Here is a 108,867-nt window from a genome sequence, read left to right on the forward strand (position 1 = left end):
TTCTGTTGTTCGGTGCTCTTGGTCGACACCGTTCTAGCAGGGACTCCGTTGCCTGTTTCAGCGGGCTTGACAGCACCGCACACCCGCAAACTTCACGGCCTTGGGGCTAGCGCCGGCGACTGCGTGTTCTATCCGGCGTGGGATCCCGACGGCAACGGTCCGTGGGACCTTGAGCCGTGTTCGCTGCCGTGGGTCAAGGGCGACCACTACCAGGTGGTGGCGCGGCTCGAGAACACCGCCGACGCCGCCCGGTGCGAGGCCGTCGCGGGTTGGCGGGCCGGCGATGTCACCGCGAGCCTGCCGGCCAGGGGGTCCGATCCCGCGTCGCTGTTGTGCCTGACGCCCAACCGCTGAGGCCGCGCGCCCGGCAGCTCGCCTGGCTCCCTTGCGGTCCCGCCGGCCGCCTGGCCTGTCACCCGGCCACCGCGTCCTGGTAGGCGCGCAGGGCGACGGGGTCGTCGATGCTGCCGTGGTGGTGCAGCATCGCCCGGCGGCCGGCCGCCGGGTCATAGCGGAAGTAGCGCGAGGTGCGGATCGCCAGCGGCAGCTCCGCGCCATCGCGTCCCGTGAAGGTGCCGGTCTCCCGACCGGCGAACACGGCATGGGTGTCGTCGGCGTACTCGACGATGTCGCCGAAGGTCACCATCACCCGCGCCGGGCCGTCGAACACCCGCGCGTACAGCTCGGCGATCGCGTCACCGCCGCGCAGGAGCCCGCCGAGCGGATTGTTGAGCTGCGCCAACGGATCCGCGCTCCATACCTGGCGGAGCACGGCGAGGTCGCGCCGATTGAACGCGTGGTAAACCCGGTCTGCTGGCGCTCGTGCTCGCCGAACCGCAGTAGGGCCCGTCCGGCGGCAAGGGCTGGCGATGAACGGGCCGCACGAGCCGCGCGAGTAGGTAGCCCAGGGGCGCAGGGTCACCGGAACAGGCAACTTCGCTGGTCAGTGCGGCAAGGGATGCTCACCTGGCCAGGCATGCTCAGTTCGGCGTGTCGACAGCGTTGAACCCTGTGGCGCGGCGACTCCTTGGCCAGGCCGCCTGGACTTGTTCCCAGGCTCAAGCCGCCCGATTAGGCGGGAGATGCTTGGTAGCACTGGAAAGCGCGTTGGCACCGAACTCGCTCTAGCACCCGGCTCCCGGCACAATGACGCGTGCGGCACAAGGTGCTCGTCGCCCTCGGCGTCCTACTCGACGACGTTGACGAAGAAGAACACCGGCCGCCTGTTCGGGAAGCACTGCCTGTCGAACTCGTCGACGATCTTCCACCTCACCAGGCACTGAGTCGGATGGTCGGGAGCGATCACCGACACTGACACCAGGATCCTGCCGCCGGGACCGACATCGTCGAGCGCGACCCGCTCCGGGACGACGCAGGCGCTCGGCGCGCCCCCCGGGTCCGGAGGCTGCGCGCGGAGGTAACGGTGGCGCCAGGACACGGTGCCGGCGTTCTGGATCGTCCAGATCTTCACGAACCGCGAACTGACCTGCACCTCGCTCCCGTCGGGGTAGGTCGTGTCGGCGACGAGCACACTCGCGTCACCGGGAACCAGCGGTCCCGACCCGACGGTGGCAGCGCCGGACGAGGCGACGCCGGACGGACCCGAGGCGGAGAGGTTCGCGGTGGCCGGTGTCGCGGCCGGTGCCGGCTGCGCCTGCTCAAGCGGCTCCGGCCTGGCGACCTGCCGGCTCGCCGCGGCGAACGCGACGACCGCGGCAGCCGTGGCGGCGACGGACGCCAAGCGAGTGGGAGACCAACGCCACCACCGACCGACGCGCCCGACACCGGCTCCGGCGTCCGCGGCGGAAGCCGCCGACGACACCGGCATGACGGTCGCGTCCTCCCGGTCCGGCAGCGCGTCGCCGTCAGCCAGCATCTCCTGGTCCACCAGCGCTTCCTGGTCCGGCAGCACTTCCCGGTCCGCCAGCACCTCCTGGTGTGCCCGGCGCAGTTCGTCGTCGGGCTCGACGCCGAGCTCGTCGCGGAGGATGTGGTACGCCTGCTGGTATGCCTGGAGCGCGTCGGCCCGCCGCCGCGCGGCGTGCAGCACCCGCACGTAGCGTGCCCACAGCGACTCCCGCAGCGGGTGCGCCGCCGTGGCTTCACCCAGCAGGTGGATCAGTCGCCCGCCGGTGTCGCCGACGGCGAGGCCGACATCGGCCCTGGCCTCCAGCAGGTCGAGGCGAAGCGAGGTGAGCGTGGCGCGGTACTGGTCCAGCACCGGATGCTCGGGCACGTCCCGGAACGGCTCGTCCCGCCACAGGTTGAGCGCGGCGTCCAAGCGGCAGCCCGCCTCGTGCGACGGAGTCGCCGCGTCGGACCTCCGGTAGGCGCGCAGGACCTCGGCCGCGGCCAGGGAATCCATCTCGTTCGGACAGGCCGCAAGCAGGTAGCCGGGGTGGCGGGTGACCACCAGGCTGCCGTCGGTGTCGCCGATGGCGCGGCGCAGCCTACCGACATAGGTGTGCACGACCTTGGCTCCGCTCGCCGGCGGCGTGCCGGGCCACAGGTGGTCGATGATCCGGTCGATGGGCACGACGTGCCCAGCCTCCGCGATCAGCAGGGCCAGCAGCAGCCGCTGACGTGCCGAGGACACGGGCTGCCAGCCGTCGACGGTACGGACCTCCAATGGTCCAAGAACCCGGTAGCGAAGTGGGGAATGGGCTTCCTCGGACACAACTCGACCCTACGTCGCGGATCCGCGCCCGCTCGAACCCAGGTGTTGATCATCACGATCGCCCTTCCCCCGCGAACCAAATCGTGTCGCGCATCGTGCGGGACGCTCCGCGCCCCAGCCGCCATCGCCTCGCCATCATCCGGTATCGCCTCGGCATCGCCTCGCCCGGACAACCTCTCTGAGCTGGGCGTTTCCCGTCCGATACCGCCGGGTTCGAGCCTGGTGGCCGACGGCGGCGAACGCCGTGCGCCACATCGACGAGAGGAACCCTCGTGAAGTTCTCCCCGCTCGCCCGCACCGCCGCCAGGGTCGCGGCGCTGGCCGCGCTCGGCGTCGGCTCCATGATCGCGGTGGCGGGCCCGGCGTCCGCGGAGTCCGCTCCCGGCTGCTCCAGCACGACGCAGATCGGCAGCACCGCCTACATCACCGTCAACGGCGAGACGGCCGCCTCCGTGAAGCAGTTCAAGGGCTGCGGCAAGAACTGGGCCTATACCTACGTCTGGTCCGGCTACCGCTCCAACCACAGCTACAACGACCTGTGCACCTCCGTCGTCTCGCACGACGGCAGCGGTGGCCACCTCGTGGACCTCCAGTGCGGTGGCGCCAACACGGTCGAGATCTGGTCCTCGGGCGCCGACACGCTCAACGTGTGCACCACTGCCATCGGGTTCTTCCCGGACGTGGCGGCGGCCGAGACCAGCCAGCGGTGCTGACCATGCGACTCCCCCGGTTCGCCAGGGCAGCCAGCCGAATCGCCGTGCTGGTCGCCCTGGCCGTCGGCTCGCTGATCGCGGTCGAGGCTCCCGCATACGCGGAGACGAACCCGGACTGCGCCAGCGTGGTGCAGATCGGTCAGACCGCCTACATCGACCGGGACGGCGGCACCGCCGTGTCGGTCAAGCAGTTCAAGGGCTGCGGCAAGAACTGGGGTTACGCCTACGTGTGGGCCGGCTATCGCGCGACGCACACCGGGTACGTCCTGTGCGCCTTCGTCGATGTCCAGGGTGACGGGTGGCGCGGCGAGTTCTGCCTGCCCAACGCGGTGGAGATGTGGTCGGACGGCACCGACACGCTGGACAGGTGCACGCGAGGCGGGGGCGGCCTCTGGAACGAGTCCGCTCCTGGATTCACCGACTGGCGGTGTTGACCCACACGACGTCGGCCGGCCGGGGCCGCCAGGACGACCGTCCTGGCGGCCCCGGCTGCTGGGCTGTCGCGCTGCTCGGCCCGTTCGAGCTCACCGACGGCTCCTCGGTCGTGCCCGTCACCTCGGACAAGCAGCGGATCGTGCTCGCCGCGCTCGCGCTGCTGGCCGGCCAGCCGGTGACCGTCGAGGAACTCGCCGACCGGCTGTGGGGCGACCGGCCGCCGCCCTCGGCCAGGGCCACCGTGCACAGCCTGGTGATGCGGCTGCGCCGGCTGCTCGGCGCGGGCGTGCTGCGCAGCGACAACCGCGGCTACCTCCTCGACCTGGCCCCGGCGCGCGTGGACGCGCTGCTGTTCCATCAGCTGCGGACCGCGGCGGACCGGGCGGCCGCGCGCGGAGACCACCACGCCGAGGCCGACCTGCTCGGCAGGGCGCTCGCGCTGTGGCGCGGGCCGGCGCTGGCCGACGTGCGCTCCGAGACCATGCACCGCGTGGACGCGCGGCTGTGGCAGGACCGCCGCGACGAGACCGTCGAGCGGCGCGCCGCCGTGAGCCTGGCGGTCGGGGCGCGCCCCGACATCGTCGACGAGCTTCGTGAGCTGGTGGCCGCGCAGCCGCTGCGCGAGCAGGCGCGGGCCCTGTTGATCACCGCGCTGCACCGGGCCGGCCGCAGGGCCGACGCGCTCGCGGAGTACCGGGAGGCCCGCCGGGTCCTGGTCGAGGAGCTGGGCGTCGAGCCCGGCCCGCGACTCCGGCAGGCGCACCAGGACGTGCTGTGCGATAAGGACGTCCACGCGCGGACCGGCTCGCCTCGGCGGCAGGTTCCCGCCGAACTTCCGCACGACGTCAGGGGATTCACCGGCCGCCGCGCCGCGCTCGACCGGCTGGACGCGCTGCGCGACTGCGGGGACGGCCTGCCGATCGCGGTCCTCACCGGCCCTGCGGGTGTCGGCAAGACGGCTCTGGCGGTGCGCTGGTCGCATCGCGTGCGCGCCGGTTTCCCCGACGGCCAGCTCTTCATGGACCTGCACGGCGACAGCCGCCGGCCCATGCCGGCGGCCGACGCGCTGCGCCTGCTCCTGCGCAGCCTTGGGGTCGGCGCGGCGGAGGTTCCCGAGGACGAGCAGGGTCGCGCGCGGCTGTACCGCTCGCTGCTGGCCGACAGACGCGTCCTCGTCGTGCTGGACAACGCGGCCGACGCCGACCATGTGCGCCCGCTGCTGCCCGGCACCGGGAGCTGCGCCGTCCTGGTCACCGGCCGGTCCCGGCTCAGCGGGCTCGTCGCCAGGGACGGGGCGCGGGCCGTGGTCGTCGAACCATTGTCCGGCTTGGAGTCCGTGCGCCTGCTGGCCGACATGATCGGCGCGGACCGGGTGTCCGCCGCCCCGAAGGCCGCCGGGGCGTTGGCGAGGCTGTGCGGTCGGCTGCCGCTGGCCCTCCGGGACGCGGGGGCGAGGCTCGTCGCTGACCCGGCCCTCCCGCTCGGCGACCTGGTCGCCGAGCTCTCCGGAAGGGACACCCACACACCGCAGGAACTCTGTCGTGCGGCGGGCTGAACCAGCCCGCCGCACGACCCGGGTTCAGCCGTTCCAGGTGCTGGTGACCTGACCGAACGCCCTGGTGTCCAGGTACCTCAACGTCCTCTGTTCGCGCGTGCCGAACAGGTGCGTCTCGTAGTTGCCTGTCGTGTTGTAGTGCGGGACGCGGATGATCTCCCAGGACGGGTACTGGTCAGAGGTCAGACTGACCCGGAAGTAGCCGTTGCTGTCCTGGATGATGTTGATCGTGCCGTCGATCGCGCCGACGTTGCCCCAGCCGCCGATCGCGGGAATGCTCGTGTAGGAGTCGGCGAGCTGATACCGGACGAACACCCCCGCCGCGCCGCCGCTCACGCCGACCTTGTTGTAGTCGTAGTGAGCGTTGCACCACGGATGCGGGAACCCGTCCGTGCCGCACTCCGTGCCGAGCGGAATGCCGTCCACACCAGTGTTCTTGATGTCGAGCGGGGACTTGCACCCGGCACTGACTCCGCTGATGCACGACTGACTCACGTCGAGCCCGACTTGGCCGGACTTGGGTTCCCAGGCGATGACCGCGCGGCCCGAGTCGACCACCTTGTCCGACCAGCCGTCCCGGTCCATGGTGAACAACTCGCTGACGTTGTCGCCGCCGTGGATGACCGCGCGGGCCAGGAACAGGTCGGAATCGACGCCGCCACCGCCGACCTGGAAATGCCCGTGGGCGTGATCGCCGTCGAGGTACGGGTTGATGTAGCGATTCATCGCCTCGGTGTAGGCGGGGTTGACCTTCAGCTGGGACGGGTGGTCGTCGACCGGGGCCACCACGGCGAAGATGTTCTCGTGGGTCGGCGACGGGAACAGCGCGCTGTACGGTCCGACGCGAGAGACCTTGTTGCCCCAGTTGCCCTCGACGGAGATGATTTGGCCGTCGGGCTGCACCTCGACCACCACGCCGACGTGGTTGCTGCTGCTCGGGCCGCTGCCGAACAGCACGAGATCACCCGGCTGGACCTCGTTCTTGGCGCGCAGCGTGCCGTGTTGCTTGCCCCACCAGTAGAAGTCTCCGCTGTAGGGCAGGTAGACGTCGATGCCGGCCTGCCGCCAGGTCCAGCTCGCGAACATCGAGCACCACGGGTCGCCGCACTTCACGCCGTCCCGGCCGAAGGGGTTGCAGTTGTCACCCCACTCGTGCAGGCCGAGCTGGCTGTTGGCGGCGGCCACGATGGTGTTGCGGATCGCGGAGGACTGGACGCTGCCGGGGGGCGGCGACGTCGGCGTGCTGGGATTGCCGGAGTCGCCGCCGGTCGGCTTGGGGTCGTTGTCGCAGCGGCCCAGCACGATGTCGGTCGCGCCGGTCTTGATGTAGTAGTCGGCGACCCACAGGCCGTCGGTCGTCTTGTCCCACACGGCGGATCCGCCGTAGTTGAACTCCCCGTATGCCTGGCAGACGATCGCGATGGTGCTGCCGCCCGGGTACTTGTCCTCGGTCTTCGCACTGGACAGGCTCTTGCCCGCGTACCCGTTGAGCGTGGTCTCGACGAGGTAGCTGCCGGAGCCGCCGCCTCCTGCGGGGCCGTCATTGTCGCAGCGGCCCAGCACGAAGCCGGTGGAGTTGGTCTTGACGTAGTAGTCGGCGACCCACAGGCCGTCGGTGGTCCGGTCCCAGATGGCCGAGCCGCCGTAGTTGGTCTCGCCGTAGGCCTGGCAGACGATGGTCACGTAGCTGCCGCCCGCGTACCTGTCGACCGTCTTGGCGCTGGACAGGCTCTTGCCCGCGTAGCCGTTGAGCGTGGTCTTGGCATAGAACTGGCGGCCGCCACCCGCGTTGCCCGCCGCGTGCCCGTCGATGCCAAGGGACGAGCAGAGGGGCACGCCGGGGATGAACGCGTCGGCGCCGGTCTTCACGTAGGTGTCGGGAATCCAGTAGCCGTTGGCGGTGTAGTCCCAGATGGGGCTGCCGTTCACGACGGGGCCGGTGTCCTGGCACTTCAGGTAGATGCCGCTGCCCTGGAGGTAGGCGTCGGTGCGCACCCGGTCGTCGACGTTCATGCTGCCTCGGCCGTCGATGTCAGCCTTGGCCGGGTAGGGGCCCTGCGGCGAGCCGGCGTTGGCGTGACCATCGACGCCGATCGCCAGGCACCGGGGCACCCCGCTGACGAAGCCGTCCACGCCGGTCTTCACGTACGTGTCGGGGATCCAGAGGCGGTCGGTGGTGTAATCCCAGGTGGTGCTGCCGTTCACGGCGGGGCCGGTGTCCTGGCAGGTGAGGTAGACGGCGGCGCCGGCGACGTACGCGTCGGGGACCACCCGGTCGTCCGGGTTCATGCTGCCGCGTCCGTCGATCGCGGTCTTGGCCGGGAACGGGCCGTTGGTGTCGGCCTGCGCCATCCCGGCGAGGCCCACCAACAGGGCACCGGTGCAGGAGAGCGCGGCCACCAGCGCCGCGGCGGCTCTGGTCGCGGCGCCCGCGCGGCGGGATCTTCTGTGTCTGAACAAGGTTCGTCTGCTCCTCGGGACTCGGGACCGCGTGTGCGGGTGGACCCGCACACGGAGGCCACCGCAGTCTCGCCGGGCGGCCTGGCGCGGGTCTGGCGTCGATCTGGCGGGCGGCGCGCCCACTGGTCCGCCAGTGTCGGCGCTGGGAGTTCGAGCTCACCCTCGACGAGGTGGAGACCCACCAGATGCCTCACTCGCGGGTGCTGCGGTCCCGCACGCCGGAACTGGTCCGCCAGGAGGCATGGGCTGGGTGTCAGTTCCTTCTGCCTGAGCCCGCCGGCGAAGAGAGTCTTTGATCTCCCTGAGCCTGGCCGCTGTGGCAGGGGACCACTCCGCTTTTTGCTCGCTGGCACGCAGGGCGTCGTCGATCTCGTCGAGTTTGGCGGCGGACACCGCGCCTGCCCGCTCGATCAGGTCATCCCGGCGCAAGGTTGTCAGCCAGGTACACGGGGTATAGCCCGGCCACGGAAACCCGAACCGCAGCACGCCGTCAAAGGGCAGTCCTTCCTGGACGCCGACTGCGACTTCGAGTCCCAGGTCAGAGATGTCGGTATCCGCCGGGGCGACAACCTGCATCGCACGGAAGCCGGATGGACCTTCCCCGGACAGCAGCACAACAGGCCGTCGCTCGTCGAACTCAGCCCACCAGATTTCGCCTCGCCGCATCTGTCCTCCTAGTTCTCAGGGCCACGGTGGGCATGGTGAGTGATGTCCTCGCTCAGTTGGCCGCCTCAGCGGCGGCCTTAACGTGATCGTTGCGGATACGGATAAGCCGGGGCATATACCGGTTGAGCACGACGAATTCGGCGATGGCCGCCAACGGTCCAAGCGGAGCGGCGAAGTCGATGACGTCACGCATGACGGTTCCGCCGTTCCCGTCCGGCTCGAAATGGTGGGCGTGGTGCCAGCGCTCGAACGGACCCGTGACCTGCTCGTCGACGAAGTAGCCGGGAGGATCGTAGGCGCTGATGAGGGAGGTCATCCGCCAGCACAGGCCGAAGTGCCGGGCTTGCCAGGTGACCGTGTCGCCCAGCTTCATCTGGCCGGAGGTGACGCCCCCGATGGCCCGCTCGCCGGAGCCGGCCATCGAGGCAGTGTGCACCTCGACCTCCAGGGACAGATCGAAGACGCGCTGCGGCGGCGCCGCGATACCGGTGGTGGTCTCAAAGCGCGTCATACAGCGACTCTACGTCCAGCCACGTCCAGCTACGTCGGACGCATGCTGGTGTCGATCACCTCATGTTTGCTGGATTCCCGGTCCTACTGAGGATCGCCGAGGCGACGACGAACGCTCAGTGGGCGGATGTCCGGCCACAGCTGTTCGATGCGGTCCAGGCACTCCTGGCGGGAGCCGTTCACGCCGATCTCCCGCCAGCCGGCAGGTACCTGCCTGCCGACCGACCAGATGGAGTGCTGCTCCTCGTCGTTGACCACCACGGTGTATTCGGGCTCGGCGGCATCGGGCATGGTTACTCCTGGTCGATGAGAGCGCGCAGCGCGGCTTTGTCGGTCTTGCCGTTGGGGTTGGTTGGCCAATCGCCAAGGAGCACTGTTCGCCCGGGAAGCATGTACTCGGGCAGGCGGGCGGCGAGGACGTCGGTCAACTCTCTCTTGAGCGTGGCCTCGGGGGCTTCCGCGTCCAAGTCGTCCATCTGGACGGCGAGCGTGAGTACCGGACCAAGCACAGGGGCGTCGAAGACCCATGCGGCGGAGTTGCGGGCCCTAGAGTGTTCCAGCGCGGCGCTCTCCAGCTCCCCCAACTCGATCCGGAAACCACGGACCTTGACCTGGTCGTCGTCGCGGCCGATGAAGCGCATGAGGCCGGTCTCGTCCTGGCTGATGATGTCGCCCGTGCGATAGAGCCTGCCATACACCGGATCGTCGATGAACGAAGCCGAGTTGGCCTCGGTGCCGACGTACCCGAGCCCGACACCGCAACCGCCGATGTAGAGCATCCCTGGTTCACCGGGCGGGCACTGCTCGCCGTTGTCGTCGACGATGATCGCGATCTCCCCGGCCAGCATCCGACCGACCGGCGCCGCCCCGGTGATGGCTTCGGGCAGCTCATGGATCGCGGTGAAGACCGTGGTTTCCGTTGGCCCGTACGCGTTCCACACCACCGCGCCGGCGTCGAGCAGCAGCGAGACCAGAGTTGAGGTGAGCAGTTCGCCCGCACAGATCGCCAGTACGCCGCGCAGGCAGTCCGGGCGGAGGGTGACCAGCATGTGCATCCAGGTCGGCGTCGCCGCGACCCAGCCGACCCCGTGGTCCCGCACGAGGCCGGCGATCGCATCCGGATCCACCCGTTCCTCGGGGTCGGCGAGCACCACTGTCCCCCCGGACGCGAGGGTGTACATCATGTCGAAGACCGATACGTCGAAGGTCTGCGCACACACGGCCAGTCCGACCGGACGCGCGCGCAGTACCGGTCGGGCGAGCAACGCGTTGATGGTCCCGGCGAGGCCGCGGTGAGTCAGTACGACCCCCTTGGGCCTGCCTGTCGAACCGGACGTGTAGATCACGAAGGCCGGGTCGTCGGCTTTGACGGCCGCTGGGTCCAGGAGCGGCTCGTGCTGCCACGCCTGCTCCACGTCAAGGAGTTTCATGCTGGGTGAGGGATCCACGTCCCCTTTGGCGAGCGTGACATGCACACCCGCCGTCGTGAGCATGTACTCCTTGCGCGCCTCGGGGAGTCCCGGGTCCAGCGGCATGAACGCGCCTCCGGCGAACCACACCGCCAGCGCACTCGCCACATAGTCGGGATCCCGCCGCGTGCACACCGCCACGATGTCGCCCGGACGCACACCGTGTTCCCGCAGTGCGCCAGCGATCCGGCGAGCCCGGTCGAACAGGACGTCGTAGGTCACCGTCCGTTCGCTGGTGATCACGGCGGCCTTGCCCGAGGAGTTTGCCGCGGCCCGCTCGATCAGGTCAGGCACCGACCTGCCGACAGATACTGGTCTGGTCACTGGACGGCCTTTCCCTTGCCTACTGCGGAATCGTGATCGACTCGATGGTCAGTCGTCCGTGCTCCCGGCGAGCTGCGTTTGCGCCACCTTCGCGACTCCTGCCACCGTCAGGTCTGCCAGCACGTCCAGCAGCTGTAGCCGTGTTCCGACCACGTCCGACACCCGCACGACCATCTGCATCAGGGTCAGCGAATGGCCGCTCAGCCCGAAGAAGTCGTCGTGGGCGCCGACTTCGGGGACGCCGAGCAGGTCTTGCCAGATGTCCGCGATGGCCTGTTCCAGTGGGGTGTTCGGCGCGCGGGACGGTGTTGCGACGGTGGGTGCGGATGGTTGGGGCAGCCGGGACCGGTCGAGTTTGCCGCTCGCGGTGAGGGGCAGTTCGGGCACGGCGGCGGCGACCGCGGGCACCATGTGGGCGGGCAGCAGTCGGGCGGCGTGCTCGCGCCAGTCATGGGGCACGTTCGGCGTCAGATAGGCGACCAGGTGTCCTTCGTGGACGATCACTGCGGCGCTGGTGATGTCGGGATGTTCGGTGAGCACCGCGACGATCTCGCCGGGCTCCACCCGGTAGCCGTTGATCTTGATCTGGTCGTCCAGCCGGCCGAGGTAGTCCAGGGTGCCGTCGGGTAGCCAGCGGCCGAGGTCGCCGGTGCGGTACAACCTGGCGCCCGGTTCCTGGGCGAAGGGGTCGGGCACGAACCGGTCCGCGGTCCTCGCCGGATCGCCGAGGTAGCCCCACGCCACGAGGGGGCCGCCGATGTAGACCTCGCCGGGGGTGCCCGCCGGGGCCGGCTGGCCGGTCGGGTCCAGCACCTGAATGCTGGACCCGGCGATCGGCCGCCCGATCGACACCGGCCCGCCCACAGCCGGGTCCGTGTCCCATGCCGTGCAGCCCACGGTGGCCTCGGTCGGGCCGTACTCGTTGACGATCCGCACGCCGGGGAACGCCTCCACCGCCCAGGCGACGTCCTCGCCCGCCAGGGCTTCGCCGCTGGAGATCAGCACCCTGGTCCCGGCGACGATGTCCGCCCCGCCGCTCGCGGCGATCATCCGCAGGTGGCTCGGGGTGGCCTTGACCGCCGCGTAGCTGATCGGCGCGGCGAGCGCGCCGCTCAACGCCACCCGGTTGTCCACGCTGCGCACGACCACTACCGTGCCCCCGGCGACCAGCGGGCCGAGCAGGCTGGTCACCGTCAGGTCGGCGCCGATCGTCGCGTACAGCGGGACTGGGCCGTCGCCCAGCCCGAGTTCGCCTGCCGCCCAACGCAAGTAGTGACTGGCCGAGGCGTGTGACACGGCCACTGCCTTCGGCTCGCCGGTCGAGCCTGAGGTGTGGATCACGTACGCCAGGTCGTGCGGCCGTAGCCCTGGGTCGGTGATCTCGGCGGCCAGGTCGGCGACGTCGGCGGCGTTGAGGGTGGGCCAGTCCGGCACGGGACCGGCCGTGGTGGTAATCAACTGCCCGTGGCCGAGCCTGCCGAGCATCCGGGTCAGCCGGGCCGGCGGCAGGGCGGGGTCGGCGAACACCACGGCCGCGCCGGCCAGGAAGCTGCCGACCGTGGCCAGCAGCAGGTCGGCAGAGTGTTCGTGCACCACGGCCACGAAGTCGCCGCGCCGGACTCCCCGTGCCTGCAACGCCCGCGCCCAGCGGCTCGCGCGCGTCAGCAGGTCCGCGTAGGTGATCTCGTCGTCGCCGTCGCGGATCGCGATCGCGTCCGGCTTCCGCTCGGCGATCCTCGCGATCAGTTCCGGCACGGTGGCGGGGGCGCCGATCGGGGCCGGATCGACGGTCCACGCCGGCTCGTTCGGGCCGCGCAGGTCCGCGTCCCGCCATGCAGCCGCCGGGTTGTCCGCGATCGCGCACAGGACCCGAAGGTACAGCGCGCGGATCGAGGCCACCTGGCGGCGGCCGACCCGTTCGGTGTCGTAGTCCAGTGCCAGCAGCAGGTTGGCGTCGACCGGGCTGAGCAGGAATCCCGCGACCAAGCCGATGTTGGTCGGCTCGGACCGGTCGGTGGCGAACGAGTCGATCTTGTCGTCCACGATCCGCGCCCGGCCGGACCGCAGGGTCTCGGTCAACGCGTGGAAGTGGTTGTAGATGAAGGACACGTCGAACCGTGCGGCGTCGCCGACCTGGCGGACCACCTCGAACAGCGGATACCGGCAGTGCGGGAGCAGTTCGATCTCGGCGGCCAGCGCCGCGCGGCACAGATCGGCCCAGCTCCCGTCGGGCAGCGGCAGCCGCATCGGCAGCGTGTTCAGGAACAGCCCGCGTGTCTCGGTCGCGCCGGGCTCGTCCAGCCGTCCGTTCATGGTCACGCCGCTTGTTGGGCTGTTCGTGCCGTACACCAGGCCGACCACGCGCAGGTGCGCGGCCAGCAGCAGGCTCTTGAACGGCACGTCCAGGTCCGCAGCCGTAGTGAGCAGGCGTTCGGTCAGCTCGCTGGGGATCTTGGTCTCCAGGTAGCCGAACCGGCCGGTCTCCGGCGACTCGAACGACCACTCGTCCCGCGCGCCGTACTCGTCATCGACGGTCGACCGGGTGGTCCAGGTGAGCAGCTGCTCCGGCTCCCGATCGCGCAGGCGTTCCCAGTACGCCCGCGATTCCGGTGCCGTGCGCGCGGTCAGCTCAGCGGCGACGTAGTTTCGGTACCGGGACCTCGGCGGAGGCAGTGGCGGCGTCGCAGGGTCCTCGACCAGGGCGACGTACCGGTCCAGGATCTCGGCGATCATGGAGTGCAGGCTCCAGCCGTCCTGGATGGCGTGGTGTTCGGTGAGCGTCCACTGGAAGTCCTCTTCGGACAGTCGTGCGAAGAAGAACCGGAGGAACGGCGGTGCGGCGAGGTCGAACCGGTTTCGGCGTTCCCGCCGCAGCAGTGCGCCGAGCCGCGCGCGGCGGTCGGCGTCCGGCATGTGTCTGAGGTCCTCGAACACGATCGGGAGAGTGGCCGCGGCGTGCACGAGTTGCAGCGGCTGGCTGTAGTGCTCGAAGTCGAACGAGGTGCGCAGGTTCTCGTGCCTGGCGACGGTGTCCTGCACGGCCTGCGCGAGCCGGTCGGGCACCCAGGGGCCACGGACCCGGAAGCTGTCGACGTTGTGATACGGCAACCCCTCGGGGTCGCTGTCCATGTGGTACACCATCCCGGCCTGCAACGACGCGAGCGGGTAGGCGTCGATCACGGTGTCCGGCAGCAGGGCGCGGTCCTCGGCACTGATCAACGAGAACGGTGTGTTGGCCGGGGTCTCTGGTGGCGTGGTGGTGCCAGCGTGCTCGGCGACGGTTCGGATGGTCGGGTACTCGAAAATGTCCTTGACCGACAGTCGGATGCCGCGTTCGGCTGCGCCACCGACGACCTGGAGGCTGCTGATCGAGTCGCCGCCCAGGACGAAGAAGCTGTCGGTCACGCCGATGTCCTCGCGCCCGAGGGCTGTCCGCCAGATGTCCAGCAGAATGCTTTCGACCTCGGTACGTGGTGGCTGCAACACCCGAGCGGGACGGGTGGGGCCCGAGGTCGCCAGCAGCGCCCGCTTGTCGATCTTCCCGTTCTCGGTCAGCGGGATGTCGGAGACCTGGTGCAGTAGGTGCGGGATCATGTGGACCGGCAGGGTGCGGGCGAGTTCCTCGCGCAGGTCCTCGATCCCGAGAACGGCGGACGCGGTGAAGTACGCGTGCAGCCTGGGGTTGTCGTCGCGGCGCAGCAGCACTGCGGCGTCGGTCACAGCCGGGTGCGCCAGCAGCGCGGCGCGGATCTCAGGCAGTTCGATCCGGAAACCCCGGACCTTGACCTGCTCGTCGGTCCTGCCTGCGTAGTGCAGACGGCCGTGCTCATCCCGCCACGCGTGGTCACCGCTGCGGTAGAGACGTGCGCCGGGGCGGCTGGGGTGTGGCACGAACCGTTCGGCGGTCAGCCCTGGGCGGCCCCAGTAGCCATGGGCGACGCCGTGCCCGCCGACGTGGATCTCGCCGACCTGGTACGGCGCGACCGGGTGTCCGGTGTGGTCGAGCAGGTGGATCTCCGCGCGCGGCATGGGCACGCCGATCGGTCCTGCGCTGCGCTCCCGCTCGGCGGTCAGCTCGTAGGCGGTCACGTGCACGGTCGTCTCGGTGATGCCGTACAGGTTCCACATGCGGTGCCCACGATGGCGTGCGCGCCACCGCTCGACGGCGTCCAACTGCACCTGCTCGCCCGCGAAGACGATGTGCCGCAAGGACAACGCGTCGGACTCGGCAGCGTCGGCACGTTCGAGCGTGCGGAACGCGGACGGCGTCTGGTTCAGGACCGTGACCCGGTGATCCCGCAGGAGCCGGCGCAGAGCGGCCGGATCACGAGCGGTGTCCCTGTCCACGATCACGAGCTGGCCGCCGGTGCTCAGCGCGCCCCAGATCTCCCAGACACTCACGTCGAAGGCGTAGGAGTGGAACGCGGGCCACACATCGCCCGCGCCGAATCCGATGCTCCGCGCGCCGACCTCCACCAGACTGGTCACGGCGGAGTGCGGCACCAGCACGCCCTTGGGCACACCGGTCGAGCCCGAGGTGTAGATGAGGTAGGCCGGGTCGCTGGGGTCGACGGGCACGACCGGCGCCGCGGCCTCGGCGGGCGCGCTCACCAGGGGCAGGTCGGTCAGGCCGAGAGCCGCGGCCTTGGCAGGCACCCCAACGAGAAGCTCCGCCGAGCCGTCAGTTACGTAGAAGCGGGCACGGGCGGCGGGCAGGTCGGGTTCGATCGGCAGGTAGGTCAGCCCGGCGGACAGCACCCCGAGCAGGGCGGCGATCGTCTCGCCTCCCCGCTCGACCACCACGGCAGCGCGGGCGCCTCGGCGCACCCCGGTCGCCAGGATCGCGGCCCGCCACTGTCCGGCGCGCTCGGCGAGTTCGGCGTAGGTCCACCGGTGGTCACCGTCGAGGACGGCGACCGCGTGCGGCGTGCGCGCCACGCTCGCCAGCACGGCGGCCGGAATCGTGTCGACCTCCACTGTGGACAGTTCGGTCGACGCGGCCTCCGCGAGGGGAATGCGGTCGAGCGCGGTACTGGTGGTGGCGGCGCGCAGCACCGTGGCCCAGGACTCGATCATCGAGGCGACCATGGGCCGGTCGGCCAGCGCGGTGTCGTACTCGACCTCCAGGATCAGCTGCTCGCCGGACCGCAGCAGGGTCCAGGTCATGCCGAACTTGGCGGTCGCCGTGTGCACGCGGAGCCGGCGCGCCGGGTGCCCCGGCGTGAACTCGGGTGCGGCGCCGTCCTCGTGCATACCGAACAGCAACCGCACCAGGGGTGCGGTGTCGTCGTCGGGACGCACCGCGGAGGCAAGTTCGCTCAGCGGGATCCCGGCGTCGTCCACCGCGTCGTACACGATGTCCGCGACCTCGGCGGCGACGCCTGCGAACCGCCTGCCCGCAGCGGCGGCGAGCCGCAGTGCGACGGTGTTGGCGAGCATGCCAACTGTGTCCTGGCGTTCCTGGCTGAGTCGGTTGTGCGCGGGAGTGCCGATGAGCACACAGTCCGTGCCGCCGAACCGGCGCGCGACCTCACCGAACGCCGTCAGCGCGGCCACGTACGGCGTGACCCCCGCCGACGTGGCAGCCGCGGTCAGTGCGTCGACCCACTCTTGCGGGAACGTGACGGTGACCGTCTCGCCGATGCCGGACAGCGACGTGCTCAGCGCCGCCGGTGGACGCCACGGCTCCGGCAGCGGACTGCACGCGCGCACCCGCCGTCGCAGCGCCGCCTCCCCGGCTTCGCCGGACAGCAGTTCCCGTTCGGCCGTCACCAGGTCCGCCGGCGCAATCGCATCGCGCCGGGATATGCCCTCGCGGTACGCCGTGGCGAGGTCGGTCAGCAACAGTTCCACCGACCAGCCGTCGACGAACGCGTGGTGCCACACCAGGACGAGCAGCGCCCGGCCGTCCGCCAGGGGATACTGTTCGATCCGCCAGGCGTCCGCGCCCTGCCGGGCGACGGCGGCGGCGATCCGCTCGGCGTCGGACTCGTTCGTCGCGACCGGCTCACGGTCGATTGACCGTACCGTGTGGACAGTCTGTTCTGGACGGCCGTCTCGTACCGACAGGACGGTTCTGAGCGCGGCCCGAGATCGGGCGACCGACAGCATGGCGTCGGCCAGGCGGGATGCGTCGAGGGACTCGTCCAGCAGCAGCGACACCGGGATCGTGTACCGGGCGGACGGACCGGAGAGCTGCTCGGCGAACCAGATCTCCCGCTGGGCGCCGGTGAGTGCCAACGCGTCGCCCTCGGGATCACCGAGCCCCAGCGTGAACGCCTCACCCGTGAGCACGCTCATCGGTCGGCCATCCGACCGACCTCGGCGCGCAGTTCGCGCGGGATGGTGACCAGGTGGGCCGCGACGCGCACTCGGTGCTCGAAGTCGGGCACACCGTCCGAACGCGACAACACCAGATCGCAGAGCGATTCCACGGTGCAGTCGCGGAGCAGTTCACGCGGGCTGACGGCGACCGTCGTCAGCCGGGTCAGTTCCGCAGCGGCACGGGCGGCGGTCAGCGAAGTGCCCCCCGCCATCAGGAAGCTCTGTCCTGGCACCGGTTCCCGGCCGAGCTGCTCGGCGACCACGGCGGCGACCACGGTCCGGACCAGCGCCGCCGGTTCGACCTCGGGGGATGCTCCGCTCGTCAACGGTTGTGCTCCGTTCTGCGCAGGGGTGTCTGCCAACGCCAGCAGCGCGGCGGTGTCGAGCTTCCCGTTCCTGGTGAGCGGCAGCTCGGGCAGTGGGATCACCCTTGAGGGCACCAGGTACGCGGGCAGCGTGCCTGCCAGCGCGGCCCGGACCTGCTCGCCGTCCGTACCGTCCACAGTGGAATTTCCCGACGTGGTGAAAGCGATGATCTCCCTGGTGCCGGTCGGGGCGATCGGGGTGAGAACAGCGGCATGGCCACCGGTCGCCGCCCGGATCGCGGCCTCGATCTCGGCCGGGTCGACCCGGTAGCCGGACACCTTGACCTGCCGGTCCAACCGGCCCAACAGGTGGATCGTGCCGTCGTCGTCCACCGTGGCCAGGTCGCCGGTGTGGTAGATCCGCTCCCCAGGAGCCCCCCACGGGTGCGGCCGGAATCGGTCCGCGGTGCTCGCCGGGTCGGACCGGTAGCCCAAAGCCAGCCCGTCGCCCGCCACGCACAGCTCCCCCGGCCAGTGCGGCGGAACCGGGTGACCATACCGATCCAGTAGCCGGACCTCGGTGTTCGCGACCACCGTGCCGACCGGAACGGGACCGGTTGGCGGAGTCGTGATCGGGTACGTCGTGACGAACACCGTCGACTCGGCCGGGCCGTAGCCGTTGGTCAGCGAGCCTCCGCCTCCGGCGCTCAGGTGCCGGGACACGTGCTCGGGTGACAGTGTCTCGCCGCCGATCATCAGCCGCCGCACGCCGGCGAGCGCGTCCGGCGCGTGGTCTACCAGTGCGTTGAACAGTGCCGCCGACAGCCACAGGGTGTTGATCGCCTTGGTGCGCAGGGAGTTCGCGAGGCTGTCGAGATCCAGATCCTCGTCAGGGTGCAGCACGCAGGTGCCGCCGTTGAGCAGCGGACCCCAGGTTTCCAGGCTGAACGCGTCCCATGGCAGGGCCGCGACGTGCAGCATGCGAGTGTTGGGGCCGAAGCCGCCGAACTCCTGTCCGTCGAACGTGCGCAGGGTCGCGCGGTGCGGGGACAGGATCGCCTTGGGCGAACCGGTGGAACCGGAGCTGAAGAAGACGCAGGCCGGGGCCGACGGGTCGACCTCGACCCAGCCTGACCAGTCCGGTTCCCCGAGCAGGTCGGACAGCTCAGCCAGGTGGTCCGCCACGGGCAGCGTGGGCACGCCGAGGTCGTCAGCGGCGGCCCGGTCGGTGAGCAACAGCCGCACCTCCGACGCATGCACGATCTCGCGTCGCCGAGCCACCGGCGCCGCGGCGTCGAGCAGCACGTAGTGGTGACCAGCGGCCAGCACACCCAACACGGCCGCGAGCAGCTCCGGCGACCGCGCGGCGGAGATCGCCACCGCCGAACCCGCACCGGGCAGCTCCTTGCGTATCCGCGCGGCGACCAGGTCGGCGGCGAGCCCGAGCTGCCGATAGGTGACCAGCTGGCCATCCCGCTCAACAGCGATGTGGTCCGGGTGTCGCATGGCGATCTCGGCGAACCGCCCGTGAATCGAGGAATCCCGGTCGTACTCCACCCGTGAACCGGTCAGCCCACTGTCCACATCGGACCCGAGAGCGAGGTCACGGACCGACAGTCCGGGATCAGTGGCCAACCTCGTGACGGTGTCCATGATCAGGTGTTGCAGGCGGGCGGCATGGTCCGGCGTGCTCGACTGGTGCAGGTACTCGACGTCCAGGCCGATCTCCACATCGTCGTCGAACAGCAGCAGCGTGATCTCGAACTTCGCCGTGCCGTTGTGCACCAGACGTGGCAGCACTTGGATGTCAGGCAGGGTGAACTCACTGAACGGATTGTCTTGCGGGGCAAGCACCACGGGCGGCGGCGGGCGGTCATCCTGGTCGAGCCCTGGTCGAGCCAGCACGTCGGTGACCCTGGCGGTGATGGCCTCGACGAGAGAGCGCAGGGTGTCGTCCTGGCCGACCGTCAAGGTCACCTGGTCCAGATGGATCCGGTGTCCGTCAGCGATCGTGGTCGTGCCCCGCTGGGACACCGGAAACGCCACGCTGACCGGCTCTCCGTCGCCCAGTCGGTCGGCCACGACGGCGATACCCGCGTACACAACACTGAACACGGTGCCGCCGCACGCGGCCGCGGCGGACCTGATTGCCGAGGACTGCTCGGCGGTCCACCGGCCGGCCTGGTACCCGCCCCGCACGTCGGTCGGATCGGTGCGTGGGCGCTGCCCCCACAGCCTGGTCGACTCGGCGTCGTCATCAGCCGTCCGGCCACGGTCCACGGTGGGGTCCGGAACGGTCAGATCGGCAACCGGCAGACGCTCGCCCCGGTACGCGGCGGCGATCGCGCCCAGCAGCGAACGCACCGCGAGCCCGTCAAAGAACAGATGCGGCACGGCCAACACGAACAGGCTCGTCTGCGGGCCGGTGCTCGCCAACCCCGCTCGAATGATCGGTCCGTTGTGGACGTCGATCGGCTCGGTCACCAGTCCGACGGCCCATTCGGACGACGGGTCGGCGGCTTCACACAGGTCGATCCCGATGGTCCCGCGTCGGACCGAGTCCTCGGCCGTGAGCCGGGCGAACGCGCCCGACTGGGTCGCCGCCGCCGAACTGATCGCCGCCCGCAACCGGTCGACCGACAGCGGACCAGACAGCTCCGCCGCGACACCGATGTTGTAGACCCCGACCTGCGGAGTCAGCCGCATCGCGGTCAGTATTGCCCGCTGCGACGCAGACAGCTCCTCCGTTGCCGGCCCGACCACGGTCGCCGGAGGCTGCTCCAGCAGCGGGAAGCCGGGCAACGCCGCGGCGAGAGCCTCGGCGGTGCGGAACTGATGCATGGCGTTGATCGGCACCGCCCGGCCGAGCCACCGGCGTAGTACGACCGCGACCCGCGTCGCGGCCACCGAATGCCCGCCCTCAGCGAAGAAATCCTGGTCGGGAGCCAGTTCCGACCTGCCCAGTTGCTCGGCCAGCACCCTGGCGACCTCCGCGACCATACCGACCCCGGCCGGCGTGTCCGCGGGGTTCGGGCTCATCGGGCAGCCTCCACACCCACCGGGCGCAAGTAGGTGCGGCCAAGGACCAGGCCGTCCAACCGCGCGTCGCGGACCGTCGCCACCGCCTCCTGCGGCGTGCGCACGATCGGCTGCCCCTGCACGTTGAACGAGGTGTTGAGCACCACCGGCACGCCGATTCGCTCTTCCAACGCGTCCAGCAGCTCCCAGAACCGGACGTTGTGCTCCCGTCGCACGGTCTGCACCCGCGTGGTGCCGTCGACGTGCGTCACCGCTCCGAGCCCGGCGACGTGCTCGGGCCTGGTGCGGGTGAGCACCACCATGTGCGCGTACTGGTCTTCCGCACCAGGCTTGATCTCGAAGAACTTGGCCGCGGACTCGGCTTTCGCGGCCGGCGCGAACGGCCTGAAGTCCTCTCGCTTCTTGATCCGCAGGTTGACCAGGTCCCGGGTTTCGGACGAGCGGGGGTCGGCCAGGATGCTGCGGTTGCCCAACGCGCGCGGCCCGAACTCCATCCCACCCTGGAACCAGGCCAGGATCTTCCCGTCGGCCAACTCCCCGGCCACTCGCGCGGCCAGCGCCCGGTCGTCGGTGAACTCCTCCACCACGAAGCCCTCGGTCGACGCGGCGACCTCACGCAGGGTCTCGTCCCGGTACGCGTTACCCCAGTACGGCATCGTCATCCGCACACGCGGGTTCCCGTCGCGACTCGACACCGCCAGCGCGGCACCCAGCGCGGCGCCGTCGTCGCCCGCGGCGGGCTGAACAAAGACGTCGTCGTACAGCCCTGAGTCAACGATCCGGCCGTTCGCGGTGCAGTTCAGTGCCACCCCGCCTGCCAGGCACAGCCGCGCCTCGCCGGTGGTCGACCGCGCCCATTCGGCCGTGCGCAACACCAGGTCCTCCAAACGGCGTTGCAGTCCGGCGGCGATGTCCTTGTGCCGCTGGGTCAACTCCTCGCCCGGTTGCCTGGCCGGGCCGAACAGGTCCACCAGCCTGGCCAGCGCGCCCTCGTGCAGGTCCTGGCTGCGCCGGTCGACTTCGCCGGTCAACAGCGGGATCACGTACCCGCCCTCCGGCGCAAGCCGCACCAGGTCGGTGAACACGTCCCCGAACCGGTCGGGGTCGCCGAACGACGCCAGGCCCATCACCTTGTACTCGTCCATCGCGGGCAGGAACCCCAGATGGTGCGTGACCAAGCTGTACAGCACACCGAGCGAATGGCTCGCGGGCACCGTCAGGATCGGCCGCAGGCCGTCGGTGTCGGCCCGTAGCACGGTCATGCTTTCGGTCTCGCCCATGCCGTCGCTCACGATCACCACGGCACTGTCGAAACCACTCAGGTCCAACGCGCTGTGCGCGTGCGCCACATGATGGGGCACGGCCACGAAGTCACGCCGGGGCATCGGCCCCACCAACGTGCGCCACAACTCCCGTTGCCGCTCCGGCCGATACAGCGACGCGAACTGCCCAGCGGCGTCCTCATCCAGCTCCGCAATGTCTGGATCCAGCGTGTAGTGGAACGAATGCGCCACCACGTCGAGATCCGCGGCGGTTATCCCGGCTGTGCGCAGGCAGTACTCGATCGCCTGGACCGGGAAGTCGCCAGTGCCCTTCTCGCCGGTGAACCGCTCCTCCGCCGCGGCCGCCACGATCCGCCCATCACGCACCAGCGCGGCCGCGGAGTCCAAGCCCTGCATCAGATGCAGAAGCCGGCGATCCGCGTCGGGATACCGGTCACGCAGATGCCTCAGACTGCCATGGATACCGCTGTAACCCAGTATGTAGGACACCGCCGCCTGCCTCGCATCCATAACCCGGCTCGCGAACACCCGCGCTCGCGCGCGGGTCTTCAAGGATCACTCCCGGGCTGATGCGGTCTCAGGTGTTGCGCGACCACGAACGGTTCCGGGACTAGAGGTTCGCCTACAAGGTTTCGGTGGCACTGTTTCGCGCCCAGCACAAATTGCCTCCCATATCAGGGAAGGCATTCGTCAATCCGGGCCGAAAAGGTTGGGGGACTTCGGCTTTTCATAGTCGAAACTAGTAAAACCCTTGCTATGGCAAGGTTATGCAGGTGCTGTTGGAGCTGTCAACCCCGCACCTACGGGGAGGTCGATGTGGACCAGTATGTCAGCCCGACATGTCCATCCTTGGCAGTGAACCGCAACTGCCGCAACGCATTCGGGCCACTGTGGGGTGATCCGGATGGGCGATCCGCAGCGGCGCAGCAGCGTATAGGAGTGGGGATGCCCTCATGCCGGGCGGTGATCAGCTTCCGCACCTGGCGGTAGGTCTTCGCCCGAGCGGACGCGATCTTCCTGAGCCCAACAGGGTTGTTTCGTCCAACGTTCACCACGCGGTTGGGCCTACGATGACGCCCGCAGCCACGGTCATGATCAACTGGAGGTCACCGGGTTGACTGAGCGATGCGGCAGGCGAGTCCGATGGTAAGTCACAATCTGGGGGCGAATAATTTTGCGGAATACAATCGCATGCGGCAACCGTGGAGATGAATCGTGACCACGACCCGCTCCGAGTTGGGACGTGACACGCACACGTTGCGCGCAACGCGAGGTCAACGAGAATCACCATGGCGGGAAGCGCGAATCATTTGGGCACCATCGCTGACTGTCTCGATCACCTTCCTGGCGCAGCTCTGTATATCCCTGGTTGAGACTTCGGTCGTATCTCGGCTCGGCCCACAACAGCTCGCTGGAGTTGGCATCGCCTCTGGGATATACGTCCTGTTCTTCTTGTTGGCGATCGGTACCGTCACCTCGTTGACTCCACTGGTGTCGGAGGCATATGGGCGCGCGGATCGGGCCGGGATGAGGAAGATCGCGCATCAGGGACTGATCGTCGCCGCCGTCGCGGGTACAATATTAGCCCTTGTCCTTCAGCTCTTCGCACCTTTAATTCTGCGCCTCATCGCGAGTCACGAGACGATGGAGTTCTCGTTGGCGTACCTGCGAGGCGCGGCTCTGGGCCTTCCGTTCTGGGCAATGTATGTGGCCGTACGGTGTATATCGACTGCGGTTGGCAAGTCAGGCGTGGGAACTATTGTGCTGTGGTTATCGGTACCCGCGCACGCCGCGCTCTGCTTGGTACTGTCACATGGCACAGATTGGATTCCCGCGCGTGGGACTTTCGGTGCCGGCATCGCGTTAGCGGCTACTCCGATGATATCTTTGATGGCAGTGTGGACGCTGCTGAGACTGTCTAAGATTGGCGTCCTTGCCGAGCTGCTACGTCTCCCCATCTCGTTCGATCGACGACAGTTCGTGCGGGTACTCAGCCTTGGCACTCCGTTTGCGTTCCGTATCGCCATCCGAGAGGGCGTTCTCCCGATCGCGATGCTCATAGCGGCACCGCATGGAATTCTCGTCGTCACAGTGCAGGTGGTGATGGCGAAATTGAGCGATTGGGGCTCATCCCTGGGTTTGGGAGTGGCGACCGCCGTCAGTTCGAGGATTGGATACTTAGACGGCTCCGGCGCGCGTAACAAGACCAGGATCGCGATCGCCGGCGGTGCGCTGTGCGGAATCCTGTACGGCCTACTGTTGTGCGCCGGCTTGATGTTCTTCGGAGGCGAGCTGGTCACCCTGTTAGTCGGCACCGAGTTGTCAAGGAACCTTGGGTCGACCTGGCAGTTAGTATGGCCCGTAGCCGCCTGGCTGTTCATCATTTGCATTCAATCCTCATTTGTGGGCGCGCAGAGCGGCCTACGTGATGGAACCGGCGGCCTAGTGTGCGTACTCCTCGGCGAATGGATGATAGGCCTTCCGTCGGCCTATCTTCTGGCCAATGCTCTGGATTCAACCGTCGTCGGGATCTGGCTGGGCCTCCTGATCGGCGAGACAGCAACGCTGGCCATCTACTGGATTCGCATTGAGGTCATACTTAATCGGTCAGAACGGAACGCTTCGTGACCTACGAAGACCTTGTTTCCGCAGAGCTGGCGTCAGGTGTCGTCGCGCTTGGTTCGCGGGAAGGTACGGGTCGGGTCGGTGCCTTCGATTTCGCTCTGCTGGTCATCCGCGAGGTGGCGAGCGCCACTCGCCGCTGCCCATCCCGCGAGACGGGGAGAACGAGCGGATTAGCGCGGCGAACACAGCCCGGTCATGTCCCCGTCGTGCCATCGGCGTCGAGTGGCAGCGGTCGTGGTGCCACCGGGGTGGAGACCACGATGGAGGTGACGGTCTGTCCGTAGAGCAGGAAGCGATCCAGGAGGTCCTCCAGCTGCTGCACGGTGGGAGCATGCATCTTGATCAGGAAGCAGTCCTCACCGGTGACGCGGTGACACTCGCTGACCTGCGGCAGCGACCGAGCGAGCTCGGCGATCTTGGGAAGCTGGCCGACGGCGGGGCGGATGCGGGCGAACGCGGTGATGGGCAGCCCAAGCGCGGCGGGATCGACCTCCAGCCGATAGCCGGTGATGACACCGGCCCGTTCCAGGCGCTGGATCCGCTCGGTCACAGCGGGGGCGCTCATGCCGATGCGGCGGCCCAGGGCGGACATCGTGATCCGTGGATCGGCGTCCAGCTCGGCGAGCAACCGGCGGTTCACCTCGTCCAGCAGCGGATTCACATTGCTGAAGGACGAAGCGCCGTTTGAGCGTGATTGTCCAGGCAAGTCGATCCCCTGCCCTTCATATTGCCCTGTATCTACCGGCTTCAGCCCAGCAACATTGTGTCATGGGCGCACGTGGGGTTCGGTCTACAGCGGCAACTGGCCGGCCCGGCGGCGTCGACGGCAGGGTGGCAGGCTTGCCGCCTGCCTCGTTCTTCATGGTCAGCGCGGTGTTCCACTACCTGGGGCCGTCCTTGGCGGTGCTGTTGTTCGTCCACGTCGGCGTGCTCGGGGTGGCGTGGCTGCGGATCGCCAGCGCCGCGGTGGTCTTCGCGATCTGGCGCCGGCCGTGGCGACTGCTGGCCAGGATGGCCATCTCGCAGCGGTGGGTACTGCTTGGCCTCGGGGCGGTGCTGGCGGCGATGAACTCGCTGTTCAACCTGGCCGTGGACCGGCTGCCGCTGTCCACCGTCGGCGCGATCGAATTCCTCGGCACCGTCGTGCTGGCTGCGGTCGGCGCCCGTACCCGGCGCAACCTGCTGGCGCTGGCGCTGGCGATCGGTGGGGTCGCGGCGCTGACCGACGTCCGCCTGGCCGGTCAGGCGCTGGGATTCGTGTTCGCCTTCGCCAACTGTGCCGGGTTCATGCTCTACGTCGTGCTCGGCCACCGGATCGCCAACACCGCAGCCGACGGGTCCACCAGCCGAGCCGGCAACCCGATGAGCGGCATCGACCAGCTCGGTGTCGCCATGATCGTTGCCGCGGTTGCCGCGATGCCATGTGGTATCTCCGGCGCGGCCACCGCTCTGGGGCACCCGGTGTTGCTGTTGTGGGGCATCGGCGTCGGGCTGTGCTCCTCGGTGATTCCCTACGTCACCGACCAGCTCGCGATGGCCCGGCTCCCTCGGGCCACGTTCGCGCTCATGCTTGCGATCCTGCCCGCGACCGCGACCGGTATCGGCTTGGTCGTCCTCGGCCAGGTACCCACCGCGCAGGACCTGGCCGGTATCGCGCTCGTCGTCGCCGGGGTCGCCCTGCACCAGCCGGCATCCGCTGAACCAGCGGCCTCGACCTCGACCGATCAACACGACGCGAGCCTCGCTGCGTCGGAGGAACAACGGTGAACGACGGCCACGGTCGGCTGCGCGGTCGTGCGAGTGACCGGCCGTCTTCCTGCCACGAAACAAAATCCTGGAGCACGTGAGGAGACGATGTGAAGTACGCACGGCTGGGTTCGTCGGGTCTACAGGTGTCCCGGATCGGGCTGGGCATGATGAGCTACGGCGACCGGACGACACGACAGTGGCATCTCGACGAGGCCGCCGCCGAACCGATCGTGCGGCGTGCCGTGGAGGCCGGGGTCACGCTGTTCGACACCGCCGACATCTACTCCGGCGGGGCCAGCGAACAGATCACCGGACGGCTGCTCGCCAAGCTGCTGCCCCGCCGCGAGGACTACGTGCTGGCAACCAAGGTCTTCTACCCGACGGGCTCCGGTCCCAACGACAGGGGACTGTCCCGCAAGCACATCCTGGCGGCCATCGACGCCTCGCTGCGCCGGCTCGGCACCGACTATGTGGACCTGTACCAGATCCACCGCTGGGACGACCACACGCCGATCGCCGAGACAATGGCGGCGTTGCACGACGTGGTGCAGGCCGGTAAGGCCCGTTACCTCGGGGCGTCGAGCATGTATGCCTGGCAGTTCGCCACGGCTCAGCACAGCGCCAGGACGGCGGGGCTGAGCAGGTTCGTGTCGATGCAGAACCACTACAACCTGGTGTACCGAGAAGAGGAGCGGGAGATGATCCCGCTCTGCCGGGATCAAGGCGTCGGCGTCATTCCCTACAGCCCGCTCGCCCGTGGCCTGCTCACTGGCAGCCGCCGCCGTGGCGGCCGGCGGCAAACCGTTCGAGCCGGCGCCGACCCGGTGGCCGACGACATGTACGACGAGGCCGATCACGACGTCGTCGACGTGGTCTGTGCGGTCGCCGACGGACGCGGCCTCCCGCCAGCACAGATCGCGCTGGCCTGGCTGCTGGGCAATCCCGCAGTCAACGCACCGATCGTGGGAGCGACCACCCTGGCTCACCTTGAGGATGCGATCGCGGCCGTCGACATCGCGCTGAGCGAGGAGGAACGCAGCCGGCTCGAAGCTCCGTACCGCCCGCACAGGGTCCTCGGCCACGGCTGAACATCGGGAGGCCACAGGGCCGCCGGTTCGGAGCCGAGCCGACAGCAGCACAGGAGGTGGTGGAGCTGCGCGGCAACGGCGGCGTGCGGTGCCGGAGGTCACGGCCGGCGGCCCCTGGCCGGTGAAGGCTGTCCAGATCCGGGTGAACACCGCGCTCCCGGCGATTCCGCCGACGACTTCCCCGCGAGCGCGTGTTCCAGATTCGCTGCGCGGACCGATCATGTTGACCGTGCCCGTGCTTTACCCCTTTTACCGGTGGCGCGCGTTGTGTTCGGGGAGCAGGACGAGCTTGCCGCGGGGGTGTCCGGACGTGCCGAGTTCGACGGCGGACCGCCACTCGCCAAGCGGGTAGGTGCGCGCGATCGGGACAGTGAACGCGCCGTCGGCTGCGAGCGCGGCGTAGTCGGGCAGGAACGTGGCGGCTGGTACCGGATCGGTGACGTGGTCGAGGTTGACCCGCGCGCCGAGTCGCCTCGCCTCGTCATGGTTGCTGATCGTCATGACGCGGTGCGGGTCCCCGGTGATGGCGATGAGTTCGGGGATGGATCCCGCATTCGGCGGCGGAGCGTCGAACACGAAGTCGACCGGGCCACCGGCGAGCTCGCGCACCCGATCGGCCATCCCCGCGCCGTACGAGGTGACCTGAGCACCCTGGGCGGTGAGCTGCGCCGCGTAGGTAGAGCCAGCGGTAGCGATGACCCGCACGCCCCGACGAAGGGCGATCTGGGCGGCGGCGAACCCGACCATCGCGCCGGCGCCGTTGACCAGGAGCGTGGCCCCGGGCTCGACGCCTATCGCGTCGAGGGTCCAGGTGGCGGTTTGCACGGCCATCGGCAAGACGGCGGCCGCGACGGGATCGAGGCCCTCGGGCACGTGATGCCAGCTGTCGAGGATCGCGACGTCGGCGGCGCCCGCGCTGGGTTGCGTGAGGAAGTCCGCCGTCCCGAAGACGAGCTCGCCGATCACGATGTCATCGACGTGCTCACCCACGGCGTCGACCACTCCGGCGACGTCGTAGCCGATGCCGCGCGGCAAGCCAGCCGGCATGAATCCGCGGCAGAGCTCCCAGTCGGCGGGGTTGAGCCCGGCCGCGGTCACCCGCACACGGACACGGCCGGCGCCGGGGTCGGGGATCTCGACACGGTCCTCGCGCAGGACGTCGGCTGGTTCGCCGTATTCGTGGAATCGGATCGCGGTAGCGGGAACGGGAGTCATTGGTTCTCCTCCGAACGCCTGTAGTGACAGTTACTGACACTACCAGGTAGCGGCAGTCCCTGACACTACGTAGAATGCAGATCATGCCGAGAGACGGATCGCAGGCGCGCACCCGACTGCGGGCGGCGGCCCTGGAGCTGTACCGCGAACGCGGCTACGACGAGACGACCACCGCACAGATCGCCACACGGGCCGGGGTCACCGAGCGCACCTACTTTCGCCACTTCGCCGACAAGCGCGAGGTGCTCTTCGACGGCGAAGCGGAGCTACGCGCGATCCTCGTCAACGCCGTCGCCACCGCGCCGGACCGCCTGGCACCGCTGCCCGTCATGGTCCGCGCGTTCACCGCCGTGGTCCCGCTACTCATCGCCAACCGCTCGGTGGCGCAGCAGCGAGCGGAGGTCATCGCCGTGACCCCGGCCCTGCAAGAACGCGCCTACGCCAAGACCGCCGCCCTCATCGACGCCCTCACCGACGCCCTCACCGCGCGCGGGATCACCCGCCCGACAGCGCGACTCACAGCACAGGTCGGAATGGCCGCCTTCGAACGCGCCAATCGAGCATGGGCCGACACCCCCGCCCATGACCTGACCACCCTGATCGCTCAGGCGGCTGACGAGGTACTCACACTCGGCGGCACGTGAACCTCAAAACCCTCTGTCAGGAGCGCTAAGCCTCGGTCAGCGAGCGGCACGCGGCGACGAACGCGGTCAGCTCGTCGACCCGGTCCGACGGCGCGTCCACCGCCCGGTTCACCACCTTGATGAGGTGCTCGTACGCCTCGGTGTGGTCGTACCTGGCAACGTCTGCGATCCGCAGCGCCCACCGCCAGTAGCCCTTGATGGTGTCGGCCAACGGCATTCGGAAGTCCGCGACGACGGCCCGGATCGGCTCGACCATCGCCTCGCCGTGCCGCCGCAGGTACAGCTGCACGACGTCGGCGAAGAACGCGAAGTGCCTGGCCTCGTCGCGGCTGAGCCGGCCAAGGACGTCCGCGAGCAGCGGATCGCCGACGGCCCGCCGCAGGTGCTGGTAGTAGAGCTGCGTCGCCTTCTCCTGTACCAGCGCATAGGTGAAGAACTGCACGGCGTGCGGGTAGGGCAGGTCGAACCGCTTGTGTCCCTCGACGGCCAGCGCGCCGCGCAGTGTGTCCGGCTCGGCCATCCCGGCGGCGAGCTGGTAGCGCGCGAGCGCCAGCGCATGCGTGTCCTCCTCCTGCGCCCAGCGGACGGAGAAGTGGTACAGCTCGCGGTTGTGTTCGAAGGTGGGCAGGTCGACGGAGTCGTCGACCGGGAAGTGCCTGTCGTACATGGCGAAGTAGCCGGGCAGGTGGTCCTCAATGACGGTGACAAACTCGACCGCCGACCGCTCCCCCTCGGTGAGGCGGTCCGCGTCCGCCGTGCCCCAGTCGAACTCGGTGTCGACGTCCCACCGGCCGCCGTGCGCCGCGACGCGCAGGAACGTGCGCACTGCGGGGTCGAGTTCGGCCGCGGTGAGCAGCGGCCCACCGATCGGCTCCGGCGACCGTGCCGCACCCGCCATGACGCGTCCCCTCATCGTTTGTTCCGGCACACCAGCGCGTAGTGCTTGGTGGTGAAGCCCCAACCGGCGTTCGCGGTTCGCAGGTACCGGGTGAGGTCGTCGGCGAGGCCCTCGGAGATCGCGTCAAGGCGGTCCGCGTTGGCGGCCACGTTGGCCAGCCAGTCCTCGATGGTCCGGTGGTAGTGCGCGGTCAGGTCGTCCACCGCCGTGATGGTGAGGCCGGCGTCCTCCGCGCCGCGCACCAGGTCCGACAGCGGCCGCAGGTCGCCCCAGCCGAAGATCGACTCGCGGACGAACGCCGCGCTGGGGCGGGTGCTGAACTCCGCGCGCTTGGCCGCGTTGCGGTAGCAGCTCTCGGACACGTACAACATGCCGCCGGGTCGCAGCGCGGCGCGGCATTTCGTGAAGACCTCGGCGAGGTTGGGCATGTGCACGATGGAGCCGAGCATGGTGATCGCGTCGAATCCGCGCCGCTCGAGCGTGATGTCCTCGACGCGCCCGGTCCGCACCCGCACCCGGTTGGTGAGGCCGCGCTCGGCCGCCCGCGCCGCGACGTAGTCCCGCTGGTTTGGCGCCGGGCTGACGCCGACCGTGCTGACCCCGTAGTTGGCCGCCACGAACAGGATCAGCGCGCCCCAGCCGCTGCCGATGTCCAGCAGGCGCTGCCCCGGCCGCAGCGCGAGCCGCCCGGCCACGTAGTGCAGCTTGTTGCGCTGCGCGGTGTCCAGCGAGTCGCTGTCGTTGCGGTACAGGCCGGAGCTGTACTTCCTGGTCTCGCCGAGGAACAGTTCGAAGATCCTCGGGTCGAGGTCGTAGTGCTGGTTGGTCTCCGCCACGGTCACGGCGCGGCCTCCCGGTCCGCCAGCGCCGACCGCACCGCGTCGACGACGTCGCCGATGGTGTGGAAGGCGAACACCTCCTCGTCCTCCAGCTCTATGTCGTAGATCCGTTCGACGGTGGCCACGACCCTGAGCACCTTGACGGAGTCCACACCGTCCAGAGTGGACAGATCGACGTCAGGGCCGTCGACCGCGCCGATCTCCCTGACCACGATGGCGGTGACCGTGTCGGTGATGCCGTCCGCCACGGTCGTCTCGTCGGCTACCTCAGGCACCGGGCTCTCCTTTGCGGTGGTTGCTGATCCTGGCGAGTTCGCGCTCGACGAGCGCGGACTCGGTGTCAGTGAGGTCCATCCGGGACCGCGCCTGTTGGGTCGTCATCGGCAGGTACTGGCCGACGGCCGTGACCGCCGTCGTTCCGTTGCGCAGCAACACCTCCGCCTGCGCCCGGTAGGGGCTGGGGTCGGCGGCGCGGACCTGGGTCCGCGCCACGCACAGGTACTCGCGGCCGACGAGCACCGGCGCGACGTACCGCGTGCGCAGCGTCGTGGTGCACACCGACAGCCCGGTCCGCAGCACCAACAGGTTGCCCATGATCTCGTCGCAGACGGTGGACACGATGCCGCCGTGCACGACGCCCGGATAGGACTCGAACGCCCGGTCAAAGGTTAGCCGGCAGGAGATGCCGTCCCCGGTCCGGCGAAACGTCAGGCGCAGGCCGGTGTCGTTGTGCGGTGAGCAACCGAAACACCGGTAGTCCGCGAGCACCCGCCACGGCACCTGGACCGGCTCGCCCTCCGGCCAGTCGGCCGTCACGAGATCGCCTCGGCGAGCGCCCGACGCACCCGACCGTTGGTGGACAGGTCCAGGTCGGTGATGCCGCCGAACACGCGGCGGATCTTGTCGTGCAGCTCGGTGAGTTCACCGTCGGCGGCGACCCGCTCGAGGAACAGCTCGAACGCGGTGTCGATGGTCTCGTGGTCGGCCAGCTCGGTCAGGTTGCTCTTGAAGACGCTGACGGGATGGCGGATGCGCGCGTCGGAGGTGTAGACGTACAGCGTCTCCAGCACCGAGGCGACCTCGTCGGGACGCCTGGCCAGTCGGTCCTTGACGAAGTGGATGAACTCGCGGGCGTGCCCGGCCTCGTCCACGCTCGCGCTGGTCAGGATCTGCCGCAGCACAGGTTCCGTGACCGCGCTGGCCAGCCGTCGGTACAGGTGGTTGACCGTCAGTTCGGAGATCACGTTGGTGGCCAGCGTCGCCGACGGCGTAGTGCCCGGCGCGTAGGGCTCGCGCATCGCCTCGACCCGACCGTCGGCCACGTCGTGGCCAACGGCGTTGAGCCAGCTCTTGAAGGCGTAGTGGTGCTGCACCTCCTGGTAACCCCAGACGACCGCGAAGGTGGAGAAGTCGTAGTCGTCGACGAACTCGTTGAGGAAGCCGTGCACGGCCGCGATGACGTTGGACTCGCCGATCACGCCGCTCTTGGCCATCGACACGTACTCCGGCCGGACCAGGTCCAGCCGGACCGCGCCGAAGTCGATGTCGCCGAGCTGCCAGTGGTTCCGTTCGAACTGCCTGAAGACCTCGTAGGTGTGCACGGTGTGCCCCTCGCTGCTCAGGTGAACCGACCGCGCGCGGCGAGCCGTTGGACTTTTCCACTGCTGGTGCGGGGAATGGCGTGCGGGCCGACGAGCGTGACCAGCAGCCGATCCAGGCCGGTGACCGCGACTACCTTGTCCCGCAACCGTTGCGCGAGCCCGGCGCGCTCGTCCTCGTCGGCCGTGACGGTCTCCGCGACCAGCGTGACCCGCTCCTGGCCGTCGGCGTCGTGGTCGGCGAAGGCGACGCACCGGCGGCGGTGTACGCCGGGGTCCGCGCGCACGGCGCCCTCGATGTCCTCGGGGTAGTAGTTCGCGCCCCTGACGATGATCATTTCCTTGCTGCGGCCCGTGATGTGCAGGTCGCCACCCGCGAGGTAGCCGAGGTCGCCGGTGCGCAGCCAGCCGTCGGCGGTGAAGGGCTGGTGACCGTCGCCGAGGTAGCCGGGGGTTACCGAGGGACCGCGCACCTGGACCTCGCCGACCACACGCTCCCGCTCCGCCACGACGCCGTGCTCGTCGGCGATGCGCAGCTCGATGCCGTCGACCGGGCCGCCGAGCGCGACCACGCCGCGCGCGGCCGGCGAGGACGAGTCGACGGGAACGGCGAGGGACTCGTCGGTCAGTCGCGACCGGTGCACCCAGTCCGTGCGCGGTCCCCGGCCGAGCGGCGGGAACGTCACCGCGAGCGTGGCCTCCGCGAGGCCGTACACCGGGAACATCGCCGCCGGCCGGAAGCCGGCCGGCGCGAAGTGCTCGACGAAGGAGCGCACCGAGTCCTCCGCGACGGGTTCCGCGCCGTTGAGGGCGACCCGCCAGCGGCTCATGTCGTAGCCGGCGACCTCGTCGGCAGGCACGGCCTGCCGCAGGTAGTCGTAGCCGAAGTTCGGCAGCGGGCAGACGGTGTGCCGGCCGTCGGCGAACGCGCGCAGCCAGCCTGCGGGGTCCTTCACGAACGACGCTGGCGACCACACGGTCGTGTGCGCGCCGGCCAGCAGCGCGGTGAGCGTGCCGAACAGGCCCATGTCGTGGAACAGCGGCAGCCACATGGCGACCCGGTCGGCAGGTCCGAGGTCGACGCCGGACCGGATAGCCCGCAGTCCGGCCAGCACGTTGGCGTGGCTCAGCCGCACGCCCTTGGGCCGGGCGGTGCTGCCGGAGGTGAACTGCACGATCGCGAGATCGTCGCAGGAGACCTCGAGATCTCGCGTGTCACCACCGGAGTCGAGCCCGTCGGCGGAGAGCACCCGGAGCCCGTGCAGCGCGGTGGCGATCGTCTTCGACCGGCGCATCCTGTTCGACACCAACACATCCCGGATGCCGGCGGTCTCGACAATGCCGCGCAGCCGCGCCGGATAGCCGTCGCGGCCGGTGGTGGGCAGCGGCAGCGGACACGCGCACGCGCCGAGCCTGCTGACCGCGAGCAGCACGCGCAGGAAGTCCGGTTCGCTGCCGAAGAGCAGGCCGACCCGGTCGCCCGCGCGCACGCCTATGGCCGCGAGCGCGCGGGCCGTCGCGCGCGACTGCTCGGCCAGTCGGTCGAGCCGGATTTCCGTGCCGTCGCCGGCAAAGCTGAGCGTGGTGTCCCCGGCGGCCGCGTCGAGCGCCGCGTGCAGGGTCTCCTCCGCCGAGGCCATGTCAGCGCTCCCCTGCCGTGGCCGGCAGGCTCGCCAGCCCACGGAACTGGAGGCTGTCGGCCCGCTGCACCGGCGGATCGTCCGGCAGCAGCGCGAGATCGGGCATGCGGGTGGTCAGCGCGGCCAGCACGGCGGCGCCCTCCATCCTGGCCAGCCCGGCCCCGATGCAGTAGTGCAGCCCGTGCCCCAGCCCGAGATGCCCGGTCTCCTTCCTGCTGACGTCGATCCGGTCGGGTTCGGTGAACTTCGCCGGGTCGCGGTTCGCTGCGCCGCGCATGAGAAAGGCGAGCTGCCCGCGTTCCAGCCGGACCCCGTCGATCTCCAGGTCCCTGGTGAGCAACCGGTGCGTCAGCTGGATGGTCCCGTCGTGCCGGATCAGCTCGTCGACCGCGGTCGGGATCAGCGACGGGTCGGCCAGCAGCAGATCCCACTGCGCGCGCTGGCTGAGCAGCCCGCGCAACACGTTGCCGATCGTGTCGATGCTGGTCTCGAAACCGGCCATGATCAGCAGCAGCAGATTGGCGCGCAGCTCGTCCTCGGACAGCCGGTCCTCGCCGTCGCGGGCCGCCATGATCCGGCTGATCAGGTCGTCGCGCGGGTCGCCGACCCGCGCACGGACTGCCTCGTCGAGATAGTCGATCATCTCGCCGAGCGCCCGCGCCGCGGGCGGGCCCGCCGCGCCGAGGTCGAGCGCGCCGCCGAGGAACACCTTGATCGCGTCACACCAAGCGGCCAGCATGGCCGCGTCAGCGCATGGCAACCCGAACAGATCGACGACGACCAGTGCCGGCACGTGCCTCGCGAGATCGGCGACCAGATCGAAGGTTCCCTTGTCCGCCAACGCGTTCACGAGGTCGGCCACGATCTTCTCTACCAGCGGCCTCATCCGGCGAATGGCGCGCGGGGTGAAGCCCTCGGCCACCAGGCCGCGCACCCGCGCGTGCTCTGGCGGGTCGAGCATCCACATCCACGTCGAGGACAGCCGCACGAACCGGGCCATCTCGGGCGAGATCGTGCCGCCCCTGCTGGCCACCAACGCGTCGACGCGGCGCGAGGAGAACGTCTCGTGGTCGCGCAGCGCGGCCTGCACGTCGTCGAAGCGGGTGAGCACCCAGCCGTGCAGCTGGTCGTCCCAGCACACCGGATCGGCCTCGCGCAGCCTCCCGTAGGCCGGATACGGGTCGAGCATCACCTCGCGCGTCAACAGGGTCACCACGGCAACTGCCCCGCCCGTGCCGTCGCGGTGCCCTCGCCGCGGAGCACTTCGACTCCCCTGTCGCTGGCGATCGACAGCGTGAACGCGAGCGACACCAGACCATCGTCCTTCTTCGTGGTGCCAACGATCTCGACGACCGAGGTGACCGTGTCGCCGGCGAAGACGGGCGCGAGGAACACCATCGACAACTCGGCGAGGTGCACGCCGGGGTCGGCGAGCAGCGGCGTCGCGGCGAGCGTCAGCAGGCCCTGCGCCATCCGTCCCTCGGCGACGCCGGTGGTGTGGTGCGCGCCGAAGTCGCCGGTCAGTTCGGCGCAGGCGTCGATGTCCGCGTCGGTCACGGTCCGTGTGGCGGTCAGCGTCGCCTCGCTCATACCGGCCCCACCACGCCCCTGCTGTGGCCTTCGATGACGAGGTCGCCGCTGGCGCGGATCCGCGCGTCGAACGCGATCCTGGTGACGCCGTCAACGGTGTCGAGCCTGGTGACCGCCAGCTCGGCGGACAGCGTCTCGTTCCTGCGCACCGGACGGGCCGCGGTCCAGGTCATCCGGCCGGAGAGGTAGTTCAGGTCGCCGCCCAGCTTCGTCAGCGGCGCGACCACGAGCAGGTAGGGCAGGTAGTCGGGCAGCGGATCGGTGGGTCGGCCGGCGAGTGCGCAGCATCGCGCGACCTCTTCGTCGGTGTAGCTCGTCGACCAGGTCAGCACGGAGCCGACGACGATGTCGCCGTGCACACCAGACACGCTCACCACAGGCGTACCCCCAAGAACACGGTGATCCAACGCGGACGAGACGGACGTTGGGCCGGCACGGGCGGGTGCGTCGAGAGTCGCCCTGCAACCTTGGCCCGCCACCGGTTCTCAGCGTGCTGTCGGAGCCGCTGTCGCGGTAGCCCCAGATGGAGACGCCACAATGGACGCATAGACCGAGGTGTTCGCCCATTTCGGAGGTGCTACGGGGTAGGCGAAACGGGCATACCGCTTACGGATACCGCTGGGTGCCCTAGGCCCCCGCGGCGGGCACGGGGCGCGGGCCGAGGAAACCGCGGACCGCCGATGGCGTGCAGCCGACCTCGTCGCGGACCGTGCGGGTCAGGTGCGCGTGGTCCGCGAAGCCCAGCTCCGCCGCCAGGCGGGACAAGCTCGACTCGCCCGCCTCGATCCGGTCGAGCACCATGCGCACCCGCAGTCGGTTGCGGAACCGAGTGAGGGTCTGCCCGGTCTCGCTGCGGAACACCCGGCTCAGGTAGGTCGGCGACACGCTGACCTGTCGGGCAAGCGACTCCAGCCCGAGCGAGACCGGGTCAGCGACCAGCGCTTCCCTTGCGGCTTCAACCATCCTGCGGCGCGAGTTGGAACCGCGGGAGTCCGTGGAGCCCGCCGGCCCGCACTGCTTGGGGTCGAGCAGCGCCGCGGCCAGCCGCAATACGTGGTCGCTCAGCTCGAACCGGTCGGCGCCCCCGCGCGCGCAGGCCAGGAGCTGCCGGTGGGCCAGGTCGACCCGGCCGCTGGTGAACATCGGGCCGACCGGGATCGACCGGCGGTCGGCGGTGAGATCGGCCAACAACACCGGGGACAGCACGACCGACGTCGACGTGTCGTTCGCGCCGACCCGGTGGGCTATCGACTGCTCGTCGCCGGCCTGCACCGCGTACACGGTGGCCGGGTCGGCGAGCAGCTCCCATTTGCTCACCCGCAGCCGGAACACACCGTGCCGGACGAAGACGAGTCGGTAGGCCGTGCTGGCCTCCGGGCTCGTCCAGGACGGCTCGTGCATACGCACGTGCACGTCGTCGATGGCGAAACCCGGACCGGCGGCGAGACGCGTGATATTGCGCATCGGCGTGTGGACGCGGCCAGGAGAAAGCCCGCGCCCAGCCCCCTCCCCTGCTCTGGCCGCGCCCTAGCGGAAGACCAGCCTGGCGACGACGACTTCGTGATCGAGGACATCCCACTCTACTCGCGGCGTCGAGCGCGCCGGTGGCGTGGTGTTGCGCCAGACGGTCGCCCTTAGTGGTCCGCGAGCACCTGCTTGGCCATCACCGTCCTCAGGATCTCGTTGGCCCCCTCGTAGATCTGGGTCACCTTCGCGTCCCGCATCATCCGTTCCACCGGCGCGTTGCGGGTGTAACCGTGGCCGCCGAGCAGCTGCACGGCGTCCGTCGTGACCTGCATGGCCGTGTCCGACGCGAAGCACTTCGCCGCGGCGGAGAAGAAGCGCAGATCGGGGCTGTCCTGGGTGGATCGCGCGGCGGCCGCGTAGGTCAGCTGCCTGGCCGCCTCCAGGTGCATCGCCATGTCGGCGAGCTTGAACCGGAGCCCCTGGAAGTCCGCCAGCGGACGGCCGAACTGGCGCCGCTGCGCGACGTAGCCTGCGGCGTGGTCGAGCGCACCCTGCGCGATGCCGACGGCCTGCGCGGCGATGGTGATCCGGCTGTGGTCGAGGGCGCCGAGCGCGAGCCGCAGACCCTCGCCCTCGGCACCGACCAGCCGGTCCGCCGGCACGTGCACCCCGCGCAGGTGGACCGGGCAGGTCGGGGAGCCCCGCATGCCCAACTTGTCCTCGTCGGGCCCGGCCGAGACGCCCTCGTCCGTGCTGTGCACCACGAACATCGACACGCCGTGCGCACCGGCGTCGGGATCGGTCACAGCGGCCACCAGGTAGTAGTCCGCGACCCCGGCGTTGGTGATCCAACGCTTGTCCCCGTCGATGCGGTAGCCGCCGTCCACCCGCACGGCCCTGGTGCGCACCGACGCGGCGTCGCTGCCCGCGTCCTGCTCGGACAGGGCGAACGCGAGGATCGCCCCGTCCCGCAGCGGACGCAGGTACCGCTCACCGAGTTCCGCCGACCCGGACAGCAGCAGCGGCAGCGACGCGAGCCGGGTCACGTTGGGCGTCAGCGACGAGGACGCGCAGACCCGCGCGACCTCCTCGACGATCAGGCATGAGGTGAGCGTGTCGGCGCCGTCGCCGCCGTACTCCTCCGGCACGTGCGGCGCGTACAGGCCCTCGGCCACCAGCGCCCGATGGGACGCCACCGGGAACTCCCCGGTGGCGTCGACGGCGGCCGCGTTCGGCGCGATGACCGCCTCGGCGACCTTGCGTACCCGGTCGCGCACCGCACGGTGCGCCTCGCTCAACGTGGCGTCGGTGATCCGCACCCCGCAACGCTCCTCTCGTTGTCAGTCGGGAATTCCCGAGTTCAGTGCTCCGCCAGCACGCGCAGGTCGACGAGCAGTTCGCCGTCACCGATCGAGATCCGCTCGGCGGACTGCGGGTCGACCTCGTCGCGCATCCTCGGCGCGCGGACGCCGCCGGTGATCTCCTCGGGGTGCAGCCGCAGCATCGACGCGAGTTCGCCGCCGGGGTCGACCGCGACCGAGACGCCGAGGTGCACCTTGTCGGCGATCTGGTAGCCGCGGCGCTTGCGCAGCTCGTTGAGCATGCGGACGAACTCCCTGGCCAGGCCCTCCAGCTTGAGTTCCTGGTCGAGCGTGACGTCGAGGGCCACGTGGCAGTCGCCGTCCGAGGAGACCTGCCAGCCGGCGATCGGCTCCTCCAGCACGCGCACCGCGTCCGCCGGCACGGCGACCGTCTCACCGGCCGCCCCGTCGGCGCCGCCGATCACGACGGTCAGCTCCGCCCCGGCGGCCATTGCGGACAGCACGTCCTCGCCGTCCAGCGTGCGCAGCGCGGTCGCGACCTGCTGGGTCTGCTTGCCGAAAAGCCTGCCGAGCGCGCGGAAGTCCGGCTTGACCGTGTAGGTGACCAGGTGGCCGCTTTCCTTGTCCGCCTGGGAGATCTCCTTGACATTCAGTTCGGCGGCGACCACGTCGCGCACCAGCCCGATGTGGTCGCGAAGATCGGCCGGGATGGTCAGGATGGCTCGCCGCAGCGGCACCCGCACCGGGACGCTTGCGGTGTTGCGCGCGTCCCGACCGAGCGTGACCAGCCTGCGGGCCAACGACATCGCCGTGCGCAGGCCGGGGTCGACGGCGTTCGTGTCGGCCACCGGGAACGGGGCGAGGTGGACCGAGTCGGCCGGTCCGTCTGGGCCGCGCCGCACCAGGTTCTCGTGGATCTCGTCGGCCAGGAACGGGGTGAACGGGGCGAGCAGCCCGGCCAGCGTGGTCACGCAGGTGTGCAGCGTGGCGAACGCGGCGCGGGTGTCCTCGCTCAGCTCGACACCGGGCTCGCCGTGGTAGAACCGTTCCCGCGTGCGCCGCACGTACCAGTTGGACAGGTCCTCGACGAACAGCCCGATCCGTTTGCCGGCACGGGTCACGTCGAAGTTGCTCATCGCACTGTCCACTTCGGACACCGCGTCGGCGAGATCGGCGAGCACGTACTGGTCCATGACCGGACGTCGCATCAGGTCCGGCGCCGGCAGGTCCGGGCTCCAGCCGCTCAGGTTGGCGTAGGTCACCAGGAAGTAGTAGGTGTTCCAGACCGTCATCAGCAGCTTGCGGGTCACCTGCTGGATGCCCTCGTCCCACACCCGCCGCGACTGCCAGGGGTTGCCCTCCACCAGCAGCAGCCAGCGCAGCGAGTCGGCGCCGTGGGTGCCGATCAGCGTCCACGGGTCCAGCACGTTGCCGACCGACTTCGACATCTTGCGGCCCGACTCGTCCACGATGTGCCCAAGACACAGGGCCCGCCGGTAGCTGCTCTCGCCGAACAGGAGCGTGGACACGGTTTGCAGCGAGTACCACCAGCCGCGAGTCTGGTCGATGGCCTCTGCGGTGAGGTCGGCGGGGAACAGCTCCTTGAAGGCCTCCGCGCTACCCGGCACGTGCGGGTAGCCGTGCTGCGCGAAGGGCATCGAACCCGAGTCATACCAGGCGTCGATCACCTCGGGGACGCGGTGCATCACTCCGCTGGCGCAGGACGGGCAGCCGAACTCGACGTCGTCGACGTAGGGACGGTGTGGGTCCAGTGTGGACAGTTCCTGGCCGGCGCGCTCGCCGAGCTCGGCCAGCGACCCGACCGCGATCGTGTGCGCGCACCCCTGGCACCGCCACAGCGGCAACGGCGTGCCCCAGTACCGTTCCCGCGACACGGCCCAGTCCACGTTGTTAGCCAACCAGTCGCCGTACCGACCGGTCCGGATGTGCTCAGGCCGCCAGTCGACCTCCGCGTTCCCGTCGATCAACTGGTTGCGGTAGCTGGTGGTCCCGATGAACCAGCAGAGCTTCGCGTAGTACACCAGCGGCGTGTCGCACCGCCAGCAGAACGGGAAGGAGTGCTGGTACATCTCGGTGTGCACGGCGAGGCCGCGCTCGCGCAGGTCATCGACCACCCGCTCGGTGGCGTCCCGGATGTACATGCCGGCGAACGGCCCGATCCGGTCGTCGAGGTGGCCGTCGGTGCCGACGCCGTTGATCACCGTGACGCCGTTCTCCTTGGCGACCCGCATGTCGTCCTCGCCGTAGGCGGGCGCGGTGGACACGATTCCGCTGCCAGTGCTGGTGCTGACGAAGTCGCCGAGCACGACGTAACGCCACGAGGCCGGGTCCCCGTCGGGGTCGTCCGGCGAGCCGGGGCCGACGTACTCGTACGGACCCCGGTAGCGGGCGCCGAGGATCTCGTCGAGCGCGACGTCGCGCAGCACCTCGGCGTCCGGGCCGAGCACCGGCTCGACCCGCTCGGCGGCCAGCACCACCAGGTGCGCGCCGGCCCGCCCACCGCGCGCGAGCACGTAGTGGATGTCCTTGCCCACCACGGCAAGGCTGCTGAAGATCACCGTCCACGGCATCGTGGTCCACACGAGCAGGGAGGCGCCGGCGAGGTCCCCGTCGACGCCCGACCCACCGGGTGCCAGCGGCCCGCTGAGCAGGGGCAGCCGGGTGTAGACGCTGAGGTCCTTGGTGTCGGCGTAACCCTGGGCGACCTCGTGGGAGGACAGGGTCGTGCCGCACCGCGTGCAGTACGGCACGATGCGGTGGTCCTCGTAGAGCAGGCCGCGATCGAAGATCGTCTTCAGCGACCACCACACGCTCTCGACGTAGGACGTGTCCATCGTCTGGTACGGGTTGTCGGTGTCGACCCAGTACCCGATCCGGTGGGTCAGCCGCTCCCACTCGCCCACGTACCCGGTGACCGACTGCCGGCACCGCTCGTTGAACTCGGCGACCCCGAACCGCTCGATCTCCGGCTTGCTGGCGATGCCGAGCTGCTTCTCCACCTCGATCTCGACGGGAATGCCGTGGCAGTCCCAGCCGGCGCGGCGCGGGATGCGGTAACCCTTCATGGCGAAGAACCGGGGGAAGACGTCCTTGAAGACCCTGGCCTCGACGTGGTGCACGCCGGGCCTGCCGTTGGCGGTCGGCGGGCCCTCGTAGCACCGCAGCAGGGGCGCCTCGGGGCCGCCCGCGCTCAGCGACCGTCGGACGACGTCACGTTCGCTCCACCGCCGGAGCACCCGTTCTTCCATGTCAACAAAACTCGGATGGACCTCGACGGGATCGAACGGCACCTGTCGTCCTCGCATTTCTACGGTCGGCCGGCGCACACCGGCCAGGGTTCGCTGTCGGCTCGCCGACGATTTGCGGCGCACGCCAGGTCGGGACCGACGCCCTGGCATGGCTGGGCGACACCGCGGCCGCGACGTCTCGCAGACTAGCGGGACGCGGCGATCAGTGACTTGAAGATTCCTGTCCGACTCCGTGCCCGGCGGAGGGCCATCGACCGACACACACGGGCTACTACTTTCGTCACAATTGCCGGCACCCGCGCCAACGGGCATTTCACCGAGGGACGAACCGGGCTAACCTAATTACCAGGACCCAAAAAAGCGGCGCAAAGGCTGGTCACGGTGATCGAACCAGGACAGGCAATGCGGCTGACAGTGCTGGTGGGCGAGGAGACCTGGCAGCACAGACCGGTCTATTACGAGATCGTCCGAAGGGCGCACGCCGCCGGGCTGGCCGGCGCCACCGTGCTGCGGGCGATCGAGGGCTACGGAACGACCCTGAAGGTCCACAGCACCCGGCTCCTCTCCCTGGTCGACGGCCTGGGCTTCGTGGTGTTGATCGTGGACCGGGAGGACCGCATCCGAGACTTTCTGCCCAGACTCGACGGGCTGATCCACCATGGGCTGGTCACCCTCGACCGGCTGGAGGTCGTCGTGCCGGCCCGCCGAGGCGAGCAATCCAGACCTCGTTTGTTCGGCCACCGTCGCTAGGCGATTTCTCGCGGTCGAACGAGTTTCCATCCGATCGACGCATGCGGCATCCCTCCTCACTCCACTCCGCTCGCCAGGCGGGCGGCCATCAATCGCGCCGCCTCCGTCACGAATGGCGGCCGCAGCAATTCGAAATGGCCGCCGCCGAGTTGTTCGACCGACAGCCCGTGGCCCACCACCCGCCGCCATTCCGCGATCTGCTCCTCGGTAAGTGCACCCAGAAGAAGTAACGCGCGCACGTCGGTGCGGTCGCTGCGCCGGTATTCCGACAGGACCCGCAGCTGCCTGCGGTACTGCACGAGCCACTCGGCCAGCCACTCGGGCTGCACCTCCTCGCCCGCTCTGCTCAGCCCGGCCGAGAGCAGCCGCAGCCCGAGGTCGTCGTCCTTGCCGACGTCGACGACGACGGGCTGGTACCGCCGCAAGGCGAAGGACTCCCACAGGAACTCGGCGAACTCCCCGACCTGTCCGTCCACTCTGGACTCCGTGTCCGGCCGGGTCGGCGGTGGGCTGTCCAGCAGCACCAGGCCGGGGCGGTTCGTCGAGCCCCGGTCGGCGAGTCGCCGGACGGCGTCCAGGCCGACCAGGCCACCCATGGACCAGCCGCCGAGCAGGTCCGGCCGCGCGAACCGGTCGGTCAGCGCCGCCAGGTAGGACTCGCTCATGGCCTCGACCGACTCCGCGTGCTGCGCGTCGTCGCACGCGGTGATGGTCCAGTGCGAGGGCAGCGCGGCAACCAGGTCCCGGTAGGCCGCGCCGACGCCGGCGCCCGGGTAGTACAGGTGCAGGTGCGGTCGCCCTGCGTCGTTGAGCACCACCAGTTCCGGCGGCGCCTTGGCCGAGGGCTGGCAGGCCGACGGCACGTCGGCGGCGGCGGCCTGCGCGACCTCGGGAACCATCAGCCGGCCCGTGTTCAGCCCGCGATAGGTGGTCAGCACGTCCTCGACCACCCTGGCGAGCCCCGGCTGGTCGACCTCCGCCGGGTCGGAACAGAAGTGCAGCTCCGAGCGGGAACCCGTGCACAGCAGGGTTCCCCGCAGCACGTCGCCGGGGACCGTGTCCAGCTCGCGGACCGCCTGCTCGTGCAGTGTGTCGTCGCGCTCGGACCAGCAGACCCTGGCCAGGCTTGTCGGCAAACGCGACAGCTGGAGCCCGCCCGTCACGAACAACCACGCGCGCTCCAGCACCCGGGCCTGAAGGTCCCCGGGCGACGCGACCCTGTGCACGCACACGTCCTTGTTCAACGGTCACTCCCGCAGGCTTGCCGGCCGGATGTCCGGCCAGATCGCGGCGATATGCGTCAGACACTCCTTCTCGCTGCCTTGGAAGCCTTCGTCCCGCCAGCCGGGCGCATTCGTCCGGAAGGCGGGCCAGATCGAGTACTGCTCTTCGTCGTTGACCACGACCTTGACCACCGGGTCCACGGTCTATCCTCCCCTGTTCAGCCGGGCAGATTCGCGGTGGAGACCACGTCGTCGTGGTCTGGTAACTGGGTTTCCAGGTCGCGGACGCTCCTGGTGAGCGCCGCGGCCAGCGCGCAGACGGTGCCGATGGTGCCCGCCGCGAGAAAGATCAGGCCCATGCCGCCGCCGGGTCCGGTGCCAACGAGCGGGCCGAACGTTGAGGCGAGGCTGCCGCCGGGCCGCATCTGCGGCGTCAGGTAGTGGTCGACGAGCGGGCCGGAGATCGCGAAGCCGACGGGCAGCGCCAGGTTCTCGAACAACTGCGTGGCCGCGAACACCCGTCCCCGCACGCCGGAGGGCACCTTCAGCTGCCAGATCGCCTGGCTGTATCCCTCCACGAACGGCACCGTCAGCCAGGCGAAGAACCAGGCCACCGCCCACACCACCAGGGTGTTGCCGAGCCCGATCCCGATCTGCCCGAGCACGCTGAAGGCCAGGATCCCGCCGATCACGAACCGCATCTTCTTCTCCGGCGGCCGAACGCGCGTCAGCACGAGCGCGCCGCACACCCCGCCGACGGCGCCGACCGACTGGACGATGCCGAGCTGGAACTGGTCCTCGCCGGTGCGCGCGAGGATCATCGGGATCAGCACCACGAAGCCCATGGCGGAGGTCAGCCCCACCATGGTGTTGAGCGCCAGCAGGCCGGTCAGCCCGCGCCGGTGGGCGATGTAGCGGAAGCCCGCCGTCCAGTCGTGCCACCACGACGCGACCTTCTCGCCCTGGCGGTCCGGCTTCGACGGCAGGCGCACGAGGAAGACGGTGCCGATCGCGATCACATAGGCCAGCACGCCGACCAGCAGGATGCCGCTGGTGGAGAACGCGTCGAGCAGCACACCGGCCAGGGCAGGGGCCGCGATCGCGGGCAGCGACCTGACCAGCGACAGCATCCCGTTCGCCTTGGGGTACTGCTCCTTGGGCAACAGGTCGGCGACGGTCGCCGCGTAGGCGGGGAACTGGAACGCGAGGAAGGCCCCGGTCAGCGTGTTCGTGGCGACGAGCTGCCACAGCTGCACGTGCCCGCTGAGGAACAACAGCAGCAGGATTCCCGTCGTCACGGCCGAACCGATGTCGCTGAGCATGATCGTGAGCCGCCGGCTGAGCCGGTCGATGAGCAGGCCGGCGAACGGGCTGCACAGCACGGTGGCCCCGAACGCGCAGAAGGTCAGCACCGCGAGCGCGGACGCCTGCCCGGTCTCCCGCCACACCCAGATCGCCAGCACGAAGTTCGTCATCCGGGTGCCGACGGCGGACAGCACCTGGCCGATCCACAGCACGGAGAACGCCGTCATCCCGGTCAGCTGTCTCGGCTTGGCCATGTCAGCGCCCCCCGCCGTGCGACGAGAGCGCAAGGGAGCCGATCTCCCGCTCGGGAGCGGCCACCGCCGCGGTCAGGATCGCCCGCAGGTCGGACACCATGCGCCGCACGGTTTCCCGGTCGAACAGCCGGTTGTCGTACTCCACCACCCCGCGCAGCCCGGTTGGCACCGCGATGAGGGACATGGTCAGGTCGAACTTGCTGGTGCCGGTGTGGCCCTGGACCAGCTCACAGGTCACACCGGGCAGCCGCAGCAGCTCGTTCTCCTTCTCCAGCAGCACGAAACACACCTGGACCAGCGGATGGTGATTCAGACTCCTTGGCGCGCCAAGGGATTCGACCAGTGCCTCGAAGGGATAGTCCTGGTGGGCCTGCGCCGCCAGCGTCGCGTCGCGCACGTGGTCCAGCAGCGCGGAGAACCGCATCCGGCCGGTCGGCCGGACCCGCAGCACGACCGTGTTGACGAAGAACCCGACCAGGTCCTCGGTCTCCAGGCTGCCTCGGCCCGACACCGGCACGCCGACCAGCAGGTCCTCGCTCCCGGTATAGCTGTGCAGCAACACCTCGAACGCGGTCAGCACCGTCATGAACGGCGTCACCCGGTGTTGGGCGGAGAAACCCTCGACGTCCTCCCGCAGCGCCAGCGGCCACTCGAAGACCTCCTGCGCGCCCTCGTGGCTCTCGACCGCAGGCCGGGGCCGATCAGCCGGCAGGGGCAGCAGGTACGGCGCGCCGGCGAGCTGGTCGGTCCAGTACCGGCGCAGCTCCGCCAGCTCGGCCGCCTCGTTGGTCTCCTGCCGCCGTACGGCGTCGGCGAAGCGCGCCGGCGGCGGGCCGAGTCGCGGCTCCTGCCGTTGCACGGCGGCGCGGTAGGCCTCACCGAGTTCGCGGAGCATGATCGCCAGGCTCCAGCCGTCGCAGATCAGATGGTGCAGCGTGAACAGGAAGACATGCGTGTCCGCGCCATCGGTCAGCAGCCCGGCGCGCAGCAGCGGCCCGCGCCGCAGGTCAAAGGGCAGGCGCGCCTCCGCGTCGAGCGACTCGCCGAGATCGTCTGGCAGGCCGCGCACTGTCCACGGCGTCGGGATCGAGGGCAGCACGGCATAGAAGGGTTCGCCGTCGATGTCGAAGAAGATCGTCCGCAGCATCTCGTGCCTGCGGATCAGCGCCTCGACGGCGTGCCGCAGGGCGGCCTCGTCGATCGGTCCGGTGAGCCGGAACGCGTAGGGGACGTTGTAGATCGGCAGTTCCTCGTCCAGTGAGCAGAGGAACCACAGCCGCCGCTGCGCCGAGGACAGCTCGTACACGCCGAACTCGTCGCCGCGCTGGTGCAGCAGGTCGAGCGCGGCGCCCCTGCTGGCCACCGGGAGGCCTTCGAGGCGACCGATGACGCTGCGTAGATCGGTCATTCGGCCTCATCGGCGATCCGCCGCACCTCGTCGATGAGGTTCTCCAGCCCGGTGACGGGATCGGCCGGGGCTGGATCGGACGGGGTCGGCAGCGGATCGGCCGGCCCTGATGGTTCCAGCAGGCTGTCGACGGCGTCGGCGAAGGCCTTGACCGTCGAGTTGGCGAACAGCAGCCGCAGCGGCACGTTCACCCCGAAGACCGCCTTCACCCGGGAGGCCACTCTGGTGACCTTGAGGGAATGGCCGCCGAGCATGAAGAAGTCGTCGTCCGGCCCGAGCCCGGACACGTCGAGAACCTCCTGCCAGATCTCGACGACCCGGTCCTGCGTGGACGCTCCGGCTCGCGCGACCGGCCTGACCTCCTGCGGCGCGGGCGCCGCGACCGGGGGCGCGGTCACCTGGATCTGCTTGTCCTGCTTGGCCTCTGGCCTGCTCCGCACCGGTTGGGCAGGCGCGGCGGGGGCCGCGCGCAGGCGGTCGATCTCCGCGGCGAGGGAGGCCACCGTGGGATTGCGGAAGACGGCCGACAGCGGGATGTCCAGCCGGAACATCGTCCTGGCGCGAGTGACGAGCGCGACGGCCTTGAGCGAATCGCCGCCTGCGCGGAAGAAGTCGTCGTGCACGCCCATCCCGGTCAGCGCAAGTACGCCGGTCATCAGCGCGTCGAGCCTGCCCTCGGTGGCCGTGCTCGGCTCGGCCTGCTCGGACTGGGCCGGCTCGGCCTGGGCGCTCGCCGATGGCGCGAACTCCGCGAGCGCGCGGATGTCCAGCTTTCCGTTGGCGTTCAACGGCAAGGACGGCACCGGGACGTACAGGGCGGGCACCATGTAGCTGGGCACCTGCTCGCGCATGAACTCGCGCAGGCCGGCCAGGTCGGGATCGGGCGCCGAGGGGACCAGGTAGGCCACCAGTTGGTGGTCGCCGCCGGCGTCGTCGCCGACCTGGACGGAAACCTCTTTTACTTGTCCCGAAAGGAGAACCGCGGCCTCGACCTCGCCGGGCTCGACGCGGAAGCCGCGAATCTTGATCTGCCGGTCCGCCCGGCCGAGGAACTCGATCGCCCCGTCGGCCCGGTACCTGGCCAGGTCGCCGGTGCGGTACATCCTGGCGCCGGCCGCCTCGCCGTAGGGGTCGGGCACGAACTTCTCCGCGGTCAGGCCGGGCTGGCCGAGGTAGCCCCTGGACACCCCGTCGCCGCCGATGAACAGCTCGCCGACGACACCGGCCGGCACGGGCTGCCAGTACTGGTCGAGCACGTAGCACGTCGTGTTGGCCAGCGGGAAACCGATCGGCACGTGCTGCTCGTCGTCGGTGAGGTCGTTGGTGCGGTAGGCGGTGGCGTTGACGGTGGTCTCGGTGGGCCCGTACGGGTTGATCAGGTTCTCCGGCACGCCGTTGGCGATGATCCTTCGGTGCGTGTGGTAGTCCGCCTGCTCGCCGCCGGACTGGAAGTACCGCAGCGACGCGAAGGTCGCAGGCGCCTCGGCAACCAGCTGCTTCATCAGCGCGGCCGGCAGGAACATCATGTCGATCTCGTTCTCGACCAGCTGCGCCCGAAGTCGTTGCGGTTCAAGCAGATCCGACTTGCGCAGGCCGACCAGCCGCGCGCCGTTGAGCAGCGCGCCCCAGGTCTCCAGCGTGGTCGCGTCGAAGGAGATGTTGGAGCCCTGGGCGACGCTGTCGCCCGGCGCGAACCGCGTGTAGGTGATCCCCCGCACCGTGCGGACGATGTTGCGGTGCGAGACCGCGATGCCCTTGGGGCGGCCGGTGGAGCCGGAGGTGAACATGACGTAGGCCAACTGGTCGGGACGGACCTCGGTGGCGAGCCGGTCGCCGGGCTGGTCGGCGATCGCCGGCTCGCTGTCGACGAGCACCCTGCGGACGCCGGGGGTCTCCGGCGACTCGCCTGCGCCGACATGCGACAGCAGGATCTCGACGTCCGCGCTGCGACACATCATCGCGAGCCGGTCGGCGGGGTAGGACGGATCGAGCGGCACGTAGGCCGCGCCGACCTTCAGCGTGGCCAGCGCCGAGACCACCCACTCCGCCGAGTACCCGAAGTGCAGGCCGATCCGGGTCTCCCGGCCGGCGCCCAACTCGCGCAGGTAGTGGGCGAGCTGGTTGGCCCGCCGGTCAAGTTCCGCGTAGGTGTACCCGGTTTCCTCCCACAACAACGCCGGCGCCTGCGGGGTCCGGTCCGCCCACTGCTCGAACAGCTCGTGCACGAGCGCGTCCCTCGGATAGTCAACGGCGGTCCGGTTCCAGCCGTAGAGGATCCGCTCGCGCTCGTCGCCGCCGATGAGCGCGACGTTGGACAGCCGGGTGTCGGGGTCCTCGGCCAGTTGCCGGAGCAGGTGCAGCAGCTGCTCGGCGATGGTGTCAACGTTGCGCCGCGCGAACAGCTCCTCCTGGAAGGACAGCGCCCCGTCGAGCGAATCCCGGTCCGCCACCCGGAACTCGATGTCGAAGGGCGACCGCGCCACGTCGACCAGGCGCGGGTCGAAGGTGACGCCGCCGATCGTCCTCGGTCGCGGCACCGCAGGCGCGCCAGCGACGAGGATCTGGAACAGGGGGTGCATCGACAGCTGCCGCTCGGGCCGGGCGAACTCGATCAGCCGCTGTAGTGGCACCTCCCGGTGCGCCGCCACGTCCCGCAGTCCGTCCCGGACCACCCGGACGACCTCGCGCCAGGTCGGGTCGTAGGGCAGCCGCAGGCGTAGCGGGAGCGTCTCGGTGAGCGGCCCGACGACGTCGGCGCTCGCGGCGTCCCGCAGGTCCGTTGGCACGCCGAGCACCAGGTCCGACGCGCGAAGCTGGCGGTGCAGCAGGGTTACGACGCCGGCGAGCACGACCGTGCTGACGTCGGTCCGCTCCGCCGAGGCGAGCTCACGCAGCCGCGCGGCGACCGTGCTCCGAACGGTGAACTCGGTGCGGCCTGTGGCCTGGGTGCCCAGTTCCGGGCGGGAACGCTGGTACGGCAGGGAACGGGCGTCCGGCAGGTCGGCGACCGCGTGCTTCCAGAAGTCGAGGCTGTCGGCGAGGTCGCCGCCGCTGAGGCGGGCTTCGGCGTCCTCGGCCAACTCGCCGAACGAGGATCCGGCCGGACCGGCCTCCGGCGCGTCACCATGAACGAGCGCTTGGTAGACGGCACCGATCTCCTCGCCGAGCAGTTCGAGGGAGCGCCGGTCGGCGGCGATCTGGTGGGCCACAACGAGTAGCTCGTAGCGGTAGGGGCCGAGCCGGACCAGCGTGCACCGGACCGGCGGCGAGGCGGCGAGGTCGAACGGGGCGCGCAGTTGCTCCTCGGTCAGCCGCGCCAGCTCGGCGGCGCGGTCGGCGGCGGGCAGCGCGCGCAGCTCCTCCACGACGGTCAGCGCGACTGGCCCGTCCAGCACGGCCGGGACGATCTCGCCGCCCCGGAAGGAGAAGACCGTGCGCAGGACCTCGTGCCGCGCCAGCACGACGTCCAGCGCGCGGGTCACCGTCGCGACGTCCACCGGACCGTGGATCCGCAGCGACAGCGCGTTGTGGTGGACCGACGGCTCGGTGGCGAGCTGGCTGAGCAGCCAGATCCGCTCCCGTCGAACACCCACCGCCTGATCTGTTGGTGACACCCTGTTCCTCCCCTGTAGGCGCTGCGATCTGTTGGCGCGTGCGATCGGTGTGGCGACGATCCCGAGGTCAGCCGTCGGGGCCGCGCGGCGCTGATCCGACCAGGAGCACGGCCTTGCCGGCCACCCGCCTGGTGCGCAACAGGTTCAGCACGGTCGTCACGTCCGCCCAGTCGGCCTCGGCCCCCACCTCGACGGACAACTCGCCGGCGGCACACAGCCCGGCCAGCTCGGCAAGGTCCGCGGCGGGTGGCTCCTCGACGATGCCGTCGAGGAGGTAGAAGCCATGCAGCCGCGCCTGTTTCGGATAGAAGTCGTTGATTGACAGGACGGTGTCCCGACGGGAGGAGTTGCCGTAGCTGACCACCAGGCCGCGATGGCCAACCAGCGACAGCGCGGCCGTAAGCGACTCCCCGCCTGCGGACTCGAGGACGAGATCGAAGCCGGGCCGCAGCTCGGCCAGGTCGGTCACCACGCGCGCGGCGCCCAGCGCCGCCAGCCCCGCCGCCCGCTCGGGGCCGCCGGCCACGGCCGTCACCTCCGCGCCGGCGCGGCGGGCCAACTGCACGGCGAACCGGCCGACCCCACCACTCGCGCCGACGACCAGCACCGCGCGGCCGGCCAGCGGTCCGGCCATTCGGAGCGTCCGCAGCGCCGTGAGTCCGGCCGCCGGCAGGGCCGCGGCCTGCTGCCACGACACGGTGTCCGGGATCGCGGCCAGGCTGGACTCGGCGACGGCCAGCTCCTGCGTCCAGCTGCCGCCCTGGCACATGCCGAAAACCCTGGTGCCCACGGTGAACTCGGTCGTGTCCCGATGCCCCGCCACGACCTCGCCGGCCAGGTCCCAGCCCGGCCGCCAGCCGCCGTTGGCCGGATCGTCGATCCGGTGCAGCTCGCCCCGGTTGACGGAGACGGCCCGCACGCGGACGACGACCTGGCCTGCGGCGGGTTCCGGCGCGGGCACCTGCCGGAACTCGACCGAGTCCCGGTTCGCGGCGCGGACGAGTGCGGTCACTTTGCGGGTGGCCATCGGACGCCGGTGTTCTCAGCGGTGGGTATCGACTTCCAGTCCTCGCGACTTGGCGAGAAGCATTCGACGAACACGGCCCCGTTCTCGCCGACCTGGACCTCGTGCGGCACGTTCGCCAGGAAGCGATACGTGCCGCCGACGCCCAGTTTCACCGTCTCGCCGCCCGACCGGAACTCCGCCGATCCCTCGATGACGACGCCGAGCTGCTCGTTGACGTGCTGATGTTCCGGAACCAGGATGTTCGGCTCCAGCTCGGCGATCGCAATCGACATCAGTTCGCCGTGCACGACCCGAACCGTCACACCGTCCCACGCCCGCAACAGCGGCATTGCGCTGAAATCCTGCGCTATTCCCATGATCCATCCATTCAGGCGACATTGCCGCGCGAACCATCGAAGGTGCTGCGGCAGATGGAACCAGTGGAACCGTCGATGTCCCTGAACATCGGTAGCGAAATGGTAGGGAACGACGGCTCCCCCGGCCTTGAAGATTCTTGTCCGGTCAGCCACCGCCGCCGGTCACTCGAGCACGGCGCACAGCGGCGGCAGGCCGTGCGTCTCCACCGTGAACACGTCCCCCCGGCTGACCGGCAGCGACGGCCCGAGCGACCCGGACAGCACGATGTCGCCCGGTTCCAGCGGTGTGCCCAGTTCGTCCAGCCGCCTGGCCAACCAGGCGACCGACCGCGCCGGGTTGCCCAGCGCGGCCGCGCCGGCGCCGTGCACGACGAGTTCCCCGTTGAGGTGGATCAGCATGCCGATCGTCCGCAGGTCGGCGCCGCGCAGCGCCGCGTTCCACGGCCCGAGGACCACCGCCCCGTACGAGGCGTTGTCGGCGACGGTGTCGGTCAGGGCGATCCGGAAGTCGGTGATGCGGCTGTCGATCACCTCGATGCTCGCGGCGACGGCGTCGGTGGCGGCGAGCACGTCCTGCGCCGTGATCGGCCAGCCGTGCAGCGGGCGGCCGATCAGGAACGCCAGTTCGCCCTCGGCCCGTGGCTGTAGGAAGACCTTTGAGGGCAACAGCGCGCGGCCGGCCGTGGCCACAAAGTGCCGGGAGCCCCACAGGGTGCCGTAGTCGGGCTCGTCGACGCCGATCTGCTGCTGCATGGCCTTGCTGGTCAGCCCGATCTTCCTGCCGATGACCCGGTCTCCGTGTTCGGCGAGCCGCAGCTCGGTCCACCTGGTCTGGATCCGGTAGGCGAGCTCGGGCGAGGTCAGCGCCTCGGACTCGCTCAGCGGCGCGATGCTCGCCCCGCTCTCCCACGCGTCGTCCAGCCTGCGCGCAAGGCGGTCGATCGCGCCCTGCACGGAAACCGATACGTCGGTCATGCGCCCGCCTCCTCTCCCGAGGTGATCGCGACGATCACGGTGGCGAAACCGGGGCCCCACAACTGAACCGTGCCGGGCCGGGCCGGCAGACCTGCGCCAGGCCGGATCGGGCCGACGAGCACGATCGCGCCCGGCGGCAATCCGCCGGCCTCGCCGGCCGCCGCGCCGACCCTGGTGACGAGGTCGCCGAACGACTCCGGCTGCGTGACCTCCGCGTCGGTCCCGGTCTGCCAGAGGGTGAGCGGACCGCCGAGCGGAAGCTCCACGGCCCGCTCACCGAGCACGAAGCGCGCCGGCCCGCCGTCCGGGTCCGACACCTCCACCGCGACGAAGGCCGCACCGATCGCGCGCTCGACGGCGCCGGGCGGCGCGCCGGCCGCGAGCTCGCGCCCGAGGAGCACGGCGACCGAGGGACGGAGTCGGGCCGCCGACACAGCTGCGAGCGGCACGGGGCTGGTGACCAGCGCGTCGGAGTGCACCGCGACGACGGGACCACCCGGCGCGGAAAGCCGGTAGCCGCGCGGGGTCGTTTTCTCGGCAACGTGGGTCATGGCGGGTCACGCGCTCGTCTGGGCCAGCAGCAGGATGCCGCCGGGCATGTCGTTGCGCTGCACCGTCCGCACGGCGAACCCGCTGGTCTCCAGCACGGCCACCCACTCGTCCGCCGGAATCAGCACCTGCCGCATCAACGCGTGCACGTAGGTGAACTCGGGCGTGAACCGCTCCGGCAGGCCGGATTCCCGCGCAGGCGGCTCGACTTCCGCGATGAGCAGGTGGGCGCCGCCAGGCAGGATCCGCGCCATCTCGGTGAGGTAGGCGATCAACACGTCCTTGCCCAGGGCCAGGATCTCGTGCAGCAGGAAGAAGGTGACCACCAGGTCGGTGTTCGCCAGCGCGTCGATCTCGCCGAGCGCGCCGGCGTCGGCCTGGGTGATCACGACGCGGTCCGTCACGTGCTGGGCCGCGACGGCGGCCCGCGCGTCGGCGCACGCCTCGGGGCTGATGTCGATCCCGACGCCGTTCGCGTCGAACTCCTGGCACAGCGAGATCAGCAGGCGGGCGTTGCCACAGCCGAGGTCGAGCACCTGGTTGAAGCTGGTCTGCCGCAACAGGTCCTTGGCCTGCGGCACGACGTCCCGGCCGCCGAGCAGCGCGGCGCCGCCGGCCACCCACTTGCCGTCGCGCACGTAGTCCTCGCCGTAGCGCTTTCCGCCGCCGAGGAAGGACTCGATCCGGCGCAGCGGCTCGCCGTAGCCGCCGACCAGCCACACCAGGTAGCCCTTGTCGCGGCACACTTCCCGGCCGTAGTCGGACAGCGCGTAGCCTGCCGCCGACTCCTCGACGACCCCCCGCTGGGCGAGGAACCGGAGGCTGGCGCGCAGCAGGGCGGCCGCGTCCGGCATCCGGTCTACGATGACCTCCTCGCCGATCCCGTCCGCCTCCAGCAGGTCGAGCAGGCCGACCATCTCCAGGGACGCGATGATGCTGCTCACGGCATACCCTTCGAACAGCTCGAAGGCTGGCCTGTCCACGGTGGCCCGTTTCGTCGATCCGGTGATGGACACGCTGTGCCCCTTTCTGATTTGACGAGGTGGGCGCCCGCGATCGGGACCCAATTCCACACTGGCCGCCAGCGTAAACAGCCCTGGACGCACGCCACAATCAATGGATAAGGCCATCTTCGCCCCGCACGAACGTGCCACTACTGCGAGCAGAAGGTCACATCTGACTATGTGCCCATTAGCTGATGACGACCGGCCGCGCACCACGGACAATGTTTTCATGAGAATCGCCGTGACCGGGTCCATCGCAGTCGACCATCTCGCCACTTTTGCGGGAAGGTTTGCCGAGCAGTTCGTCGCAGGACAGCTTGAGCATATCTCCCTTTCTTTTCTGGTGGAGCACCTCGACGTCCACTACGGCGGCGTGGCCGCCAATATCGCGGCCGGCCTCGGTCGACTCGGGCAGCGCCCGCTGCTGGTCGGCGCGGCTGGCCGGGACTTCGCCGAGTACCGGCTGTGGCTGGAGCGGGAAGACGTCGACACCGAACCGGTGCTGGTGAGCGCCGAGGAGTACACCGCGCGGTTCTGGTGCACCACCGACCTCGACCAGAACCAGATCGCGTCCTTCTACCCTGGCGCCATGGCGGCGGCGCGGGACATCAGCCTGAGCCGGCTGGTCGAGCGGGTGCCCGATGTCGGCCTGGTCCTGGTCGGCGCGAACGACCCGGTCGCCATGGTGGAGCACACCGAGGAGTGCCGGCGGCTCGGCAAGCCCTTCGCGGCCGACCCGTCGCAGCAGCTCGCCCTGCTCGACGGCCCCGACATCCGCCGGCTGGTCGACGGCGCGCACCAGCTGTTCACCAACGAGTACGAGCACGCGCTGCTGCTCCAGAAGACCGGCTGGACCGACGCGCAGGCGCTGTCGCGGGTCGGCACGTGGATCACCACGCTGGGCGCCGGCGGCGCGCGGGTGGACCGGACCGGCGAGCAGCCGCTGACCGTGCCTGCGGTGCCGACGGCCGAGGTCGTCGACCCGACCGGCGCGGGCGACGGCTTCCGCGCCGGGTTCCTGGCCGCACGCAACTGGGGCCTGCCCCACGCGGCGGCCACCCGGCTCGGCTGCCTGATCGCCACCGTCGTGCTGGAGACCAGCGGGACCGCCGAGTATCGGTTGGACGGTCCGGCGTTGCAGAACCGGCTGGTCGGCGCGTACGGCAAGGCCGCGGCCTCGCAGCTCACGCCGCACCTGATGAAGGCGTTGACCGCCGGCCGCCTGGCCGGGGCGCGGGAGGCGGCGACCTCGGGAGCGGACCGGTGACCGCGTCGCTGCGCGCCCGGCTGGCCGGGGGCGAGCGCCTGCTGGCGATCTTCAACCTGATCCCGGCAACGGAGATCATCGAGCTGGTCGCGATCGCGGGCTTCGACGTGGTGATCGTCGACATGGAGCACGGTCCGCACGAGCTCTCCGATGTGCGGCAGGCGATCCTGGCCGCGGAGGCCGCCGGGCTGCACACGGTGGTGCGAGTGCGGACGTCGGCCGCGGCGTCGATCGGCGCCGTCCTCGACCTCGGCGCGAACGGGGTGCTCGTGCCGCAGATCGAGTCGGCGGAGCACGCCGTGCGGGCGGTCCGCGCGGCGCGGTTCGCGCCGCGGGGGGAACGCGGCGCCAACCCGTGGGTCAGGGCGGCGCGCTACGGCCAGCGGGAGAACTGGTTCGCCACCGCCGACGACGACGTTGCCACGCTGGTGATGGTCGAGGGCAGGGCGGCGCTGACCGAGCTGCCGGAGATCCTTGCGGTGCCGGGGCTCGACGCGATCTTCCTCGGCCCGATGGACCTGTCCCATTCCCTCGGCGTGCCAGGTCAGATCGACCATCCCAGCGTCGTGGACCGGCTGGAGTCGGCCGTTCGCCTCGCCGCCGGGCACGGTGTCGCGACCGGCCTGTTCGCCCCCGGCGTCGGCCGGGCGGCGCACTGGTGGGGCAGGGGCGCGGGGCTGGTGGCCAGCGGCGTCGACACGGAGGTGATCCGGTCCGCCATGTCGGGCGCGACGGCGGCGGCGCACTCGGCTGCGGCCGGCAGACCGGCCACGGCCTGAGCGCTCTCCTCTCCTCAGCCGTCGCCGTTGTCCGAGCTGCCCTCGAACAACTCACCGAACGACACGATGCCAAGCGATATCGCCCTTTTCACGGCGCTCATTCTCGATTCAACGCCCAGCTTCGAGTAGGCGTTGGTGAGATGCCGCTTCACGGTTCCCTCGGAGATGTACAACTCGCCGGCTATCTCAGAATTGCGCAGGCCGGACGCGACGAGGACTATCACTTCCCGTTCCCGCCTCGACAGCAGCGGGCGGTCCAGGCCGTTCATTCCCTGGACCGTCTCGCGGGACACCGAGACAACCACGTGCCCCGACGCGCGATTGACCGTGCGCAGGGTGATCAACAGTTCTTCGCGGGTGGCGCTCTTGAGCACATAGGCGTAGGCGCCGGCCGCGATCAGGCTGCCCACCATGCGGGGCTCGTCGTGCGCGGTCACCATGATCGCCTTCGACTCCGCGGAGACCGCGCGGAGTTCGCGCAGCGTCTGGATGGCCAGCGTTCCGCCACGGTCGCTGTCCAGCAGCACGATGTCCGGCTTGACCTGCCCGATCACGTCCGTGGTCTCGCTGCCGAAGCCGCCCTCGCCGACGACGACGATGTCGGGCTCCGACGAGAGTATCTGCACCAGGCCCTGTCGAAAAAGCATATGATTGTCGATGACAACGACACGAATAGTTTCCCTCGGACCGGTCACTGTCCAAAATCTTTCAGGGCTGTGGATTGCACGGTGTGATCCCCCCGCAGGCTGCTCACCGAGAATCGACCACGAGCGCGCGGACCGCGATCATGGCAGATTCAGGAAAATTTCAGGTGACCCCCAAAAAACTCGCGAACCATTGAGAGTAACCCAGTCCGATGGTGATCTATACCGACAGAAGCACGTAATCGACTGCGCCGTTTGACCGACGCTTCAGCAGGGCCCTCCGACACCACGGTAGGCCGGTATTCGCGTGCTGTCAGCCGCGTCATGTTCAGGCTGCGGCCTGGGGCGGCACGGTGACGAGCGCGAAGGAATCCAGCGGCGCGAGCCGCCGAGCGCCGCCGAGCGCGGAAATCGCCACGACGACCGCATAGCCGACGGTTCGCCCGTGCTCCAGGGCCACCAGTTCGCCGGCCGCCGCAAGCGTCCCGCCGGTGGCGAGCACGTCGTCGACCAACAGCACTCTGGCGCCGGGGCCGAACGCGCCGCGCTGGAGCTCAAGCGCTGCCTCGCCGTACTCAAGGCTGTAGCGCACCCTGTGCACCTGACCAGGCAGTTTGCCGGGCTTGCGGGCGAGCACCAGCGACGTGCCGGTCGCCTGCGCGACCGCGGCGCCGAGCACGAAGCCCCTGGCCTCGATGGCCAACACCGTGTCGAAGGCGCCGCCGAAGCGGACGACCACGGCGTCCGCGACCCTGGCCAGCAGCCCGGGCCGGGCCAGCACCGGCGACAGATCCTGGAAGAGCACGCCGGGGCTCGGATAGTCGGGATAGGCGCGCAGGTGCGCGAGAACATCGTCCGCCACCGGGTCGGCGGGCGCGTCGGGACGTCTCATCTGGCCCTACTTTCCTGACTAGGCATCACTTTCCTGACTAGGCATCGAGTGCGGCCAGCAGGGCGTCGACGCGGTTGGCGGCCTCCCAGGTGAACTCCGGGCCCTGCCGGCCGAAGTGCCCGTACGCCGCTGTCCTGCGGTAGACCGGCCGGCGCAGGTCGAGGTCGCGGATGATCGCGGCGGGACGGAGGTCGAAGACCTGGTTGATGGCCGCCTGGATGCGGTCCACCGGCGCCTTCTCGGTGTCGAAGCAGTCCACGAACAGCGACACGGGGGCCGCCCGTCCGATCGCGTAGGCGACCTGGACCTCGCACCGGGCGGCCAGGCCGGCGGCGACCACGTTCTTGGCCACCCACCGCATCGCATATGCGCCGGACCGGTCCACCTTGGACGGATCCTTCCCGGAGAACGCCCCGCCGCCGTGCCGCGCCATCCCGCCGTAGGTGTCGATGATGATCTTCCGGCCGGTCAGGCCGGTGTCGCCCATCGGGCCGCCGATCTCGAACCGCCCAGTGGGGTTCACCAGCAGCCGGACATCGTCGCTGGCCAGTTCGAACCGGTCGAGCTCCGGGCGCACGACCTCGTTCTCGATCGCCGGGGCCAGCGTCCGGTCCAGGTCGATCCCCGGCGCGTGCTGGGTCGAGACGACCACCGTGTCCAGCCGAACCGGCCGGTCCTCGTCGTAGGCGACGGTCACCTGGGTCTTGCCGTCCGGGCCGAGAAACCCGAGGGCTCCGCTGCGCCGCACCGCGGCCAGCCGCTCCGCCAGCCGGTGCGCGAGCATGATCGGCAGCGGCATCAGCTCGGGCGTCTCGTTGCAGGCGTAGCCGAACATCATTCCCTGGTCGCCCGCGCCCTGCCGGTCCAGTTCGTCGCCGCCACCGCCGAGCCGTGCCTCCATCGACGTCTCGACGCCCTGCGCGATGTCCGGGGACTGGCGGCCGATCGAGACCTGGACCCCGCAGGCGGCACCGTCGAACCCCTTGCCGGACGAGTCGTAACCGAGGTCGAGGATGGTCTCGCGGACGACGGCGGCGACATCGGACGGCAGGTGGCTCGCCTCGCCGGCGACATGCACGAGACCGTTTGTCACGAGCGTCTCGACGGCCACTCTGGCTTGCGATTCACGGCCGAGTGCCGAATCAAGTATCGCGTCGCTTATCTGGTCGGCCATCTTGTCTGGATGACCTTCGGTAACCGATTCTGAAGTGAACAGGCGATCAGACACGCAGGACTCCTCGCAGGCGTCGGACCTGGGCCAACCGACGGTAGGAGATCAATCGAACGATTCTCGCGCCGGAAAGATCAGGTGTCGACCGGATATGGATACCAGTGTGACCCAGGGCACCTTCGACTAGCAACCCCGAGAGGTCGTAGCCGTTTCTAAGACGTTGTGTGTAGCCCGAAAGCGAGAACTCAATACTCCACGGAACCGGCAACGGAACCGCTCATTGACCACCATTGCCCGCACCTATCGTGGAACCTTCTCCACGATGGGCCCCAACCGCGCCAAGATCCCTTCCCCTGCCCCGGCCAGATCCGACAGCAGAGCGTGGTCGAGCGCGTCGTGACAGTCGCAGGGCTGCGCCGGCGGCGCCGTCGCAAGAAACTCGGCGATGGCCGCCTGTGCGGCGACCACGTTCCTGCGCATGGTGTCCGCGACCATGCTGGCAGTGACCGCCTCCTCGTCCCGGCGCCAGCAGTCGTAGTCGGTGACCAGCGCCAGCCCGGTGAGGCAGATGCCGGCCTCGCGAGCCAGTTTCGCCTCGGGCGCCGCCGTCATACCGATGACGTCCATGCCCCAGGAGCGGTAGAGCTCGGACTCGGCGCGGCTGGAGAACTGCGGTCCCTCGATGCAGACGTAGGTGCCGGAGTCGTGCACGGTCGCACCCTGTGCGCGGCGGGCGGCGGCGACGAGCAGCGGGCGCAGCCGGGCGCAGTACGGGTCGGCGAACGGGAGGTGCGCGACGACGCCGGCCTCGAAGAACGTGGCCCGGCGGATCCCCCGGGTGAGGTCGACCAGCTGGTCCTGCACGACCAGGTCGCCGGGCCGCAGCTCCGCGCGCAGGCTCCCAACGGCGCTGACGGCCACCGCCTCGGCGACGCCGAGCTGCCGCAGGGCGTAGATGTTCGCGGCCGCCGGCACCTCCGACGGTGACAGCCGATGCCCTGCCCCGTGCCGGGAAACGAACGCCACTCGCCGGCCGGCGAGTTCGCCGAGGACAATCGGTCCGCTTGGCGGGCCAAAGGGCGTCGAGACGTCGACCGAGCGGGCGTCCGCCAGCATCGACAGTTCGTAGAGCCCACTTCCGCCTATTATTCCGATCTCCGCTTCCACAGGTTTACGTGACATTCGAGGAACACCATCCCATCGAAAGATCGCCGCGGTGAGCACCGGAACTACAGCGTAGCAAGCCGACACCCGCCGAACATGTTCACTTCGGGCCACTCCGACTGACACCTTCGCCGACCCGGCGAATGACCAACGAGTCGTATCTTTTCCGGACCTGTTGTTTCCACCGGCGCCGCGCGCCTACGGTGACCGAAGACTGCCCGAATCGCGGAACGGAGTCGACTGTGCCCACTGAATTCTCCTATCGAGTCGCAGATCTGTCCCAATCCGGATTCGGCCGGATGGAAATCGAACTCGCGGAACACGAGATGCCGGGACTCATGGCCATCCGCGAGGAGTACGCCGACACGAAACCGCTGACGGGCGCCAGGATCACCGGCTCGCTGCACATGACCGTGCAGACCGCCGTCCTGATCGAGACGCTGGTCGCGCTCGGCGCCGAGGTGCGCTGGGCGAGCTGCAACGTGTTCTCCACGCAGGACCACGCCGCTGCGGCTGTCGTCGTCGGCCCGGGCGGCACCGAGGACGCTCCGAGGGGCGTGCCGGTTTTCGCATGGAAGGGCGAGACCCTCCAGGAGTACTGGTGGGCGGCGGAACAGGCACTGACGTGGCCCGACGGCCATGGACCCAACATGCTGCTCGACGACGGCGGCGACGCGACCATGTTGGTGCACAAGGGAATGGAGTTCGAGAAGCGCGGCGAGGTCCCCGATTCCTCGACGGCGGAGTCGGCCGAGTACGCCGTGGTGCTTGACCTCCTGCGGGCCTCCCTCGCGGCCGACCCGACGAAGTGGACGACCGTCGTCGGCGGCATCCTCGGCGTCACCGAGGAGACCACCACGGGAGTACACCGGCTGTACCAGATGGCCTCGGCCGGGGCCCTGGCGTTCCCGGCGATCAACGTCAACGACTCGGTCACCAAGTCGAAGTTCGACAACAAGTACGGCTGCCGGCACTCGCTGATCGACGGAATCAACCGGGCCACCGACGTGTTGATCGGCGGCAAGGTCGCCGTGGTCTGCGGCTACGGGGACGTCGGCAAGGGCTGCGCCGAGTCGCTGCGCGGACAGGGCGCCAGGGTGATCGTCGTGGAGGTCGACCCGATCTGCGCGCTACAGGCCGCGATGGACGGCTTCCAGGTCGCCACCCTGGAGGACGTGGCCGGGACCGGCGACGTGTTCGTGACGGCGACCGGGAACGTCGACGTGATCGGCGTGGACATCCTGACGCGGATGAAGCACCAGGCGATCGTGGGCAACATCGGCCACTTCGACAACGAGATCGACATGGCCGGGCTGAGCCGGGTGCCCGGCGTCCGAAAGGTCACCATCAAGCCGCAGGTCGACAAGTGGGTGTTCGCCAACGGCGTCGCCATCATCGTGCTGTCCGAGGGCAGGCTGCTCAACCTCGGCAACGCCACCGGGCACCCGTCGTTCGTGATGAGCAACAGCTTCGCCAACCAGACGATCGCCCAGATCGAGCTGTTCACCAAGACGGCCCAGTATCCGATCGGCGTGTACACGCTGCCCAAGCACCTCGACGAGAAGGTCGCCCGGCTGCACCTGGACGCACTCGGCGCGAAGCTGAGCCGGCTCACCCAGCGCCAGGCGGACTACCTCGGTGTCTCGGCGGACGGTCCGTACAAGCCGGAGCACTACCGCTACTGAGCCTGGGATGCGATGTCCGGCCGGGTGATCGGGGTGAACGCGATCGCCCGGCCCGGCGCGCCGGTGCCGCCCTCCACCCGCAGCGGCAGGAAGCAGAACCAGCTGTCGCGGGCGGGCAGCAGGTCAAGGCGGGTCAGGCACTCCACGAACACCGCGCCGGCGCGCAGTCCGGCCAGGTGCACCGGCCGGGCGTCGTGCGCGGCGCCCATCGACGGCGCGTCGATGCCGACGCACCGGACGCCCCGCCGCAACAGAAGTTCCATCGCCGGCACGTCCGGCGCGGGCCAGCCGGGTCGGCGCCCGGTGACCACGACGTTGTGCAGGTAGTCCTCCCCCGCCGCGCCCCGAAGGTAGTGGCGGTCCCAGCCCGTCCGGAACAGCACCACGTCCCCAGCGCGCAGTCGGCCGTTGACCCGTTCCCAGTCCAGGACGAGCTCCTGGCCGATCGCCGGGCTGACCCCCGGCGCCGTGCCGGCCACCCCGGTCGCGTCGATCACGGCCGCGGGGCCCATCAGCTGCGCGGGCGGCACGTCGGCGACCGTGATGGCACCGGCGGGACCGGCGTCGGGCAGGCCGCTGTCCGGTGGCGGGACGAAGTGGCAGGGGGCGTCCATGTGCGTGCCCGTGTGCTCGTCCAGCGCCAGCCATTTCGTCGCGTAGGGACCGCCGCGGCTGTACACGTTTCCGGCCGGGCCCCGGTCGGTGACGAACCAGTTCCAGGTCTTGTGCTGAAACGGCTGATGGGTCGACCAGTAGCACGGATAGTCCTCGGCAAGCAGCAGCGAGAGATCGGTGACGGCGCATTCCGTGAGAACGGCGCTCAGGTCTTCGAACTGTCGAGTCATCGACTCCATCCCCTCAGGAGACCCGTTGAATGCTGATTGTTCTGCCGCCCGCGACCTCAAGCAGCACCGCACCGAGTGCGATCGACCCCGAGACAGGTCGCGGCACGCCGAGTTCGAACGGGTTTCCCGTTTTCCGCAGGCCGGCGACGAATATGTCGTAGCCGAATCCCTGGACGCCGCCGGTTGGGCCGGTCATGCCGACATCGGTGACCAGCGCCGTGCCGCCGGGCAGGACGTGCAGCGGCAGGGTCGGCTCGTGGGTGTGTGTGCCGAGCACCGCGGCGACCTGTCCGTCGACGGCGCGCGCGAAGATCTGCTTCTCCATCACGTGGTCGCCGTGGTAGTCGACGAACACGGTGCCCGGCGCGTCGACGGCGGCCCAGCTCGCGTACGCCGGCAGCCACTTTCCCTTGGTGGCCTTGACGGACTTCATCGCGCACTCGTCAGCCAGGTTCACCACGGTGACCTGCTCGTCGTCGACGTCGACGGTCAGCACGCCCCGGCCGGGCACCCCGTCGGCGAGGTTAAGGGGCCGCAGCACCCGAGGATTGTCCAGGGCGCACACCGATTCCTCGCTGTCCCAGGAGTGGTTGCCGCCGGTGATCACGTCGACGCCGTTGTCCAGCAACGCCTTCGCCTGCCACTGCGTCATGCCCAGCCCGTTCGGTGCGCAGTTCTCGGCGTTCGCGATGACCAGGTCCACCCGGTGGTGGGCCCGCAGCTGCGGAAGCCTCTTGATCAGGTAGTCGGTCGCCTCTTCCCCGACGATATCCCCGAAGAACAATACAATCATGGTGTCACACCTCCGTCCTGGATTGTGCAGCAGCCCGCCTGACCGGCGAATCCACTGAAGGAGGCAGGCGGATTTACCACCATCCGCCCGGCAAAGATGCACCGTCCGTCTCGTCGTGCGGAAAGCGGCGCACGCACCCTTGCTGCCGGGATCCAGATCGGCTTATGGTCCGAGTACTTCCTGCACAGTCAGGTGCCACTCGTCGACATTCCTCGCGCCTTTTAAGGAGCCTTTCTGATGGCCAGTAGCCGTGGTAATCGACCGATCATCGCCTTCATGAGCGACCTCGGCATCACCGACGATTCGGTCGCGCAGTGCAAGGGGCTGATGCTGAGCGTCTGCCCGGACGTGACGATCGTCGACGTCTGCCACACGATGAAGCCGTGGGACGTCGAGGAGGGCGCCCGCTACATCGTCGACCTGCCGCGCTTCTTCCCCGAGGGCACGGTCTTCGCGACAACGACCTATCCGGCCACCGGCACCACTGCTCGCTCGGTGGCCATCCGGATCAAGCAGGCTGCCAAGGGCGGCGCCCGCGGCCAGTGGGCCGGCTCCGGCGCCGGCTTCGAGCGGGCCGAGGGCTCCTACATCTACATCGCGCCCAACAACGGCCTGCTGACCTCGGTGATCGAGGAGCACGGCTACCTGGAGGCCTACGAGGTGTCCTCCACCGAAGTGATCCCCGAGCTGCCGGAGCCGACGTTCTACAGCCGGGAGATGGTCGCGCTGCCGTCCGGGCACCTGGCGGCCGGCTTCCCGCTGAACAAGGTCGGCAGGCCGCTGGCCGACGACGAGATCGTCCGGTTCACCCGACCGCAGCCGTCGGTCGAGACCGACGGCGACCTGGTCGGCGTCGTCACCAACATCGACCACCCGTTCGGCAACATCTGGACCAACATCCACCGCACGGACCTGGAGCGGGCCGGCGTCGGCTACGGCACCAAGCTCAAGGTGGTGCTCGACGAGGTGCTCCCGTTCGAGCTCCCGCTGAGCCCGACCTTCGCCGACGCGGGACCGGTCGGCACGCCCGTCGCGTACCTGTCCAGCCGCGGCTACCTCGCGCTCGCGCGCAACGCGGCCAGCCTGGCCTACCCGTACAACCTCGAGGCCGGCATCCCGGTCCGCGTCAAGGTCGGCTGAACCCGCNNNCGGTGTCCGGGAGCGTTGTCGGGGTGATTTCGGGATCCAGGTCGTGTCTCGCAAGGCGCGGCCGCGTCCTCATCCCGCTGTTGGATGGGGGCGTGGGTGCAACGCCGCGAGACGCGGGCTGGGCCCGGAAGGACCCGGCGAACGCTTCTGGACACCGCACCAGCACATCGACCAAAAGGCGAGGGGTCCGGCAATGTCACTTCAGCCGTCCGATCTGGCGGCCCTGCTCGTCGCGCTGACGCTGCTGCTCGTCGCCGCGCACGCCGTGGGCCGCGTGTTCACCGTCCTGCGGCAGCCGCCGGTCATCGGCGAGATCCTGGCCGGGCTGCTGTTCGGCCCGACCGTGCTCGGCCTCGTCGCGCCGCACGCGCAGGCATTGCTGTTCCCCACCACCGGACCGGTCGCGGTCGGCCTCGGTGTGCTCAACGAGCTCGGGCTGCTGTTGCTGATGTTCCTGGCCGGCCGGGAGGTGCCCGCCTACCGCGGCGGCAGCGCGAACCGCTCCGTCCTCGCGATGGCCGTGACGGGGCTGACCATCCCGTTCGCGATCGCCCTGCTGGCGGTGCAGGCCGTCGACTACCGGACCTTCTCCGGCGTGCACGGCACAAAGGTGACCTTCGCGCTCGTCTTCGGCATGGGGATCGCGGTGACCAGCATCCCGGTCATCTCGCGGATCATGTTGGACCTGAACGTCATGCGGACCGCGTTCGCGCGGACCGTGCTGTCGGTGGCGCTGCTGGAGGACGTGGTCCTCTACGTCGCACTGGCGGCCATCCTGGGGCTGACCCAGGCCAAGTCGGGCTCGGTCTTCGGGCTGTGGTCGCTGTTCCACCAGAACGCGACCGGCCCGACGACCGCCTACTACCTCGTGACGAGCCTGGTCTTCTTCTCGATCCTCATGCCGTTGGGCCGGCCGATCTTCGGGCGGCTCGCACGCAGTCGGCTGAACTTCGTCGAGCGGCGCAGCCCGACCGCGTTCCGGCTCGTCTTCCTGCTGGCGCTGGTGCTGGTGTGCGTCTTCCTCGGCCTGAACCCGATCTTCGGCGCGGTGTTGGCCGGGGTCGCGTCGGGTGGCGCGGACGACCGCGACGCCGACGAGTCGCGACGCGTGCGGTCCGCGCAGGCGTGGGACGCGCTGAAGAAGGTCTCGCTGGCCCTGTTCATCCCGCTGTACTTCGCCGGCGTCGGCCTCCGGATCGACCTGGTGCACCACCTCACCGTGCTGTTCTTCGTGCTGTTCCTGCTGTTGGCCTGCGTCGCGAAGTCGGCGAGCGTCTGGCTCGGGGCGCGGCTGGCCGGCGAGTCGAACCGCAGCGCGCTGGACTTCGCGGTCGCGCTCAACGCGCGCGGCGGGCCGGGGATCGTGCTGGCCACGGTCACGCTCGCCGCAGGGGTGATCAACGAGGACTTCTTCACCGTCCTGGTGCTTCTTTCCATTGTCACATCGGAGTTCGCGGGCCTGTGGCTACAGCACGTCAGCGTGCCCCGGCTGGTCATCGAAGAGGAGAGTGAAGATCATGACGACGCCGAGCCGCCCGCCAGGCGCAAGCCTCTTCACCGGGCGGGATCGCGCCCCGATGCGGGCGCACCTTAGGTCGATCGGGTACTCCCCCGCCGATCTCGCGAAGCCGATCGTCGGCGTGGCGCACTCGTGGATCGGGACCATGCCGTGCAACTACAACCACCGGGAGCTTGCCGAGGCGGTGCAGCGGGGCGTCCGGGAAGCCGGCGGCACGCCGATGGAGCTGAACACGATCGCGATCTCCGACGTGGCGACCATGGGCAGCGAGGGCATGAAGACCTCGTTGGTCAGCCGCGAGGTCATCGCGGACTCCATCGAACTCGTTGCGCTGGGGCACATGTTCGACGCCCTGGTCACCATCGTCGGCTGCGACAAGACGATTCCGGCGGCGGCCATGGCGCACGTCCGGCTGAACATCCCTGGCGCGATCATCTACTCGGGATCCATCATGCCGGGCCGGTGGGCGGACCGGCAGGTCACCGTCGCGAGCGTGTTCGAGGCGGTCGGCGCCAACGCGGCGGGCCGGCTGTCCGACGACGGGCTGCGCTCGCTGGAGGAACGCGCGTGCCCCGGCGCCGGCGCGTGCGGCGGTCAGTACACCGCCAACACCATGGCCATGGTCCTGGAGTTCCTCGGCCTGTCCCCGCTCGGCTCGGCCGGCCCGCCCGCCCTGGACTCCCGGCGCACGGACGTGGCCGTGGCGGCCGGCGGGCTGGCGATGCGCGCGTTCCGCGAGGACCTTCGCCCGGACCGCATCCTGACCAGGAAGGCGTTCGTCAACGCCATCACGGCCAGCGCGGCGACCGCCGGCTCGACCAACGCCGTGCTGCACCTGCTCGCGATCGCGCGCGAGGCCGGGATCCCACTCGAACTCGCCGACTTCGACGAGATCAGCGCGCGGACACCCGTCATCGCCGACCTCATGCCGCACGGCCGGTACACCGCCGTCGACCTCGACCGCGCGGGCGGCAGCCGGCTCATCGCGCGTCGACTCGCCGACGCCGGGCTCCTGCATACCGAACAGCTGACGGTGACCGGGCGAAGTATGGGACAGGAAGCCGAGTGCGCGGTCGAGCGCGACGGCCAGGACGTGGTCGTCCCGGTCGACCGCCCGCTCGAACAGCACGGCGGGCTCGCGATACTGCGCGGAAACCTCGCTCCGGACGGCTGCGTCGTGAAGACCGCCGGGTTGCGCCAGCTCAGCCACACCGGCCCGGCGCGGGTGTTCGAGTCCGAGGAAGCTGCCATGGCTGCCGTCCAGTCCGGGGCGATCAACGAGGGCGACGTGGTCGTGATCCGGTACGAGGGGCCGCGCGGCGGGCCCGGCATGCGGGAGATGCTCGGGGTCACCGCGGCCCTGGTCGGGCGGGACCTCGGCCGGACGGTCGCGCTGGTCACCGACGGCCGGTTCTCCGGCGCCACAAGGGGTCTGATGGCGGGACACGTGTCCCCGGAGGCCGCAGTCGGCGGTCCCATCGCCGCCCTCGCCGAGGGCGACATCGTGACGCTGGACGTGCCGACCAGGACGGTGCGGGTGCGGTTGACCGACGAACAACTGCGTGAGCGGCTGCGGGCCTGGCGCGCGCCGGAGAGCGCGTACCGCGCCGGGGTGATGGCGAAGTACCGGGCGCTGGTCGAGTCGGCCTCCGACGGGGCAGTGCTGCGGGTGTCGCCATGAGACTCAAGGGACTGTCGTGCGTGGTGACCGGCGCCGCGGCCGGAATCGGCCAGGCCACCGCGGTTCGGTTCGCCGCCGAGGGCGCCAGGCTGGTCCTCACCGACGTCGACGCCGCCGGTCTCGCGGAAGTGCGGGCGGAACTGTCCGACGCGGGTGCCGAGGTTGCGGCCGTGGTCGGCGACGTCGCCGAGCCCGCGGACGCGCACGCGATGATCGAGGCCGCCGTGCGCTGTCACGGCCGGATCGACGTGCTGGTCGCCAACGCCGGCGTGATCCCGTTGGTCGACATCGTCACCGCGACGCTTGCGGACTGGGAATCGGTGATGCGGGTCGATGGCCGGGGCATGTTCCTGACCTGCAAGTACGCCATCGAACGGATGCGGGAGTCCGGCGGCGGCTCGATCGTGTGCGTGTCCTCGATCTCCGGAGTGGCCGGGCAGAGCGGGCAGGCCACCTACGGGCCGGCGAAGTTCGTGGCGTCCGGGCTGACCAAGCACCTGGCCGTCGAGTGGGCCAGCGCCGGGATCCGGGTCAACGCCGTCGCGCCGGGAACGATCATGACCAAGCGGGTGCGCCAGCTACCGGACGAGCCCGGCGGCGCGGAGTACCTCGCCGACATCACGAGCAAGCACCCGCTCGGCCGGCTCGGCACCCCGGAGGAGGTCGCCGCCGTCATCGCCTTCCTCGCCAGCGGCGAGGCGTCCTTCGTCACCGGCGCGATAGTTCCGGTGGACGGCGGCTACCTGGCCCAGTAGTCATCTGGCCCAGCAGTCATCGGCCCAGCAGTCATCGGCCCAGTAGTCATCGGCCCAACAGGACGAGCAAGCGCTTGGTGGGTAGGACTGGCGAACCGCCGGCCCTACCTACCGCTGTGTTCGCCGCATTGGTCCGCCTCCCGCCCGCGGGGCCACGGCACCTCGACGCCCCACACCCGTTCGCTAGGCAAGCCCACTACTCCGTGATACCGTATAGTGGTACTCAGTAGTACATAGTACCGAGGTCGGGAGTGGGCCCACGATGGACGATCTGACGGAGATGCTGAAGGGCACCCTCGAGGGCTGCGTGCTGGAGATCATCGCCAGCGAGGAGACCTACGGGTACGCCATCACGCGTCGGCTGAACGAACTCGGCTTCGTCGACGTCATCGAGGGGACGGTCTACACCATCTTGCTGCGGCTGGAGAAGAACGGGCTCGTCCAGGTGACGAAACGCCCCTCCGGAATGGGTCCGCCGCGCAAATTCTATGCGCTCAACGACGCGGGACGGGAAGAACTCGCGGCGTTCTGGGCGAAATGGGAGTACCTCTCATCGCGCATCGACAAGCTCAGGGAGGACGGGAAATGAACTTGTGGGACCTCGTCACGGGCAGCGATCTCACCAGGGAACTCAAGGCGTTCGACGCTCGGGCCGAAGCATTGCCGGCCGACTACCGGGGGGCGTGGGACCAGATCAAGGCCCACCTCTTCCTCCACGGGGACTTCACGGGCCGCAACCTCATGCCGATCCTCGACGGCGCACTGGGCCTGCTCGAAGAAACAGCGGCGGAGGGGCAGGGCGTTCACGACGTGCTCGGCGACGACATCCAGGGATTCTGCACGGCCCTGGCCGGCGGGCAGGAGGCTCGAACCTATCGCGACCGGTGGCGCGAGCAGCTGAACCGGAACGTGGCACGGAAATTGGACCAGCTGGGAGGCTGACGTGGGCATCCAGGACATCATCGAGGGCAAGAAGCAGTGGCGGGCACACACGGCGCGGGTCAAGGCGCTCCCGCCGGACTACCAGATCGTCTACAAGGAGATGCAGAAGTACCTCTTCAAGGTCGGACCGGTCGACTTGCCCGACGGGAACCTGCTCTCCGGGATTGTCGATTTCTTCGAGGAGGGCGTCGCGGCCGGCAAGGGAGTCCTGGAACTCATCGGCACCGACGTCGCCGCCTTCTGCGACGACCTGGTCAAGAACTCACGCACCTACGCCGATATCTACCAGGCGTCCATCAGCGAAGAACTCGGCACTCCCGAGAAGTAACACTTCCCTCAACCGATAGATGTCCGGGGCGCGGAATCGCTGGTCGACGACCTCGCTGACCTGTCCGAACGGGCCGCAGCGGAGAGAAGACAGTAAGAAAGGCACAGCATGACCATCGCACAATCCGCCTGGACCGGCATGTTGTCGGTCGACGACACCGCGCTGTTCGTGAACGACACCGGCGGCCCCGGACATCCCGTGGTCTACCTCAACGGCGCCTACGCCGACCAGTCGCACTGGCGGCGCGTCATCACCGACCTGGGCAGCGATTACCGGCACATCACCTACGACGAGCGCGCCCGCGGCAAGTCGAAGCGCTCGGCCGACTATTCGTTCGAGGCGTCCCTGCGGGATTTGGACGCCGTGCTCAAGGCGAGGGATGTCCAGCGGCCGGTGCTGGCCGGCTGGTCCTACGGCGGCATCCTGGGCTGGCATTGGGCCGACCGGAACCCTGACCGCGTTCAGGGCCTAGTGACCGTGGACGCGTTCCCGGTCGGCCTGACCGGCGAGGCCGGCCAGGAGCGGATCCGGAAGCTGTTCCGCCGGTGGCGGTTGTTGTTCCCGATCGCCGCTCGGTTGGGCCTGGCCGCACGGATGAGCGCCGACCAGCACGCCGACGTCAACATCGAGCTCAACGAGATCGCCGCCGCGAGCGGGCCGGTGATCGAGCGCCTGACCTGCCCGGTGCGGTTCGTGCTGGCCACCGGCGACAGCCTAGGCAGCAAGGACGGGGAGATGGAGGAGGGCCGGGGCGTGCTCGACCCGCTGCTCGCCAGCAACCCGAACCTCAAGGTGAGCGCCAAGGTCGCCAGCAACCACAGCAAGATCCTGCGTAACGACTCCCCGGCCGTCGCCAAGGCCATCCGCGAGCTCACCGCCGCTCGAGGCCACGCGGTCGGCTGAGGCGTTGGCAGACGGTGTCACGGTCGACCAGGTGGCCCGGGGCGTCGATTGTCAGCGATGCGCAGTCATGGCTGTTGCCCTTCTCGATGGACTACGCGGTAACGCAGATGTGTGGCGTTGCGGCCTTCGAGCCGCCGGACGAGCTCCAGTTCGACGTGGCCGTGTCCGGTCGGCTCGAACAGCCGCCGTCCGTCACCCAGCAGCACGGGGACAAGATGCAGTTCGAGTTCGTCGAGCTGGCCCGCTGCCAGCAGGGCCCGTGCCGCACCCGCGCCATGAACCAGCACGGCTCGATCTCCCGCTGCTTCTCGGGCCTCGGCGGCACACGCGTTGACGTCGGTGTAGAACTTCGCGCTGCCAGGAGGCTCGTCGGCCGGGTCGATGGTGTGAGTGAGGACGTGGATCGGCACGCCGTCGTGGTGGTCGCCGTGCCATCGCTTGGCCAGCTCGAACGTGCGGCGTCCGGATATCACGGCGCCGGTGGCCGCGGCCTCGGCGTACACCTGTCCGTTGATCCCCTCGGACATCCGGTCGTCGAGCCAGTTGAACAGCCGCCCTCCGTCGCGGCCCAGTTCCTGGCCCGGCCGGTCGTCCGGCCCGGCGATGTACCCGTCGACCGACATGGACATGTACAGCCGCAGTGGCGTCCTACCCATCCCTAATCCCCTTCCGCTGGCCAGTCGGCGGCGGTCATGCCGTCGGTGTGGCCCGCGGGCCACTGGACGAGTTCGATCCGGCGACCGTCCGGGTCGGCGATGAACGCCGTCTTCAGGCCGTCATCGCTGTCCTGCCCTGGGGCGACCGGCTCGATCCCGTGGCCGGCCAGCACGTCAAGCGTGTCGGCCATCGACTCGACCTGCACGACGAAGTGGCTCACGTCGGTGCCACGGTCGACCGGGTCGCCATCGTGCACCAGCTCGACGGTGACGAACTCGTCGCCGGGGAGCTTGAGCATGGTCAGATGCCCGATCGGCGTCTCGGGCACGCTATCGACGACCTCGTAGCCGACAGCCGTGTAGAACGCTAGCGACCGCCCGAGATCGGTCACCCGCAATCCGACGTGCAACGTTCTCATCCCAGTACCTCCATTGCGTGCGTCGATCATGCTGCGACCTGGGTTCACCGCGCCGGTACTCGGTACCGTCTTGCATCTCGGCATGCTCGTCCTGGTGGACCTCGTGAGTTTCGGATTGATCATGATCGCGGTGCTGCTGATGGCGTGTACCCGGATCTCACGGACGGTGTGCGCCAGTATCGCGCTGAACGAGAGGCTGGCTTCGTGACGCTCGCCCGCTTGGACGTCGAGGTGTTCGACCCCTACACCGCTCCCGAGGCGGACTTGGTCGGCTATCACCGAGTGATGGCAGCGTGGTGGCGTACGGACAAGCCGGATCTGCCACCACTGACCTACGACGACTGCGTCGGTCGCCTCAAGACCCCGTTTCCTGGTTTCGGAGAGGAGGTTCTCTGGGTAGCGCGCCACCAAGGAGAGATCCTGGGCTTCGCGACCGTCGACTTCCTGGAGCAGGAGGGCAGCCACATCGCGTTGACCGAGATCAACGTGGACCCGGGGGTGCGGCGGCAGGGCATCGGCACCACCATGCTCCGCGCACTGTTGCCGGAGTTGCGTGTGCGCGACCGGGATGTCGTGGAGGGTTGGCAGTTGACCGTGGGCGGCGACGGCCCCAAGTGGGCTGAGTCGCGTGGCTTTCGGACCGTCCACACGGTGCTCATGCAGACCTTGGAGTTCTCGGAGGCGGACCCCACTCTGTGGGACGTGGTGGTGCCGCCGGGCTACCGCACTCGGCGGTGGATCGGGGCCGCTCCCGAGGAGCTCGTCGCGTCCTATGCCGAGGCGCGCCAGGCGATCCACGACGCGCCGCTGGGCGAGTTGGAGTATCAGGAGCCGGACTGGACCGTGGCGCGCGTCCGTGAACACGAGACAGAGCTCCGTGCTGCCGGAACCGAGCAGCGCGTCGTGGTCGTCGTGCACGAAAGCACCGGGACTGTCGCCGGCCTGACCGAACTTGGAGTGCACCCCAACGACCTCACCTGGGGATACCAGCGCGACACCGCAGTGTTGACCGCGTATCGGGGCCATGGGCTGGGCAGGTGCATCAAGGCAGAGATGATCAGGTGGCTGCTCGGTCAAAATTGACTTCGAGTGACGTTTGACGGCAACAACAGCATGACATCCACCTTCCCCGTCTACATTCACTGAGGATTTCGATGATTCAATTCTCCGTCGCCGCGTCCAAAGGTGACCCATCATGGCGTCCTGGGTGGGCCCCAGTGGACGCGGGCACCTGGGAACCCATTGCCATGCGCGAGGTGGGGCAGAACGGCTTCATCTCAATATTCTTCAAGGTCGACATCCAAATCGTTGTTCGCGAGTCCGGCTTTCTATTGGAGGGTGACAATTTTCCGGCACTCGACTTTGCGTTGATGCTGGAATGCGCAAGCCGTGAACTCCGGTCGTCGGGGCGCAGTGAGGTCCCGGCGACCGCGTCCCCACGTAGCATCTCGCTCACCCTTCACGATGACTCCGTCGAGCTATCGACCAACTTCAGTGAAGGTGTGGTGATGTTCTCTCTCGAGGAGTTCGACAATTTCGTCTCAGACTTCCTCAGGGCGACACTGTCGCTCATGTACGAAGCGCACGAAGAGCTGCGCGAGAACCGTTATCTTCTGTCACTGTCACGAGAGCTCGGCATCGATCGGACGCTTTGATCAGTTCCATAACACTAACCCTCAACGCAATCGAAGGAAAGTGCGTCCGCAAGGACTGCATGAGTCTCGGCTGTATCTCGTGAGACGGCCTCTGGGTTCGACAAGATCGGTGATGGAACTATGTTGGACAGTGTGATCACGGTTTGTGACGTCACGGTGCGTTCCGGCACGCTCGTGGTATGCGACCCTGGCTATCTGTTCGAGTGGGAACAGAACCCAGAGCGTACGAAGGCCGCCGCCGTGGAAGCGGCGAACGGCGGCGGCGGTGCCTTCCATAGGGAGTATGTGTCCGGAGTAGCCATACCAGTGCCAAGGGATCGTTCGTTCCTTGTCCAGCTTCGACTCGAGCCTGACGAACGAACACCGTCGGCGATCGAGTTGGTCTTGTCCTCGCTCGAGACCGCATCCGAGGATGAGATAGGCCCGGTGTCAGTGGACTGCGCACGAGTGATCTTCGCAGATGCCGAGGGTCTGACCAGTTGGAAGCACGAGGAGCCCCTTGACGGTCTGGCCGACGTCGCCTTCTGGGGGCGACACAAGGATCGAGCGCGGCAGGCCTTCGGTGGAGACGACCTGCCCGACGGCACATTCGGCTGGTCGGACTTGCCGGTCACCGTCGCTGTTGCTCGCCTGAAGGATCTTCAGTCGTGGGTTAGTGCCGAACTGGACGGCCGAGGCGTTGTCGCTGACCTGCGCCCGCATTCGGACCATTACCGACTCCTTGAATCAGGCAAAGCCAGTCCGTGGGGTGCCGGTCAGCTGACAGTCGGTGGCGAGCTGATGTGTGGAGTGTTGCTGGAGTCTGGTGATGGCCAGTATCCGGTCACGGTCAGCAGGTCTGCGGACAATGTGCCCACTCGGCTACAGGTCCATGTGCGGCGGTAGCGACTCTTACGCTTGCCGCGATCGTGAACTGGAGTACTACTGACCGATGCGGACGGTCCTCTTGTCAGTGGTCCGCTCACACTGGAGTGGGGACTCGGAGTGCGGGCGGCCGTCGAGGTAGGGCCAGGAACAGGACCACTCGCCGGAGTTCCAGAACAAGCCCTGTCCCTGGGCCTGGCCAGCCTTCACCGCAGCCTGGTACCGGTCAGCGATATCAATGGCGGCCGGACAGCCGATCTCACCGCTGACGTCCGTCACCTTCGATGTGCCGTCGCGGCAGACGACAGGGTCGCGAGTGCATTTCGCCCCCCACCGCTGCCATACGTCCTGCGGCACAGTCCCGCAAGGTAGCAACGTTCCAGCTACGCGCTGTTGCCACGTGTGGTTGTCGAGTTCGAAGACGACCAGCAGGTCATCGTTGATCTTGGGATCCGTGTTCGCCTTCGCGAGCACATAGCGGTCCTGGCACTTGATGTCGAAGTAGTGCGCCTTGCTCGACACTGGGTACGCGGCCTTGAGGACTTCCGGGGTCACCGACTCACAGGGGGACTTGGGTACGGTCACCTCGGCGGCGGCGAGGTCGGTAGGAACCGAGAGTTCCTTGACCGTGGTCGTGAGTTCCGCCGCGGTCTGGGTGAGTTTGGGTGGCTGCGCGTCGGTGGCGGATGCGATCACGGCGAGGTTCTTGGCTTGGTCCACCGTCAGCTTGTGACCCACGAATCTGAAGTCGATGTGCACCCCGGCCTGTGACGAGTGCTCCTTGATGAGCGCGCGGATCGCGTTCTCGTCCTTGCCGCAGGCGTCGCCGCCATCGCGAGCAACCACCACGACGTGGTTGCTCTTGGCGCCGCGGAACGGGTAGGTGTGCGAGAAGTCATCGATCGCCGCGAGGACGCCGCTGAGAAGGGTAGCTCGGCCACTTGGCACGACCGCGTGGGCGGCTTCGCCGACCTGCCTGGCCTGGTCGGTACCCGTGGAGACGAGTTCCGTGGTGTTGCCCGTCTGGTCGCAGGCACCGCCGAACCGGCGCAGTGCCAGCGCTTCGTCGTGCGCGGAGTTCTCGGCTGCCGCGGCGACCGCGTCGGCGACCTCGCGAAAATCGGAGTCCGACCCGGACCCGTCGATGAGGAAGGACGTGCGGTGGTCGGGCGTCAGGTGGATGACGAGCCCGCCCGTGATCAGTCCCAGAACGACGAGGACTCCGACCACACCCCACAACCAGCGCTTCACCGCGTGCCTCCGGGTCCTTGTGCACGCAGCTGCGTGAGCGCGTCGATCATGTTCCGCGCCTGGGCATCGTAGCCATCGGCGGCACGGGTGTGGGCCGCCGACGACGGATTGAGATCACCAGTCGGAGACTACGTCCAGGCAGGATCACGGCCGGTCAGGCCGAGGATGCGGTCCAAGGTGGGTGCGTCGGCCGACATCGCGACCTCCGGCCCGTACATACCCATCTCCCGCCCCTGCTCCACGCCGGCGAACACCGTGTCGAGCAGATGCGCCAGCAGGTCGGCGGGCAGTTCCAGCCGCTGCCCGGTCGCGACCGCGAGGTCCCAGCCGTGCACGGCCAGCTCGCCGACGATCATGTCGCCCATGACGGGCGCGGGCAGCGTGTGCGGCGTGCCCATGCTCGTCTCGCCCTCCCATGCACTCGACGGGGCCCACGACGACGTGATGTCGTGCAACAGAGCTAGCAGGCTGCCGCGCCAGCCGTCGGCCGCCAGGTCCACATCGGACTCAGCGGCAGCCGGCTGCGGAACGGACTCCTTGCGGCCGGCGCCGGCGAGCGACGGACCCCAGAACAGGAGGTGGTTGACCAGTGCTCGCACGTCGTACTCCGTGCACGGAGTCTTGTTGTCGAGCTGGTCGTCGGTGATGGTGCGGGCGACCGCGGCCATGGCCTCGGCCGCATCAGACAGGTGTGACATGACGGCAACGCTAGGCGGCGCGGGCCGCGGGGTATTGAACAAAGGCGACATACACTTTGCCGTGTGGGGCGGGACGATCGTGAGCTGCGGGGCGCGTGGACCAGGTATCAGCGCCATGCGTTCCACGACCCGTCGCCTGCGCTCGCGCCATGGGTGGAGCGGTACTGGGAGGCTCGCTGGGACTACGCCGAGCCCTACCGGCAGAAGATCGTGCCGTATCCGAACGTGCACCTGTCCTTCGGCGGCGGCGGCCGCGCGGACGTCAACGGCGTGTGCAGCGGCTACCAGATCAAGGTCCTCGAAGGCCGCGGCCAGGTCTTCGGCGTCGCGTTCCGGCCGGGCTGCTTCCGCCCGTTTCTCGGTGCCTCCGTCTCGACGATCACCGACTGCGTCGTCCCGGCAACCGAGGTGTTCGGCCCGGACCTGCCCACGACGCTCGATGCGCCGACCGTGGACGCGTTCCTGCTGAAACACCTGCCGGACGACGATCCTCGGGTGCGCCAGGCGGCGGCCGCGGTCGAGCTGGTCGCCAAGGACAAGGCCGTGACCAGGGTCGAACGCCTCGCCGGCGAGTTGGGGCTGAGCATGCGGGGGCTGCAACGGCTGTTCGCGGAGTACGTCGGCATCGGGCCCAAGTGGGTGATCCGTCGCTACCGCCTGCACGACGTGACCGCACGCATGGCCGCGGGCGGGGTGATCGACTGGGCCGCGCTGTCGGCGGACCTCGGCTACGCCGACCAGGGCCACTTCATCCGCGACTTCAAGAGCATGTTCGGCGAGCCACCGACCTTGTACGCACAGCGGTATTAGGAGCTGTTTGGGGTTCGGGTCTTGGTGTGGCCCGGTGGGGTGCCGGTAAGGGCTTGGCCTAGCGGATCAGGCCTCGGCGGCGGGCTTGGGCAATGGCGGCGGTACGGCTGTCCACCTCGAGCTTGCCGAACACGTGCACCAGGTGCGACTTCACGGTGGCCTCGCTGATGAACAGCCGCTTGGCGATGTCCCGGTTGGACAGTCCCTCCGCGACCAACACCAGGATCTCGATCTCCCTGCCGCTCAGCGGCGGCGCCGGGGTACGCATCCTGGTCAGCAGCCGGGAGGCCACGTGCGGCGCGAGCACCGTCTCGCCGCTGGCCGCCGACCGGATCGCTCGCACCAGGTCGTCGGGGTCGGCGTCCTTGAGTAGATAGCCGGTCGCGCCCGCCTCGACGGCCCGCAGGATGTCCGCGTCGGCGTCGTAGGTGGTGAGCACGAGCACCCTCGGCGGGGTGGGCCCGGCCAGGATCTCCCTGGTGGTGTCCACCCCGTCCATGCCCTCGCCGAGCTGGAGGTCCATCAGCACGAGGTCGGGCGTCCGGAGTCCGCTCAACCGCACGGCCTCCTCGCCGGACGCGGCCTCCCCCACCAGCTCGATGTCGGCCTGGCCGGACAGCAGGGCGCGCAGACCCGCCCTGACGACGGGATGGTCGTCCACCAGCAGCACCCGCACGGTCCTCGTCACGACCAGCCGCCCACCGGAATCGTCGCGGCCACCGCGGTGCCCTCGTGCGGCGCGGACTCCACCACGAGCGCGCCGCCAAGCTCGGCCAGCCGCGTCCGCATCGCGCGCAGCCCGAATCCGCTGTGCGCGGTGGTCTCGATGCCGCTCGGGTCGAAGCCATCGCCGTCGTCCACCACGTCGAGCGACACCGCGTCGGGCAGGTAGGACAGCGTGACCACGACGGTGCCGGCGTTCGCGTGCTGCCGGACGTTGGCCAGCGCGCTCTGCGCCACCCGCAACAGCGCCACCTCGTGCGTGGTGGGCAGCGGGAACGGGGTGCCCTCGGTGAGATAGCGGGCGGTGCCGCCGTTCTGCTCGGCCGACCGGGCGGTGAGCCGGTCAAGGGCGTTGCTCAGCGGGGTGTTGTCCAGATCGGGCGGGGCCAGCGCGCGCACCAGCCGCCTGGCCTCCGCGAGGTTCTCGGCGGCGACCCGCTCGATCTCGTCGAGCGACTCGCCCTGCGGCGCGCCCTTGCGCGCGGCGCGGGCCAGCAGCACCACCGAGGAGAAGCCCTGCGCGAGCGTGTCGTGGATCTCCCTGGCCAGCCGTTCCCGCTCGTGCAGCACGCCGGCCTCTCGTTGCACCCGCGCGAGTTCGTCGTGCACGGCCACGAGATCCTCTTGCGCGGCAACGAGTTCGTCGATCAGTCTGCGGCGCTGCTCGCTCTCGGCGGCCAGCGAGCGGTAGACCGAGGCCATCCCTACCGCGACGGCCGCGCCGATCGACGGTCCGATGATCTGGCCGACCGGGTTGCCGCCACCGTGCGCGAGCAGCGCTAGCACCACGCCGACCGTCAGCAACACGACGCCGACCATCGCCGCGCGCACCGGCAGCAGGTGCATGTAGAGGAAGAACAGCGCGAAGACCACCCACGCGAACGCCGGTGACGCGACGACCAGCACCGCCCACAGCGCGGTGAGCACCAGCAGCCAGGTCGGGCCGACCCAGCGGCGGGACCGGTACCGCGCCGCGACGACGCCGCCCGCGTACCAGGCGAGCACCAGCGCGGACCCGGCCAGCAGCCACGGCTTCGGCCCGTCGCCGCGCAGCACCTGCACGACGCCGACCACCAGCAGCACCAGGAACACGACGTGTTGCGCCACCCGCATGAAGCGCAGGGCGGGCGACGGCTGACTCGAATGCGGCACGACGGTGACGGACATGGTTACCGACCACGGTACGTGCCCAGGGACGTCCGAACCGCTGGTGCGCCGGGAATCAAACTTTCGATGGATCTCGTGCTGCCTCCTTCGATGCGCGCCGACCAGTCCTGGCGGCGATGTGCGCGGCCGGGCGCGCGGCCATCGTGGATGGCAGAACCCAGAAGGAGCGTCATGTTCATTGCCCTACGAGATCTCCGGTTCGCCAGGGGCCGGTTCGCGCTGATGGGCGCGGTCGTCGCGCTGATCACCCTGCTCGTCGTGCTGCTCGCCGGCCTGACCTCGGGCCTGGCCCGCGAGTCGGTCTCCGGCGTCAGGGACCTGCCAGCCACCACCGCGTTCGCGTTCGGCACGCCGGCCGCCGGCCAGCAGCTCAACGTCGCCGACAGCCGCGTCGACGCGGACCAGGTGCGCCGGTGGGCCGGCCAGCACGGGGTGGCCGAGGCGAACCCGCTCGGCATCGCGCCCGCGCGGCTGCGCATCGGCGGCCAGGAGGTCGCGGTCACCGCGTTCGGCGCGGAGCCCGGCAGCGGCATCGCACCGCCGTCGCTGGCCGACGGCCGGATCGTGGCGAGCACCGCGCTGACCGACAAGTACCGCGACGGCCGCGCCGAGCTCGGCGGACTGTCCTATTCGGTCACCCCCGCCGCGACGGCCGTGTCCTTCAGCCACACCCCGGTGGTGTGGCTGCCGCTGGCCGACTGGCGGAAACTGGACGCGGCGCGCGGCGGCTACGCCAGCGTGATCGCCCTGAACGCCGACTCCGGCGCGGACCTCGCGGCCGGCGACGCTGCGGCGCGCACCGTGACGAAGAGCGGTTCGGCCGCGCTGTCCGCCGTCGGTTCCTACCAGGCGGAGAACGGCTCGCTCACGCTGATCCAGGTGCTGCTGTTCGCGGTCAGCGCCCTGGTGATCGGGGCGTTCTTCACGGTGTGGACGGTGCAGCGCGCACCGGACCTTGCCGTGTTGAAGGCGATCGGTGCGAGCAACGGCTATCTGGTGCGCGACGCGCTGACCCAGGCGATCGTCGTCCTGCTGGCCGGCGGGATCGCCGGCGCCGGCGTGGCGACCGGTCTCGGAGTCCTTGCCGCGCAAGCGGTTCCGTTCCAGGTGGACGTCACGACCACGCTGGTGCCGCTCGCGCTGATGGTCGCCGTCGGCGTGCTCGGGGCCGCCATCGCCGTCCGCCGCATCACCTCCGTCGACGCCATCAACGCCCTTGGAGCAGCACGATGAGCCTTGTCCTGCAAGGAATCCGCCTCAGCTACCCGGACGGCGACCAGCGCCGGACCGTGCTCGACGACGTGTCGCTGACCGTCGAGCCCGGTGAGCTCGCCGCGGTCACCGGCCCGTCCGGGTCGGGCAAGTCCAGCCTGCTCGCGGTCGCGGGCCTGCTGCTGCGCCAGGACGCCGGCCGGGTGCTGTTGGGTGGGACGGACGCGACGGACCTGAAGCCGGCCCAGCGCACCACGATGCGCCGGGAGCGGATCGGGTTCGTGTTCCAGCAGGCCAACCTGCTGCCCTCGCTGACCGCGACCGACCAGCTGCTGGCCGCCGCCCACCTGGCCGGCCGCCGGCCGGACTCGGCCAGGGAGCGGGCCGCCGAGCTGCTCGGCGAACTCGGGCTCGCCGAGGTCGCCGGGCAGCGGCCGCACCAGCTCTCCGGCGGGCAGCGGCAGCGGGTCGGCATCGCCCGCGCGCTGATGAACGAGCCCGCCGTCCTGCTGGTGGACGAGCCGACCTCCGCGCTGGACCGCACGCGCGGGCAGGCCGTGATCGACCTGCTCGCCGAGGTGACCAGGCGGCGCGCGGTGGCGACCGTGCTGGTGAGCCACGACCTGGCCAGCCTCGCGGCCGTCGACCGCGTGCTCGACCTGCGCGACGGCGTGCTGTCCGAGCTCGTGAGTGGACAGCGGCGCTAGCGCGGCGTCACTGTCCACTCACGACTGCTCACAGACCGACGGCGTTGTACAGGTTGCCGACCTCGACGCGGTTGAGCTTGCGGATCGCGCCGGGGCGCTGGTTGCCGAGCTGCACGCCGGCGATCGCGACGCGCACCAGCTTCTGCACCGGGTAGCCGACCGCCTCGAGCAGCCTGCGGACGATGTGCTTGCGACCCTCGTGCACGACGACCTCGACCAGGGCCTTGCCGGGCATCGAGTCGACGAGCTTGAACGAGTTGACGCTGGCCGGGCCGTCCTCCAGCTCGACGCCGGCGCGCAGCCGCTTGCCGACGTCCTTGGCGACCGGGCCGGGCACCTCGGCCAGGTAGGTCTTGAGCACGTTGTAGGACGGGTGCATCAGCCGGTGCGCGAGGTCACCGTCGTTGGTGAGCAACAGCAGGCCCTCGGTGTCCGCGTCGAGCCGGCCGACGTGGAACAACCGGGGGCCGCCGGACTCCATCCGCTCCCTGACGTAGTCGCCGACGCAGGGCCTGCCCTCGTCGTCGGACATCGTGGTGAGCACGCCCTTGGGCTTGTTGAACGCGAGGTGCACGATGTCCTCGCGGATCTCCACGCGCATGCCGTCCACGTGGATGACGGCGTTGACGGGGTCGACCCGCCTGCCCTGCTCGCGGACGACCTTGCCGTCCACACTGACCCTGCCCTCGGCGATCAACTCCTCCGAGGCGCGGCGGGAGGCGATGCCCGCCTGGGCGAGCACCTTCTGTAGCCGGACGCCCTCCTCCTCGGCAGAGGATCCAGAAGTTCGGCCGGTCCGCTCAGACATCGTCGATCGCATCCACTTCAGGCAACAGGGGAGCGATCGGCGGCAGGTCCTCGAGCGAGGACAGCCCCAACCGCTCCAGGAACAGTTCGGTCGTGCGGTAGAGGATCCCGCCGGTGTCGCGGTCGGTGCCGGTCTCCTCGATCAGGCCGCGGGCCAGCAGCGTACGGATCACTCCGTCCACGTTCACCCCGCGCACGGCGGCGACCCGCGCCCTGGTCACCGGCTGCCGGTAGGCGATGACCGCGAGGGATTCGAGCGCCGCCCTGGTCAGCTTCGCCCGCTGGCCGTCGAGCAGCAACTTCTCCACGTACGGGGCGTAGCGATCACGGGTGTAGAACCGCCAACCGTCGCCGACTCGACGCAGGTCGATGCCTCGGCCGGCCTCAGCGTACCCGGCCGACATCCGCCGCAGTGTCGCGGTGACCCTGGCGACGGGCTGTTCGAGCGCCCCGGCGAGCAGGTCCTCGGCGGCCGGGGAGTCCACCACCAGCAGCAAGGCCTCCAGCGCGCTCTCCAACGCCGAGTCCTCGGTCAGGTCCATGACCTGGCCGCCGATGGTGGGGACCACGCCGTCGGCGTCGGGCACACCCTCGGTGGCCGGCACCGCTTCCGGCATAGCTTCCGGCACGGCTGCCGGCATCGCGAACAGGGCGCCTTCCTGCGGGGTCGGCTCCGCCGGCACCTCCGGCACAGCGTCCTGCGCCGCGTCTCCCGGCGCGAACGGCTCGGTCACCCGTACTCCTCATCGTCGGTCAGGGCGCGGTCCAGCTCGGCCTCGGCGGCGGCCTGCTCGACGCTGCCGCCGACCCAGCGCACGACCAGCTCGCCGAGCGCCTCGTCCTGGTCGAAGGCGAGCACCTTCTCCCGGTACAGCTCGAGCAGCGCGAGGAACCTGGCCACCACTTCCAGTGTGTGCTCGCAGTCGGCGACCAGCTCGGTGAACGTCGCGGTGCCGAGCTCGGCCAGCCGCAGCCGCAGCACCGCGGCGTGCTCGCGCACCGACACCCTGGCCACGTGCAGGTGGGCGAGGGACACCGTCGGCGGCGGCTTCGGCCGGAACACCGCGGCCGCGAGCACCGCGAACCGGTCGGGGCTGACGCCGAGCATCACCTCGGGCAGCAGGCCGGCGTACCGGTCCTCCAGCGCGACCGACCGTGGATAGCGGCGCAGCGCGCCGGCCTCCAGCTCGCCGAACAGCGCGGCGACCTGCTTGTAGGCCCGGTACTGGAGCAGCCGCGCGAACAGCAGGTCGCGCGCCTCCAGCAGGGCGAGGTCGTCCTCGTCCTCGACGTCGCCCTGCGGCAGCAGCCGCGCCGCCTTGAGGTCGAGCAGGGTTGCGGCGATGACCAGGAACTCGGTGGTCTCGTCGAGGTCCCAGTCGTCGCCCATCGACCGGAGATGGCCGATGAAGTCGTCGGTCACCCGGTGCAGCGCGACCTCGGTGACGTCCATCTGGTGCTGCGAGATCAGTTGCAGCAGCAGGTCGAACGGGCCCTCGAAGTTGGTCAGCCGGACCGTGAACCGGCCGCTGGCCGCCGGTTCCGGCTCGGGCTCCGGTGCCGCGTCGGGTGCCGGTGTCGGTACGTCGGGTTCCAGCGCGGGTGTCGTCGCGTCGACCTCGGCTCCCTGCTCACCCGCGTCACTGCCGACCTGCTCTTCGGTCACTGCGAGCCGCGCTCGCGCCCCGAGTGCAGCCGCCGTACCAGCAACGAGTCCTCGCCGTGCTCCTCGAGGTCGGCGAGGATGATCGCCACCGCCTCACGCACCACCCTGCCTCGGTCGACGGCGAGGGCGTGCTGCGCCCGCAGCGACAGCCTGGCGTGCTCCAAGTCGAGCAGCTCCTCGTCCGAGACGTACACGGTGATCTTCGAGTCGTGCTTCTGGCGCCCGGTGCCGCGCCGTGGCGTCGCGGTGTCGGGCTCCGGCCGCCGGGGCTCCGGGGTGGTCTCCGGTGCAGCGGTCGACTCTACCGAGGCGAGCGCGTGCGGCAGGCTGGTCGGGCGGAACAGTTCGGCGGCGCCCGGCAGCGAGGGACGCCGAGTCACCGGGCGATCACCTCGCGGGCGAGCGAGCGGTACGCCTTCGCTCCGGACGAGCGGGGCGCCCAGCTCGTGATCGGCTCGCCGGCGACCGTCGTCTCCGGGAACCGCACCGTGCGGTTGATCACGGTGTCGAACACCACCTCGCCGAACGCCTCGACCACTCGTGCCATGACCTCTCGTGAGTGCAGTGTGCGGGGGTCGTACATGGTCGCCAGAATGCCGGTGATCTCCAGCTTCGGGTTCAACCGCTCCCTGACCTTCTCGATGGTGTCTATCAACAACGCGACCCCGCGCAGGCTGAAGAACTCGCACTCCAGCGGGATGAGCACGCCGTCGGCGGCGGCCAGGGCGTTGACGGTGAGCAGGCCGAGCGAGGGCTGGCAGTCGACCAGGACGTAGTCGTAGCGGTCCATCACCGGCCGCAGCGTGCGGACCAGGGTGTGTTCCCTGCCGACCTCGGCGACCAGCTGCACCTCGGCCGCGGACAGGTCGATGTTGCTCGGCAGCAGGTCCATGTCGGCGACGTTGGTGCGCATGATCACGTTCTCGACGTCGACCTCGCGCTCCATGATCACGTTGTAGATCGTCTGGTCGAGGTGGTGCGGCTGAATGCCGAGCCCGACCGACAGCGCGCCCTGCGGATCGAAGTCGACCAGCAGCACCCGCCTGCCGATCTCGGCGAGCGCCGCGCCGAGGTTGATCGTCGAGGTCGTCTTGCCGACCCCGCCCTTCTGGTTGCACACGGCCAGCACCTTCGCCGGCCCGTGGTGGGCGATCAGCGGCGGCTCCGGGATGAAGCGCAGTGGCCTGCCGGTCGGCCCGATCTCGCCTTCCTTCTGCTCGACCACGTCCTCATCGGCCGGCGCGGCGTGCGGGGCGAGGCTCAAGTCCACCGAGGCACCGCGCGGCCGCCGCTCGGCGGATGGCTGCGGTGTCGACATGGTGACCTGACTCCTTGTAGTCCTCCGACCGGTCGGAGCGAGCCTAAGCGGCCTTGTTGACAGCGGCAACGCGCCTCGCCGTGACCACACCCGCCAGGTCAGCTGGCGACCTCCATCTGGCTGACCGCCGATAGGACCACATCGAGGAGTCCGGGGAACAGGTCGTCGAGGTCGTCGCGGCGCAACGAGACCCAGCGCTGGTTGCCTCGACACCTGGTCCTGGTCACGCCGGCCTCGCGGAGCACCCGCAGGTGCTGGGACAGTGTGGACTTCGCGACGCCGACCTCGAACGAGCCGCAGAGCCGTTCGCCGTCGTCCTGGATCTGTCGGATCACCGTGAGTCTGGTCGCATCGCTCAACGCGTGGAGCACTCCGGCGATCTCGATCTCCGCCCGCACTGGTTCGTCAAGGTTCGCCACTTGTGTCGGTCCTTCCGCCGCACTGCGCCATTTCCGACCCCCCGGCGAGGGTCTGGCTCACCGCGCCCGCCCCACAACCACTGATGTTCCCGGGCCGCGAGGTCGGGCTGCAACATCTGGACCCTGGCTAGCCGACGGCCCTTGGATGGGCCGTCGCGTACACCTCGCGCAGGGTGTTGACCGTGACGAGCGTGTAGACCTGCGTCGTGGTCACCGATGCGTGACCGAGCAACTCCTGCACCACTCGAACATCCGCGCCACCTTCCAACAAGTGGGTGGCGAAGGAGTGACGCAACGTGTGCGGGGAAACAACCGCGCTGATTCCGGCGCGATCGGCCGCCGTTTTGAGCACCTGCCAGGCGCTCTGCCTAGACAGTCGCCCGCCGCGCGCGTTGAGGAACACCGCGGGGCTGCCGCGCCCCTTGATCGCCAGCGCCGGCCTCGCCCTGACCAGATACGCGTCGAGGGCCTGCAACGCGGGCCGGCCGATCGGCACGAGCCGCTGCTTGCCGCCCTTGCCGTCGAGCAGGGCGGTGCGCTCCCCCGCGTCGATGTCGTCGAGGTCGAGGCCGACGGCCTCGGAGATCCGGGCACCGCTGGAGTAGAGGATCTCGAGCAGGGCGCGGTCGCGCAGCGCCCTCGGGTCGTCGCCGGCCGGCAGGTCCAGCAGCCGCAGCACGTCGTCGACCGGCAGCGCCTTGGGCAGCCGGCGCGGCGGGCTCGGCGGGTGCACCTCGCGCGCCGGATCCTGCTCAACGATGCCCTCGCGGTGCGCGAAGCGGTGCAGCCCGCGCACGGCGACCAGCGCCCTGGCCGCCGAGGACGCCGCCAACGGGGGCCGGTCCGCGTCGCCCTCGCGCAGCGCGGCCAGGAACGAGCTCACGTCCGCCTCGGCCACCGCGCCGAACTCCGCGACACCGTGGGCCGTGAGGTGCTCCAGGTAGCGGCGCAGGTCCCTGGCGTAGGAGTCCAGGGTGTTGCGGGCCGTGCCGCGTTCGACGGCGAGGTGGTCGAGGTAGCCGGCCAGCACCGCGCGCAGCGCGGGCGCCACCTCGGCCGGTTCCGCCGCCCTGCCGGATCTTGGCGCCCTGCGGGGGCCTCGTGCGTTGTCGAGTGCGTTGTCGGGGCCTCGTGCGTTGTCGGGCCCCGGTGTGTTGTCGGGTTCCGCCGCGTTCTGCCGAAGCGATCCCACCGGCCTCCTTTGCGCGGCGGCAGGTCGCGCCGCCAACCGGGTGAGCTTAGGACTCCCCACCCGGTTGACGGCCGCGACAGGCCAACGACGCTCTAACGGTGTCGGTCGGCGAAGCGGTGCGGCCGGTCGGGCCACGGCGCGTCCGCCGGCCGGGACTGTCCGACTCCCGACAGCACCGCCTGCGCGGCGAGCAGGCCCGCCACCGCTGACGCGTTGACGATCTCGCCGGCCAGCGCCATCCGCACGGCCTCGGCGATCGGGAACCGCTCGATCACGAGGTCGGTCTCCTCGTCTCCCAACGAAATATCCCTGTCCACAGTGGACAGAACGGTCGCCAGGTACACCCGGACGACCTCGTCGGTGAAGCCAGGCGACGCCGCGACGTCCACGAGCACCGACCAGTCCGCCGCGGCGAGACCGACCTCCTCGGCGAGCTCCCGGCGAGCGGCGTCGACGTCGCTCTCGCCGGCCGCGTCGAGCAGCCCGGCCGGCAGCTCCCACAGCCTGCGGCCCAGCGGGTGCCGGTACTGATGGATCAGCACCACGTTGCCGTCCTCGTCGAGCACCACGACCGCGACCGCGCCGTAGTGCTCGATCACCTCGCGCCGCGCGGTGCCGTCACCTGGCATCAGCACCTCGTCGACCCGCAGCGCGATGACGCGGCCGACGTAGCCGTCGCGGCTCTCGACCGTGCGGAACTCGTGGCTGCCCGCCGCTGCCGCCATCAGACGCTGGCCGGAGCTGCGGAGACCTTGCCGGTGCTGGCCTTCTCCGGCAGCTCGACCGGCAGCCGGTCGGCGGCGAGGTAGTCCAGCGCCGCGCTCACGAACGCCGCGAACAGCGGGTGCGGGCGGGTCGGCCTGCTCTTCAGCTCGGGGTGCGCCTGGGTGCCCACGAAGAACGGGTGCTTGTCGGCCGGCAGCTCGACGAACTCCACCAGCCTGCCGTCCGGCGACGTGCCGGAGAACACCAGCCCCGCCTTGCTGAGCCGGTCCCGGTAGGCGTTGTTGACCTCGTAGCGGTGCCGGTGCCGCTCGGACACCTCGGTGGTCCCGTAGGCGCCGGCGACGACCGAGCCGGCCAGCAGCGTGGCGGGGTAGGCGCCGAGCCGCATGGTGCCGCCCATGTCGCGCTGCCCGGACACCACGTCCTGCTGGTCGGCCATCGTGCTGATCACCGCGTTGGCGGTGCTCTCCTCGAACTCCGCCGAGTTGGCGTCGGCGATGCCGGCGAGGCTGCGGGCCGACTCGATCACCATGCACTGGAGGCCGAGGCACAGCCCGAGCAGCGGAACGCCCCTGGTGCGGGCGTAGGTGATCGCGCCGATCTTGCCCTCGATGCCACGGACGCCGAAGCCGCCCGGCACCAGCACGCCGTCGAGGCCGGACAGCGCGTGCGCCGCACCGGACGGCGTCTCGCACTCGTCGGAGGGCACCCACACGACCTCGACCTTGGCGCGGTGCGCGAACCCGCCGGCCCGCAGCGCCTCGGTCACCGAGAGGTAGGCGTCGGGCAGGTCGACGTACTTGCCGACCAGGCCGATCCGGACCGTCTCCGACGGGTCGTGCACGCGGCCGAGCAGGTCGCCCCACACGGTCCAGTCGACGTCGCGGAACGGCAGGTCGAGCCTGCGCACCACGTAGGCGTCCAGGCCCTCGCCGTGCAGCACGCGCGGGATGTCGTAGATGGACGGCGCGTCCGGCGCGGCCACTACGGCCTCGGTGTCCACGTCGCACATCAGCGCGATCTTGCGCTTGAGGCCGTCCGGGATCTCCCGGTCCGCGCGGCACACGATCGCGTCGGGCTGGATGCCGATGTTGCGCAGCGCCGCGACGGAGTGCTGGGTCGGCTTGGTCTTCAGCTCGCCGGACGGCGCGAGGTAGGGCACGAGCGAGACGTGCAGGAAGAAGCAGTTGTCCCGGCCGACGTCGTGCCGAACCTGCCGACAGGCCTCCAGGAACGGCAACGACTCGATGTCGCCGACCGTGCCGCCGACCTCGGTGATGATCACGTCGGGCACCAGCCCGTCGGCGTCCGGCTCGGCCATCGCCCTGATCCGGGACTTGATCTCGTCGGTGATGTGCGGGATCACCTGGACCGTGTCGCCCAGGTACTCGCCGCGCCGCTCCTTGGCGATCACCTGGGAGTAGACCTGACCGGTGGTGACGTTGGCGTCGCCGGACAGGGAGCGGTCGAGGAACCGCTCGTAGTGGCCGATGTCCAGGTCGGTCTCCGCGCCGTCCTCGGTGACGAACACCTCGCCGTGCTGGAAGGGGTTCATCGTGCCGGGATCGACGTTGAGGTACGGGTCCAGCTTCTGCATCGTCACCCGCAGCCCGCGCGCGGTGAGCAACTGACCGAGGCTGGAAGCGGTGAGCCCCTTGCCCAGTGAAGACGCCACGCCCCCTGTGACGAAGACGTGCTTGGTCGTGCGTGCTTGAAGCACCAAGGAAGCTCCCCGTGGTCCATGTCCGAACTGGATGCGGATACCTGCGGGAGGACGTCGGCCCTCACCTACCCACGGGCTTTTACGTTAACACCTGGTGGACCGCACGGCCTGCGGCGGCCGCGAATATCACCTTCCGGCGTGTCACCCGGACGGCCCAGTGACCGGCCGCCGGTCGCCGCAGCGGAGAATGGTCCCTGGCCCGGGACAAGGTGCAACTGGCCGGTCAGCGACAGGGGGCGGCGATGGAGTTTCGGATCCTGGGACCGGTCGAGGCGTGGGGACCGGAGGGCCGGGCGCGGCTGGCCGGCGCCAGGCAGCTCGCCCTGTTGTCGGCGCTGTTGCTGCACGCCAACCAGGTCGTTCCCGTCGAACAGCTCGTCGACGCGGTCTGGGCGGAGGACCCGCCGCCCAACGCGGGCGCGGCGTTGCAGACGCTCGTCTTCCGGCTGCGCCGGACGCTCAACACGGTCGAGCCGTCGGCCGGCCAGCGCCTCACGTTCACCTCCGGCTACCGGCTGCGGGTCGAGCCGGACGAGCTGGACCTGGCGGCGTTCCGGGGGCACGTGCAGCAGGGCCGCGCCGCGACCAGGCTCGACGCGGCCGCCAAGGAGTTCCAGTCGGCGCTCCGGCTGTGGCGCGGCACGGCGCTGGACGGGGCGCAGGGCGGCTATTTCGCCGCCACCGTCACCAGGCTGACCGAGGAGCGGCTGACCGCGCTGGAGGAGCGCGTCGCGGTCGACCTCGCGCTCGGCAGGCACGCCGAACTCGTCCCCGAGCTGCGCGACCTGGTCGACCTGCACCGGACGCGGGAACGGCTGCACGGCCACCTCATGCTCGCCCTGTACCGGGCGGGCCGGGCGGCCGAGGCTCTACAGGCATTCCGGGAGATCGGCGCGACGCTCGCGGACGAGCTGGGCATCGACCCCGGCCCCGACCTCCAGGAGCTGCACCAGCGGATCCTGTGCGGCGACGCCGAGCTGGCGACGGTGCCGGCCGAACGACAGGACGGCCGCAACGACCTGCCCGGCGACATCGCCGACTTCACCGGACGGGAGGCCGAGCTGGCTCGGCTGGTGGCCGCACTGCCCGACCGGGCCGCCGCCGGGGCCGTGGTGATCGAGGCGATCGACGGCATGGCCGGCGTCGGCAAGACCACCCTCGCCGTGCACGCCGCCTACCAGCTGGCCGACCGCTACCCCGACGCGCAGCTGTTCATCGACCTGCACGGCCACACCACCGACCAGGAGGCCACCGAGCCGCGCGCCGCGCTGGACACGCTGCTGCGCGCCCTCGGGGTGCCGGCGGAGAAGATCCCGCGCACGCTGGACGAGCGGGCGGCGCTGTGGCGGGCCGAGCTGGCCAGCAGGCGGGCCCTGGTGGTGTTGGACAACGCCGCCAGCGCCGCCCAGGTCCGTCCGCTGCTGCCCGGCGCGGCGGGGTGTCTCGCGCTGGTCACCAGCCGGCGGCGGCTGGCCGACCTGGAGACCGCGCGGACCCTGTCGCTCGACGTGCTGTCCGCGACCGAGGCCCTCGACCTGTTCACCCGCATCGCCGGCCGGGACCGGGTGGCCGAGGAACCCGAGGCGTCGGACGACGTCGTCGAGCTGTGCGGCCACCTGCCGCTGGCCATCCGGATCGCGGCCGCCAGGCTGCGGACGCGGCCGGCCTGGACGGTCGCGCACCTCGCCGAGCGGCTGCGCGAGGGGCAGCGGCGGCTGACCGAGCTGTCCACCGGGGACCGCAGCGTCGCCGCCGCGTTCACGCTGTCCTACCAGCATCTCTCCCTCGACCAGCAGCGCATGTTCCGGCTGCTCGGCCTGCACCCCGGCCCGAACTTCGGCACCGGCGCGGCGGCCGCGCTCGCCAACGCCGACCGCGCCGACGCGGAGCGGCTGCTGGAGGACCTGGTCGACGTGCACCTGCTCCAGCAGCCCGCGCTGGACCGCTACCGATTCCACGACCTGCTCGCCCATCACGCGGAGCGGACCGTCCAGGACACCGAGCCCGAGGCCGAGCGGCGGGCCGCGACGACCCGGCTGCTCGACTACTACCTGCACACCTCGCACGCGGCCGCCCTGCTGCTCGACCCGGCGCGGCCCCCGCTCGAACTCGCCGCGTTGGCGAACGGGGTGACGCCGGAGCCGTTGACCGAGCAGCAGGACGGGCGGGACTGGTTCCAGATCGAGCGCCCGGTGCTGTTGGGCGCCGTGCGGCTCGCCGTCGACGCGGGCCTGGACGTGCACGGCTGGCAGCTGCCCTGGACGATGGTGACCTTCCTGTGGCGGCAGGGACACTGGCACGACTGGGAGACCACGCAGCTCACCGCGCTGGCCGCGGCGGGACGGCTGGGTGACCTGCTCGGGCAAGCTCAGGCGCAGCGCAGCCTCGGCACCCTGGGCGCGGTGCTCGGCGACACCGACGAGGCCACGTCACGGCTCCGCCAGGCTCTCGAGCTGTACGCCGAACTGGGCGACCAGATCGGGCAGGCCCAGACGCACCGCATGCTCGGGCAGGCGTTCGGCGGCCAGAACCGGTACGAGGAGGCGCGGCACCACACCGAACTGGCCACCGGCCTCTACCGGGAGGCCGGCAACCGCGCCGGACAGGCGAGCGCGTTGGGCGACACCAGTTGGTGCAACGCCAACCTCGGCAACTATCGGGAGGCCATCGAGCAGGCGACCGAGGCACTCGCGTTGCACCGTGAGCTGGGCAACCGGCACGGCGAGGCCGCGACCCTGAGCAATTTGGGGTACTCCAAGGGAAAACTCGGGGATGTCGGTGCGGCGCTCTCGGACTACTCGGCGGCGGTTCAGCTGCATCGGGAGGCCGGGGATCGGTACAACGAGGCGCTGATCGTGGACGACATCGGGGATATGCAGTTCGCGGCCGGGGATCTCAATGGGGCTCGGGACGCTTGGGAACAGGCGTTGGCGATCATGGACGAGATCAACCATCGGGACGCGGAGAGCGTGCGAGTCAAGCTTCGGGATTTGGGGGTTGGACGGTAGGGCTTGGGTTTTGGGGTTGGGTTTTTGGGGCGGCGGGGGCCGTTAGTGGTTCATGACTCGGTTTTCCCAAGCCCACGCCGCGATTTCCACCCGGTTGCGGACGCCGAGTTTGGTCTGGATGCGAGTGATGTGGGTCTTGACCGTGCTCAACGAGATGAACAGTTCGGCTGCGATTTCGTTGTTGGTACGGCCTTTGGCGATGCTGCGGGTGATGTCGAGTTCGCGTTCCGAGAGCCGGGTCGCCGCTCTCGTGGTCCTGCGGCGGTGCGCGGTGAGCTGTTGGAGGAGCCGGACGGTGATCGACGGCGAGATGAGGGCGTCGCCGGTGCTGGCGGCGCGGACGGCTTCGATGAGCAGGCCGGGTCCGGCGTCCTTGAGTAGGAAGCCGACCGCGCCCGCCTGCAACGCGCCGTAGACGTATTCGTCGGTGTCGTAGGTGGTGACGATGACGACCCGCAGTGGGTTGGGGACGTCGGGGCCGGCGAGTGCACGCGTGACCTCGATGCCGTCCAGGCCGGGCATGCGGATATCGACCAGACACACGTCCGGCCGCAGGTCCCTGGCCAGGGCCACGGCTTGGGTACCGTCCGGTGCCTCGGCGGCGACGGTGATGTCGGGTTGGCTGTCCAGGATGAGCCGGAACCCGCTGCGGACCATGGCCTGATCGTCGGCCAGCAGAACCCGCAGGCTCATGACCTGCTCAGCGTGGGGACGGGGAGACTGACATGAACCGCCCAGCCGCCGGATGGCCGTGGCCCGGCGAGCAGTCGCCCACCGAGTGCTTCCACCCGTTCGCGCATCCCGACCAAACCGTAGCCACCGCCCAGACGGGAGGGATGGCTGGCGCTGTGTCCGGTGCCGGGGGCGTCGTCGGTGATGTCGACGCGGACCTGGCGTGGGTCCTGGTCGATGGCCACGGTGACACAGCGGGTGGCGGGTGCGTGGCGGGTGATGTTCGTCAGCGCCTCCTGGACGACCCGGTACACGGTGTTGGTCACCTGCGGCGGCCAGTCGGCGACCGGTGGGTCGGCGGGCAGGCGTAGGTCGACCGCGGGGCCGTGGTGGGCGAAGCGCTCGACGAGCCGGCTGATCGGTTCGGGCAGTGGCGAGACGCCGGGTGTGTCGTCCGGGCTGCGCAGCAGCCCCACGAGCTGGCGGATGGCCGCCAGCGTGTCCAGGCCGGCGGTTTCGATGCTGCCCAGTGCCGACAGCAGCGGTGTGGTGTCCTGGCCGCCGGTGAATCCGGCGGCCTGGGCCTGGACGACGATGCCGGTGACGTGGTGGGCGACGACGTCGTGCAGTTCCCTGGCCAGTTCCAGGCGTTCCTCGCGCCGCACCGCCTGGAGGGTCTGCTGGCGGCGGACGGCGAGGTAGCGCAACCACACGCCGACCGCGAGCGCCGCGGCCCACGCGGTCGCGCCGGACATCGCGTGCAGGGCCCGGTTGTCGAAGAACCCGGTATCACCAACCGTTTCACTGACCGCGATCACGCCGATGCCGGCGACACCGATGAGCACAGCCGGACGTGGCGGCAGGGTCCGTACGGCGTCGGCACCGAGCACGAGCAGGCCGACCAGCCCGCCGCCGAACAGTGGGTCCGGCGGCATATCACCCAGCGCACCGACGACCCCGGCCGCCGCGAACAGGACCAAGCCGGCCACGGCAGTCTGGGTCCGGTGATGGCGGCGCAGCAGAGCCGTGGCGCACAAGGCGATGCCGACGACGAGACCGAACGGCCAGCGCGGGTCCGTTGCGGCGTGGACCAGCGCGACGGCGAGGATCACCCCCGCCATCACCAGACCGAGGGTCATCTCGGCCCCGGCGCCGGTCCCGATGCGGCGGGCCACACGCTCCAGTGTGTCCATACGCCCAGGCTATGGCGATTTCCCAGCGAGGGTGTCGGTCGAAAGTACGAATCCGCGCTCGCCTGAAACCGGACTTCCGGCCGACACCGCGACACAGCCAGCGTGACCACAGTGGACCCCATGAGACAGCACGGTGTGCCCACTGCGGCCGGTGACGTGATCCGGCTCGACGGCGTGACCAGGACCTACCAGACGGGCGCCCCGCCCGCGCTGGCCAATGTCAGCCTGGCCGTGGCGGCCGGCGAGGCCCTGGCGGTGCTGGGCCCCTCGGGCAGCGGTAAATCGACGCTGCTCAACCTGCTCGCGGGGCTGGACAAGCCGACCTCGGGCCAGGTCACCGTCGACGGCGTCCGCGTCGACACGCTCAGCGAGGCCGCATCCGCCCGCTACCGGCGCGAGCGCATCGGCATGGTCTTCCAGTTCTTCAATCTGCTGGATGACCTGACCGTCCTGGACAACGTCCTGCTGCCGGCCCAACTCGCCGGAATGCCAAGCAAACGGGCGCAGGCCCGCGCCACCGAACTGCTGTCCTACCTGCGCATCGACCGGCACACTCGTGCCTACCCTGGACGGCTGTCCGGTGGTGAACGGCAACGCGTCGCGGTGGCCCGCGCGCTGATGAACCGACCGCCCCTGCTGCTGGCCGACGAACCGACCGGAGCCCTGGACACCGCGTCCGGTCACGAGGTGCGCAACCTGCTGGCCCAGCTCAACCAGGACGGGCAGACCATCGTGCTGGTCACCCACGACACCACGCTCGCCGAGGCGTGCGCGACCCGCACCATCGAACTGACCGACGGCCGAATCCGGCGCGATACCGCGGCGGTGGCCCGATGAGCGGGCGAGTGCTGTCCAGTCCGCTTGGCCGGATCGTGCGCTCCGGCGTGGGCCGCAAACGGGTGCAGACGGTGGTGATGACGTTGACCACCCTGCTCGCGGTCGCGGCATCCGTGCTCGCCGCCGGCCTGCTGGTGGACTCCCAAGCCCCGTTCGAGCGCGCCTTCGCCGCGCAGCACGGCGCCCAGCTGACGGCACAGATCAATGGAGCGACGGCCAGTGCCGCCCAGATCGCCGCCACCGCCCACGCCCCCGTGGTGACCGCGAGCGCCGGCCCCTACCCGGTCGCCTCGCTGCACCCGGTCGCCGGCTCCGGTGCCGACCTGCCGGCCGGCACCGCGCTCAAGCAGATGACCGTCGTCGGCCGCAGCGGCCCGGCCAGCACGGTGGACTCGATGACCCTGGCCTCCGGCACGTGGGCCAGCGGCCCCGACCAGGTCGTGCTGCGCGCCGGGCCGGGACAAGGCACCGACTTCACCCTCGGCTCGCACGTGACGTTCCCCGATGCGCCCGGCCGGCCGACGCTGACCGTCGTGGGCTTCGCCAACTCCGTCAGCGACACCGCCGATGCCTGGGTCACGCCAGCCCAGCTGACCGCACTGAGCGCCGGGGCATCGCAGTATCAGATGCTGTACCGCTTCACCGACGCGACCACCGGCACCCAGATGAACGCCGACCGCACCGCGATCACCGCGGCCCTCCCGCAGGGCGCGCTCACCGGCGCCCAGTCCTGGTTGCAGATCCAACTGACCGCCGACGGGCAGACGGCCGGGTTCGTGCCCTTCGTCGCCGCCTTCGGCATCCTCGGACTGCTGATGTCCGTGCTCATCGTCGGCATCATCGTCAGTGGCGCGGTCAGTTCCCAGACCCGGCGCATCGGCATCATCAAAGCGCTCGGCTTCACTCCGGCGCAGGTGGTCCGCGCTTACATCGGCCAAGCCCTGATCCCCGCGGCCGTCGGCGCGGTCCTGGGTGTGCTGGCCGGAAACGTGCTCGCCATCCCGGCGTTGCGGGACACCGAGACCGTCTACGGCACCGGACGGCAAACGATCCCCGGCTGGGTCGATATCGCCGTGGCTGTCACCGCGCTCGCCCTGGTCGTCGGGGCCGCCTGGGCGCTTGCACTGCGAGCAGGCCGGTTGCGCACCGTCGACGCGATCGCCATCGGGCACGCCCCGCCTGCCGGGCGTGGGCGTTGGGCCCGGAGGGCGGCAAGCCGCCTGCCATTGCCGCGGCCGGTGGTCATCGGCCTGGCCAATCCCTTCACCCGGCCGGCCCGCACTCTCGCCATGACCGGCGCGGTTCTGCTCGGCGCAGCCTCAGTCACCTTCGCCCTTGGCCTGACCACCTCCCTGGCCGATGCGCAGCACGCCCCGCAGGTCGCCACGCTCGGCAACGTCGTCGTCAACCTGGGCGATGCCCATCCGGGCATCCCGATCAAGGGCGACCCCCATCTCGCCGCGGCGTCCCCGGCCCGGGTCGCGGCGGACATCACCGCGCAGCCGGGCACCGCGACGTACGTCGGCAGCGCCGACACCACGGTGGGGGTCGCGGGCATCACCGGTGGCGTGAGCGTCATCGGCTTCACCGGCGACACCGCCTGGGCGTCCTACCAGATGATCTCCGGCCAGTGGTTCACCGGACCCGGGCAGGCCGTCGTCCCCACCCGGTTCCTCGCCGCCACCGGCGACACCCTCGGCGACACCGTCACCCTCACCAAAGGCGGACGGCAGGTGTCGCTGCGGATCACCGGCGAGGCCCTGGACACCAGCGAGCACGGCATGCAGATCCTCACCGACCTCACCTCGCTCGACGGGCTCGGCCTTGGCCTGCAACCACAGCAGTTCAACATCCAACTCACGTCGGGCACCGACCGAACCAGCTACGTCGACGCGCTGAACGCGAAGTTCGCGTCGATCGCCGCCCAGGCCCAGCCGAACCTCGACGGCGGTGGCACCGTCACCGCCGCTGCCCAGGCACTCGCCGCCCTGCTCACCGTGATGATCGTCGCGGTAGCCGGCCTCGGCGTGCTCAACCTCGTGGTGCTCGACACCCGGCAACGCGTCCACGACCTCGGTGTCTTCAAGGCGCTGGGCATGTCCCCGGGCCAGACGATCATCATGGTCCTGACCTCGGTCGCCGGCATCGGCCTGGTCGCCGGCATCATCGGCGTCCCGCTCGGCATCCTGACCCTCGACTACGTGATGCCGCTGATGGGCAACGCCATCGGCACGGCCATCCCGTCCGCCGACATCAACGTCTACTCGCTGCCTGAACTCGCCGCCCTCGCGCTCGGCGGCATCGTGATCGCCCTGGCCGGTGCCGCACTCCCGGCAGGCTGGGCCGCGGGCGCCCGCCCAATCACAGCCCTCCGCGCCGAATAACCCGCGCCGTCACGAAGTTGTTGTCGGTGTGGACGGTGGCGACGCTTCGGACAGATCCAACTGATCTGGGTTGTCGGCCAAGGATTGCCAGAAGTCGACGTAGGCCTGTTCGTGCAGGACGCCTAGGCGGGTAAGGCGTGCTCTGGGGAGGGTGTCCTCGGCGGTTGGATCCAGGTCGGCGAGCAGGGACTTGTAGAGGTCGCGCCATTCGCGGTGCTGCGCGGCCTGGATCCGGGCCAGGCTTGCCACGCCGTCGGGCTCGCCGAGGTCCGCGAAGGTCAGCTTGAGCAGGGCCTGGTTGCGCGTCTCCGGCTGCGGGGTGTCGGGGTCGGCCAGCCAGCGCGCCAGCACCTCGCGCCCCGCGTCGGTGAGGTGGAAGACGCGCCGCCGCCGACCGTGTTCCTCCGGTTGCTCGACCAGCAGGCCGAGCTCGGCGAGCTTCGGCGGGTCGCGGTACAGCTGCGCGTGCGGGATCGGCCAGTAGTAGCCGACGGTCTCCTCGACGCGCGCCTTCAACTCGTACGGGGTCATCGGGCCGTAGCGGGCGATCAGGCCCAGCACCACGTAGGCCGACGAACTGAGCTCGTCCACGGTCCCAAGATCCTTCCCGTTGACACGGTCTCACTGAGACTATACCTTCGTCCCATCGAGACCGTATCAGTGAGACTATCTAGGAGAATCTGATGTTCGTGCACCCCGACCTCGCCGACGTGTTCGCCGCGATGCCCGCCCGCCCCACGAACCCCTACGCCGACATCGAGGCCACCAGGGCGGACTTCCGCGCGCTGATGGCGCCGCTGATGCCCGCGAGCGATCCCCGCGTCACCGTCGAGGACGACGTGGTCACCGGGCCCGACGGCAACACGATCGACGTGCAGATCCTGCGGCCGACCTCGGCCACCGGCACGCTGCCCGCCGTGCTCTACATCCACGGCGGCGGCTTCGCCTACGGCGAACTGGACGGCCCGTCCCCGATGGCGCGCGAGATCTGCGCCGAGGTCGGCGCGGTCGTCGTCAACGTGCACTACCGACTCGCCCCCGAGCACCGCTTCCCCGCCGGAATCGAGGACTGCTACGCGGCCCTGCGCTGGCTGGCCGACAACGCGGCCACACTCGGCGTCGACCCCACCCGCATCGGCGTGGCCGGCGCGTCCGCCGGCGGCTGCCTCACCGCCGCCCTGGCCCTCCTCGCCCGCGACCGGGGCGGCCCGGCGATCGCGCACCAGTGCCTGCTCATCCCGGTACTGGACGACCAGGTCGACGCCGCCATAACCGACCGGTTCGACGACCCGAGGATCTTCAACTCGGCCGGCCTCGCCCACACCTGGGACACCTACCTGGGCCCGAACCGCGCAGCCGAGGTGTCGCCCTACGCCGCCCCGGCCCGCGCCACGAACCTGACCGGCCTGCCGCCCGCCTACGTCCTCACCTGCGGCCTCGACCCCCTGCGCGACGAGGGCCTCACCTACGCCCGGCGTTTGGCAGAAGCCGACGTCCCAGTAGAAACCAAGGACATCCCCGGCGCCTGGCACTTCTTCGAGGCCTACGCCCCCACCAGCAACCTAGCGAGGCACACCACCACCCACTGGCAAACCGCCATCCACACCGCCCTGACCTAACCGAACCCGCGCCAACGCACCGCTTTTTCACTTCGTGACGGCGCGGACCCACGCGCTTTTTTACTTCGTGACGGTGCGGTGCGTGCGAGTTCGCCGTCGGCCCCTGGAGGCGCAGGAGGGCGANNCCCAATAAACACAGGTAGCTAAGAAACCGGCAGGGAGCGAAGCGAGTCGCCGGCCGGGGCGTTTGAGCGTCCCACCCAAAGCGAGTCGCTGGCCCCCACCTTCCTCACCTATCAAACGGCCGGCGCGTCATACGCATCAAACGGCCAGAGCGTCGTACCCAGGAAACTACCCGGACATCCCCGGAGCAGGCGCCTGCGCGTTCCCGGCGTTCCCGTACCGCCCCGCTTTGCCCTCCAGCTGCTCCCGCAACGCCAGAATCGTCACCACCCGCCCAGCAGCACCGTCCGCATTGTCCACAGTGGACAGCACCTGCGTGGCCGCCGTGTCCGCGCGCACCACACCGACCGGACCGGTTCCCGAAGCCGAGCCCGAACCGCCCGCGAGGACGGTCCCCGCGCCGGCCCGATCGAGTTGCGCGGCGAACCTGGCGATCGTGGCGGCGCGGTCGGCCGAGGAGTCCCCGGACAGCGCGCCGCCCGTGAGCACCAGCGCCAGCTGCGCCGGCTTCAGGTTGGGGCCCTGCTTGACGAATCCGCCGCTGGCCAGGCCGGACAGCGCGGCCGCCGTCTCGTCCGGGGACGCCTGCGGCTGGTTGGTGTCCTTGTTGAGCAACAGCAGCGACCCCAGCATGCCGCCGGCCAGCGTGCCAGGATCGGACGCCGTCGGCAGCTGCGTGCCCTTGGGCAGCAACCTCGCGACGAGGTCGCGCAGCTGGTCGGACTTTGCCGGGTCGGTGAACGCGTCGGTGAGCTGGAGTTCGCCCGTCACCGTCGCCCCCGCGCTCTTCACCAGCGCCGCCAGGGCATCCCGGTCGCCCGGCTTCGCGTCGGGGGTCGTGACGAACACGACCGTGCGCTGGTCGAGCTGGCCCTTCACGACCGAGGGGCCGATCGAGGTGGCGAACCGGTCCGCGTCGGCGAGCCGCGCGTTGAGGCTGTTGCGATCGGCCTGTAGGTCCGACACCTGCTTGCCGAGCGAGGTGTTGTCGTCACTGAGGCCGGACAGCAGCCTGCTGCTGATCGTCGTCGAACCGAGCACGACGCCGACGGCCAACGCCAGGAAGACGGCTGCGATGGACACGATGTGGTAGCGCAGCGAGATCATGCGAACAGCCCCTTGCCCCAGGTGAGGACGTTGTTCCAGGTTTCGACGATCACGTCGACGTACACGTGGCCCACGCCGGACACCGCCAGCGCGGCGGCCATCGCGATCACCGCGGCGAACACCAGCAGGACCATCACGCCGAGCGACACCCTGCTGCGGTGCAGCACCGCGACGGCGTTGCCGTCGACGAGCTTGCCGCCCAGCTTCAGGCGGGTGAGGAAGGTCGACGGGTTGGAGCCGGAGTGCCCACGGTCCATGAACTCCCGCAGCGTCGCCTGGAACCCCACGGTGACCACCAGGCTCGCGCCGTGCGCCTCAGCGAGCAGCAGCGCAAGGTCCTCGGCGTTGCCGGACGCGGGGAAGGTGACCGCGCCGATGCCGAGGTCCTGGATCCGCTCGAGGCCCGGCGCGTGCCCGTCCGGGTGCGCCGGCACGACGACCTCGGACCCGGCCTTCAGCGTCTCGGTGCCGATGCCGTCGGGATCGCCGACGATGATGTCCGGTTTGAGTCCTGCGGCGTGCAGCGTGTCGGCTCCCGTGTCCACGCCGATCAGCACCGGCCGGTACTCCCGGATGTACTTGCGCAGCCGCCTCAGCTCCTCGGCGTGCGAGCTGCCGCCCGCCACCACGAGCACCTGTCGGTCCCGGATCGACACGAAGACCTCGGGCACGCCGACGCCGTCCAGGATCAGGGTGCGCTCGCGGCGCAGGAACTCGATGGTGTTCGCCGAGAACGCCTCCAGCTGGGCGGACATCCCCGCCTTCGCCTCTATCATCTGGTCGGCGACGGACTCCGCGTTCTGCTCGGTGCCCCTGGCCACCTCGCGGTCGCCGACGTAGACCGCGCCCTCGTGCAGGCGGATCTTCGTGCCGTCCTTGATCTCCCGCAGCGCCTGCGCGCCGATGCCGTCGATCAGCGGGATGCCCGCCTCGATCAGCACCTCTGGGCCGAGGTTGGGGAACCGGCCGGAGATCGACGGCGCGGCGTCGACGACGCCGACCACCTCGGCGGCGATCAACGCCTCCGCGGTGCGCCGGTCGAGGTCGACCTGGTCGAGCACGGCGACGTCACCTGGACCGATCCGGCGAAGCAGCTCGCCGGTCCGTCGGTCGACCCGGGCGACGCCGGTCACACCGGGCAGGGTCGCATTCGTCCGACTAAGCAGACCAGTGAGCTTCATGCGACAGATGGTGACAAACTGCCGACGATTAGACCGGATGCCACGCCGGGGGGATTCACGCTGGTCAGTGTTGCATTCGCCTCGCTCCGCGCGGCGGGGCCGCGACGGGTCAGCCGACCGCCTTGGCGCGCCGGACCTTCGACGCCCGGCGCACGGTCCGCGCGGGCAGGTCCGCCGCCTTGTCCGCCTTGGCCGCGGCGAGCAGTTCCTCGGCGTGCGCGCGGCCAGTGTCGGTGGAGTCCATGCCGGCCAGCATCCGCGCCAGCTCCTGCACGCGGTCGGACTCGTCGAGCACCTTGAGCCCGCTGCGGGTCAGACCGCCAGCCGCGTTCTTGTCCACCACGATGTGCTGGTCGGCGAACGCCGCCACCTGCGGCAGGTGCGTCACGACGATCACCTGGTGGCTGCGGGCCAGCCGCGCGAGGCGCCTGCCGACCTCGACCGCCGCCCGACCACCGACACCGGCGTCGACCTCGTCGAACACCAGCGTGGGCACCGGGTCCGCGTGCGACAGCACAACCTCCAGCGCCAGCATCACCCTGGACAGCTCGCCGCCGGACGCGCCCTTGTGCACGGGCAGCGGCGGGGCTCCTGGATGCGCGATCAGCCGCAGCTCGACCTCGTCGACGCCGTCCTGGCCGGCGTGCAGGCGCTGCCCCCTGACCTCCACCGCCGCCGTGTCGCCCTGCTCGGCCAGCCGGGGCCGCACCGCGATCTGCACGGTGGCGTGCGGCATCGCCAGGCCGTCGAGCTCCTCGGTCACGGCCTTGCCCAACGCCTCGGCCGCCTCGATCCGCTCCGAGGTGACCTCGGCCGCGTACCCGACCAGTTCGGCGGCCAGCTCGTCGCGGCGCGCCGCGAGCGCGGCCAGCGCCTCCTCCGAAGTGTCCAGCCCGGCCAGCCGCGCGGTCGCCTGCTCGGCCCACGCGATCACGCCGTCGGCGTCGGCGGCGTACTTCCTGGTGAGCTGCTTGAGTTCGGCCTGCCTGGCCAGCACCCGCTCCAGCCGCGCCGGGTCGGCGTCGAGCTGGTCGAGATACCCGCCAAGCTCGGCCCCGACGTCGGCTAGCAGCGCCGCGGCCTCGGCCAGCCTCGGCTCAAGGTCACGCAGCGCCGGATCCTCCGAACCGGCGAGCCTGCGCCGAGCCTCGCCGACCAGGCCGAGCGCGCCGGGCGCGTCCGGGTCGCCGTCGAGGGCCCCGGTCACCGCGATCTGCGCGCCAGCGGCGGCCTCGCGCAGCTGGTCCGCGTCGGCGAGCCTGCGGGCGTCGTCCACCAGCTCGTGGTCCTCGCCGGGCTTCGGGTCGACGGCGGCGATCTCGTCGAGGCCGTGCCGCAGCAGGTCGGCCTCCCGCGCCAGCTCCCTTGACCGCTCGGTGCGTTCGATCAGCTCGGTGGCCACCCGCAACCACTCAGTCCGCACCCGCTGGTACTCGCGCAGCGGTTCGCCGACCGCGTCGCCGGCGAACCGGTCGAGCACGCCGCGCTGTTCGGCGGGCCGCAGCAGCCGCAGCTGGTCGTTCTGGCCATGCACCGCGAGCAGCTGCTCGGCAAGCTCGGACAGCACCCCGACCGGCACGGACCGCCCGCCGAGGTGCGCGCGGGACCGACCGTCGGAGCCGACCGTGCGGACGGCGATCACGCTGCCGTCCTCGTCGGGCTCGCCGCCAGCCTCCTCGGCGACCTTCGCGGCGGCGCTGCCAGGCGGGGCGAGGAAACGCCCCTCCACGGTCGCCTTGTCCGCGCCGGTACGCACTCTGGACGCCTCGGCGCGTCCGCCGCCGAGCAGGTGCAACCCGGTGACGACCATGGTCTTTCCCGCACCGGTCTCGCCGGTGACGACCGTGAAACCAGGGTGTAGTTCGAGGGTGGCCTCGTCGATGACACCGAGGCCCTGGATGCGCATCTCGGCCAGCACGCCCAGAACACTAGCGGGCGAGGCCGACACAGTGGGGCCGGACGGTCCCTGCTGTGTCGGACCTGTTGCCAACCTTCGCAGCGCCGCCTGGCCCAACGGGGAGGTCAGCCTGCCGAGGGACCGCGCCATCCCTGCACCGGAAGCGAGAACTTGTTCACCAGCCGGTCGGTGAACGGCCCCTTGCGCAGCCGCACCAGCTTCAGCGGCGTCGAGCCGCCGACGACCTCGACCCGCGCGCCGGGCGGCAGCGCGACGGTGCGGCGGCCGTCGCAGCTCAGCTCGGCGGGCTGACCTGCGGAGTCGATCTCGAAGGCCACCACCGACGCGGGCGACACCACGAGCGGCCTGGCGAACAGCGCGTGCGCGTTGCTCGGCACCACCAGCAGCGCCTGCACGTCCGGCCACACCACGGGACCGCCCGCCGAGAACGCGTAGGCGGTCGATCCGGTCGGCGTCGCGCAGATGACGCCGTCGCAGCCGAACGCGGACACCGGGCGGCCGTCCACCTCGACCACGACGTCCAGGATGCGTTCCCGGACGGTCTTCTCCACGCTGGCCTCGTTCAGCGCCCACGTGCTGTCCAACACCGTGCCGTTGAGCCGGGCCGTCACGTCGATCGTCATCCGCTCGTCGACGTGGTAGCAGCGCTGCACCACGTGGTCGACGGCCTCGTGCAGCGCGTCGGAGTCCGCCTCGGCGAGGAACCCGACGCGGCCGAGGTTCACCCCGAGCACCGGGACCCCCGCCGGGCGCGCGAGGTCAGCGGCCCGCAGCAGCGTGCCGTCGCCGCCGAGCACGAACACCAGCTCGGTGCCGACGGCCGCCTGGCTGTCGGCGGGCACCACGCGGGTGAAGCAGGACGGGTCGAGGTCGGGTGCCTCGTCCTCCAGCACCCGTAACCGCACCCCGGCCCGCGAGAACCGCTCGGCGACCTGCTCGGCCAGCCCGGGATTCTTGTCCCTGCCCGTGTGCACCACGAGCAGCACCTCGCGGTCGTCGTCCCCCACCTCTGTCACTGCGGCCCTTCCTCAACGGCGGCGCGCACGAGCTCGGCGGCCGACTCTGCTGTCAACGGCTCGCCACGGCGCAGCCAGGCGAAGTACTCCACGTTCCCGGACGGCCCCGGCAGCGGGCTGGCGGTGACCCCGTGCAGCCGCAGGCCGAGCTGTCCGGCCGAGGCGACCACGTCGAGCACCGCCTCGATCCGCAGCGCCGGATCCCGCACCACGCCGCCGGAACCCAGCCGCTCGCGGCCGACCTCGAACTGCGGCTTGACCATCGGGACCAGGTCACCGTCGGGGTTGACGCAGGCGAGCAGCGCGGGCAGCACCAGCCGAAGCGAGATGAACGACAGGTCGGCGACGACGAGGTCGACGGGGCCGTCGATGTCCTCCGGCGTCAGCGCACGCACGTTCGTCCTGTCCTTGACGACGACCCGGTCGTCGGTGCGCAGCCGCCAGTCCAGCAGGCCCCTGCCGACGTCGGCGGCGACGACCTGGGCGGCGTCCGCGCGCAGCAGCACGTCGGTGAAGCCGCCGGTGGAGGCGCCGGCGTCCAGGCAGCGACGGCCGGCGACCACGAGCCCGCCCGGCTGGAACGCGGCGAGCGCGCCGACCAGCTTGTGCGCGCCACGAGAGGCCCAGCCAGGGTCGTCGGTGTCGTCCTTCACCACGACCGGGGTGTCGAGTTCGACGGCGGTGGCCGGCTTGGTCGCGACGGTGCCGCGCACGGTCACCCGGCCCGCGGCCACGAGTTGGCTGGCGTGCTCCCGAGACCTGGCCAGGCCCCGGCGTACGAGTTCGGCGTCAAGACGCGCCCTACGAACCACCGCGTCACACCTTGTCGATGCTGGACAGCGCGTCGGTGAGGGCCGCGTGCGCGGCGTCGAACCGCGCGACGTGCTCGCTCACCTCAAGCTCGGCGAGCCCGTCGAGGCCGCGCAGCGCGGACTCGATGGCGCCGGGAGAACCGGATAGCGGGCCGGGCACTGGTGGCGCGGGAACGGGCCGCTCTTCGGGCATCATGCGGCTGCTCCCGTCCGCGTCGACGTAGACACCCTGCAACGGTAGACGAAACGCCCGACGACGCCGGATCAGGTGTCGGGCAGGGCCTGCGAATGCTCAGGAGTTGGCGAGCCCGAGGTCGATCAAGGCCGCCTTGGCGGCGCCGTCCTCGGCCCGCAGTTCCGGTGTGCCGCCACCGGCCGCCCACCATGCGGCACACAGGGCGCGCAACAGGTCGAGCGAGTCACCAGCGCCAGCGGCGGCGGCCGACAGCACGCCGTCCTCGACCAGGACCGTCCACTGTGGCCGGGGGCCGACGGCGGACTCGGCGGCAGGGCGCAGCACGCAGGACAGGTCGGCGGACACGTGGGTCGGCCGCAGTTCTTCTTGCGCGGCAAGGAGTTCGACCGGAGTGGACACCCCGGTCAACACGAGCAGCGAGTCGAGCCCCGCAGCGCGGGCTCCGGCGATGTCGGTGTCCAGCCGGTCGCCGACCACGAGCGGCCGCGTCGCGTCGGTCGACGCGACGGCCTGGTCCATCAGCGGCCTGGCCGGCTTGCCGGCCACCACCGGCTCGACGCCGGTCGCGGTGCGCAGCGCGGCGACCAGCGCTCCGTTGCCCGGCAGCTGGCCGCGTTCGGTCGGCAGCGTCGCGTCGACGTTGCAGGCCACCCACTGCGCGCCCGCCCTGATCGCCACGCAGGCCTCGGCGAGGTGGCGCCAGCCGAGGTCCTGGGACAGCCCCTGCACCACGGCAACGGCGCCCTCGGCGGTGCGCACCGGCACCAGGCCGACCGACCGGACCTCGTCGGCCAGTGCCTCGGTGCCGAGGACCAGGACGGACGACCCGGCCGGCACGCGCGTGGCGAGCACGGCAGCGGCGGCCTGGGCGCTGGTGCTGACCTCGCGGACCGCGGCGCCGAACCCGAGCTGGCTCAGGTGCTCGGCCACCTGCTGCGGCGCGCGCGAGGCGTTGTTGGTGACGAACCGGACCGCGACACCCTGCTCGCGAGCCGAGGCGACGGCCTCGGCCGCGCCAGGCACGGCCTCGCCGCCCCGGTAGACGGTGCCGTCGAGATCGAGCAGCAGCGCGTCGTAGTCGTCGAGCAGGGTGCGCGGTTCGGTCACTTCTTGTCTGCCTCCGGCTCGGCCGCCGCATCGCGCTGCGGTGCTTCCGCGACACGTGGGGCGCCCGCGCCCGTCTCGTCCGCGAGGTCGAAGGCGCGCTCCGCGGCGTCGGTCTCGCCGTCGTCATCGGCCTCGGCCGCGTTGAGGAACCAGCGCACGGCCTCGTCGGTACGACCGGCGGCGGCCAGGTTGTCCGCGTAGGCGTAGAACAGCCTGGCGCTCCACGGCTGCCGGCGCTTCGGGTCCAGGTCGGGACCCTGGAGGGCGACCACGGCGGCGTCCAGCTGCCCCATGTCGCGGCGGGCACCCGCGGACACGATCAGCAGCTCGACGGCCTCGGCGGCGTCCAGCTTCTCGGACCGGGCCTCCCTGGCCAGTTCGAGCGCCCGCTCGGGACGACCGAGCGCCCGCTCGCAGTCGGCCATGATCGCGAGGTGGCCGGCGCCGTGCGTCATGCGACGCGCGGCACGCAGCTCGGAGAGGGCCTCGGCCCACTCGCCTGCGAGGTAGGCGGTGAGGCCGGCGGCCTCGCGCACCGCGCCGACCCTGGCGGCCTTCAGCCGGGCGTACCTGGCGTGCTCAAGGGCGAACTCGGGGTCCTCGTCCACCAGCAGGCCTGCGGCGGCCAGGTGCTGGCCGACGATGTCCGCGAGCCCCTTGGGCAGGCTGCGCAGCTCGCCGCGAACGGCCGGGTCGAGCACGGAGATGTCCGCGCCCTCGGGCAGCCTTGGCGCACGCACCCGGGGGGCTTCGTCCCGGTCGCGCTCGTTGTAGCGGTCGTCCGCGCGGGGCCGCTGGTGCGGGCTCGGCGCACGCTGCTCGCGCGGCGGGCGGCGGTCCTCCCACTCGCGCTGCGGAGCCGACTCCCTCGGTGCCGAATCGGCCTGCTCGGAGTCGGTCTGCTCGGTGTCGGCAAGCTCAGTGGACGCGGTCCGCTGCTGCTCGGACACCGCGGTGTCCGAGCCGGCGCCCTCGACGTCCGTGTCGATATCCGTGTCGGACCCGGCGCCGGCCGAAGCCTTGGTGTCGTTGGTGTTCGAGCTGCTCGCGTCGCCCGACACGGCCTGCGTGGCCGGGGTCGCCACGGACTCGACGCCGGCGGAAGCCTGCTCGGTGACCTCGGCCGAGTTGGACTCGCCCGCGCTCACCCCGCCGTACTGCGGCGTCCGCTGCTGGAACCGCTCGGCACGCTGCCGGCTGCGGTCGTCGCGACGGTCGTCGGCGTTGTCGTTCTGCCGGGCCGGAGACCGGTCCTGGTAGCTCGACCTACCGCGGTCGCCGCCACGGTCACCCGTGCGGGGCCGGTCGCCGTACGAACGCTGGCCACGGTTGTCGCTGCTACCCGTGCGCGAACGGTCCCCATAGGACCGGCTGTCGCTGCCACCGGTACGCGGCTTGTCGCCGTACGAACGGTTCTCGCGGTCACCGGTACGCGGGCGGTCCCCGTAGGAACGCTGGTCGCTGCCGCCAGTACGCGGGCGGTCGCCGTAGGACCGGCTGTCGCTGCCACCGGTACGCGGCTTGTCGCCGTAAGACCGGCTGTCACTGCCACCGGTCCTGGGACGATCGCCGTACGAACGCTGGTCGCTGCCGCCGGTACGCGGGCGGTCCCCATACGACCGGTTCTCCCGGTCGCCGGTGCGGGGACGGTCGCCATAAGAACGGCTGTCGCTGCTGCCGGTGCGCGGCTTGTCGCCGTACGACCGGTTGTCGCGGTCGCCGGTCCTGGGACGGTCACCGTAGGAGCGCTGACCGCGGTTGTCGCTGCTGCCCGTGCGCGGCCGGTCCCCGTAGGAACGCTGACCCGAGCTGTCCCGGTCACCGGTGCGGGGACGGTCGCCGTACGAACGGCTGTCGCCGCCACGCGAGCGGTCGCCGAACGAACGCTGCCCACGGCTGTCGCCGCTGCCGGTGCGAGGGCGGTCCCCATAGGACCGGCTGTCGCTGCGATCCGAGCTGCGCGGGCGGTCCGTCGAGTCGTCCCGGCGCGGCCGGTCGAATCCACGGGAACCGCTGTCGCTGCCACGGTTCCAGCTCGACTGACCGCCACGGTTGTCGCGGTCGCCGCTGCGGAAGTTCCTGTCTCCACCAGTGCGCGGGGCGCCGGAACGCGGGCCGCTGCCACGGGAGAAACGGTCGCCGCCACGGCTGTCGCCGCCGCCCTGGCGGTCACCGGTAGGACGGTCGCCACCACGGTTCCAGCCACCCGAACTCGGCCGATCCCTGTCGCCGCCACGGTTCCAGCTGCTCGAACCACCCGAACGCGAGTCGCGGTTGTCGGAACGGCCGTAGCCACCCTGGCGGTCGTCCCGGCCACCGCGCGGCGCGAAACCGCCGGAGCGTCCGCGGTCGTCGCTCTTGGGACGATCCCAGCTGCGGGCCGCGGGTCGGTCGTCGCGGCCCGGACGGCCACGATCGCTGCTGGTGGGCCGGCTGTCCCGGTCGAAACGCTTCCGGCTGTCGTCACCGGGACGGTCGCCGAAACGGCGGTCCCCGGAACCCTGGCTGCGCCCGCCTGAGCCGCCGGAGCTGCGGTCCTGCCAGCTGCGGCCCTGCCCCTGGCCGCCACTGCGACCGGCGTTGCCCTGGTACGAGCCGCCACTCGAGCGACGGTCGCCACCGGCACCGCGCTGGTCGCTGCCGCGGTTGTTCGAATCGAAGGTGCGGCGCGGCCGGTCGTCGGAACGGCCACCGCCCCTGTTGTCGTCACGACGGTCCCGATCGCGGAACGCCTCGCCCCCACGGGAGTCACGCTGCGGACGATCACCCGACCGCGACTCGCGACTTCCACCGTTGTGTTTGCGATCGCCTTCCGAACGGCCGCCGGTCGACCGTGGCTTACGGTCGCCCTGGCTCCGCTGACGATCGCCGGGACGTTCCCCGAACCTGGACACTGTTCCTCCTAGAGACACGCCGAAAGGGCTTGCGGTTTGAGCACAATCGTTCTGTGCTCCACCACAAGCCCTTTCGGGAATGTTATGTTCGGCGGCGACCT

At 70.1% G+C, this 108,867-nt stretch carries 96 protein-coding genes and 3 pseudogenes; 31 read left to right on the forward strand and 68 right to left on the reverse strand.

Annotation, left to right across the window (positions count from 1 at the left end; translation table 11 throughout):
* Window positions 1-123 precede the first annotated feature (123 nt).
* Window positions 124-354, forward strand: coding sequence for a hypothetical protein (locus tag F0L68_RS34110; RefSeq protein WP_149854014.1), 231 nt, complete (start codon window positions 124-126; stop codon window positions 352-354).
* A gap of 58 nt (window positions 355-412) precedes the next feature.
* On the opposite strand, the gene F0L68_RS34115 is transcribed toward F0L68_RS34110, so the two are convergent.
* On the reverse strand, window positions 413-922 hold the full coding sequence (locus F0L68_RS34115) for a YybH family protein (RefSeq protein ID WP_223199379.1): 510 nt from the start codon (window positions 920-922) through the stop codon (window positions 413-415).
* A gap of 264 nt (window positions 923-1,186) precedes the next feature.
* Window positions 1,187-2,629: a BTAD domain-containing putative transcriptional regulator gene (locus F0L68_RS34120; protein WP_188316980.1), complete on the reverse strand. Its 1,443-nt coding sequence runs from the start codon at window positions 2,627-2,629 to the stop codon at window positions 1,187-1,189.
* 320 nt (window positions 2,630-2,949) lie between these two features.
* Here F0L68_RS34120 and F0L68_RS34125 point away from each other — a divergent pair, with 320 nt between their 5' ends.
* The 3 genes from F0L68_RS34125 to F0L68_RS34130 are packed head-to-tail and all read left to right on the forward strand — an operon-like array spanning window position 2,950 to window position 5,380.
* A complete protein-coding gene (locus tag F0L68_RS34125; protein ID WP_149854016.1) occupies window positions 2,950-3,390 on the forward strand; it encodes a hypothetical protein in 441 nt (146 codons plus the stop codon).
* A 2-nt stretch (window positions 3,391-3,392) separates the two neighbouring features.
* Entirely contained in the window at window positions 3,393-3,824 is a 432-nt protein-coding gene (locus F0L68_RS42815) for a hypothetical protein (protein WP_188316981.1), read from the forward strand.
* Window positions 3,818-5,380, forward strand: a complete 1,563-nt coding sequence (locus tag F0L68_RS34130) for an AfsR/SARP family transcriptional regulator (RefSeq protein ID WP_188316982.1) — start codon at window positions 3,818-3,820, stop codon at window positions 5,378-5,380. The genes F0L68_RS42815 and F0L68_RS34130 overlap by 7 nt, the downstream gene beginning before the upstream one ends.
* A gap of 24 nt (window positions 5,381-5,404) precedes the next feature.
* On the opposite strand, the gene F0L68_RS34135 is transcribed toward F0L68_RS34130, so the two are convergent.
* The 10 genes and pseudogenes from F0L68_RS34135 to F0L68_RS34170 all read right to left on the reverse strand — a co-directional run bounded on the left by F0L68_RS34135 (window position 5,405) and on the right by F0L68_RS34170 (window position 22,156).
* Window positions 5,405-7,840: a C40 family peptidase gene (locus F0L68_RS34135; protein WP_149854018.1), complete on the reverse strand. Its 2,436-nt coding sequence runs from the start codon at window positions 7,838-7,840 to the stop codon at window positions 5,405-5,407.
* Between the two features lie 360 nt (window positions 7,841-8,200).
* Window positions 8,201-8,506: pseudogene (locus tag F0L68_RS43880) on the reverse strand (type II toxin-antitoxin system PemK/MazF family toxin); the annotation flags it as partial.
* 52 nt (window positions 8,507-8,558) lie between these two features.
* The gene (locus tag F0L68_RS34145) at window positions 8,559-9,017 is read right to left on the reverse strand and encodes an SRPBCC family protein (RefSeq protein WP_149854020.1); all 459 of its coding nucleotides are present in this window, start codon (window positions 9,015-9,017) and stop codon (window positions 8,559-8,561) included.
* An 83-nt stretch (window positions 9,018-9,100) separates the two neighbouring features.
* Window positions 9,101-9,307 carry an MbtH family protein gene (locus tag F0L68_RS34150; RefSeq protein ID WP_149854021.1) on the reverse strand — a complete coding sequence of 69 codons (207 nt, stop codon included), beginning with the start codon at window positions 9,305-9,307 and terminating at the stop codon, window positions 9,101-9,103.
* A 2-nt stretch (window positions 9,308-9,309) separates the two neighbouring features.
* The gene (locus tag F0L68_RS34155; RefSeq protein ID WP_188316983.1) at window positions 9,310-10,779 is read right to left on the reverse strand and encodes an amino acid adenylation domain-containing protein; all 1,470 of its coding nucleotides are present in this window, start codon (window positions 10,777-10,779) and stop codon (window positions 9,310-9,312) included.
* Between the two features lie 78 nt (window positions 10,780-10,857).
* The gene (locus tag F0L68_RS45545) at window positions 10,858-11,196 is read right to left on the reverse strand and encodes a phosphopantetheine-binding protein (protein ID WP_438672342.1); all 339 of its coding nucleotides are present in this window, start codon (window positions 11,194-11,196) and stop codon (window positions 10,858-10,860) included.
* Window positions 11,176-12,564, reverse strand: a pseudogene (locus F0L68_RS45550) (amino acid adenylation domain-containing protein); the annotation flags it as partial. The gene F0L68_RS45545 and the pseudogene F0L68_RS45550, both read right to left, overlap by 21 nt.
* 72 nt (window positions 12,565-12,636) lie before the next feature.
* Window positions 12,637-17,109, reverse strand: a pseudogene (locus F0L68_RS34160) (non-ribosomal peptide synthetase); the annotation flags it as partial.
* A complete protein-coding gene (locus F0L68_RS34165) occupies window positions 17,106-20,477 on the reverse strand; it encodes an amino acid adenylation domain-containing protein (RefSeq protein WP_149854024.1) in 3,372 nt (1,123 codons plus the stop codon). The gene F0L68_RS34165 and the pseudogene F0L68_RS34160, both read right to left, overlap by 4 nt.
* Window positions 20,474-22,156 carry a carbamoyltransferase family protein gene (locus F0L68_RS34170; protein ID WP_188316984.1) on the reverse strand — a complete coding sequence of 561 codons (1,683 nt, stop codon included), beginning with the start codon at window positions 22,154-22,156 and terminating at the stop codon, window positions 20,474-20,476. The genes F0L68_RS34165 and F0L68_RS34170 overlap by 4 nt, the downstream gene beginning before the upstream one ends.
* Before the next feature lie 819 nt (window positions 22,157-22,975).
* On the opposite strand from F0L68_RS34170, the gene F0L68_RS34175 reads away from it, so the two are divergent.
* Window positions 22,976-24,388, forward strand: a complete 1,413-nt coding sequence (locus F0L68_RS34175) for an MATE family efflux transporter (protein ID WP_188316985.1) — start codon at window positions 22,976-22,978, stop codon at window positions 24,386-24,388.
* Window positions 24,389-24,578: 190 nt separating this feature from the next.
* Here F0L68_RS34175 and F0L68_RS34180 read toward each other — a convergent pair whose 3' ends face one another.
* On the reverse strand, window positions 24,579-25,046 hold the full coding sequence (locus F0L68_RS34180; RefSeq protein ID WP_223199380.1) for an Lrp/AsnC family transcriptional regulator: 468 nt from the start codon (window positions 25,044-25,046) through the stop codon (window positions 24,579-24,581).
* A gap of 179 nt (window positions 25,047-25,225) precedes the next feature.
* Here F0L68_RS34180 and F0L68_RS34185 point away from each other — a divergent pair, with 179 nt between their 5' ends.
* Together F0L68_RS34185 and F0L68_RS34190 are read left to right on the forward strand one after the other, a co-directional pair.
* Window positions 25,226-26,152: an EamA family transporter gene (locus tag F0L68_RS34185; RefSeq protein ID WP_223199381.1), complete on the forward strand. Its 927-nt coding sequence runs from the start codon at window positions 25,226-25,228 to the stop codon at window positions 26,150-26,152.
* 89 nt (window positions 26,153-26,241) lie between these two features.
* Window positions 26,242-27,222 (forward strand): aldo/keto reductase, encoded by a 981-nt coding sequence (locus F0L68_RS34190; protein ID WP_149854027.1) that lies wholly within the window; start codon window positions 26,242-26,244, stop codon window positions 27,220-27,222.
* Between the two features lie 249 nt (window positions 27,223-27,471).
* Here the strand turns inward: F0L68_RS34190 and F0L68_RS34195 are convergent, their stop codons facing one another.
* Window positions 27,472-28,437, reverse strand: a complete 966-nt coding sequence (locus F0L68_RS34195) for an NADP-dependent oxidoreductase (RefSeq protein WP_149854028.1) — start codon at window positions 28,435-28,437, stop codon at window positions 27,472-27,474.
* A 74-nt stretch (window positions 28,438-28,511) separates the two neighbouring features.
* Between F0L68_RS34195 and F0L68_RS34200 the strand changes: the two genes are divergently transcribed.
* Window positions 28,512-29,081 (forward strand): TetR/AcrR family transcriptional regulator, encoded by a 570-nt coding sequence (locus F0L68_RS34200; protein WP_223199382.1) that lies wholly within the window; start codon window positions 28,512-28,514, stop codon window positions 29,079-29,081.
* A gap of 25 nt (window positions 29,082-29,106) precedes the next feature.
* Here the strand turns inward: F0L68_RS34200 and F0L68_RS34205 are convergent, their stop codons facing one another.
* The 12 genes from F0L68_RS34205 to ileS form a co-directional block, all read right to left on the reverse strand.
* Window positions 29,107-29,979 (reverse strand): acyl-ACP desaturase, encoded by an 873-nt coding sequence (locus F0L68_RS34205; protein ID WP_149854029.1) that lies wholly within the window; start codon window positions 29,977-29,979, stop codon window positions 29,107-29,109.
* A gap of 11 nt (window positions 29,980-29,990) precedes the next feature.
* Window positions 29,991-30,821, reverse strand: a complete 831-nt coding sequence (locus tag F0L68_RS34210) for an SAM-dependent methyltransferase (RefSeq protein ID WP_149854030.1) — start codon at window positions 30,819-30,821, stop codon at window positions 29,991-29,993.
* Window positions 30,818-31,093 carry an acyl carrier protein gene (locus tag F0L68_RS34215; RefSeq protein ID WP_149854031.1) on the reverse strand — a complete coding sequence of 92 codons (276 nt, stop codon included), beginning with the start codon at window positions 31,091-31,093 and terminating at the stop codon, window positions 30,818-30,820. The genes F0L68_RS34210 and F0L68_RS34215 overlap by 4 nt, the downstream gene beginning before the upstream one ends.
* Window positions 31,086-31,634 carry a PaaI family thioesterase gene (locus F0L68_RS34220; RefSeq protein WP_149854032.1) on the reverse strand — a complete coding sequence of 183 codons (549 nt, stop codon included), beginning with the start codon at window positions 31,632-31,634 and terminating at the stop codon, window positions 31,086-31,088. Before F0L68_RS34220 ends, F0L68_RS34215 begins: the two co-directional genes overlap by 8 nt.
* Complete coding sequence (locus F0L68_RS34225; protein ID WP_149854033.1) at window positions 31,631-32,419, reverse strand: ferritin-like domain-containing protein; 789 nt, start codon at window positions 32,417-32,419, stop codon at window positions 31,631-31,633. The genes F0L68_RS34220 and F0L68_RS34225 overlap by 4 nt, the downstream gene beginning before the upstream one ends.
* A gap of 17 nt (window positions 32,420-32,436) precedes the next feature.
* The gene (locus F0L68_RS34230; protein WP_149854034.1) at window positions 32,437-34,056 is read right to left on the reverse strand and encodes an AMP-binding protein; all 1,620 of its coding nucleotides are present in this window, start codon (window positions 34,054-34,056) and stop codon (window positions 32,437-32,439) included.
* 1 nt (window position 34,057) lies between these two features.
* Window positions 34,058-35,269 (reverse strand): cytochrome P450, encoded by a 1,212-nt coding sequence (locus tag F0L68_RS34235; protein WP_149854035.1) that lies wholly within the window; start codon window positions 35,267-35,269, stop codon window positions 34,058-34,060.
* Window positions 35,266-35,646 (reverse strand): hotdog family protein, encoded by a 381-nt coding sequence (locus tag F0L68_RS34240; RefSeq protein WP_149854036.1) that lies wholly within the window; start codon window positions 35,644-35,646, stop codon window positions 35,266-35,268. The genes F0L68_RS34235 and F0L68_RS34240 overlap by 4 nt, the downstream gene beginning before the upstream one ends.
* On the reverse strand, window positions 35,643-36,020 hold the full coding sequence (locus F0L68_RS34245) for a hypothetical protein (RefSeq protein WP_149854037.1): 378 nt from the start codon (window positions 36,018-36,020) through the stop codon (window positions 35,643-35,645). Before F0L68_RS34245 ends, F0L68_RS34240 begins: the two co-directional genes overlap by 4 nt.
* Window positions 36,021-36,273: 253 nt before the next feature.
* Window positions 36,274-37,110 carry a helix-turn-helix transcriptional regulator gene (locus F0L68_RS34250; RefSeq protein ID WP_149854038.1) on the reverse strand — a complete coding sequence of 279 codons (837 nt, stop codon included), beginning with the start codon at window positions 37,108-37,110 and terminating at the stop codon, window positions 36,274-36,276.
* Between the two features lie 170 nt (window positions 37,111-37,280).
* Window positions 37,281-38,432 carry an acyl-CoA dehydrogenase family protein gene (locus F0L68_RS34255; RefSeq protein WP_149854039.1) on the reverse strand — a complete coding sequence of 384 codons (1,152 nt, stop codon included), beginning with the start codon at window positions 38,430-38,432 and terminating at the stop codon, window positions 37,281-37,283.
* A 41-nt stretch (window positions 38,433-38,473) separates the two neighbouring features.
* Window positions 38,474-42,016 (reverse strand): isoleucine--tRNA ligase, encoded by a 3,543-nt coding sequence (gene ileS, locus F0L68_RS34260; protein ID WP_149854040.1) that lies wholly within the window; start codon window positions 42,014-42,016, stop codon window positions 38,474-38,476.
* Window positions 42,017-42,106: 90 nt separating this feature from the next.
* Between ileS and F0L68_RS34265 the strand changes: the two genes are divergently transcribed.
* Window positions 42,107-42,454 carry a DUF190 domain-containing protein gene (locus F0L68_RS34265; protein WP_149854041.1) on the forward strand — a complete coding sequence of 116 codons (348 nt, stop codon included), beginning with the start codon at window positions 42,107-42,109 and terminating at the stop codon, window positions 42,452-42,454.
* Window positions 42,455-42,510: 56 nt separating this feature from the next.
* On the opposite strand, the gene F0L68_RS34270 is transcribed toward F0L68_RS34265, so the two are convergent.
* The 10 genes from F0L68_RS34270 to F0L68_RS34315 all read right to left on the reverse strand — a co-directional run bounded on the left by F0L68_RS34270 (window position 42,511) and on the right by F0L68_RS34315 (window position 54,109).
* Window positions 42,511-43,698, reverse strand: coding sequence for a thioesterase domain-containing protein (locus tag F0L68_RS34270; protein WP_149854042.1), 1,188 nt, complete (start codon window positions 43,696-43,698; stop codon window positions 42,511-42,513).
* 3 nt (window positions 43,699-43,701) lie between these two features.
* Window positions 43,702-43,878: an MbtH family protein gene (locus F0L68_RS34275; protein ID WP_149854043.1), complete on the reverse strand. Its 177-nt coding sequence runs from the start codon at window positions 43,876-43,878 to the stop codon at window positions 43,702-43,704.
* 17 nt (window positions 43,879-43,895) lie between these two features.
* Window positions 43,896-45,236 (reverse strand): MFS transporter, encoded by a 1,341-nt coding sequence (locus F0L68_RS34280; protein ID WP_149854044.1) that lies wholly within the window; start codon window positions 45,234-45,236, stop codon window positions 43,896-43,898.
* Window position 45,237: 1 nt separating this feature from the next.
* Window positions 45,238-46,644: a condensation domain-containing protein gene (locus F0L68_RS34285; protein WP_149854045.1), complete on the reverse strand. Its 1,407-nt coding sequence runs from the start codon at window positions 46,642-46,644 to the stop codon at window positions 45,238-45,240.
* Window positions 46,641-50,258 (reverse strand): non-ribosomal peptide synthetase, encoded by a 3,618-nt coding sequence (locus F0L68_RS34290; protein WP_149854046.1) that lies wholly within the window; start codon window positions 50,256-50,258, stop codon window positions 46,641-46,643. The genes F0L68_RS34285 and F0L68_RS34290 overlap by 4 nt, the downstream gene beginning before the upstream one ends.
* A gap of 67 nt (window positions 50,259-50,325) precedes the next feature.
* Entirely contained in the window at window positions 50,326-51,285 is a 960-nt protein-coding gene (locus tag F0L68_RS34295; RefSeq protein WP_149854047.1) for a zinc-binding dehydrogenase, read from the reverse strand.
* Complete coding sequence (locus tag F0L68_RS34300) at window positions 51,267-51,794, reverse strand: cupin domain-containing protein (RefSeq protein WP_149854048.1); 528 nt, start codon at window positions 51,792-51,794, stop codon at window positions 51,267-51,269. The genes F0L68_RS34295 and F0L68_RS34300 overlap by 19 nt, the downstream gene beginning before the upstream one ends.
* A 9-nt stretch (window positions 51,795-51,803) precedes the next feature.
* Window positions 51,804-52,616, reverse strand: a complete 813-nt coding sequence (locus tag F0L68_RS34305) for a 2-keto-4-pentenoate hydratase (RefSeq protein WP_149854049.1) — start codon at window positions 52,614-52,616, stop codon at window positions 51,804-51,806.
* Window positions 52,613-53,167, reverse strand: coding sequence for a hypothetical protein (locus F0L68_RS34310; protein ID WP_149854050.1), 555 nt, complete (start codon window positions 53,165-53,167; stop codon window positions 52,613-52,615). Before F0L68_RS34310 ends, F0L68_RS34305 begins: the two co-directional genes overlap by 4 nt.
* A gap of 6 nt (window positions 53,168-53,173) precedes the next feature.
* On the reverse strand, window positions 53,174-54,109 hold the full coding sequence (locus tag F0L68_RS34315) for a class I SAM-dependent methyltransferase (protein ID WP_188316987.1): 936 nt from the start codon (window positions 54,107-54,109) through the stop codon (window positions 53,174-53,176).
* Window positions 54,110-54,398: 289 nt separating this feature from the next.
* Here F0L68_RS34315 and F0L68_RS34320 point away from each other — a divergent pair, with 289 nt between their 5' ends.
* A complete protein-coding gene (locus tag F0L68_RS34320) occupies window positions 54,399-55,436 on the forward strand; it encodes a carbohydrate kinase family protein (protein WP_149854052.1) in 1,038 nt (345 codons plus the stop codon).
* Window positions 55,433-56,215: an HpcH/HpaI aldolase family protein gene (locus tag F0L68_RS34325; protein WP_149854053.1), complete on the forward strand. Its 783-nt coding sequence runs from the start codon at window positions 55,433-55,435 to the stop codon at window positions 56,213-56,215. The genes F0L68_RS34320 and F0L68_RS34325 overlap by 4 nt, the downstream gene beginning before the upstream one ends.
* 14 nt (window positions 56,216-56,229) lie before the next feature.
* Here F0L68_RS34325 and F0L68_RS34330 read toward each other — a convergent pair whose 3' ends face one another.
* The 4 genes from F0L68_RS34330 to mtnP all read right to left on the reverse strand — a co-directional run bounded on the left by F0L68_RS34330 (window position 56,230) and on the right by mtnP (window position 60,104).
* Window positions 56,230-56,910 carry a LuxR C-terminal-related transcriptional regulator gene (locus F0L68_RS34330; protein ID WP_149854054.1) on the reverse strand — a complete coding sequence of 227 codons (681 nt, stop codon included), beginning with the start codon at window positions 56,908-56,910 and terminating at the stop codon, window positions 56,230-56,232.
* 277 nt (window positions 56,911-57,187) lie between these two features.
* Window positions 57,188-57,751 (reverse strand): adenine phosphoribosyltransferase, encoded by a 564-nt coding sequence (locus F0L68_RS34335; protein ID WP_149854055.1) that lies wholly within the window; start codon window positions 57,749-57,751, stop codon window positions 57,188-57,190.
* 37 nt (window positions 57,752-57,788) lie between these two features.
* A complete protein-coding gene (gene metK, locus F0L68_RS34340; RefSeq protein ID WP_149854056.1) occupies window positions 57,789-58,979 on the reverse strand; it encodes a methionine adenosyltransferase in 1,191 nt (396 codons plus the stop codon).
* A 243-nt stretch (window positions 58,980-59,222) separates the two neighbouring features.
* Window positions 59,223-60,104, reverse strand: a complete 882-nt coding sequence (mtnP, locus tag F0L68_RS34345) for an S-methyl-5'-thioadenosine phosphorylase (RefSeq protein WP_149854057.1) — start codon at window positions 60,102-60,104, stop codon at window positions 59,223-59,225.
* A gap of 224 nt (window positions 60,105-60,328) precedes the next feature.
* Between mtnP and ahcY the strand changes: the two genes are divergently transcribed.
* A complete protein-coding gene (gene ahcY, locus F0L68_RS34350) occupies window positions 60,329-61,771 on the forward strand; it encodes an adenosylhomocysteinase (RefSeq protein WP_223199384.1) in 1,443 nt (480 codons plus the stop codon).
* Here ahcY and F0L68_RS34355 read toward each other — a convergent pair.
* Window positions 61,765-62,616: a cyclase family protein gene (locus F0L68_RS34355; protein WP_149854059.1), complete on the reverse strand. Its 852-nt coding sequence runs from the start codon at window positions 62,614-62,616 to the stop codon at window positions 61,765-61,767. The two genes, ahcY and F0L68_RS34355, sit on opposite strands and share 7 nt — an antisense overlap.
* Before the next feature lie 13 nt (window positions 62,617-62,629).
* Complete coding sequence (locus F0L68_RS34360; protein ID WP_149854060.1) at window positions 62,630-63,409, reverse strand: YmdB family metallophosphoesterase; 780 nt, start codon at window positions 63,407-63,409, stop codon at window positions 62,630-62,632.
* A 276-nt stretch (window positions 63,410-63,685) separates the two neighbouring features.
* Between F0L68_RS34360 and F0L68_RS34365 the strand changes: the two genes are divergently transcribed.
* The 8 genes from F0L68_RS34365 to F0L68_RS34400 all read left to right on the forward strand — a co-directional run bounded on the left by F0L68_RS34365 (window position 63,686) and on the right by F0L68_RS34400 (window position 70,686).
* The gene (locus F0L68_RS34365; protein WP_188316988.1) at window positions 63,686-64,549 is read left to right on the forward strand and encodes an adenosyl-fluoride synthase; all 864 of its coding nucleotides are present in this window, start codon (window positions 63,686-63,688) and stop codon (window positions 64,547-64,549) included.
* 202 nt (window positions 64,550-64,751) lie between these two features.
* Window positions 64,752-66,152, forward strand: coding sequence for a cation:proton antiporter (locus F0L68_RS34370; RefSeq protein ID WP_149854062.1), 1,401 nt, complete (start codon window positions 64,752-64,754; stop codon window positions 66,150-66,152).
* Complete coding sequence (ilvD, locus tag F0L68_RS34375) at window positions 66,136-67,758, forward strand: dihydroxy-acid dehydratase (protein WP_240543029.1); 1,623 nt, start codon at window positions 66,136-66,138, stop codon at window positions 67,756-67,758. The genes F0L68_RS34370 and ilvD overlap by 17 nt, the downstream gene beginning before the upstream one ends.
* The gene (locus F0L68_RS34380) at window positions 67,755-68,513 is read left to right on the forward strand and encodes an SDR family NAD(P)-dependent oxidoreductase (protein ID WP_149854064.1); all 759 of its coding nucleotides are present in this window, start codon (window positions 67,755-67,757) and stop codon (window positions 68,511-68,513) included. Before ilvD ends, F0L68_RS34380 begins: the two co-directional genes overlap by 4 nt.
* Window positions 68,514-68,775: 262 nt before the next feature.
* A complete protein-coding gene (locus F0L68_RS34385) occupies window positions 68,776-69,102 on the forward strand; it encodes a PadR family transcriptional regulator (protein ID WP_149854065.1) in 327 nt (108 codons plus the stop codon).
* Entirely contained in the window at window positions 69,099-69,455 is a 357-nt protein-coding gene (locus tag F0L68_RS34390) for a DUF1048 domain-containing protein (RefSeq protein WP_149854066.1), read from the forward strand. The genes F0L68_RS34385 and F0L68_RS34390 overlap by 4 nt, the downstream gene beginning before the upstream one ends.
* 1 nt (window position 69,456) lies before the next feature.
* Window positions 69,457-69,783: a DUF1048 domain-containing protein gene (locus F0L68_RS34395; protein WP_149854067.1), complete on the forward strand. Its 327-nt coding sequence runs from the start codon at window positions 69,457-69,459 to the stop codon at window positions 69,781-69,783.
* 108 nt (window positions 69,784-69,891) lie between these two features.
* Complete coding sequence (locus F0L68_RS34400) at window positions 69,892-70,686, forward strand: alpha/beta fold hydrolase (RefSeq protein WP_223199385.1); 795 nt, start codon at window positions 69,892-69,894, stop codon at window positions 70,684-70,686.
* A gap of 65 nt (window positions 70,687-70,751) precedes the next feature.
* Here the strand turns inward: F0L68_RS34400 and F0L68_RS34405 are convergent, their stop codons facing one another.
* Window positions 70,752-71,342: a dihydrofolate reductase family protein gene (locus F0L68_RS34405; RefSeq protein WP_149854068.1), complete on the reverse strand. Its 591-nt coding sequence runs from the start codon at window positions 71,340-71,342 to the stop codon at window positions 70,752-70,754.
* Between the two features lie 2 nt (window positions 71,343-71,344).
* Window positions 71,345-71,761, reverse strand: coding sequence for a VOC family protein (locus F0L68_RS34410; protein WP_149854069.1), 417 nt, complete (start codon window positions 71,759-71,761; stop codon window positions 71,345-71,347).
* Between the two features lie 82 nt (window positions 71,762-71,843).
* On the opposite strand from F0L68_RS34410, the gene F0L68_RS44655 reads away from it, so the two are divergent.
* The 4 genes from F0L68_RS44655 to F0L68_RS34425 all read left to right on the forward strand — a co-directional run bounded on the left by F0L68_RS44655 (window position 71,844) and on the right by F0L68_RS34425 (window position 74,301).
* Entirely contained in the window at window positions 71,844-71,969 is a 126-nt protein-coding gene (locus F0L68_RS44655; protein WP_276313914.1) for a hypothetical protein, read from the forward strand.
* Window positions 71,966-72,844, forward strand: a complete 879-nt coding sequence (locus F0L68_RS34415; protein ID WP_149854070.1) for a GNAT family N-acetyltransferase — start codon at window positions 71,966-71,968, stop codon at window positions 72,842-72,844. Before F0L68_RS44655 ends, F0L68_RS34415 begins: the two co-directional genes overlap by 4 nt.
* 134 nt (window positions 72,845-72,978) lie before the next feature.
* Window positions 72,979-73,416 carry a hypothetical protein gene (locus F0L68_RS34420; RefSeq protein ID WP_149854071.1) on the forward strand — a complete coding sequence of 146 codons (438 nt, stop codon included), beginning with the start codon at window positions 72,979-72,981 and terminating at the stop codon, window positions 73,414-73,416.
* A gap of 123 nt (window positions 73,417-73,539) precedes the next feature.
* Entirely contained in the window at window positions 73,540-74,301 is a 762-nt protein-coding gene (locus F0L68_RS34425; protein ID WP_149854072.1) for a hypothetical protein, read from the forward strand.
* Between the two features lie 36 nt (window positions 74,302-74,337).
* On the opposite strand, the gene F0L68_RS34430 is transcribed toward F0L68_RS34425, so the two are convergent.
* Both F0L68_RS34430 and F0L68_RS34435 read right to left on the reverse strand, forming a co-directional pair.
* Window positions 74,338-75,531, reverse strand: a complete 1,194-nt coding sequence (locus F0L68_RS34430) for a hypothetical protein (RefSeq protein WP_149854073.1) — start codon at window positions 75,529-75,531, stop codon at window positions 74,338-74,340.
* A gap of 128 nt (window positions 75,532-75,659) precedes the next feature.
* Window positions 75,660-76,229, reverse strand: a complete 570-nt coding sequence (locus tag F0L68_RS34435) for a TIGR03086 family metal-binding protein (protein WP_149854074.1) — start codon at window positions 76,227-76,229, stop codon at window positions 75,660-75,662.
* 63 nt (window positions 76,230-76,292) lie between these two features.
* Here F0L68_RS34435 and F0L68_RS34440 point away from each other — a divergent pair, with 63 nt between their 5' ends.
* On the forward strand, window positions 76,293-77,039 hold the full coding sequence (locus F0L68_RS34440) for a helix-turn-helix domain-containing protein (protein ID WP_223199386.1): 747 nt from the start codon (window positions 76,293-76,295) through the stop codon (window positions 77,037-77,039).
* A 58-nt stretch (window positions 77,040-77,097) separates the two neighbouring features.
* On the opposite strand, the gene F0L68_RS34445 is transcribed toward F0L68_RS34440, so the two are convergent.
* Together F0L68_RS34445 and F0L68_RS34450 are read right to left on the reverse strand one after the other, a co-directional pair.
* Complete coding sequence (locus tag F0L68_RS34445; protein WP_223199387.1) at window positions 77,098-77,727, reverse strand: response regulator; 630 nt, start codon at window positions 77,725-77,727, stop codon at window positions 77,098-77,100.
* A complete protein-coding gene (locus F0L68_RS34450; RefSeq protein WP_149854075.1) occupies window positions 77,724-78,929 on the reverse strand; it encodes a sensor histidine kinase in 1,206 nt (401 codons plus the stop codon). The genes F0L68_RS34445 and F0L68_RS34450 overlap by 4 nt, the downstream gene beginning before the upstream one ends.
* A gap of 171 nt (window positions 78,930-79,100) precedes the next feature.
* On the opposite strand from F0L68_RS34450, the gene F0L68_RS34455 reads away from it, so the two are divergent.
* Both F0L68_RS34455 and F0L68_RS34460 read left to right on the forward strand, forming a co-directional pair.
* Complete coding sequence (locus F0L68_RS34455; RefSeq protein ID WP_149854076.1) at window positions 79,101-80,162, forward strand: FtsX-like permease family protein; 1,062 nt, start codon at window positions 79,101-79,103, stop codon at window positions 80,160-80,162.
* Complete coding sequence (locus F0L68_RS34460; protein WP_149854077.1) at window positions 80,159-80,848, forward strand: ABC transporter ATP-binding protein; 690 nt, start codon at window positions 80,159-80,161, stop codon at window positions 80,846-80,848. The genes F0L68_RS34455 and F0L68_RS34460 overlap by 4 nt, the downstream gene beginning before the upstream one ends.
* 28 nt (window positions 80,849-80,876) lie before the next feature.
* Here the strand turns inward: F0L68_RS34460 and F0L68_RS34465 are convergent, their stop codons facing one another.
* From F0L68_RS34465 to pyrG, 9 genes are all read right to left on the reverse strand, one after another.
* A complete protein-coding gene (locus F0L68_RS34465; protein WP_149854078.1) occupies window positions 80,877-81,656 on the reverse strand; it encodes a pseudouridine synthase in 780 nt (259 codons plus the stop codon).
* Complete coding sequence (gene scpB / locus F0L68_RS34470) at window positions 81,649-82,389, reverse strand: SMC-Scp complex subunit ScpB (RefSeq protein WP_223199388.1); 741 nt, start codon at window positions 82,387-82,389, stop codon at window positions 81,649-81,651. The genes F0L68_RS34465 and scpB overlap by 8 nt, the downstream gene beginning before the upstream one ends.
* Entirely contained in the window at window positions 82,386-83,252 is an 867-nt protein-coding gene (locus F0L68_RS34475) for a segregation and condensation protein A (protein WP_149854103.1), read from the reverse strand. The genes scpB and F0L68_RS34475 overlap by 4 nt, the downstream gene beginning before the upstream one ends.
* Window positions 83,253-83,317: 65 nt before the next feature.
* Complete coding sequence (locus tag F0L68_RS34480; RefSeq protein ID WP_149854079.1) at window positions 83,318-83,701, reverse strand: hypothetical protein; 384 nt, start codon at window positions 83,699-83,701, stop codon at window positions 83,318-83,320.
* Window positions 83,698-84,639 (reverse strand): ParA family protein, encoded by a 942-nt coding sequence (locus F0L68_RS34485; protein WP_149854080.1) that lies wholly within the window; start codon window positions 84,637-84,639, stop codon window positions 83,698-83,700. The genes F0L68_RS34480 and F0L68_RS34485 overlap by 4 nt, the downstream gene beginning before the upstream one ends.
* A gap of 98 nt (window positions 84,640-84,737) precedes the next feature.
* Window positions 84,738-85,058, reverse strand: a complete 321-nt coding sequence (locus F0L68_RS34490) for an ArsR/SmtB family transcription factor (protein ID WP_149854081.1) — start codon at window positions 85,056-85,058, stop codon at window positions 84,738-84,740.
* Between the two features lie 127 nt (window positions 85,059-85,185).
* Window positions 85,186-86,097, reverse strand: a complete 912-nt coding sequence (xerD, locus tag F0L68_RS34495) for a site-specific tyrosine recombinase XerD (RefSeq protein ID WP_188316990.1) — start codon at window positions 86,095-86,097, stop codon at window positions 85,186-85,188.
* A 245-nt stretch (window positions 86,098-86,342) separates the two neighbouring features.
* Entirely contained in the window at window positions 86,343-86,975 is a 633-nt protein-coding gene (locus tag F0L68_RS34500; protein ID WP_149854082.1) for an NUDIX domain-containing protein, read from the reverse strand.
* On the reverse strand, window positions 86,975-88,696 hold the full coding sequence (gene pyrG, locus F0L68_RS34505) for a CTP synthase (RefSeq protein ID WP_438672341.1): 1,722 nt from the start codon (window positions 88,694-88,696) through the stop codon (window positions 86,975-86,977). Before pyrG ends, F0L68_RS34500 begins: the two co-directional genes overlap by 1 nt.
* A 245-nt stretch (window positions 88,697-88,941) precedes the next feature.
* On the opposite strand from pyrG, the gene F0L68_RS34510 reads away from it, so the two are divergent.
* On the forward strand, window positions 88,942-91,707 hold the full coding sequence (locus F0L68_RS34510; protein ID WP_149854084.1) for an AfsR/SARP family transcriptional regulator: 2,766 nt from the start codon (window positions 88,942-88,944) through the stop codon (window positions 91,705-91,707).
* A gap of 42 nt (window positions 91,708-91,749) precedes the next feature.
* On the opposite strand, the gene F0L68_RS34515 is transcribed toward F0L68_RS34510, so the two are convergent.
* Both F0L68_RS34515 and F0L68_RS34520 read right to left on the reverse strand, forming a co-directional pair.
* Window positions 91,750-92,400 carry a response regulator gene (locus tag F0L68_RS34515; RefSeq protein ID WP_149854085.1) on the reverse strand — a complete coding sequence of 217 codons (651 nt, stop codon included), beginning with the start codon at window positions 92,398-92,400 and terminating at the stop codon, window positions 91,750-91,752.
* Window positions 92,397-93,572: a sensor histidine kinase gene (locus tag F0L68_RS34520; RefSeq protein ID WP_149854086.1), complete on the reverse strand. Its 1,176-nt coding sequence runs from the start codon at window positions 93,570-93,572 to the stop codon at window positions 92,397-92,399. The genes F0L68_RS34515 and F0L68_RS34520 overlap by 4 nt, the downstream gene beginning before the upstream one ends.
* Before the next feature lie 120 nt (window positions 93,573-93,692).
* Between F0L68_RS34520 and F0L68_RS34525 the strand changes: the two genes are divergently transcribed.
* Both F0L68_RS34525 and F0L68_RS34530 read left to right on the forward strand, forming a co-directional pair.
* Window positions 93,693-94,409: an ABC transporter ATP-binding protein gene (locus F0L68_RS34525; protein ID WP_149854087.1), complete on the forward strand. Its 717-nt coding sequence runs from the start codon at window positions 93,693-93,695 to the stop codon at window positions 94,407-94,409.
* Window positions 94,406-96,793 carry an ABC transporter permease gene (locus F0L68_RS34530; protein WP_149854088.1) on the forward strand — a complete coding sequence of 796 codons (2,388 nt, stop codon included), beginning with the start codon at window positions 94,406-94,408 and terminating at the stop codon, window positions 96,791-96,793. The genes F0L68_RS34525 and F0L68_RS34530 overlap by 4 nt, the downstream gene beginning before the upstream one ends.
* A 9-nt stretch (window positions 96,794-96,802) precedes the next feature.
* Here F0L68_RS34530 and F0L68_RS34535 read toward each other — a convergent pair whose 3' ends face one another.
* A complete protein-coding gene (locus F0L68_RS34535; protein ID WP_149854089.1) occupies window positions 96,803-97,384 on the reverse strand; it encodes a PadR family transcriptional regulator in 582 nt (193 codons plus the stop codon).
* A gap of 92 nt (window positions 97,385-97,476) precedes the next feature.
* Here F0L68_RS34535 and F0L68_RS34540 point away from each other — a divergent pair, with 92 nt between their 5' ends.
* Window positions 97,477-98,412: an alpha/beta hydrolase gene (locus F0L68_RS34540; RefSeq protein ID WP_149854090.1), complete on the forward strand. Its 936-nt coding sequence runs from the start codon at window positions 97,477-97,479 to the stop codon at window positions 98,410-98,412.
* Between the two features lie 291 nt (window positions 98,413-98,703).
* Here the strand turns inward: F0L68_RS34540 and F0L68_RS34545 are convergent, their stop codons facing one another.
* The 8 genes from F0L68_RS34545 to F0L68_RS43885 form a co-directional block, all read right to left on the reverse strand.
* Complete coding sequence (locus F0L68_RS34545) at window positions 98,704-99,642, reverse strand: copper transporter (protein ID WP_149854091.1); 939 nt, start codon at window positions 99,640-99,642, stop codon at window positions 98,704-98,706.
* Window positions 99,639-100,823 (reverse strand): putative cytokinetic ring protein SteA, encoded by a 1,185-nt coding sequence (gene steA, locus F0L68_RS34550; protein ID WP_149854092.1) that lies wholly within the window; start codon window positions 100,821-100,823, stop codon window positions 99,639-99,641. The genes F0L68_RS34545 and steA overlap by 4 nt, the downstream gene beginning before the upstream one ends.
* A 109-nt stretch (window positions 100,824-100,932) precedes the next feature.
* Window positions 100,933-102,741, reverse strand: coding sequence for a DNA repair protein RecN (gene recN, locus F0L68_RS34555; RefSeq protein ID WP_149854093.1), 1,809 nt, complete (start codon window positions 102,739-102,741; stop codon window positions 100,933-100,935).
* 104 nt (window positions 102,742-102,845) lie between these two features.
* Window positions 102,846-103,757, reverse strand: coding sequence for an NAD kinase (locus F0L68_RS34560; protein ID WP_223199389.1), 912 nt, complete (start codon window positions 103,755-103,757; stop codon window positions 102,846-102,848).
* Window positions 103,754-104,569 carry a TlyA family RNA methyltransferase gene (locus F0L68_RS34565; protein WP_149854094.1) on the reverse strand — a complete coding sequence of 272 codons (816 nt, stop codon included), beginning with the start codon at window positions 104,567-104,569 and terminating at the stop codon, window positions 103,754-103,756. Before F0L68_RS34565 ends, F0L68_RS34560 begins: the two co-directional genes overlap by 4 nt.
* 4 nt (window positions 104,570-104,573) lie before the next feature.
* Window positions 104,574-104,765, reverse strand: coding sequence for a hypothetical protein (locus F0L68_RS34570; protein WP_188316989.1), 192 nt, complete (start codon window positions 104,763-104,765; stop codon window positions 104,574-104,576).
* A gap of 96 nt (window positions 104,766-104,861) precedes the next feature.
* Entirely contained in the window at window positions 104,862-105,872 is a 1,011-nt protein-coding gene (locus F0L68_RS34575) for an HAD-IIA family hydrolase (RefSeq protein ID WP_223199390.1), read from the reverse strand.
* The gene (locus tag F0L68_RS43885; protein ID WP_223199391.1) at window positions 105,869-107,020 is read right to left on the reverse strand and encodes a tetratricopeptide repeat protein; all 1,152 of its coding nucleotides are present in this window, start codon (window positions 107,018-107,020) and stop codon (window positions 105,869-105,871) included. Before F0L68_RS43885 ends, F0L68_RS34575 begins: the two co-directional genes overlap by 4 nt.
* Window positions 107,021-108,867: the final 1,847 nt, after the last annotated feature.

The organism is Solihabitans fulvus (genome assembly GCF_008386585.1).
GTDB classification, from domain to species: domain Bacteria; phylum Actinomycetota; class Actinomycetes; order Mycobacteriales; family Pseudonocardiaceae; genus Solihabitans; species Solihabitans fulvus.

Bases quoted from the DNA above. Each gene is read 5' to 3' on its own strand.
- F0L68_RS42815 (WP_188316981.1), top strand. From the start codon at position 3,393: ATGCGACTCCCCCGGTTCGCCAGGGCAGCCAGCCGAATCGCCGTGCTG.
- F0L68_RS34145 (WP_149854020.1), bottom strand. From the start codon at position 9,017: ATGACGCGCTTTGAGACCACCACCGGTATCGCGGCGCCGCCGCAGCGC.
- F0L68_RS34150 (WP_149854021.1), bottom strand. From the start codon at position 9,307: ATGCCCGATGCCGCCGAGCCCGAATACACCGTGGTGGTCAACGACGAG.
- F0L68_RS34165 (WP_149854024.1), bottom strand. From the start codon at position 20,477: ATGAGCCCGAACCCCGCGGACACGCCGGCCGGGGTCGGTATGGTCGCG.
- F0L68_RS34170 (WP_188316984.1), bottom strand. From the start codon at position 22,156: ATGCAGGGCTTGGACTCCGCGGCCGCGCTGGTGCGTGATGGGCGGATC.
- F0L68_RS34195 (WP_149854028.1), bottom strand. From the start codon at position 28,437: ATGACTCCCGTTCCCGCTACCGCGATCCGATTCCACGAATACGGCGAA.
- F0L68_RS34200 (WP_223199382.1), top strand. From the start codon at position 28,512: ATGCAGATCATGCCGAGAGACGGATCGCAGGCGCGCACCCGACTGCGG.
- F0L68_RS34205 (WP_149854029.1), bottom strand. From the start codon at position 29,979: ATGGCGGGTGCGGCACGGTCGCCGGAGCCGATCGGTGGGCCGCTGCTC.
- F0L68_RS34230 (WP_149854034.1), bottom strand. From the start codon at position 34,056: ATGGCCTCGGCGGAGGAGACCCTGCACGCGGCGCTCGACGCGGCCGCC.
- F0L68_RS34240 (WP_149854036.1), bottom strand. From the start codon at position 35,646: ATGAGCGAGGCGACGCTGACCGCCACACGGACCGTGACCGACGCGGAC.
- F0L68_RS34250 (WP_149854038.1), bottom strand. From the start codon at position 37,110: ATGCGCAATATCACGCGTCTCGCCGCCGGTCCGGGTTTCGCCATCGAC.
- ileS (WP_149854040.1), bottom strand. From the start codon at position 42,016: ATGCCCGTTGGCGCGGGTGCCGGCAATTGTGACGAAAGTAGTAGCCCG.
- F0L68_RS34265 (WP_149854041.1), top strand. From the start codon at position 42,107: ATGCGGCTGACAGTGCTGGTGGGCGAGGAGACCTGGCAGCACAGACCG.
- F0L68_RS34280 (WP_149854044.1), bottom strand. From the start codon at position 45,236: ATGGCCAAGCCGAGACAGCTGACCGGGATGACGGCGTTCTCCGTGCTG.
- F0L68_RS34285 (WP_149854045.1), bottom strand. From the start codon at position 46,644: ATGACCGATCTACGCAGCGTCATCGGTCGCCTCGAAGGCCTCCCGGTG.
- F0L68_RS34295 (WP_149854047.1), bottom strand. From the start codon at position 51,285: ATGGCCACCCGCAAAGTGACCGCACTCGTCCGCGCCGCGAACCGGGAC.
- F0L68_RS34305 (WP_149854049.1), bottom strand. From the start codon at position 52,616: ATGACCGACGTATCGGTTTCCGTGCAGGGCGCGATCGACCGCCTTGCG.
- F0L68_RS34310 (WP_149854050.1), bottom strand. From the start codon at position 53,167: ATGACCCACGTTGCCGAGAAAACGACCCCGCGCGGCTACCGGCTTTCC.
- F0L68_RS34320 (WP_149854052.1), top strand. From the start codon at position 54,399: ATGAGAATCGCCGTGACCGGGTCCATCGCAGTCGACCATCTCGCCACT.
- F0L68_RS34335 (WP_149854055.1), bottom strand. From the start codon at position 57,751: ATGAGACGTCCCGACGCGCCCGCCGACCCGGTGGCGGACGATGTTCTC.
- mtnP (WP_149854057.1), bottom strand. From the start codon at position 60,104: ATGTCACGTAAACCTGTGGAAGCGGAGATCGGAATAATAGGCGGAAGT.
- F0L68_RS34355 (WP_149854059.1), bottom strand. From the start codon at position 62,616: ATGACTCGACAGTTCGAAGACCTGAGCGCCGTTCTCACGGAATGCGCC.
- F0L68_RS34360 (WP_149854060.1), bottom strand. From the start codon at position 63,409: ATGATTGTATTGTTCTTCGGGGATATCGTCGGGGAAGAGGCGACCGAC.
- F0L68_RS34365 (WP_188316988.1), top strand. From the start codon at position 63,686: ATGAGCGACCTCGGCATCACCGACGATTCGGTCGCGCAGTGCAAGGGG.
- F0L68_RS34370 (WP_149854062.1), top strand. From the start codon at position 64,752: ATGTCACTTCAGCCGTCCGATCTGGCGGCCCTGCTCGTCGCGCTGACG.
- ilvD (WP_240543029.1), top strand. From the start codon at position 66,136: ATGCGGGCGCACCTTAGGTCGATCGGGTACTCCCCCGCCGATCTCGCG.
- F0L68_RS34380 (WP_149854064.1), top strand. From the start codon at position 67,755: ATGAGACTCAAGGGACTGTCGTGCGTGGTGACCGGCGCCGCGGCCGGA.
- F0L68_RS34385 (WP_149854065.1), top strand. From the start codon at position 68,776: ATGGACGATCTGACGGAGATGCTGAAGGGCACCCTCGAGGGCTGCGTG.
- F0L68_RS34390 (WP_149854066.1), top strand. From the start codon at position 69,099: ATGAACTTGTGGGACCTCGTCACGGGCAGCGATCTCACCAGGGAACTC.
- F0L68_RS34400 (WP_223199385.1), top strand. From the start codon at position 69,892: ATGACCATCGCACAATCCGCCTGGACCGGCATGTTGTCGGTCGACGAC.
- F0L68_RS34405 (WP_149854068.1), bottom strand. From the start codon at position 71,342: ATGGGTAGGACGCCACTGCGGCTGTACATGTCCATGTCGGTCGACGGG.
- F0L68_RS34410 (WP_149854069.1), bottom strand. From the start codon at position 71,761: ATGAGAACGTTGCACGTCGGATTGCGGGTGACCGATCTCGGGCGGTCG.
- F0L68_RS44655 (WP_276313914.1), top strand. From the start codon at position 71,844: ATGCTCGTCCTGGTGGACCTCGTGAGTTTCGGATTGATCATGATCGCG.
- F0L68_RS34435 (WP_149854074.1), bottom strand. From the start codon at position 76,229: ATGTCACACCTGTCTGATGCGGCCGAGGCCATGGCCGCGGTCGCCCGC.
- F0L68_RS34450 (WP_149854075.1), bottom strand. From the start codon at position 78,929: ATGTCCGTCACCGTCGTGCCGCATTCGAGTCAGCCGTCGCCCGCCCTG.
- F0L68_RS34455 (WP_149854076.1), top strand. From the start codon at position 79,101: ATGTTCATTGCCCTACGAGATCTCCGGTTCGCCAGGGGCCGGTTCGCG.
- F0L68_RS34460 (WP_149854077.1), top strand. From the start codon at position 80,159: ATGAGCCTTGTCCTGCAAGGAATCCGCCTCAGCTACCCGGACGGCGAC.
- F0L68_RS34465 (WP_149854078.1), bottom strand. From the start codon at position 81,656: ATGTCTGAGCGGACCGGCCGAACTTCTGGATCCTCTGCCGAGGAGGAG.
- F0L68_RS34485 (WP_149854080.1), bottom strand. From the start codon at position 84,639: ATGTCGACACCGCAGCCATCCGCCGAGCGGCGGCCGCGCGGTGCCTCG.
- F0L68_RS34500 (WP_149854082.1), bottom strand. From the start codon at position 86,975: ATGGCGGCAGCGGCGGGCAGCCACGAGTTCCGCACGGTCGAGAGCCGC.
- F0L68_RS34510 (WP_149854084.1), top strand. From the start codon at position 88,942: ATGGAGTTTCGGATCCTGGGACCGGTCGAGGCGTGGGGACCGGAGGGC.
- F0L68_RS34515 (WP_149854085.1), bottom strand. From the start codon at position 92,400: ATGAGCCTGCGGGTTCTGCTGGCCGACGATCAGGCCATGGTCCGCAGC.
- F0L68_RS34520 (WP_149854086.1), bottom strand. From the start codon at position 93,572: ATGGACACACTGGAGCGTGTGGCCCGCCGCATCGGGACCGGCGCCGGG.
- F0L68_RS34525 (WP_149854087.1), top strand. From the start codon at position 93,693: ATGAGACAGCACGGTGTGCCCACTGCGGCCGGTGACGTGATCCGGCTC.
- F0L68_RS34530 (WP_149854088.1), top strand. From the start codon at position 94,406: ATGAGCGGGCGAGTGCTGTCCAGTCCGCTTGGCCGGATCGTGCGCTCC.
- F0L68_RS34540 (WP_149854090.1), top strand. From the start codon at position 97,477: ATGTTCGTGCACCCCGACCTCGCCGACGTGTTCGCCGCGATGCCCGCC.
- F0L68_RS34545 (WP_149854091.1), bottom strand. From the start codon at position 99,642: ATGATCTCGCTGCGCTACCACATCGTGTCCATCGCAGCCGTCTTCCTG.
- steA (WP_149854092.1), bottom strand. From the start codon at position 100,823: ATGAAGCTCACTGGTCTGCTTAGTCGGACGAATGCGACCCTGCCCGGT.
- F0L68_RS34570 (WP_188316989.1), bottom strand. From the start codon at position 104,765: ATGATGCCCGAAGAGCGGCCCGTTCCCGCGCCACCAGTGCCCGGCCCG.